Here is a 115343-nt window from a genome sequence, read left to right on the forward strand (position 1 = left end):
AAAGGGACACTACCAAGGAATGCAGTTCAATCTACTAGCCACTTTATCAAATAGGGGGGATAACCACGATGGAAGGGTTAAATGTAAAAGTTGGACCACAATTTTATCGCTACAGCAAGGATGCGATTTTACTTATTCCGGATATTCTTCATGAATACCATGCCAAAAGAATTTTGGTTGTCCACGGCACAGTTTCTTGGAAAAAAGCAAAGCCATTTTTAGATAAAGCATTGAAAAAAGAATGGGAGATGGTCTATGAACCGTACAATGGTGAATGTAGCTATAACGAGGGAAATCGAATAGCGGAAGTTATTAGAGTAAATCAAATTGATTTTGTCATTGGAGTAGGTGGTGGGAAATTAGCAGATTTAGTATTGTATGCTTGTCACTTAGCGAATGTTCAATTCGGTATGGTACCCACACTTGCAAGTAATTGTGCTCCTTGGACCCCTTTATCGGTTATGTATAAAGATAATGGTTTAGCAGAGGGAAAGACGGAACATGTAAATCGTCAGGCTGCATTTTTAATAACAGATCCAGCCTTAGTCATTGATGCACCGATTCAATATTTTGTAGCTGGAATTGCTGATACACTAGCAAAATGGTATGAATCAGATTTAATCTTAGAGCAAGAATTTTTTTAAAAGAACCTTTTCTACAAATGGCTAGGTTTGCAGCTCGTATGTGTAAAGATACGATTTTAAATGAATCAACCAAGGCAATTGAAGATATGAAGGCAGGAGTTATTTCTGATGAGTTCGTGCATGTTTCTGAAATTATTATTGCAATTGCCGGTTTAGTAGGTGGATTAGGTGACAAATTTGCTCGTAATACAGCAGCGCATTCCATGCATGATGCTATTTCTGCCTATTTACCAGAAGTTCACACGTATTTACATGGTGAAAAGGTTGCCTATGGAATTCTTTATCAGCTTGCATTAGAAGAGAAGTGGTCGATCATAGATGAATTACTTCCTTTTTATGAAAAGTTAAATCTACCTAAGTCATTAACAGAAATGGGCGTTTATCCCATGTCAGAAAGTACGATGAAAGATATTGTTCGATTAATTAATGGGAAGTCAAAAGTTCATTTACTTCCTTTAGAAATAAATGAAGAGACACTCACACAAGCACTAATTCGATTAGAAAATTATATTAATAAATGAGGAGACTGTAGATTATGGAAACTTTATCAGTATGGCAAAGTCTAATTATTGCCCTCTGGGTAGCGGCAGTAATGTCCCGAGCATTTTTAGGAGGAGCAACACTAACCCTTCGTTTTTCACCATTGATGACCGGTTTAGTAGTAGGGGTTGTAATGGGAGATGTAGCAGGCGCAATGATTGTTACTGCAGCCATTCAATTGATTTATATGGGAGTATTTTCTCCAGGTGGAACGATGCCTTCAGAACCATCCATCGCAGCAGCGATAGCTGTTCCAGTTGCCCTACTAGGTAACTTAGCACCAGAAGCAGCGATTGCGATAGCTGTACCAGTAGGATTATTGGGAGCGTATTTGTATCAATTCCGCTTCTTCCTAAATACTTTTATTGGGAAAGCAACAGACCGAGCCGTTGCAAACCTTGATCATGGTGGAATTACACGTTCCGTTATTATTTATCCAACGATTGCCTCTTTCCTTCTTTTCGTACCACTAGTATTTATTGCTTTATATTGGGGAGCACCTGTAATTGCAGATGTCATTGTGGCACTTGAAGGAACGGTATTTATTCATATCCTAGAAGTTGTCGGTGGCGGATTGGCTGCAATTGGGATTGCAACTACTATTTTTGTAATTGGACGTAAAGAATATATTGTATTCTTCTTATTGGCATATTTTATGAGTGTCGTTTTGCAAAGCTTGGGAGTAACGATGGTTACATATGCAATTGTTGGAACATTGATTGCAGCAATATTCGTACTAAGCAAAGGAAGTACACAAACGAGAGCCGCTTCCGCAAGTTCTTCTTCAATGGATGAATTTGATGAAGATGATGATGATTTCTAAAATTGCCATAAGAAAGGATATCATAAAATGACTGATACAAGAAAATTTGAATCGAATGATAAAAGTACAGATTTGGAAGGGATAGACATGGAAACTAACTCAGAAAGACTTTCGACTTTAGATCCACATAAAGCTCCGGAAGAACTCACACAAAAAGATGTCTCAAAAGCTTATCTAAGATGGCACTTTGCAAATGAAATTCCTCACTCTTTTGAACGTTACTTAGCACCATCTTTGTTATATGCAATGATGCCCGTGCTTCGTAAACTGTATAAAGATGACGACCTTTTACGAGCAGCCTATGAAAGACAGCTCTTATTCTTTAACACTCAGTTGACATGGGGTGGAGGAATTATCACAGGATTAATGTCTTCCATGGAGCAAGATCGTGCAAAACAAGAATACAATCATGAAGAAATAACGATGACCGATGATTTAATGTACAATACGAAAGCTGGTTTAATGGGAGCGTTAGCTGGAATCGGTGACTCCATTGATTCTGGAACGATTCAGTATATTTTTATCGCGATAGCCATTCCTTGGGCTCAAAATGGTAGTGCTTTGGGAGCGTTGTTCCCATTTATCGCATTTGCTTTGTACCAAGTTCTTGTAGGATTATTCTTTGCTCGTCAAGGGTTCTCTACTGGACGAAGTGCGACAGGAATGATGCAAAGTGCTGGAGTTCAGAATGCAATTGAACTACTATCCATTCTCGGTTTGTTTATGATGGGAATCCTAGCAGGGAACTACGTTAAAGTATCTTCCTCTTTGGAGTTTTCTATATCTGGGCGGCCCTTCGTTCTCCAAGAAACACTGGATACGATCTTACCAGGTTTGCTACCGTTAGCTGTTGTTTTAGGAGTTTATTATTATTACACTAAGAAGGGTCTCAAAGTTACTCGAGCTCTACTATGGTTAACACTAATCCTAATTGTACTGGCAGCCATTGGTATTTTGTAATAAGATGAAGATAGAATCAAAATAAAGTAAAAAGGGTGTTGAGGTTAATGGGAGTAGTAAATTTGGCACGTGTAGACGAACGTTTGATTCATGGACAAGTAATGGTGACATTATCTAAACGTAATAATGTAAACTCAATTTTTGTTGTGGACGATGTAGTAGCAAAAGATAAATTTATGAAAGATCTTTATAAAAGTGCAGGAAGTCGAACCGGCCAAAAAACAATTGTTATGACATTGGATAAATGTAAATATTACTGGGATGAATTTGAGTTTAAGGAGTATAGCGCAATCCTTATTGCTAAAACAGTAAGTACCATGTATGAATTAGTGAAGTATGGTGTTCCAATGAAAGAGCTAAATGTAGGTGGAATTGCTCAAAAAAATGCTGAGAATGATATATTCGTTACTAAATCTGTTTATTTAAATAAAGAAGATGCGTTAAAATTAAAAGAATTAAATGAAGACTATGGTGTGGAAGATATTTATTTCCAAGCAACTCCTTCTTCAACTAAAACAAGTTTAAAAGATGTGTTAGCTAAGTTTGATTTATAATAGTGAGGTAGGGATGATAGCAAATGAGTCGAGATGAATTGTTAAAGGATTGGTATATTCGTTATCATTTAATTTTAGGACGTCGATACACTGGAAAACAAAAAAAGAGTTTTCTACAAAGTGTATTTACAGATATCAATCAATTTAGAAAAGATATTGAGATAGACTCCTTCAAATTAGGTGAGCAAAATAAACAGGAATATCGGAATCTCTATATTGGTGACGTAAAAACGGCAGATAAAGTTATTTGTACGTATTATGATACTCCAGCAATCCAACTCGATTCTTATCATTTCTTTAATTTGGCACATCGTAAACGAGTTACGATGAAGTGGATTGGGATCTTTTCACTATTGTTTATTTTGTTAGGAGTAGCGTATACCTTATTTATTGGAATACCGACCTTTCAAGCGGAGGGTCTATGGAGTATTCCTTCTGTTTTAAGTATTTTATTCTATATCGTTTATTTTTATCTTTTGAATAAAATCACTAGAGGATGGCCTCGTAAAAAGAATTTAATTCGTAATACCTCATCTATATTGTTAATTTTAAATTTGATTTATTCTTTTAAAAATAAAAAAATTGCCTATGCATTTTTGGATGCAGGTTGTACAAATAATGCTGGATTGGATCAATTGCAGGAACAGACGAATGCTGCAATTTATATGGTAGATAGTATTGGTTCTTCTCAACCACTTTATCAAGTGGCAAAGGATCCAAAATTATTTGTCAAAGAGGATTCAGTAAAACAAGTGCAATCACCTGCTCAAGAAAAGCGACAAATTCTGTATTTAATCAGTGCAAAAGAAGATCAAGATTCATTTGTTTTATCAAGAGAAAATATCCGTGAAAATCAATTAAATGATGTGAATATGAATATTGCTTATGATTTTTTGGAAAAGGTAATAGGGAGGAATTTTTAATGATTGGATTAATTGTTGCTACTCATGGAAAAATGAGTGATGGGATTGTAGATGCTGCTCATTTAATTATAGGGAGTACCGAAAACATTGAAACACTCAACCTGATCCATGGAGATGATGTACAAGTATTAAAAGAAAAAATGTTGGATGCAATTGAAGCTGTCAATCAAAATGAGGGTGTAATTATTTTTACAGACTTATTTGGTGCAAGTCCGTACAATCAAGCAACACTTGCCATTCATTCACTTCCACAAGAACTAAAAGAAAAAATATTTGTTCTTACGGGTGTCAACCTACCTATGCTTCTGGAAGCAATTAGCCAGCGAATGATAGGCTCTTCCGTAGAAGCTGCTGTTTCTTCGATTATGAGTGAAGCGCAACAAAGTATGGTTGTATGGCCAAACAAAGAAGACGCGAATGTTGATGACGATGAGGATGATGATTTTTAGTATGATGTTAGAAATAGGAATCAAAAGTCAGATAGAAATATCTGGCTTTTTTCTATACAAAAATTAGGAGGAGGTCAAACGATTGGAAACAGCATATGAAAAATTTAATCTAAAAGAAGTTATTAATGCGAGTGGGAAAATGACTGCATTAGGAGTTTCAAAGTATTCTAATGCGGCAATTAAAGCTCAACAATTCGGAGGGAAACATTTTTTTGAAATGGACCAATTATCTGAGCACGTCGGAAGCTATTTAGCTAACTTGCTCGAAGTAGAAGATGCCTGTGTGGTTTCATCGGCTTCTGCCGGAATTGCTCAATCGGTTGCGGCGGTTATTGGTCAAGGAAGTTCGTACCACTTACACCATCCTTATTCGAAAAAAATAAATAAACGTGAAATTATTATTCCGAAAGGGCATCATGTAGATTACGGAGCTTCTGTTGGTACCATGATTGAATTAGGTGGTGGAAAAATAGTGGAAGCTGGTTATGCTAACAAATGTGATGTTGGTCTAATGGAAGAGATGATAACTGAACAGACTGCAGCAATCCTTTACGTAAAAAGTCATCATACTGTTCAAAAAAGTATGTTGAGTATAAAAGAAACCATCAAAATAGCTCATACTTATCAATTGCCGGTAATCGTAGATGCAGCAGCGGAAGAAGATTTATACTTGTATAATCGAATGGGGGCCGATCTAGTGATTTACAGTGGATCATAGGCCATTTCTGCTCCCACTTCTGGCTTAGTTATTGGAAATGGGAAACTAGTTGAATGGGTGAGAATGCAATCAAATGGAATAGGAAGAGCTATGAAAATTGGAAAAGAAAATATTCTTGGTTTAGCCGCGGCAGTAGAGTGTTATTTGGAATCGAAATCTACTGAGACTGGAGAGCAAATGAAAGCTCGGCTACATCCCTTTATCGAACAACTTCAAAGTATTCCTATGATGAAAGCATCTATGAGTCAAGATATTGCTGGTAGAGATATTTTTCGTGCAAAGGTTGAAGTGGAGTCAAATTCTTCATGTGAAGCAAGAGAATTATTTAAAAAGTTGAAAGATGGGAATCCAGCTATTTATAGTCGAGATCATCAATTAAATAATGGAATCCTTGAGTTCGATATTCGCTCTGTTAATAAAGATGAAATGAATACCATTATCCACCGAATACAAGAAATCATGTATCAATAGTGGTTTTGTACAGACAAAGGTTGCGAAATAAACTTAAAAATTTCTTCTTATCGAATACATAATCATTTGGATTTGTGTAATAATGAACACAACCTTTTTAGTGCAAGAATAGATTGTGTACACAGTTAATTAATTTGGAGGACTGATTATTATCAAAAATTTAAATGTGAAAGTAGGACCACAATTTTATCGGTATAGCAAAGATGCTATTCTACTTGTTCCAGAAATTCTTAAAGAGTACCAGGTAAAGCGAATTTTAGTAATTCACGGTACAATTTCTTGGAAAAAAGCAAAACCATTTCTAGATCAAGCATTAAATCAAGAATGGGAAATAATCTATGAACAATATAATGGAGAGTGTAGCTACAACGAAGGAAATCGAATTGCAAAAATTATTGCAGAAAATGAGATTGATTTTACTATTGGAGTAGGTGGAGGGAAACTAGCGGATCTAGTATTATATGCATCTCACTTGGCCAATATTCCATTCGGTATCATCCCTACTCTTGCAAGTAATTGTGCTCCTTTTACATCCCTTTCGGTTATGTATAAAGATAATGGATTATCAGAAGGCAGATTAGAGTTTGTAAACCGGCAAGCAGCTTTTTTAATAACAGATCCGGCTTTAATAATGGATGCTCCTGTTCGATATTTCATTGCTGGAATAGCTGATACATTAGCAAAATGGTACGAATCCGATTTGATTTTGGAACAAGAAAAATTTCAGCAGGAACCTTTTTTACAAATGAAAAGATTTGCAGCACGCATGTGTAAAGAGACTATTTTGAATGAATCAAAGAAAGCTATTGAAGATATGAAAGCAGGAGTGATTTCTGAAGAATTTCTACATGTCTCTGAAATTATTATTGCGATTGCAGGTTTAGTTGGTGGCTTTGGAGAACAATATTCCAATACAGCTGCGCATGCGATGCATGATGCTATCTCCGCCACTTTAAAAGAAGTTCATCCTTATCTTCACGGTGAAAAAGTGGCTTATGGTATTTTTTACCAGCTTGCTTTGGAAGGGAAATGGTCTACTATAGAGGAGTTAATTCCTCTATATAAAGAACTAAATTTACCTAAATCACTAACAGAAATAGGAGTGTACCCTATGTCTGAACATACAATGAAGTCTATTATTCAATTCATTAATGATAATCCTGAAGTGCATCTACTTCCTTTGGAGATAAACGAAGAAATTCTTACCCAAACGCTTATTCAATTAGAACAGTATATCAGCAGATAAAGAAAAAGCATAAGAAATGGAAGAAATCCATTTCTTATGCTTTTTGAATATATTTGATTCCTGTTTATAGTAAACCAGCCAGTTGTGGTAACCACATAGACAAAGCAGGAACATAAGTTACTAGTAGTAAGCCTAATAGAATGGCTACATAATACCCAACCATATAAGGAACCACTTTCGCTAAACTGGTCTTCCCGACCTTGATAGCGACAAAAAGTGTATTTCCTACAGGAGGAGTAATGTTCCCAATACATAGGTTATAGACGAGCATGATACCAAAATGAATCGGGCTCATTCCAAAAGAAATAGCGATAGGTAAGAAAATAGGTGTGAAAATCAGGATAGCTGGAGTTACGTCCATGAACGTTCCCGCTACTAACAGAATAACGTTAATAATGAGCATGATAATCAAAGGATTATCTGTAACTCCTAAAAGTCCTGCTGCAATTGCTTGTGGGATTCCTGTAAAGGCCATTACCCAACTTAGAATATTACTTACTCCAATTAAGAATACGACCATTCCACTAGTTTCTGCACTATCAATCAAAATTCTATATAGATCCTTAAAGTTAATCGAACGATAGACAACCATTGATAAAAATAATGCATAAACAACAGCAATTGCCGATCCTTCCGTTGCAGTAAACACTCCAATAACAATTCCACCAATAACAATCACAATTAAGGATAAAGGTAAAATGGCTTCAAGAGATGATTTACCTAAGCGTTTCCAGTCAAAAGGACCTGTGTCTCCTGTGTAACCTTTTCTTTTTGCAAAGATGAACGCAACAAACATACACATAGCTGCCCATAATATCCCTGGAAGATATCCAGCTAAGAATAAAGCAGCTACTGACGTCCCACCAGATACAAGAGAATATGTAATCAGTGCGTTACTGGGTGGAATTAAGAGTCCACTAGGAGCAGAAGCTGCATTAGTAGCCGCAGCCAAATCCATATCATATCCAGCTTCTTCTTCACCTTCTCGAACCATACCACCAACTGCGGCAGCCGCAGCTGATGCTGATCCAGATATGGCTCCAAAGAGTGCGTTTGCTCCTACGTTCGTTAGCAAGAGAGAACCTGGGATTTTACCGACAAGAGCCTGAACAAATCCAACGAGTCGTTTTGCAATTCCTCCTTGGTTCATAATATTCCCCGCCAGAATAAAGAAAGGGATGGCAACGAGAGTGAAGGTAGACGTTCCACTAAATATTCTTTGAGCGGACGTAATAACAGTTGTATCTAACGACATCGTCGGCATAATTGCTGTAACTGCTGCAATTCCAATAGAAACTGCGATTGGGATGCCGAGAACTAGCAATAGTGCAAGAACAACTAGCATGATAATTAACGATTGAATAGCCATTTAATTATTTCTCTCCTTTTCTTAGGCCTGACGTTCGTCAACAGGCAATTTAGTTTCTACAGATTTCGTTTCAATAGGATTTCCTTTAATCAAGTCATAAATATTTAAAATACTATAAGTAGCCGTGAATAGACCACTAATTGGAATTGCCGCATAAAAAACTCCCATTTGGACGGGTAAAGAAGACGTTGCTTGTCCCATAGTGAGGAGTGTAATGCTGATTCCTCCATAAATCAAAACAACTGCCGCAAAGATAAAGATAATAATTTCTGAAAGGATGGCGAGATAATGTTGTACTTTAGGAGAAAGCATATCAACTACAACCGGGATATTCATATGCTCGCGCTTTCCGAACACATAGGCTGCACCTAACAAGGTAACCCATGCAAAGAGATAAGAAGCTAATTCCTCTGACCATGTACTAGGATTATTCAACACATAGCGAGTTAGTACTTGCCAAACAGTGAGAAGGGTGAGTAGGGCAAACACTGCGGCATTAAAGATACGCATCATTTGATCTAAAATGGATCTTAGTTTTTTCATTCTTCATTTTCTCCTTCCATTTGTTTATTTATTTCATCTACTTTTTGTTGAATTGCTTGATATACAGGTTTTAGTGTAGGATTTCTTTCTAAAGTTTCTTCATGAAGCGGTAAAACTGCATCTTTAAAAGGTTTAATTTCAGGATAATTAAAGGTAACGCCCATTTTATCTTGTGCTGTTTCTTTGGCTACTTCCACTTTTTCTTTCCAAGAAGCATGTTGGGTATCTTGCATAATTTGGAATGCTTCTTCAAAAATTGCTTCCTCTTCTTCGTCTAAACTATCTAGGAAAGCTACATTGACGATTACTTCATCGGGAATCATTTGGTGCATGGTATATGAATAATAATTAACCACATCCCCATGCCCGTTTTCTGTAAGAGCTAATTCGTTGTTTTCAGCGCCGTCAATAACTCCTGATTGGATAGCTGTGTAAACATCACCAAACCCCATAGGAGTGGCAGAACCACCAAGTAATTGCATCATACGCACGTTTGTTGGTGATTGTTGTACACGGATTTTTAATCCTTGTAAATCACTCGGCTCTTCAATCATCTTATCGGTTACATAAAAATTCCGAATACCGGCATCCAACCAAGCTTTTGTAACAAATCCTGATTCGCGTGTTCCTTCAAAGATTTCACCAACAATTTCTGGATCATCCATCGCTGCACGATAAGCTTCTTGACTATCAAATAAATAGGGTAAGTTGAAAATTTCAAATTGGTCATTAAATGTTTCTAAAATGGAGTTACTGGCAACCGTAATTTCAACAGCTCCCGTCTGAGTTAATTGAACCATATTTGTTTGTGTTCCTAACAGTTCACTAGGAAATAATTGAATATCATATTTATCTCCTAAGTTATCTTCTATAAAACTCTCGAATTCTAACATTCCGATATGAGTAGGATGATTTTGAGATTGATTATGGCCAATACGAATGATTCTCTTCGCTGTAGATTCATCTTGCGAAGGGGAACATGCTGATAACAAGAATAATAAGGAAAGTATGCCCAATAGAATGATAAGCTCCCTTCAAAGTAGACACTGTAAAAAGCAAACTACTTTGAAAGGGGCTTTTTTCTATGGCTAGAAAACATACCGAGGCAGAACTGTTACATTTCATTGGTTTACACCTGAAGGGTGTTCCTTATCAAACGCTTGTCGATCAGCACCATCTAAAACTATCTAACACCACTTTTATGAATTATGTCCATCGGTACCAGGACCATGGCATGGAAGGGATCCGCTACCAAAAGAATTACCGCAGTTATTCGAAAGAATTCAAGCAGAAAATTGTGGCTGAATATCTACAGACGGGTTACGGCTTTTCATACTTAGCCATTAAATATAACATTCCGTCGAAAATAACGGTAAATAAATGGGTAAACCGGTATACTGAAGGAAAAGAGAATGAGACGTATTCTCCGAAATCTGAGGTGTACCACATGACGGGTATCAAAAAAACATATGAAGAAAAATTAAAAATTGTAGAAGACTACATCGACAATCGCCTGACTTATCAGGAAGCAGCGGAGAAAAACCAGGTAAGTTACAATAACATTTATTCCTGGGTGAACAAATACAAAAAGCATGGACCGAAAGGTCTGGAAGACAACCGGGGCCGCGGGAAGCCCACAGAAATTCAAACAGCGGAAGAACGTTTGAAAGCAGAAGTAGAGACACTCAAAGCTAGAAACAAATGGCTGGAGATGGAGAACGATGCTTTAAAAAAGCGCCGAAAGATCGCTGGGAGTCTCAAATCTCAGGAGTCAGACAAGAAGCGGAATATCTGACTATTGAAGAATTAAAGCATAAATATCCGATTACCCATCTTTGCGATATACTGGGCATTGCCAGATCGAGCTATTACAAATGGCTGAAACGTGAGCCTTCAGAAGCCGAATTGAAGCGCCTAAAATTAATGCGAGCGATTAAAGAGATCCATGAGGCTTTTGGAGGAATTTACGGCTACCGGAGAATGACCATCTTTCTAAACTTCTTTAGAAGAGCAGAAGTGAATCACAAATGTATCCATCGCTTAATGAAAATCATGGGGATAGCAGCAGTCATCCGTCGGAAGAGAAAGAACTATGTGCCACACAAGGCCGTACATGTAGCGGAGAATCTGTTAAACCGTCAGTTCCACGCAGAGCATCCCATGGAGAAGTTACTGACTGATGTCACGGAGTTTCGGTTGACCAACGGGACGAAACGTTACCTGAGCGCCATTTATGACCTTGGGTCAAAGAAAATCGTGGCTTATAAAACCAGTCACCGCAATGACAACCCGTTAGTACTGGATACACTAAAGCAGATTTTGGGTGATATAAAGCCTGAAACCACCCTGATCCATAGCGACCGCGGTTCCCAGTATACCTCCCATGCTTTTAACCAGACGATTAAAAATCACGAGATCATCCATAGTATGTCCCGCGTCTCGAAATGTATTGACAACGGCCCTATGGAAGGCTTTTGGGGTACGCTCAAGGTGGAGATGTTTAACCTGGATACGTTTGACACATCAGCGTACTTAGACCAGAAAATCAAGGCATACATCGCGTTCTTCAATAATGAACGCGTCACTTTGAATATGGGGTTAACGATTCCTACGGAAGAGAAGATTCTACAAATGATTGCATAAACGCTACAAAAAAGACCACACATTTTTACATGCATGGTCTAAAACAATTTGTTTTTTTACCTGTCTACTTGACAGGGGGCAGTTCAGAAGGGGACTACGTAATTTTTTTGTCATGTTTTTCTTTCTCCTTTTTTTAATATTTAGATAGGTAAATCATGGTGTGACAAACAGATGGCATAGGGATGGATCTTCTTTTTTTAAAATACGGATACATCCCATTGAAACCGCTTATATGGTCATCATCGAATATCGTAACCTTATTCACAAGGGAAGTCAATTTATATCTTACATATAAATTAAACAAAAAATTGTAGGTTTTAGTTAGGAAAAAAATTTGAATTTTCATATGAAGAAGAGTTCGGTATACTATAAATAAATAGAAAAGTAGAGTATAAGTTAGGACAAATGGTATAATCTACTTTATGATAGAAATGAGGAGAAATATGAATAAAGAATTTTTAGTAATTGGACTAGGTAGATTTGGTGGAAGTGTCTGTAAAGAATTATATGAATTAGGACACCAAGTTTTAGCAGTTGATATTGATGAAATGAAAGTAGAAGAATTTTCTAAGTTTAGTTCACAAGCAATTGTTGCGGATGCTTCGAATGAAAATGTTCTGCAATCAATTGGCGTAGAGAATTTTGATTACGTAGTTGTAGCAATCGGTGATAATCTTCAAGCAAGCATTCTTTGCACGTTACTTTTAAAAGAATTGGGAGTCAAAAATGTTCTTGCGAAAGCACAGGATGAAAATCATAAAAAATTGTTAGCAAAAATTGGAGCAGATCGAATCATTCAACCCGAATTGGACATGGGAATACGAATTGCAAACCAAATCCGATCCGATAAATTAGAAGATTATATAGAATTATCGGATGAGTACAGTATCTCAGAATTAAATGTTTCCGAAAAATTATCCGGTAGATCTATTAGTGAATTAGATATTCGCGCTAACTATAATTGTACGATCTTAGCTATTAAACGTAATGGAGATATGAATATTGCTCCAGCACCAAAAGATCAATTGTGGGCAGGAGACATTATACTAGTGATTGGAAGCAATGAAGATATTTTAATTTTCGAAGAGAAAGGTCTTTAATTATGAGAAAAACTTCGAAAGTAGAACGAACACAGACACTTTTTCTAAAATTGAATCCATCTGCACGAATCGCTTCTGGTTTCTTTTTATTAATTATCATAGGAACCTTCCTATTAAAGCTGCCTTTTGCCACTACGCAACCGATATCATGGTTTGACACCCTATTTACGGCAACTTCAGCTGTAACCGTTACAGGATTGATTGTTGTGAATACCGGTACTGCTTTTACTATTTTTGGACAGTCCGTCATCATGGTTTTAATGCAGCTAGGTGGATTAGGACTCATGACTTTTGCGGTATCTATTTTTTTATTATTAAAACGAAAAGTGGGAATGCAGCAAAGAATGCTAATACAAGAGTCCTTCAATCAAAATACGACTGGTGGACTCGTTCAGTTAGTTCGCGGTTTAATTGTTTTTGCATTAGGAATAGAAGGAATTGGTTTTATTCTATTATCATTGCGATGGATTCCTGAATTTGGATGGAAAAGAGGAGCATTTGTAAGTCTGTTTCATACCATTGCTGCATTTAATAATGCTGGTTTTTCCATATGGTCGGATAACCTATCTGCTTATCAATCAGATCCGATTGTAACCCTTACAATCACGAGCTTATTTCTATTAGGAGGAATTGGATTTACTGTATTACTAGACGTTTGGCATCATCGAAAGTTTAAGGTATTATCACTCCATTCTAAAATAATGATTGTTGGTACATTCGTAGTGAACACGATTGCTCTTCTTTTAATTTTTTCTATGGAGTATTCCAATCCAGAAACAATAGGCAATCTATCAGTAGGAGGAAAGCTGTTAGCTTCCTATTTCCAAGCGCTAACTCCACGTACCGCAGGATTTAATTCTGTTAACATCTCGGGACTTTATCCCGCAACCTTATTGTTGACGACGTTGTTAATGTTTATTGGGGCAGGCAGTGCTTCCACAGGGAGTGGAATCAAGTTAAGTACGTTTATCGTATTATTACTAACGCCTTTAACTGTATTGAGTGGTAAAAAAGAAACATCCATATTTGGAAGAACGATTAAAGATACAGCTATCTTACGTGCGCTAACAATCACAATCATTAGTATGTCACTTGTTTTTGTAGGTACTTTTATATTAATGCTAACGGAACAAGCTTCTTTTATGGAAATTCTATTTGAGGTAGTTTCTGCTTTTGGAACAGTTGGATTAACGATGGGATTGACGCCATATTTATCTACAACTGGAAAAATAGTCATTATGATGATTATGTTTACGGGAAGAATTGGTAGTCTTACCATTGCATCCATTTTAGCGCGTAAAAAAGAAACGTTTATTCGTTATCCAAAAGAAGATGTATTTATCGGGTAAAGGATAGGAGATGGACAGTATAAAAGAGGAGCTCTATAATGAGAGGAGCTTCACAAAATAGGAGGAATAAAAATGATTACTCTTGAAAATGAATATTTGAAGATTGAAATTGCGACAATGGGTGCAGAAATTCAACGTATCTTTAATAAGAACGCTGAGTTAGACTACCTTTGGGATGGAAATCCTGAATTTTGGAACGGACGATCTCCTGTTCTTTTTCCTATTGTAGGACGTTTGAATAATAATCAGTATACACATAACGGTACAACTTTTGATATGATGCAACACGGTTTTGCAAGAAAAGAAGATTGGAAAATAGAGGAAACAACTGATTCAAAGGCAGTTTTGGTGTTAAAGGAAAATGAAAATACAAAAAAACAATATCCTTTTGATTTTGTTTTGAAAGCTACCTATACGCTTTCGGAACATTCGATAACGATTGATTATTCTGTAGAGAATACTTCTGAGACAAGAATGCCATATTCTTTAGGAGCACATCCGGCATTTAATGTTCCACTAGGAGGAAAAGGATCGTTCGAAGACTATTCTCTATCCATTGAACCGGCGCTTTCTCTGGAAATGATGGAAGTAGATCCAGGACCTTATCGTAGTGGGAAAAAACAAGCAGTAGAAGAACTTGAAAATGGGAAATTAGCATTGAAGCGTGAATTGTTTCAAGGTAGTATGCTACTTGATACGCAATCAGCAGTTGATACAGTAACCTTATCTTCAGAGAAAACAAAACATGGGGTTCGTTTACATATGTCAGAGTTTCCTTACCTTTGTCTGTGGACAAAAGAAGAAACAGAAGCTCCATTCTTATGTATCGAACCATTTGATGGAATTGCGGATGTTTTTGGAGAAGTTGGGGAACTTTCGGATAAAGAAGGAATTCATCTTTTAAATCCAACTGAAAAGAAACATCATTCCTACGTGATTGAATTATTTTAAATTCTTAAAAAGCATTGCTATCTAAAGATAGTGATGTTTTTTTTATTTAAAAAAATGGTTCTTTAGACTGATTGATTCTATTAAGACATCCTGTAAAATAAAGGTTATACAAATAGAATTTCTTTTATGAATGAAAGGAAGTTAAAAAAATGGAAACCACAAAAAAAGGAAGTAAACATTCGAATTATAAAATAAAAAATCTTTTTATTTCTCTTTTTGATTCTAAAGCAGATCGAAAAACGAAATGGGTTGTACTAGGTATCTTACTTTATATTGTCAGTCCAATCGATCTTATTCCTGACTTTATTCCTGCAATCGGCTATGCTGATGATATTATTTTACCAATTTTACTTTTCATTGCGGAAAGAATGCTGAATTCAAAGAATGATAAACAAGAAGAAATTACAACAAAACAAAAAAATCTTTAATAGATCCAGCTGCAATTTTTTTGTAGCTGGATTTGTTATTATAAAAATAAATGATAAGAAAGGAAATCTGACATGAACAAATTTCGTTATTACTTTCAAGAAATCATACATTCGGTTACGAAAGGATTGTTCGCTTATTTAAAAGCAACGCTTAAATTAGCATTTTTAAGTCTCATCATTTTATCAATCGGTTTATTTATGATTGGGGTAGATTTTTGGTTTTTAAAAGCTTTAGGGATTGCAATCGTAGATATTTTTCCTGTGCTAGGAAGTGGAATGGTAATGATACCTTGGGCAGTGATTCATTTACTCATGGGACACACAACGATTGCATGGAAAATAGGACTACTTTATATTGTGATGGTGGTGGTTCGTCAAGTAGCTGAACCAATAATCACTGGTAAATCAATTGGTGTTCGTCCTATCTATACATTTCTTGCTACCGTGATAAGTATGCTCATTTTTGGTCCAATCGGTGCAGTTCTAGGTGCAGTCATAACAATCGTACTAAAGGCAGTCTTGGAAGTGAAGTCATTTCAAAGTAGTCCTCCTACCGACCGAAATCCTTTTTATAATGAATAATAAATAGTTTGATTGCCCACAGAAGGATTTCTGTGGGTTTGTTTTATCTGCAAAAGAATGAAAAAAATGATCGGATTAATTGACTAAGAAAAGAAAGAGACATAAAGTAGTAGTAAGTTTATGAGAGCGTTTTAAATACGATGAATAGGAGAGATACTATGAAAATTTTAACATTATTAGGTGACTACTATCATTCACATGATCAACTTCTAGCGTTTATTCAAAGCACAACAAAAAAGATAGACGGAGCTGAGGTCAATGATACATCCATTGAGAATTTAAAAGAGCATTTAGAAGAGCAACCTGATGTACTCATTATAAGTAAAGAAAATCGAAGAGAGCCTGAGGAAGAAGACCAGCAGAAATGGTTAACGGATGAGTTGGACCAATCTATCGCTACTTATGTAGAAAAAGGTGGAAACTTATTTGTACTACACTCTGGGTTATCGTCCTACCCAGAAAATTCTCGCTATCAGAATTTGATCAAAGGGAAATTTCTCCATCATCCTGAGCATCATACAATGATTTCATTCGACGGGTATGCTCCTGACTTTGGTACTCTTTCTTTTAGATATTCTGATGAACACTATTTTGTTGAAGTAAAAGAAAAGGAAACAGAAATATTCCTTAAAAGTAGTTCTTCAGAAGGAGAATCAATTGCCGGTTGGCGCCATCAAGCAGGAGAGGGTAGAATAATCTGCTTGACTCCTACTCACTCGGAAGAAGGCTACGTGAATGGAGATCTACAAAAATTGTTCCTCCAAGCATTGGAGTGGGTAACAAGTAAATAAAATAGGAATGAAGAGATAGATTAAAGATGATAGATAAAGAAAAGGACATCCTTCTTTATTAGATTACTTTTCTACAAAAGGTGTGATACTAACTTTTATACGTTCGTTATCTCATAACCAAAAGTTTTTTGATAAAAAATTCATGGTTATGGTTAAGCGATAAAACTATTTAAATGAATAAAAAACAGGACTAAGAAAGTTTCTTAGTCCTGTTTTTATATTGTGAACAAAATCAAATTTAATTAGCGAATAGAAAAGACTTCTTCGCCTTCCGTGACAGTTCCTTCTTTCAACAAGTTGAAAGTTGAATAATTAGTAGTATTCGTTACTACAACTGGGGTTACTGTTTCATAACCAGCTTCTTTAATAGCATCTAAATCTACATCCACTAAAGGATCTCCGATTTTCACTTGGTCACCGGCTTCAACGTGGACAGTAAATCCTTGTCCTTTCATATTCACTGTATCAAGTCCAATATGAATTAAAATTTCTGCACCGTCTTCAGTAGTTAGTCCAATTGCATGTTTTGTATCAAATATCATAACAATTTTTCCATCAACTGGAGAGTAAACATGACCATCCGTTGGTTCAATTGCGAACCCTTTTCCTAGCGCTTCACTAGAAAATGCAACATCAGATACAGCACTTAATGGAACAATTTTCCCTGACATTGGAGAAACAATATGTGTTTCAACTTGATTGGTTTCTACTGTTTCTTTCGTATCAGCAGGAACTTCTTCTTTAGGCTGAGGATTTTGTTTTGTTTGAGTGTAGTAGTCTTCTTTAGTAGGTAAGCGGTCTGCTTTACCACTTTCTAAAAACTCTTCTAGATTAGATTTAATTACGGAAACTCTAGGTCCGAAAATAATTTGAACTCCGGTTCCTTTATGAACAACCCCGGAAGCACCGATTGATTTCAGTAGATCAAGGTCTACCTTTGAACCTTCAGAAACGGTTGTTCTCAAGCGAGTTGCACAACTGTCTAAATCAACGATGTTATCTTTTCCACCTAAACCATAGATAATGGATGCCGATAAAGCATCTTCTTCTGTTTCAATAACCGTATCAGATTCAGATGATTTTCCTTTTTTATCGTTCATATCAGCACGTGTATATAATTTAACTTCACTTGTTTGATCTTCACGACCTGGAGTTTTATAATTGAATTTTTTGATTAGGAAAGTAAATAAGAAATAGTACAAGAAGAAGTAAGCTATTCCAACGAAAACAACCCAAATCCAATTCGTTTTTGCATTCCCTTGTAAGATTCCATATAAGAACAAGTCAATGAATCCACCAGAGAAAGTCATTCCTACACCAACATTGAAAATATGCATCAACATATAAGCAAGTCCGGCGAGCATAGAGTGCACTGCATAAAGAGGAGTTGCAACAAATAAGAATGTAAATTCAAGTGGTTCTGTTATCCCAGTTAACATGGAAGTCAAAGCTGCAGATGTAAGTAGTCCACCAACTGCTTTACGGTTTTCAGGTTTAGCCAAACGGTACATTGCTAAAGCAGCACCAGGTAAACCAAAAATCATCAACGGGAATTTCCCAGACATGAAGCGTGTTGCTTCAACACTGAATACAGTTGTTGTTGGATCAGATAATTGAGCAAAGAAGATATTTTGAGCTCCTTCTATCAATTGTCCTCCAACCATCATGGTTCCCCCAACAGCTGTTTGCCAGAAAGGTAAGTAGAAAACATGATGTAAACCAAATGGAATTAAGAGCCGTTCCATAAATCCATAGAGCCATGTCCCTGCATAACCAGAATTTTGTACTAGATTTCCAATTGCATAAATTCCACTTTGAACAGGTGGCCAAGCAAAACTCATTAAAATTCCAACAAATAAAAATACAATGGAAGAAATAATAGGTATAAAACGTGTTCCTTCAAAGAATGAAAGAGCGGATGGTAACTGTATTTTATAAAAGCGATTATGAAGTGCAGCAACACCTAAACCAACGATCATACCACCGAATACACCCATTTGAAGTGATTCGATACCTAAAACCGTTGTTACAGAACCTTCTAAAAATAAATCAGCGCCTCCGCGGATTTGAATCATAGCACCAATAGAAGAATGCATAATCAAAAACGCAATTCCTGCCGCTAAAGCTGCAGTAGCCTTTTTCAGACCGAGCCATACCGATGGCACATCCAATGGCAAAAATTAAGGGCAAGTTTGCAAAAACAATATCCCCTGCATCGTTCATTACGGTCAAGACATTGTTTAGAATCGTTCCTTCACCCATAATGTTAGTCAGTCCATATGTTTCAAGCGTAGTAGGATTTGTAAACGAACCACCAATCCCTAAAAATAAACCAGCAACAGGTAAAATAGCTATCGGTAACATAAAGGAACGTCCGACTCGTTGCATGACACCAAAAATCTTATCTTTCACTTTCTCCACCTCTTTTATATTTTTTTGAGCTTTTATACCCTCATTTTTTCCGACAAAAAAACCCAAACCACTTAAAATGGATATAAAAATCCCATAAAAGTTGATTTGGGTTTTGCCGAATGAACGTAACAAGCCCGTTTTTCAATTGATATCATACTATCATATTACTAAAATGATTGCAATCCCTTCCACCGATAATCTAAGAACTTGATAGTGTCTTAGTGATATGATAGGATTTAAATCAATAAATAGAGTCATGGACGATGTAAATAATACTAGATAGGAGTACCAGATCATGCTTGCAATCAAAATTATGAATAATAATATTGTAAGTTCAACTGATGAAACGGGACATGAAATCATTGTGATGGGAAAGGGGATAGGATGGCAACTAAAACCTGGAAGTGTGATTGATCCCACTAAAGTTGATAAAATATTTCGGATGGACACGGCAACTTCTTCGGCTAAATTGAAAAAACTTTTTCTGGAAGTGAATGTAGAATCTATATCGATCAGTTCTCAAGTAGTTGACTATGCATACCAACAAATTTCTAAAAAGTTCAACAAAAATCTGATTATTTCACTAACAGACCATATTGACTTTGCGATTGAACGTTTCGAAAAGAATATTCCTTTACGTAATGACTTAACATTTTGGATAAAAAAAATGTTTCCGGAAGAATTTGATGTTGGTCAATATGCAATTAATCTAATAAAAGAAGAATTGCACTTAGAAATGCCAATTGATGAAGCAGCACATATTGCCATGCACATTATCAATGCGGAGATGGATGGAAATATGGTGCACACGAATGAAATTACTTCTTTAATTAGTACAAGTCTACAAATTATACACGTCAAGACAGGGAAAGCGATTGATGAGACTTCTTTTGCTTATGAACGTTTTTTGCGACATCTACTAGCTCTTGCTCAAAGGATTATTGTGAAAAAAATGAATGTTGATCAAAATGTAGAATTGAATCAGGCCATTCAAAGACAGTTTTCTAAAGAATATAAAATTGCGACTGCTATTCAGCAGTTTATCCAAAAAGACTTCCAGTTTGAAGTAAACGATGATGAAGTTACTTTTTTAACGATCCATATTCATCGTCTTTTAAATGATGATTAACTTTTTTAATAATAGAATAGATAAAAAAAGGGACAGAGAATTATTCTCTGTCCTAATTTTTTTAAAAAACAACCTTACTCAAAAGGATATTTTAATCCCCATTCTTTACGAACTACATCCATAATCTCCACTACATCTAGAGTATATTGTAAAAACTTATTTTCAGATTGGGTTATAATCATGTTTGTAAAATCATCAACTTCATAATTTAAAGCATGGTCATGATTTTCAGCATGTATGGTTTCTTCCTTGCCATGGTCATGGGTAAATACCGCCGTTGAGGCACGTGGATAATTCATGATGGTCAAGTATCCTTTTTCAAACGCAACCACTCCCATTTTAGGCATACGGGCTCGGAATGTTAAAGAAATGGTGGCTAGTTCTTGTTGATTATTTTTCAGAACAATTCCAGAAGTCTCATCCACACCGGATTCATGTAAACTTCCAATTGTTTTAATTTCAGTTGGTTTCTTAGTAAGGAACATGCGAGCAAAGGAAAGAGCATAGGTGCCAATATCAAATAAAGCTCCCCCAGCTAATTCTTTTTTGAAAAAGTATGAATCAGAATCAAGCTCTTTTTTACTGCCAAACATTACTTGTATCATTTTCAGTGAGCCAACGTCATTAGATTTGATCCACTGAGAGATGGTTGAGTAGAGAGGCATATGATAAATAGTCATAGCTTCAGCAAGATACAAATCTTTTGAATGAGCAATTTCGATTACTTCATCCAATTGTTCCTTATTAATGGTGATTACTTTTTCACATAGTACATGTTTACCAGCCAGTAGAGCTGCCTTGATCCACTGGTAATGGTGACTATGTGGAGTAGCAATATAAATAATATCAATAGATGGATCGTTCAACATCTGATGATAGTCACCATATGAGTGAGGAATAGAATTTTTTGTAGCAAATTGTTTGGCTTTTTCACTGTTTCGAGAGGCGACTGCATATAGTTCAGCGACTTCTGACGAAAAATTTTCAGCAAGGCTTTGAGCAATCTGACCAGTACCCAATATTCCCCATTTTAATTTTGACAAAAAACATTCTCCTTTAGCTTTTGAGATTTAATAAAGTACGATCCAATTGGATAGCGCTTTTATTTATAGGTGTAGAAAAGAAAGGTCACACCGATTTTTTACAGAAATCTGAAGAATACTGGACGAGACCAGAAATGTGTTGAATGGTATTTGGTAACAATTCAACTGCTAAAAAATCTTCTGATGAAACTTTAAAAGGTGATTTTATTCCAAATTCACTAGCTGGAATATAACCAAAACGCGGATAATACTCAGCGTGACCCATCACTACAGAAACGGGATAACCTAATTTTTTTGCAAGAAGATGTCCTTCTTTAATTAAACTACCACCTATTTTATGGTTTTGATAGTCAGGTAAGATGGCTAGTGGAGCAAGAGCTAAGCAGACTTGTTCCCCAATCGTGATTTCAGTAAATAAAATATATCCGATAATTTCCTGATTAAATTCAGCTACTAAAGATAATTCTGGAACGAATGAGGAACTTTCACGCAATCGTCTAACTAGAAGATGTTCACAATGATCACTGAATTCTTCATTTAAGAAACTCTGCTGTACAATATTTTCAACTGTTGAATAATCTTCAGGCGTTTCTTGCCTTATTTCTATTTCTGTCATATCCGCAGTTCTCCTATTCTTTTCCTATTATAGTAAGTATACGAATATTCAGAATTTCTGTAAAGTTTTTTTAAGAAAAGAACCAAAAAGATAAAAGCTATATTTTTTAAAAGATATAAAGGATTAACCTTGTAATTTGAAGAGGGTTGATTGATAATTTCATTGCAGCCTTTTTCAAGAAGAAATATATTTTGTTGTATATAAATAGAGAGTTTTCCTTTGCTTGCAGAAATTCTAAGCATGTGACAAGATGAAATAGAATCTTTACTCATAATAGATATCTATTTGAAAAAATAAAGAAATTAGAAAGGAGTAACACACAAATATGAAAATTGTAATTGCTGGAGGAGGCAAGGTCGGTTCGGTCCTTTGTACGGAACTATCCTCTGAAACAAATGATATTATTTTAATTGAAAAGAACCCTAAAAAACTGGATGACCTGATTAGTAAAAATGATATTTCTGGTATTGCAGGAAACGGTGCAAGTTATGATATTCAGGTAGAAGCTGGCGTAAAGACTTGCGATATTTTTATTGCAGTTACTCCACAAGATGAAGTAAATATTATGGCAGCTATTCTAGCAAAAAAACTGGGAGCAAAATATACGATTGCTCGAGTTCGTAACCCTGAATATTCCTATCATCTGGACTTTGTGCGAGAAAGTCTAGGAATTAATTTAATGATTAATCCAGAACTGGAAGCAGCTAGAAATATGGTTAGCATTATTAAATTTCCCACTATATTAAGTTTACAGTCTTTTGCTCGTAATAAAGTAGATTTGATTGAAATAGAGGTAGCTCCGAATAGTGGTTTGGAAAATCAATCGCTGAGTAATTTTAGGACAATCTATGGCGACATTTTAGTTTGTGCGATTAAAAGAGGGGATGATACAATTATTCCTTCTGGTACGAACACTCTTCAAAGAGGCGATCATATTTATGTACTTGGAAATAAACGCGTTATTCGTAAGTTTTACAAAAAAGTAAGCCCAGATAAAAGTAATATCCAATCAGTATTGATTATCGGTGGTGGAAGAATTACCTACTATTTAATTGATCTGCTAAAGGGTCATAAAATGGATATCAAAGTCATCGAGCGAAGATTAGATGTGGCAGAAAACTTAAGTGATGTATTTCCTGAAGTTGAAGTTATTCTAGGGGACGGAACAGATCAGGAAGTACTAGAGAGCGAAGGAATAGAGAATTATCAAGCTTTTCTTTCATTAACAGGGGTCGATGAAGAGAATATCATCACATCTATGTTTGCTTCTCAAAAGAAAGTGAAAAAAGTCATTACAAAAGTAAATCGTGAATTATTATTGAAAATTTTTAATACACTAGGTATGGAGTCCATCATTACTCCAAAACGAGTGATTGCTAATATTATTTTACGTTTCGTACGATCCCTATCTGCTAGTTCTGTTTCAGATGTAGAGGCATTATATCGAATTGCAGATAATCAAGCAGAAGCCATTCAATTTAAAATAAAGAAAAATAGTAAAGCAACAGATATTCCCTTAGAGAAATTAGAAACCAAACCTAATTTGTTGATTGGATATATCGTAAGAGATCAAAAATTAATATTCCCAGGTGGTCAAGATGTGGTGAAAGAAAATGACCGAGTCATTGTTATTACGAAGGATAAAACCATCAGTAGTATTGATGACATCTTGAAGTAAAGGGGGAGTAACATGAATTTTTCAATGGTAAGGTATGTATTGGGGCGTCTTCTCCAAGTACAAGCATATCTTTTAGGGATTCCTTTAATAGTTAGTTTTATTTATCGTGAGCCCATTCAATATAAAACTAGTTTTTTAATAGTTATCATTTTGTTAACCGTTATTGCTTTGATTTCTAATGGGAAGAAACCGGAGAATAAAAGAATGACCGCAAAAGATGGTTTTGTGATTGTTGCTTTATCTTGGATTCTTTTTTCCTTTTTTGGGTCTCTTCCATTTTTTATTAGTGGAGATATTCCCTCTTTAGTAGATGCATTTTTTGAAACGAGTAGTGGATTTAGTACAACTGGTTCGAGTATTTTAACAGATGTAGAAGCATTATCTCATTCCATGCTTTTCTGGCGAAGCTTCACTCACTTAATAGGCGGAATGGGGATTCTAGTATTTGCTTTAGCTGTCTTACCTCAAATGGACTCTGAATCTGTATATATTATGAAAGCTGAAGTTCCTGGACCTACTTTTGGTAAACTAGTTTCTAAACTATCTTCTACAGCTAGGATTTTGTATATTATTTATATATCGATGACTGTTATGGTAATTATCTTACTTTTATTTGGAGGAATGAACCTATTTGATGCTGTATTGCATGGGTTTGGGGTTGCAGGTACGGGAGGATTTGGTGTACGAAATGGAAGTTTAGCTTCGTATGATAGTGCCTATATTGATTACGTTATTGGAATTGGCATGTTAGTATTTGGAGTGAACTTCAACTTATATTACATGGTGTTGATTGGACAAGCAAAAGATGCTTTCAAAAGTGAAGAATTTAGATGGTACCTTGGAATTATTTTTGCTGCAATTAGCATGATTTGTCTGAATCTTTTTTCAACCTATGATTCCGTAAGTGTTTTATTCCGAGATGTATTCTTTACTGTTTCTTCTGTAATTACAACTACAGGATTTTCCACAGCAGATTTTGGAACGTGGCCTTTGTTTTCGCAAATGATTTTACTTTTATTAATGTTTTTTGGTGGAAGTGCAGGATCAACTGCAGGGGGACTGAAAATCTCTAGAATTGTTTTGATGGGGAAAATAGTAGGCTCAGAAGTAAAACGAATCGCTCAACCGAACCGTGTAGTATCGATTCGATATGATAATAAACCTTTAGATAAACAAATTAAACATACCGTTGCAAATTATATTGTAGTCTACTTTATTCTCTTTACGGGACTCTTGTTGGTGATAGGATTGGATACCCCAGACTTCTTATCCGCATTTAGTTCTGTAACAGCAACTTTTAACAATATTGGACCGGGGTTAGGTGCATTTGGTCCTACTTCTAGTTATGTAGATTTGAGTGACCCTTCTAAGATTTTACTCTCATTCACTATGCTAGCGGGAAGATTGGAGATTTTTCCAATGATTATCCTATTTTTACCTCAAACATGGAAAAGATGATGAGCTTTTAATAATACCTTCTACTCTGTAAAGGAAGAGTAGAGGGTATTATTTTGTCTATTAGAAAAAAACTATGATAATATAGAATAGATATTGATTTTATTTTTTTAAGATAAAGGAGTGCTCGAAATTAATAGATTATTAGATAAAGTAGCAATTATTACAGGTAGTGGTGCAGGTATTGGAAAGACCATTGCAAAATCTTTTGCAAAAGAAGGAGCAAAAGTAGTTATTGTTGATTTCGATGAAGAAGCATTGAATACTACTGTAAAAGAAATTCAAGATACAGGGCGAGAAGCTCTAGGCTTAAAAGTAAATGTAACCAGTGAAGAAGATGTTAAAAAAATGGTTTCAGAAACCTTGAGCCATTTTGGAACAATAGATATTTTAGTTAATAATGCTGGTGTCAGCGATAATATGCAAGCGGCTGGAAATGTTGAAGATAATGTATGGAATCGTGTGATGGATATTAATGTAATGGGTGTTATGCGTTGTGTTCGTCAAGTACTTCCTTATTTTGAAAAGAATCAAGCCGGTATTATTTTGAATATGTCTTCTGTGGCCGGTGTGACAGGTGGGCGTGGTGGATTAACTTATACAGCTGCCAAGCATGCAGTTGTTGGGATGACGAAAAATATTGGGTCTCAATATGGTCCTCTAGGAATTCGTTGTAATGCGGTAGCTCCAGGAAATATTCAAACTGATTTTAGTTCTAGAATGCAAAATATTGATCAATTTGGTATGAAGCAAGCGATTCGTGCTACAAACTTAATTCCACGTGCAGGACAAGTCGAAGAAATTGCTTCTATTTGTGTGTTTCTTGCTTCAGAGGACTCTAGTTATATTAATGGTCAAACCATCGTTGCAGATGGCGGATGGAGTGCGTATTGATTTTATGCTAAAAAGAGCGGGACATAGGGTTTGCCTTTTATTCTGCATTTAAGAAAATGGTGAAGAAATAGGAAGGGGACTGGGACTTTTGTTCCAGCCCCTTCTTTTTATTAATAGAGGTTATCTTGCAGCAGACCTTTAAAATGATTATGATAAAGGTAATTCTAATAGATTAAAAATTTTAAAAGGAGGGATAGAAATGAAAAAGAAACGAAAAGAAGATGGCAGAGAAGAGGTACTCCCTTCTAAACAAAAAAAGATGTTCTCTTTCAGCAAGCAGAATCTATTAGGTGTAATTGGCGGTTCAGGATTTCTTCTGATTATCAAAGGGGTTGGAGGACTCATCGAAAGTATCTTTGAACGTCCTTCTGCACAGTGGCGAACAGATATCACTTTTGGTAATTTATTTTTATATCTGCTAATCGTATTTATAACACTCGTAGCTATAAAAAAAGTACCTTCTAAAAAAATTCAAAAGAAAAATATCTATCAAATTTTAAGCGTCGCTATAGTTATAATTACCTTTGCGTTCATCCTTACGTTTACTATTCCTATCCTCCAAGTCACTATGATAAGGATCCATCCAGTTATTTTAGTTTTAGCTGGAGCAGTCTTACTACCGGCATCCGGAAATTTATCATTTAGAAAAAATAAATATTGAGTATAGAAAAGCCCCGATAAAAAATATCGGGGCTTTTCTATAAAATTAACGGTTCTTCGGACCTGGTGTGGATGCCATACATGTCAAGTTTCCAGTTATACTCCAACTTTCAACAGTTGCTGGAAGAATAAAGTGTCTTCCTTTAGTTAAAGGATATTCACGGCTATCAACAGTAAGTTTACCATCACCTTCTAATACACTAACCAAAACATAAGGAGCTACTTTATCGAAATCAAGAGTGGAATGAACATCCCAAAGATAAACGTTAAAATAATCACTTTGGATATAGGTAGTGATTTTGTTGTCATCAATCTCTTGTGTATGACCTACGTTTTTCGGATCTACGTGAGGAATGGTAGAAACATCTAAAGTCTGCTGGATATGCAACTCTCTTTGTTTGCCCATGTCATCAATACGATCATAGTCGTAGAGACGATACGTTGTATTACTACTTTGTTGTGTTTCCAAAATCATAATTCCAGCACCAATTGCATGAATGGTACCACTTGGAACAAAGAAGAAATCTCCTGCTTTTACTTTTATGGATCGCAGCAAGGTATCCCATTCGCCTTTTTCAATTAAATCTGCGAATTCTTCTTTGGATTTTGCATGATGTCCGTAGACAATTTCTGCTCCTTCGTCAGCATCAATTACATACCAACATTCTGTTTTACCTTGTTCTCCCTCGTGTTCAAAAGCATACACATCGTCAGGATGTACTTGAACGGAGAGGTCATCTGTAGCATCAATAATTTTTGTTAGTAATGGAAAGACAGATACAGTTGGATTTCCGAATAATTCTGGATGAGTTTGGAATAATACATCTAATCCTATATCTACATACTCACCATTTTCAATTGTTGCTACGCCATCTGGATGCGCACTAATTGCCCAACATTCGCCAGTATGTTTAGATGGAATGTCGTAATGGTAGATATCACGTAATTTAGTACCACCCCAAATTTTTGGTTGTAACACTGGGTTCATAAATAATGGTTCACTCATAATATCCTCCTCTTGAATGTAATAGAAAGTAATGTTTGAAAGGGTTACTTAATTCTTATTATACAATACATTGTTTTAAATTTCATAGGATGAAAGACAGGAAGCACTACTTTTTAATTTATTGATTGGTTTCAAACGAAACAAGACGTATAATAGTGGAAGTACCTATTTTTAGAATCTATTTTATATAAAATGTAACTAGATAGAATTGAAAAGGAGTCGTTCAGTTTGCAAGAGGTAAAAGATTCTCGGATGGGAACAGAATATATCCCTAAATTAATGTTTTCGTTGGCAATGCCTTCTATTATTGCTCAAGTAATTAATATTCTTTATAACATTGTAGACCGGATGTATATCGGTCACATACCCGAAGTTGGCGCGTTAGCTTTAACTGGTTTAGGAGTTAGTGCACCATTGCTAATTATTGTTTCGGGATTTAGTATGCTTGTTGGAGGTGGTGGGGCTCCGCTAGCAGCTATTGCGATGGGAAGGAAAGATAATGAAGAGGCAGAGCGAATCTTAGGTGCGGGAACTTATTTGTTAACGATTCTAGGAATTGTTTTGACTATTCTAATCTTTATTTTTAAAGAACCAATCTTATATATTTTTGGAGCAAGTGATGTAACCTTCCCTTATGCAAATAGATACACGAGTATTTACTTAATAGGAACTATTTTTGTACAATATGCATTAGGATTAAATACGTTTATTACGAGTCAAGGTCAATCCAAAATCGCAATGTTTTCTGTATTAATTGGTGCAGTAACGAATATTATTTTGGATCCAATTTTTATATTTGGATTTAGTATGGGGGTTGAAGGAGCAGCATTAGCTACAGTGATTTCTCAAGCGTTAAGTGGTTTTTATGTGATTCATTTCTTACGTTCAAAACGCTCTGCTATTCGAATAAAAAAAGAGTATGTTCATTTTGATAAAGGAATATTGAAAAAAACAATTGCATTGGGGATTTCACCTTTCATTATGGCAGCTACTCAAAGTGCTGTTGTGATTGTATTTAATAGTGGACTTCTTCGATATGGAGGAGATTTACATGTAGGTGCGATGACGATCATGCAAAGTGTGATGCAACTGATGATTGTGCCTATTCAAGGATTCACTCAGGGAGTTCAGCCAATTGTCTCGTATAATTTTGGTGCTCAAAAAATGGATCGTGTAAAAGAAACGGTCAAAAAAGTTTGTTCCTTACGGTAGCAACAACGGTAATTTTTTATGGAATTATTCTGATTGTGCCACAGCTATTTGCCCGTATCTTTACAACAGACCCTGAATTAACTAACGTAATTATTGATTTACTGCCTATATTTATGGGGGGAATGTGGTTGTTTGGTGTTCAGATGACTGCACAAATGTTCTTTGTCGGAACTGGAGAGGCAAAAAAATCGTTGTTCTTAGCTCTTTTACGTAAGGTAATTATTTTGATTCCTTTAGCTTTGATCTTACCAAATTGGTTTGAAGTAAGGGGGATTTACTATTCGGAGCCGATAGCTGATATTATCTCAGCTTCCACCGCAGGGATTTTACTATGGGCTACCGCAAAGAAAACTCTTTCTGCGGAAAATGTTGCTTTGCATGCAACTAAAAAAGCTTCTTAAAAATTAAACAAAGCAAAAATATAATATTTTTTACTTTTTTTTGGTAAAATAATGAAAAGGGAGTGAAGTAAAATGAATATACAAGAGAAAGTAAGTAAGGATTTTATCCAAGCTAGAAAAAATCGGGATACATTGAAAATAAATGTCTTGCGAATTATAAAATCTCACTTTGATACCTATAAAATAGATCATCAAAAAGAAATGACAGAAGAAGAGACGATCAATTATCTTTTAAAAGAACAAAAACAAACGAATGAAGCAATCGAATTTGCAGAAAAAGCAAATCGTGAAGATTTAGTAAAAGAAAATCGTGAGAAACTAGCAATCATCACTTCTTATCTACCCAAAATGATGACCAAAGAAGAAATTCAAGATTATTTAATATTGAAAGACGTTCCTTCTCTTTCAATGAAAGATGCGATGAAACTAGCCATAGGCGAACTAAATGGTAAAGCGGAGAAAAAAATGATCTCTCAAGTAGTGAAAGAGCTTCTAGGGAAATAAATTTAGAAGAAAACACTTCCCATACAGACTAACGAATGTATCTGTGTAGGGAGTGTTTTTTAACGTATAAATAAGGTAGGAGGAAGAACGTTGACCAATAAAAATCATGAGTACCGCATTCAGCTAGCAACTCGTAATGACTTACCTATTATTATGAAAATGATTGAGGATGGAAAAGAACGTCTTAAAAACATGAGAGTAGACCAATGGCAAAATGGATATCCGAATGAAGAAGTTATTTTAAAAGATATGAAGGTAGGAAATAGTTATCTTTTTTTTGAAGGAGATACCCCTGTGGCGACTTTTGCTCTATTTTTTGACAACGATCCAACATATTCTTCCATAAAAGAAGGAGAATGGCTGACGAAGAACCCCTATACGGTTATTCATCGAATAGCAGTATCAGAAAATCATCTAGGCAAAGGAATAATGGGCCAACTTTTACAAAAAGTTGGAGAAAAATCACTAGCAAAAGGGTTTGGAAGTATGCGGATGGATACCCATCCTGAAAATAAAACGATGCAACGAGCTTTATTGAAAAATAAATTTGAATTTTGCGGTCATATTTATTTAGAAAATAATGATCTCCGCTTTGCATATGAAAGAATATGGAATGAGAAGTGGTAGGAGTAAAATTGATGAATATGGTATAATGACGAGAAGTTAAAAAATAAGGATGCTGATACTAGAAATGAATTTTGAAATCATACCTAAAAATGAAATCATGGAAGAGACCTTCAGTGAAGCAACCTATCAAAAGGGCGAAAATTTGTTTCGTGGTAATCGAGTAGGTTCTTTAAAACTGACGCACCAAGAAAATAGCGTAATGATTAAGACGATTGTAAAAGGTTCCAAAAGCTATGAAGTTGCATGTATAAATGATCAAATCCATCATTCACTTTCTTATGAATGTACATGTCCTGCTTTTGAAAAGTATATGGGAGCATGCAAGCACATCGTAGCAACGATGCTTCAATATAATGAACTAGTAGAAAATAACCCTCAGGAAACTCAAAAACTAACAGAAGCTAGTAGTGAAAGCCAAGTGTCTGTTCCTAAAAACGAAGAATATCGAGGTGCACGTTACCTTTTAAATAAAATGTCAGATTATCTTGATTCTCATACAGGGTATACCGGTCGTAAAAAAGTGAATTTTGAGTATCAATTTTCGTTTGAAGCATTAGAAAATGAAGAAGAAAGTTCCTTACGAATCAAAGTAGGAACGGAAAAACTTTATCAAGTAAAAGACATTGAACAAAATGCCCGTTACTTTTTAGAAGAAAAATCAATTGCCTTTGGTAAGAACTTTGATTATGATCCAGCAGAACATTATATTGCAGCTAAGGATAGAGAGATGCTTCATCTTTTATTAGAATTAAAAGATTATCGTTTTCAATCTTACTACTATTACTCCTATCGCAGTGGCAACAAGAGTGAGATGGAAATCCCAGCTATTTTTGTAAAAAGTATGCTGCTAAAAGTATTACAAATGGAGTATTATAAAGTGAAATTACGTCATCGAGCTGATGGTACCAATAATCAAAATTTTGAAAATCCAATCATCCATATGGAAGGGGAAGCTGTTTTACCTATTCCTCTTCAATTAACACAGGATAGTGGAAGTGAAGGGGACGATTATCATTTCTCTATTAAAGATGCTAATGAACATACCTTTTTATTATATCCTAGTCAAAAAATCCTTATAAAAGAAAATGAATTTTACTACTTAACAGACGAAGAGATTTTAATGTTGGAAGCTGTTTTAACTGCTTTTGCGGAAAATGATGAAAAGGAACTGAAAATTCCACGAAAAATGATTCGTGATTATATGACTCAAACCATTCCATCTTTGCAACAAAAATTCCCAGTTGAAATTACTGAAGAAATTCAGGAACAGTTTCAAAAGAGACCGCTCCTAGCGAAGATGCTTCTTGACTGGCAAGATGATGCACTATATATGGATATTGAATTTCATTATGGAGATCAGTTCTACAGGCCAATGGCTTCTCAAGTAGATAAACAGGAGCTACCCGATACATTATTATTGGATGTGGAGAAAGAAGGGAAAATTCTCAACGCCATTTATGATTTTGAATTTGACTTTGAAATGGAAGACTCTAGTATTGTTTTATCTCAACCAGATGAAATTTATCGTTTTCTGTTTGAAGCAATTCCAGTTTTAAAGGAATGGATGGAAGTATATACCTCTTCGAACGTAGAACATATGCTTTATTCACCTGCTTGGGAACCTAAACTAGTAGTAGATTTAGATAAGAAGAGTAATCTCCTTCAAATCACGTTTGATATGGAGGGGATAGAAGAAGAAGATTTACAAGGGATCATGCATGATCTGATGGCAAAAAGGAAATATAGAAAACTAACAAACGGGAAATTAGTCAATCTACAAGATCGGGCTTTTCAAGAGTACAAAGGTACATTAGAGCAAATGGATATTGCTGTAAAAGATGTGAAAAGAGAAATGAATGTCCCCCTTCATAAAGTTTTTTCATTAAATGAAGAAACGATGGAGCGGGCAGAGCTCAAGAATCCTATTCGCGAGTTTCTTATGCAACTAGATTCTGTAGAAGAAACCCATTATCCGTTACCTGAAAAATTACAAGCAAACCTACGGCCGTATCAAGTCGAAGGCTTTCAATGGCTAAAAACGTTGGATAAATATGGCTTTGGCGGGATTTTGGCAGATGATATGGGACTTGGAAAAACAGTCCAAGCGCTGACCTTTATTGCTTCTTCTCTAGAAGAGCAAACCAAACCAATTCTAGTCGTTTGCCCGTCCAGTGTACTTTATAATTGGCAAAAAGAAAGTACACAATTTATTCCAGGTGTAGAAAGTATTTTGATTGCGGGCACAAAGACTGAAAGAGAAGAGTCAGTAGCAAAAGCATTAGAAGAAAATATTCCTTTATGGATTACCTCGTACCCGGTCTTAATCCGTGACATGGAATTATATGAAGAGGTTCACTTCAAAAGTATTTTCTTTGATGAGGCTCAAATTGTTAAAAACAATACTGCAAAAACAACAAAGGCAGCTCGACTCCTTCATGCACAAAATAAATTTGCATTAAGTGGAACGCCGCTTGAAAATCAATTAGGAGAAATTTATTCCATTTATTCTATTGTTGTACCAGGATTATTCGGTACTCAAAAGGCCTTTAAACAAATGGATATGGAGCAAATTATCCGTAAAATACGTCCGTTCTTATTGCGTAGATTGAAAAAAGAAGTACTAACTGAATTGCCAGATAAAGTTGAATCCGTAGAATATATTAGTTTGTCGGATGAACAAAGGAATTTATACTTATCACAATGGAAATTGGTTAAAAATGAAACGGCTGAACTGGTGGAAAAAGGTACACTCAATGAGAATCGTATCAAAGTCTTGGCAGGATTAACTCGCTTACGACAGATTTGTTGTGATCCAAGATTGGTAAATTCTGATTATAAAGGAAACTCTGCCAAATTGGAGCGATTATTGGAATACTTGAAAACTGCCAGAGAAAATGGGAAAAGAGTTGTTCTATTTTCTCAATTTACTCAAATGCTTGCATTGATTCAGAATGAACTAAAAAAAGAGGGACGAGATTATTTTTATTTGGATGGGAGTACTCCTAACCTAGAACGTTTAGAATTAACGAGTCGCTTCAATGAAGGAGAAAAAGATTTGTTCCTTATTTCCTTGCGAGCTGGGGGAACGGGATTAAACTTGACTGGTGGAGATACGGTTATTCTATATGACTCTTGGTGGAATCCAGCTGTTGAAAGTCAAGCAACTGATCGTGTCCATCGTTATGGGCAAAAGAAAATGGTGCAAGTTATTCGAATGATTTGTACAGGAACCATTGAAGAAAGAATCAATGAGTTGCAAGAACAAAAAAGAGAATTAATCGATCAGGTTATTACAGATGGAAAGCAATCCATCACAAGCCTGACAAAAGAGGAATTAATGGATATTCTATCTGATTAAAGCTCACCTACCTATGTCACATTATGTGATAAAGGTAGGTTTTTTTTGTTTAAATGAGTTTTATGTTAGATTACATTACAATTCAATGAGATATTCATGTTGACCAACTCATTATTCGTTCGGTACTATATTTGCATACATCACGGAGACTATCTCTTTCTTATTTACTTTCCTGGCACAAGGAAAGTTGATTGGAGAAGAAGTAGGACTTTATGCAAAGGAGCTGATTAGGCGTTGATCAAACTAAAAAATGTCAACAAATACTTTGGTGCGAATCATGTGTTAAAAGACATCAATTTGGAGGTGGCTGAAGGCGAGAAAATAGTAATTATCGGTCCCTCTGGCTCAGGAAAGAGTACTACGGTACGATGCATGAACTTTTTGGAGCAGCCAACCAGCGGAGAAGTTTACGTAGACGGTGAACAGTTGACTGAAAAAAATAAGTTAACAATGGCTCGAAGTACTTCTGCAATGGTATTTCAGCAATTTAACTTATATCCTCATATGACGGTATTAGGGAATTTGACTCTAGGTTTAATGAAACTGCAGAAAAAATCCAAAAAAGAAGCAGATGAAATTGCCTTTAAATTTTTAGATACAGTTGGCTTGAGAGAAAAGGCCGATGCTTATCCAGCCATGTTATCTGGAGGACAACAGCAACGTGTAGCAATTGCTCGTGCACTCTGTAGCCAAAAGAAAGTAATTTTATTTGATGAACCAACATCTGCACTTGATCCTGAAACGGTGCAAGAAGTACTGGATGTCATGATTAAGCTTTCAGAAATGAATATTACAATGGTTGTGGTAACCCATGAAATGGGATTTGCAAAAAAAGTAGCAGATCGTGTTATTTTTATGGATGAGGGAATGATTGTGGAAGAAGGAACACCACAACATTTCTTTGAAAATCCAACCAATGAACGAACGAAAAGTTTCTTGAGTAAAATACTTAGATAAAACATATAGAAAATTGAATTCAATTAGAAAAGGAGAATGAAAATGAAAAAGCGTTCATTATGGTTGAGTGTTGTTGCATCTACAATGTTATTTTTGGGGGCTTGTGGAGGAAGTAGTGATGGGGATACTGCAGATAGCACAACAGCAGGAGGTACTACTAATCAAGTTACGGTAGCGGATATTAAGGAAGCAGGAGTTCTAAAAGTAGGCGTAAAAGAAGATGTTCCTGGATTTGGTTTACGCAATACAGACTCAAATGAAATAGAAGGATATGAGATTGATCTAGCTAAAAATATTGCCAAAGAAATTTTAGGCGATGAAAATGCGATTGAATTGACTCCAGTTACCGCAAAAACTCGCGGACCTTTATTGGACAATGGCGAAGTAAATATGATTATTGCTACTTTTACGATTACGGAAGAGCGAAAAGAAACATATAATTTTACCGATCGCTACTATGAAGATGCTGTTGGATTACTTGTGAAGAAGTCTGAAGGATATGCAGGTTTGAAAGATATGGATGGAGCAACCATCGGAGTATCACAAAGTTCTACTACAAAAGAAGCAATTTTAGCGGAAGCAGAACAATACGGAATCGAATTAGAATTCTCAGAGTATGCTACGTATCCAGAAATCAAAGCAGCATTGGATGCAGGTAGACTTCAAGCCTTTAGTGTAGACCGTTCTATTTTGGCAGGATATCTAGATGATGCAAGTGAAATTTTACCGGATCGTTTTGCTACTCAAGATTATGGGGTTGCGATTAAGAAACAAAATACTGAACTAGCAGATTATGTAAATGATTTGATTAATGAGTGGGAAAAAGATGGTATGTTGGCTGACAAACAGGCAGAATGGGGCATTGGCGAGTGATGAGAAGCACAAACCCATTTGCGTTTTGGCGGTGGGAAAGTCTGTTTAGCGAATTTGGTGCCATTGCGAAAGGGTTTGGAAGAACACTCCAAATTTCCGTACTGGCACTCCTTCTTGCTTTAACAGTGGGCATCATCATTGGAGTGCTCTCCACTTCCAAAAACAAACCAGTTGTCGTTCTGTCACGTATTTATGTGGAATTTTTCCAAAACATTCCTTTAGTCATCCAGATTTTCTTTCTATATAATGGACTAGCAATAGCTGGTTTGTTGCTTTCTGAGTTTACAATTGGAGTGGTAGGAGTAGGATTATATCATGGAGCCTACATTGGAGAAGTTGTTCGAGCAGGAATTTTAGCGGTCCCAAATGGGCAGCATGAAGCTTCCTATTCAGAAGGGTTCACCTATGTACAAACGATGCGTTATATCATACTTCCACAAATTGTAAAAACTATTTTACCACCGCTGACCAATCAAGCGGTGAATTTAATTAAAAACACTTCGGTATTAGCTATCATTGCTGGAGCAGATTTAATGTATGCTGCTGATTCTTATGCAAGTTACTCGTTAAATTATGGCCCAGCGTATATTGTAGCGGGACTTTTGTACTTTGCACTCTGTTTTCCATTGGCTACTTTTGCAAGGAAATATGAAGAGAAATTGAAGCGAGAAGACTGGATCACGATTGACACAGGAATTGATTTGCCGGAGGTGATGGAATGATTGAATCCATACAAAATATTTTCACAGGTTCCAATCTAAACTTTTTAATGAGTGGATTGCAGACTTCCTTATTAATTTCTGTTTTTGTTGTTCTTGCTTCCATTCTTTTTGGATCATTTCTAGGTTTATTGCGGAATTACGAGAGAATATTTTTTGGTAGAATTGCTGGATTTTATATTGAATTATTCCGAAATACACCACTTTTACTTTGGATGCTTTTTTGTGCCTTTTTAATTCCAGGTTTAAACTTAGTTATTAAAGGTTCCATCGCTCTCTTTTTATATACTTCAGCGGTAGTAGCTGAAATTGTTCGTGGTGGGTTAAACGCTATTCCTAAAGGACAATTTGAAGCTGCAAATTCACAAGGATTTTCTTTTACACAAACCTTATGGTATATCATTCTTCCACAAACGTTTAAAATGATTATTCCTTCTTTGTTATCTCAAGTTATAACTACCTTTAAAGATACATCATTTTTAGCCGGCTTAGGTATTTTAGAATTTACTAGAAGTGGACAAATTGTATTGGCAAAAGTAACAAAAACTTCAGAGGTATTTCTTATCTTTGGATTTTTAGCACTGGTTTACTTTTTGATTTCCTTTACACTTTCTTCTATCGTAAGGCGTTGGCACAAAAAGAATGCAACATTAACTTAGATTCGATATGAAAAATAGACTTGCTTGGCTGGATATGAAAAAAGCCATTCAGAGTCTATTTTTTTGAGTAGATATAGAAGATTAATAAAAATTAATCATTTCAGCTGCAAGATGGGGTCAAACACTTGACATAAAAGCTGTTTATACAGCATGCTAGGTTAAATAGATTAAAATAATAAGGAAGCAAGAGGAACCAAGTATGAATCCACTTTTCAGAATGTTTTTAAAATTAATATCTTCGCCAAAAATAGATATGCGAGAAGATTATTTAAAAATCAGAAAAATACAAGAAATTTTATCAATAAAGCCAAGTAAAAGATATAACATTATGGATCATCAAATTTATGCCGAAGGGAATACACACAATATTCCTGTGCGTGTCTTTCATCCTCAGGAAAAGAAACATGATGATATCTTATTATTTTTTCATGGTGGTGGATGGGTATTAGGAAATATTGATACGTACACAAACGATTGCATTCGCATGGCGGAACAAACAGGAAGAATTGTGTTGTCCGTAGATTACCGAAAAGCTCCGGAATATCCTTTCCCAGCTGGATTTGATGATTGTTATCGAGTGGCAGATGTCCTCCTTCATCAATTGGAATTAACAGGAATTCCAAATATTTCGTATATAAATTTAATTGGAGATTCTGCTGGAGGAAATCTAGTAGCTGCAGTTTCATTGAGATTGCGAAATGAAGGAAAAAGCTTCCTAAGAAACAAATCCTAATCAATCCTGTTACTTATTGGGATCATAAAGAAACGGCTTATTTTGATAGTATTTGTGAGAATGGATATGATTACGGCTTAACTTCTAAAAAGATGCAGGCCTATATGGAAATGTATGAGCCGGATGAAGAAATACGGAAGATTTCCTATATATCGCCATTGATGGAGAATGATCTTACAAATCAACCCGATACCTTTCTTCTTACTGCAGAATTTGATCCCCTTCGAGATGAAGGAGAAGCGTATGGTAAGAAATTAGCCGACGCTGGAAATAGAGTTAAAGTCTACCGTATGTATGATACCGTTCATAATTTTATAACGGGACCGATGACGTTGGCACCTGTTCAAAAAGCTTATCAACTAATCAATGAGTTTTTAAATGAAGGGATAGATTTGGAAAGGAAGTGAAGAAATTGGAAAGCAGAATGAACAGGCACCGCAAAAAATGGGTGCGTTTGGATAATGCTTCTAATATCTTCTTGGCTGCAATGTCTCCGAGAGACACAAAAGTTTTTCGAATTAGTGCGGAGGTTACAGAAACAGTAGATCCGGAATTATTACAAGAAGCCCTGAATCGAACATTTGATAAATATTTACTTTATCACAGTGTTTTGAGAAGAGGATTCTTTTGGTATTATTTGGAAGAAAGTGGTCTAAGACCGACCGTTCAACTAGATAACCGACCTACTTGTGAGGCCTTGTATCACTTTGATCGCAAGGAACTTCTCTTTCGTGTAGTTCATTGGAAAAAAAGAATCAGTTTAGAAGTGTTTCATATTTTATCTGATGGTACCGGAGCCATGTGGTTTTTTGAAGATTTACTAAAGGAATATATTTTGTTGCGACACCCAGAAATCGATGCCAATGAAGAAGAACTTCCACAAATTAATCGCTCCGAAGATAGTTTTATCCGTTATTTTCATAAAAATGAACAACGAAATTTTACTGAATCTGCACAATCGGCTATTCAATCTTTGACGGAAGCAGGAAAGGTAGCTGGTAAGTATGCCACTGCTTATGGAAAAAAAGCTAAAAGCCTTTTGATGCCGGTAGCTGATCGTGATAAAAGTGGTAAAAAAGTATATCAAGTAAAAGGAACGTATACCCCAGATAGTCGGCCACGAATTGTAGAGATGGAATTTCCAGTAAAAGAAGTTATTCAATTAGCCAAAAAAGAAAATATCTCTTTAACAATTTATTTAACCGCACTATTTATAGAAGCGACTCGTCTTTCTGCAAAAGAGTTTAAAGGCACCGAAACGATTGCTGTTTCTGTGCCAGTGAATCTTCGTCAATTTTTCCCATCTCATTCCGCTCGTAATTTTTTTAGTGTGACCCGATTGGAATATACGTACGAATTAGAAAAGGAAAACTCGATTAGAGAGATTTCTCAGGAATTAAAGCGTCAGTTTGAGCCGCAGCTAACTAAAGAAAGCTTAGAAGGATGGCTAACTAAATTAATTGCTTTTGAATACAATCCTTTTGCTCGAATAGCTATTCGTCCGATAAAAGATTTGATGCTCAAATGGATCAATCATCAAAACAATCGAAATCTTACCTTAGCCATTTCCAATTTAGGTCGAGTTAAATTTAACGAGTATGTTGATCCTTTTATAGAGCAAGTATATTTTCATACGGTTGCTGTTCGTCCTCAATTTTGTGCGATTAGTCATGGTGAGGTTTTGACCGTTACGTTTTCTAGTCCCTATATTGAAACCGACATTGAACAAGAATTTGCTTTAATGCTTACTGAAAAAGAAATTCCAATTACCATTGCTGTTAATAAAGTTACGCAAGAGGAATTAGGAGGCGAATCTAAATGAACTACTGTCCTCACTGTCGTGTTTCTGTAAAAGGCGATTGGGAAAGGTGTCCTCTTTGTGATACTAAATTAGAACAAAGAGAAGGAGAAAGACTAGCTAGTCCCTATCCTAATACTCCTTTACGATTTGATAAACAAAAAGCAACGAAGTACCTGCTAGCCGTTTCTTTTTTAATAATCATCGCAACCTACTTGCTAGGACTTTTATGGAAAGGGCAAGTACAAGGATTACAAGGAGCTTTATTTGGGATTATGACGATGTGGTTAGTAGTATTAATTATTATTCGAAAACGACGGAATTTAATTAAAAGTATTTTCTACTTATTAGTATCTCTTTCTTTCGTTTGTGCGTACTTTGATTACGTCATTGGCTGGACAGGTTGGTCAACCACATACGCTGTGCCAATCATTTGTGGTGCTTCCATAATAGCCATGTTCTTAACCATCCGATTTATAAAAATAAAAACGGGGGATTATATTCTGTATTTAATGGCTGCAGCTTTAGTAGGGCTGGTTCCGATTCTCTTTTTATTTTTAGATTGGGTTACAAAAGCATGGCTAGCGTGGATTTCTTTTGGTTTAAGTCTAATTATGTTAATCCTCATTTTTATTTTTCAAGGAAAAGAAATTAAAAAAGAGTTTCAGAAAAGAATGTTTATTTGAAAATAAATTTATTTTATATCATTATATTATTTCAATCATATCGCTTATGTTATGATAAAATCAAAAGAATGATAGGAGTGAAGATTTATGAAGAGAATAATAAGTGCTTCTCTCATACTTTTACTGGCCGGATGTTCAACGGGTAGTAAGGATAACGAGTCTACTAGCTCCATAGGTTCTGATACTGTCGCACAATCATCGGTAGTTGAATCCAATACTTCCATGGAGTCTACGAGTTCTCTTCCAGTAGAGTCATCAAAAAGTGAAGAGAGTAATAAAAATAATGTAGAAGGACTAGAAACTGATGAATCTTCATCGATCCGTTTGTATGTCCCTGACACCTTACGAGAAGACGAAGAATCTGATCTATTTGGTGAAGTAATAGAGGTTGCGGAACAATTTACTACCGAAAGTGCACCCTTAAGCGAAGAAGGTTTGTTTACTCTTAGTTATACAGGATATTATATTGAGAACGAAGAGGGGAATATTCAAGCTTACTTTATCGGAGTAAACCGTGTAGGAGAACCATTAAGTAATCTCAGTTTTACACTAAATTTTTTAGTGGGAGAAACTGCTGTTTGGGATCACGTTACTTTTACTTTAGATGAAAGTGAATTTGGAGTTCAACCAAATCAATCAGCAATGCCTATTTTCTTGGATATTCCAGTTGGTAAAGAACAGATTTTAATGGATGCTAAACCAGAAGAAACTTTTATTGAAATAAAAGATTTAGCCATGGAATAAATGATATAAAAGACGCTGATTAAAGCGTCTTTTTTTATTAAGAAATATTTAGGAATTGAAATGGTAGATGTTAAAAGCAAGCTTCCTGTATACTGAAAGAAGTAAAAAATGAGAAAGAACTTTTAGTAGGGGGAAAGAGACATGCAAAAAGAAGTTGCAATGATAACGGGAGCCAGCTCTGGTATCGGTCGAGAAATGGCTAAACAATTGAGCAAACAAGGTTATGAATTAATCTTGATGGCTCGTCGTGAAGACCGTTTAAAACAAATACGAGCAGAAGTGAATACCGCTTGTGAGATTCTCAGTGTAGATTTATCAATTCCAGAAGAATGCATGAATGTATATGAAAAAACAAAAGAAAAAAATATAACGGTTCTTATTAACTGTGCTGGATTTGGTGCTTTTGGAACTTTTACCGATATCCCTCTAGAAAAAGAATTACAAATGATTGATGTAAATATTAAAGCCGTTCATATTCTTACAAATCTTTTTTTGAAAGATTTTCGAAGAAAGAATAAAGGTTCTATTTTGAATGTTTCATCCGTAGCCGGATTACTTCCAGCTGGACCTTATATGGCGGCTTATTACGCGTCTAAGTCCTATGTAACCAGTCTTACATTAGCAATCGCTCAAGAGTTAGCAGATGATAAAAGTGACGTATACATAGGAGCATTGTGTCCTGGACCAGTTGCTACTGAATTTAATGACGTAGCAGAAGTCTCTTTTGGACTTTCTAGCATTTCAGCAAAGGACTGTGCATCATACGGATTAAAAAAAATGTTCCAAAAGAAAACGATTATTGTACCGAGTACACTTGTTCGTTTATCAAGCTCCGCATCCCGTTTGATTCCTAGAAAATGGGTAGTCGCCGTTACTGGCAATCAGCAAAAGAAAAAAAATAAAAATAACAAATAAAAAAATAGGGAAGGGCGTTATTATAAATGCAGAAAGTATATATCGTTGGTGCAAAACGAACGCCAATCGGATCTTTTTTAGGCTCCTTAAAGGATGCCTCTGCAGCTCATTTAGGAAGTACAGCTGTTAAAGGTATTTTGAAAGAAAGTGGAGTAGCTGTTGAAGATATTAATGAAGTAATGATCGGGAATGTCTTACCAGCAGGACAAGGACAAGGAGTTGCTCGTCAAGTTTCTATCCATTCAGGAATACCTGTCACCGTACCCGCTTATGGAGTGAACATGGTTTGTGGGAGTGGTATGAAAACAGTTATGAATGCATACATGAGTATTGTAGCAGGGGAGAATCAAGTGGTGATTGCTGGCGGTGTGGAATCCATGAGTCAAGCACCTTACATGGTTCCAGGGAAATCTCGAACTGGATTAAGATTAGGAAATGTTGAAATGGAAGATCATATGGTAAAAGATGGTTTAACCGATGTTTTTAATGATTATCATATGGGAATGACTGCTGAAAATATTGTAAAACAATATGGAATTGGTAGGGAAGAACAAGATGAATTTGCCTATCAATCTCAACAAAAAGCAATTCAAGCAGTAGATGCAGGAGAATTTCAAGCAGAAATTACCCCTGTAGAAATGATTACTCGTAAAGGAACTAATCTCATTGATACAGATGAATATCCGAATCGGCATACAAATCTAGATAAATTAGCTAGTTTACGACCGGCATTTACAAAAAGTGGGACCGTAACGGCTGGAAATGCTTCTGGAATAAATGATGGTGCTAGTGCTACGTTACTCGTTGGAGAAACGTATCTCCGTGAACATCATTTAAAACCACTAGCAGAAATTATTTCTGTAGGACAAGGAGGAGTTGACCCTTCTGTCATGGGGTTAGGACCTACACCTGCAATTAAAAAAGCTTTGAAACGTGCTGGTTTGACGCTAGAACAAATTGATATCTTGGAGTTAAATGAAGCATTCGCTGCTCAAAGCCTTGGAGTCATTCATGAACTTACAAAAGAATTCGATATCGACAAGAAAACACTTATGAATCGTACGAATATCAATGGAGGTGCGATAGCATTAGGGCATCCTATCGGAGCAAGTGGGAATAGAATCTTAGTGACTTTGATTCATCTTTTAAAGAAAAAAATCTCGAATATGGATTAGCAAGTTTATGCATCGGTGGCGGTATGGGTACCGCAATTATTATTCGCAATCCTAATTTTGAATCAAAAAAATAATAAAATAATTATCTCGTTTGTAGGTAGCAATGGATACCTATCAGCGAGATTCTTTTTGTTAAAAAAACGTAAAAAAGATCAATCATAAACATAAGGGCAGTAGATGGAATATATCGCAAATAAATGGTATAATTTCATGTGTTCATTTCATAATGAAAAGAAATCGTACATGATAGATAGAGTGTGTTTTCGAAAGGAGATCACCATTGGTAGAAAACATAAAAGATATAGATAAAGAAAAAAAACGAATGGAACACGTTATAAATGTAATGTCAAATGAAGCAGAACGTTTAGAAAGTGAATATGCCACGAAGTTAGATCGTCAAAAGAAACTGTTGAAAGAGTCTGTTTATATTAAAATTAATAATAGTTCCTCAGAGGCAATGTGGGAATCATCAGGAGAACTACGAAATTTTGAACAGGACTTAGCTATAAAAAGTAATGAATTGAATCAAGTACAAAATCGTAGAGCTGTTTTAGAAAAAATGAAAGAAGAACCTTACTTTGGTAGAATTGACTATCGAGAAGTCGTTGAAAATGAAGATGAACAAATCTATATCGGGATAGGATCTCTTTTTGAAGAGGGAGAGAATTTGATTGTAGATTGGCGTGCACCGATTGCTTCGCTTTATTATGAAGGAAATGTAGGAGACACTGTTCGGTTGCGTTTTGGAGATAGAACGGAAGCGTTTGAAGTAGATTTGAAGAGACAATTCCGCGTAAAAGATGGTGAAATTCTTGGAATGATTGATACGGACAATGTTATGGGAGATCCTTATTTATTAGAAGTGTTAGAGTCTGGGTCTTCCCATCAGATGGGGGCTGTAGTCGCTACACTACAAAAGGAACAAAACCAAATTGTGCGACAAACAAATTTCAGAAATGTCTTAATTCAAGGAATAGCAGGTTCTGGAAAAACAGTAGTCATGATGCAGAAAATTGCCTACTTGCTCTATACGTTTAAAAATTCTTTAAAACCAAATGAAATTTTACTTTTTTCACCAAATCGTATATTTCAAGAGTATATTTCTCAAGTGCTTCCTTCCTTGGGTGAATGGGATGTGGAAGGAAATACCTTCTCACAATTTATAAAAAAGAGAATGCCAAGCTTCCGTTTGAAACAAATAGAAGTGGGAGAACAAACTGCTTTTGCAGTATTAAAAGGAAGTTCGGAATTTTATGAAGCCATTCATCGCTATGGAAGAGTGTTAAAAAAGAAATATCTTCGTTTTACTGATATTATTTTTCGAGAAGAAGTTTTGATTTCTAAAAATGAAATGCAAGAAATGTTTACTAGGATTGAGAGTAAGGGTTCTCTTTCTGCAAAACTTGATATTTTAAATTCTCTCCTTTTACAGAGAATGGAAGAGCTAAAAGCAGAAGCATTGAGTGAGGACTGGGTAGAGGAAGAAATTCAAAACCTTTCAACCGATGCCATTCATCAATTTGAAACACATTCTCACACGATAGTAAATATAGAAGGTAGAATGCGAAAAGAGATTGTAGAAAAAGCGTTTCGACCAATTGAAAAACGAATTATGAATCAAGGATATTTCCTGTATAAGAATCAATACCTTCATTTTCTCCGTGCGATTCCTCAGCTAGTTGATTTAAATAAATTCCAAATTAGTAGAGAAGAATGGCAAGAACATATTCAAGAAGTAGCTGATATGCTCCGTGAGAATAAGCTAACTACAGAAGATATGACTAGTTTTTATGCACTGTTGTTGCAAATGAAAGGTCTCGTAAAACAAAAAAGTTATCAGTATATTTGTATAGATGAGGTACAAGATTTCACTCCATTCCAACTACAAGTGTTGCGTGACTTGTATCCAGGAGCTCGTTATGTGATGGCAGGAGATCTTAATCAAAACATTTGGCAAAATCGTTTAGCTTTTGAAGATTTGAAAATAATTTTTGGAACAGAAATCAATCAGCAAAAATTATGGACTAGTTATCGTTCCACAAAAGAAATCATGGATTTTGCGGATCAATTTGCTAGTTTAACAGATGGAAAAGCAAATCCGATTCGGTCTCGTAAGAAGCCAGAAGTACTATTTGCAAATGAGGATGCTTATTTACAACAAATTAAAGTACGTTTGGAAGAACGTTTAAAAAATGAAGAAAGAGTTGCTTTCTTAGCTCCCAATATTCAAGTAGCTGAAACATTTACTAAAATATTGGATCAATTAGAAGTTTCTTTTAAAAAAGTATATACGGATAACGATACGTTAAATCATCCTGTTATTGTAATGCCGATTGGACTTGCGAAAGGATTGGAATTCGATACAGTCTTTGCATTAGGTATGGATGAAAAAAATTCCCCTCAAAAACAAGTGTGGTATACCATTTTCAGTAGAGCGATGCATCAATTGTATATTCTTGTTGAAGACGAGCAATCGCCACTGCTTAAGGGAGTAGCCAAAGAAACGTACGATCGAGCAGAATAAAAAACAGGAATGAGATTAAATCTCATTCCTGTTTTTATATTCAGATTACAAGTTAAAGGATTACAGATGAAACTTATTTCGGAAAATAGGGCCCAGAATACGAAAAAGAATAATGGCTACCCCTGCACCTACGATTCCTTGAAGAAGGTTCATAGGAAAAGCTGCTATTGCTGCAGGTAGTCCAAATAAAAACCATTCTGCTAAAATGTAACCGGTAGCCATCCATACCCCAGATAAAAGGACGGACAACCAAATGTTTTTCGTTTTAAAATATAACCATCCAGCAAGAAAACCTTCTGCTCCTTTTATCAAAAAGGTAAAAGGAATATAGATTGCATAGCCAGCAATTAGATCAGCTAAGGCACTACCAATGCTACCTACCCAAAAACCAGCCATAGGTCCCATAATTAAGGCAGCAAGTAAAACGACACCATCTCCCATATTAAGATAACCTTGCGCATATGGAATGGGTAGTCTAAACAACAGAGTAGAAACTACCGTTAAGGAAGCGAACAAAGAAAAGAGTACGATCCGATGCGTTTTTCGCTCATTATTCATATTATTCAGGAAGATTACCACCTTTTTGTATTTCCATATAGTATAGCATGGAGTGGGAAAAATTCGAATTGAAATTTAAAATCTCTCACAAAAGTAAAACGTTTGATATAATAAGAAAGGAATGAAATAAAAAAAGAAAGGCAGGAGGACAAAGATGCGTCAACCAAGAATTTTAGTTATCCAAGATATATCCGCGAGTTGTCGAATTTCGATGAATGTAGCTTTACCTGTGTTGAGTTGTTTGAATAATGGTGTGAATATCTTGCCGACTGCTTTACTTTCCACACATACGGGATCCAGCTTTCCAGACTATACCTTTTTAGATCTTACTGGCGAACTAAAAAAAATAGTAGCTCATTGGCGTGAATTAGACTTGAAATTTGATGGTATTTTAATAGGATACTTAGGATCTCTGGAACAGATTAGTTTAGTAGAAGAAATCATTGAACATTTTTTAAAGGACGAAGGGATAAGTGTTCTTGATCCAGTTATGGGAGATCATGGAATTCTTTATTCTGGTTTTGATGATGAATATATTTCAGAGATGAGACAACTTTGTGGGATGGTATCTGTACTAATCCCTAATATGACCGAAGCTAGTTTTCTTTTGCAAAAGGAATATTCGACCATTCCTTATACAGAAGAAATGATTCACGAATACTTGCAAGAACTTTCTCATCTACATAATGGGAAATCAGTTTTAACAGGTATTTCTTATGATGGAGAAAATATTGGTGCTGCTTGTTTTGATCAAGAGAAACATGAGTATGCATCGGCTCTAGCTCCTATTCAACCAGCCCATTTTGATGGAACGGGAGACTTGTTTAGTAGTGTGGTAGCCGGTTATCTCTTCCAAGGGAAATCTTTAGCATTTGCTACGAAAACGGCAGTGGAATATATAAATCGGGTCATTGTGCGAACACTAGAAAGTGGAATGGATTTGAAATATGGAATCCAATTTGAAACGGATCTACCTTATTTGATCGAACGATTGTATCAATAAACAAATGAAATCAATTAGTACCGCTTGTTCTGAAAGAATGGTAAAATTGAATAATAGTTATTTAAAATAATAAAGAATGATAAAATTTGTCGAAATGAGGAGATTAATAATATGGCAACAGAAGAAATGAAAAAACGTTCTGAAGTTCCAGTAGAACTTACTTGGGATCTTGGAGCAATATTTGAATCAGAAGAAGCATTTGAAAAAGAAGTTGATTCCTTAAAAGAAAAAGTAGAAAATTTTGTAGAAAAATATACAGGAAATCTGAAAAATCAAGAAACGGTTATGGACTCCTTTCACGACTATGAAAAGATTTTGGTATCTGCTTCCTTAGTAAACCACTATGCTTTTTTACCAGAGTCTACTGATCTAACAAATCCTAAAAATACAATTCAATCACGTAAAATGGAAAATTTATTGGCAAATGTTTTTGCTTCCTTGTCTTTCTTTATGTCTGAACTCACTCAATTGGATGATGAGCTGTTAGATGAAGTAGCAAAAACTGAACCGAAATTCCAATCTTTTATTCGTCATACAAAAAAAGATAAAAAAGTACAACTAGATCCTACTGTAGAAAAGGCTTTAGCTCAACTATCTCCAACCTTAAATGCTCCTATTAATATCTATGAACAAGCTCGCTTAGCTGACATGGATTTTGGTAGCTTTACGGTTGATGGGACAGAATATCCATTAAGTTTTGTTTCCTATGAAGAATTTTATATGTATCATAATGACACGAAGATTCGACGAGCGGCATTTGATAAATTTTCTAGTGTTTTAAAACAATATGAAAATGTAACAGCTGCAGCTTATTACACGAAAGTACAAACAGAAAAAACAATTGCTACCATGCGTGGTTTTGATTCGGTCTTTGATTATCTTTTATATGATCAAGAAGTTGATCGTGAAATGTACAACCGTCAAATTGATGTAATCATGTCCGATTTAGCTCCGGTTATGCAAAAATATATAACACATTTAAAAGAGGTAAAAGGACTTGATAAAGTTACTTATGCCGATTTAAAGATTGACTTAGATCCAGAATATTCACCAAAAGTTACTGTAGAAACTTCTAAAGAATTAGTTAAAGATGCTATTTCCATCCTAGGAGAAGAGTATACCGAAATGATTTTGAAAGCTTATCCAGAGCGTTGGGTAGACTTTGCTCAAAATGTTGGGAAATCTACTGGAGGATTCTGTACAATCGTGCCAGGAGTTCATCCGTATGTTTTAATGAACTGGAATGATCAACTAAGTAATGTCTATACATTAATTCATGAATTTGGTCATGCAGGGCAAATGATGTTAGCAGAAGAAAATAATTCTGTACTAGGAGATAGTCCTTCTTTATATTTGATTGAAGCGCCATCTACATTTAATGAATTACTATTAACGGACTCGCTCACACATAAAACAGATGATCCACGCATGGAACGATTTGCCTTAACAAAAATGCTAACGGATACTTACTTCCATAATTATGTAACTCATTTATTGGAAGCAGCCTACCAAAGAGAAGTATATAAAATGGTGGATGAAGGAATTAGTTTTGATGCAGCTAAATTAAGCGAAATTAAACGCAATGTATTGGAACAATTCTGGGGCGATGCAGTTGAAATTAATCCAGGAGCAGAACTAACATGGATGCGACAATCACATTATTATATGGGATTATATTCGTACACGTATTCTGCAGGATTGACGATTGCGACTCAAGCATTTCTACATGTGAAAGAAGAAGGTCAACCAGCTGTTGAAAATTGGTTGAAGTTCTTGAAGAGTGGAGATCAATTCCGTTCTGCAGAAGCAGCAGCTGTTGCTGGAGTAGACATTAAAACAGATAAACCATTGAAGGATACCATCCAATATTTAGATGATTCTGTAGAACGTATTATTCAACTAACCAAAGAACTATCCAATTAAGCAATTTAAAGAAGCAGGATGAAAATCCTGTTTTTTTTATAGATTTTTATAATCAAATGAGTGAAGTGATAAAACTATTTAAATAATTAATTAAAAATAAATGAGAAAACAGTTGACAAGGAACTCAATATCTAATAGAATACATAAATAACAAGACAACTAAATAAACAACATCAATGATGAAGAGAGTAAATCAGAATATTTTTCTAAAGCGAGCTAGGACAGAGTGGAAGCCTAGTAGAAAAAGTTTGATTGAAACGCACTTCATGGATGGAGAAGTGAACGTTAAGTAGCTTCTTCCGCATTTCAGGCGTTACTAAAATGAGGTGGATTTGTCATATGGACAGATCAACTAGAGTGGTACCGCGGAATCATATAAATTGACCCGTCTCTTGCGATAGCAGGGGACGGTTTTTTGTTATCTAAAATAACAAGAATGCTTCTACATAAGTGATTAAGTAAAATATAAAAGGAGAGATTTGGAAACTATGTCGATAGAATTTTTACGAACCTATTTACCACTTTATTTTCAAGGTGCAGGATACACTGTAGCCTTATCATTAATCGCAATTGTAATAGGGGTTCTTCTAGGATCTTTATTAGCGATTATGAAAATGTCTGACAACCGATTTATTTACCATCTCTCTAATGCATATATTCAAGTAGTTCGCGGAACACCATTACTAGTTCAATTATTTATAATCTATTATGGTTTATTTATGATTATTGAATTGCCTGATTTTGTTTCTGGAGTGATAACCGTAGCATTGAATTCAGCCGCCTATATTGCTGAAATTATCCGTGCGGGAATTCAAGCGGTAGATAAAGGACAAATGGAAGCTGCTCGTTCTATTGGAATGAGTCACAATCTAGCGATGAAAAAAATCATTTATCCACAAGCATTAAAAAATATTCTTCCAGCATTAGGAAATGAGTTTATTACCTTGATGAAAGAATCAGCAATCATCTCGGTAATAGGGATGAGAGAACTTATGTTTAATGCACAAATCGTTTATGGAGCTACTTATAAACCATTCTTACCTTATATAATTGCAGCTGTATTCTACTTCGTCTTGACAACCATTGCTTCAACATTACTAGGAATTTTTGAAAGAAGGTTAAAACAAAGTGATTAAAACAACTGATTTAAGAAAATCGTTTGGAGATAAGGAAGTACTTAAAGGAATTAATGAAGAAGTGAAAGATGGAGAAGTGGTCGTTGTAATAGGACCTTCAGGATCTGGTAAGAGTACTTTCCTTCGTTGCCTTAACTTATTAGAAGACCCTACATCCGGTCAAATAATTTTTGAAGACCAAGTAATCAATGAGAAGAACGTAAATATTGATCAAATTCGTACTAAAATGGGAATGGTTTTCCAGGGTTTTAATCTCTTTCCTCATTTAACAGTCATGCAAAATATTACGATTGGACCTCATCAAATAAAGAAACTAAGTCAAGAAGATGCTAAAAAAGTTGGAATGAAGTTATTGGAAAGCATGGGATTAGCAGATAAAGCAGATGCGTATCCAAGCTCACTATCAGGAGGACAAAAACAAAGGATTGCGATTGCTAGAGCATTAGCAATGGAACCTCAAATGATGTTGTTTGATGAACCAACTTCTGCTCTGGATCCCGAAATGGTTGGAGAAGTTCTACAAGTAATGAAAAGACTTGCTGAACAAGGAATGACCATGATTGTGGTGACACATGAAATGGGATTTGCTAGAGAGGTTGGAGATCGTATTATTTTTATGGATGATGGGATGGTTGTAGAGAGAGGAAAACCGAATGATATCTTTGATCACCCACAACATGCACGAACAATCGATTTTCTTTCTAAAATATTGTAATATGTTTTACTAAAAATGAAATGAATTAGGGGGAAGTAATATGAAAAAGAATTGGTTAAAAGGAATACTCGGAACAATGTCAATACTTGCTTTAGCAGCCTGTGGAGGAGAAACTGGAACAAGTGATTCTTCAGAAGGAATGGGTTCAGCGAACTCTGAATCAGAAGTAGTCCTTACTGATGATAGTAAATTAGCAGATATTCAAGAGAAGGGCGAATTAGTAATGGCAACAACTGCTGATTATCCGCCTTATGAGTGGCATTTAGTAAAAGATGGAAAAGATGAAATTGTTGGATTCGAGATTGATATCGCAAAAGCAATTGCGGAAGAAATTGGAGTAGAGTTAGTTATAAAAGATATGGACTTTGATGGTCTGATCCCTGCTTTGACTACTGGGAAAGTGGATATTGTTCTAGCAGGAATGAATCCAACTCCAAAACGTGCAGAGAGTGTTGATTTTACGGACGTTTACATTTCTCAAAAAGATGTAGTATTGATTAGAAAAGAAGATGCTGATAAATACACTTCTAAAGAATCATTGACAGACGCTAAATGGGCAACACAAAAATCAACCATCCAAGAAGATTTTATTAAAGAAGAATTTGCTGATTCTTATCTACAATCGGTTGGTAAGTGGGGAACGGCAATCCTATCATTAAATACTAAAAAAGTGGATGCAATCTTGATGGTAGATAATACAGCTGGTCGTTATGCAGATGAAAATGAAAACTTAATGATTGCAGAATTGGATATTGAAAGTTCACCAAATGAAGCAGCTGTTGCTGTTGCAAAAGATAATGGTAGCTTACTAGCAAAAGTAAATGAAATCATTGATGAAATGAAAGCCTCTGGGGACATTGATCAATTAATATCAGACAATGTTCAATTAATGGAAGAAAATACAATAGAATAAAAACAAAAAAGATACTCCATAAAATTGGAGTATCTTTTTTGTTTTTATTGTAGACGCTCATCGTAATGGGCACGTTCACCACCAATAGATTTAGGACGAGTTCGAGCAGCAGAAATGATTGCTCCTCCAATATTTTTAACGGATAAGCGTACGGGTACTACAACTGGAATCATGTGCATACCGATAAAGGTCTGCCCGATATCAAGACCTGCTTTGGCTTCTACTTCTTCAACTAAAACCGGATTTTCAATACCATGATATGCAGCTGTTGCGAAACTTCCTCCACCTTTCAACCAAGGGATTGCATTGACAATTGTATAACGTTCTTTTTTTGCTATTCTTTTATCAATCACGAGAGAACGATTTAGATGTTCACAACATTGAGCTGCTAATATGAGTTGATGTTGTCGTAATACTTTCTTAACGGTATCAAAAATTACTTTACCTACCTCTTCACTAGAAGAGGTACCAATTGTTTCACTTAAAACTTCACTAGAAGAACAACCTACTACTACAATATCTCCTTCTTCTAACTTTGAAACGGAAATGAGTTCTCGCAATGCGTTTTCTGTTTGCATTCTAATTTCTTCTAACATCATAAAACTCCTTTTTTTCTAGACCTAGTCCTCGTCTCTTCCTTTCTATTATCTAACAAAAACACTATTTTGTCATCTTATTAAAGGAAAGAGAACCCCTTCATCTTTTAAAGCAAGATGAAGGGGAGGGGATTATCTGTAGTCTCTTCTATTAGTAATCACTTCAGTTATGGCAGCAAAAACAGCAAATAAAATTCCAACAATAGGAAAAACAATCCATGCAACACCCCAATTGTTATTGAAGAATCCTTGGTATAGGTAATATAGGGTTGCAATAGGGAAAATAATATTTGCAACGGAATCAGTGAGTGTATTTACTTTTACTTGAGCGCGTGTGTGTGACCCAATCGTAAGTAATTTCTGAAAGGTATTCTTTTGAATTCCGTAATAAATAAATAGAAAAACACCGATAGCTACAAAGCCTAGTAGAAATACAATAGAAAGAGGATATTGATCCCCTAATAATGTAACAGTCAGTAAGAGACTAATGGGACCTAGAATACAAAGAACAACTCCAATTGCTATTGCATAAGCAAAACGTGGGTTAAATGAATCATATTCTACTTTTATACGTGAGTAGGTTCGTGGATCAAGATTCAATATCTTTTTTTCGAAAGGATAGTTTGCTTCTTTTAGTCCAAAAATAATAAAGAGTCCAATACTTATAGCTACAATCAGAAGTAGGGTTGCAATTGCGATTACTCCACTTACATTTTCAGAAATGGATGGAAAGAGAAATTGGAAAAATGAAATGACAGAAAAAAATAGAGCTACTGCAATAATACAAAGAAATACACCTAGTGCAATAGCAAAAGCGAATTTATGACGATGCTCTAAATAATCTTCTGCATCATCATCGCTTAAATAAATTTCATTTTTATTTTCTGTAAAAGAGTCATCTTCAGGTGAAATATTATATTCATCGATTATTTCATCAATATTTCCAAATTCTGTTAATACAGTTCCAATTGCTTCATTTTCATTTACACCATCTGCTTTTAAATCTTGATATTTATCCTCCATGTTACGGAGCATATCTTCCTTTAGACGGATCATTTCTGCTGTCTGCGGAAGATTAATAAATACAGATTCGACATAATTGTATATCGTATTCATTTTTTCTCCTCCTAAATAGTTTCTCTATTACGATTGGTAAAACGATCGATTAATAATTTAGTTTCTTGCCATTCTAAAACCTTCTCTTGATAAACTGCTTTTCCTAAAGGAGTAATGGTGTAATAGGTTCGTGGCTTTCCAAAAGATTCACTGCTAGCATAGGAGCGAATAAGTTCTTTTTTTCAAGCCGAGCAAAAGCAGAATAGAGTGTTGTTTCTTTCATTACATATGTATTTTTAGAAATAGTTTTAATGGTACTAGAAATTTGGTATCCATAAGAATCTTCTTCTAATAATACAGACAAAATAATCAAATCATTAAACCCTCGCATAACATCACTTGTAATCATAAAATCACCTCTTTACTCCACCTGTCGTAGTAACAAAAGTATACCATGATTACTACGACAGGTAAAGTAAAATAGCTAGATAAGTTCTTATTGAATAGATAAATATTTACCTTAGCAAAAAATGAAAGCACTTTATGAGATAAATCTAATGAATAATGACCTATCGTTCGTGTATAAGCTATTTACTTTTTTAAAAAGAAACATATAATGACTTCAACAGATATAAACGAATGAAAAATTAATACGAACGTTAAAGGTTCGTAAATAGGAGGGTTTAATTTTGGAAGGTGAACTAACAAAACCGATTGGATTGGCAAATGAAAGACCTATCGAAGCTAATCAACGGAAAGATGATGAATTGTATTATGGAGTAGAAGATAGTCCTAATTTTGTGACTACAACTGTTCTGGGTTTCCAAAATGTCATTACAGCTTTTGGAGGTTTAGTTGCCGTTCCACTTATTATTGCAGGTATGGCTGGATTTGGAGTTACGGACACTGCTTATTTAGTCAGTGCAGCATTACTTGCATCAGGGATTGTTTCGATTATCCAATCAAAAGGTGTTGGGCCAAAAGCTTTCCGTGTTGGTGGAGGCTTACCAACTATTATGGGGACTGATTTTGCTTTTGTTGGTCCTGCTGCTTCTGTTATTGCAGTTGGAGGAATTGGTGCTTACTTCGGTGGAACCATGATGGCGTCTGTTTTGGAAATTGGTATGAGTTACTTTGTAAAACCTCTAATGAAATTCTTCCCTCCAGTTGTTACAGGTTCTGTTATTTCTTTAATGGGGATGACCTTGATGTCTGTAGCGATGGAATGGGCTGCTGGTGGAGTAGGAGCTGCTACTTATGGAGATCCTCGTAACATTCTTATTGCAGTATTTGTCTTTTTGGTTATTGCTCTAATCAATCATTATGCTGGACAGAAAATTGGACCAATGGCTGTACTAATTGGTGCAGTAATCGGTTATATCGTTTGTATTCCTTTAGGAATGGTAAATTTTTCTTTAATATCAGATGCAGCTTGGTTTGCTTGGCCACAAATATTTAAATATGGTGTTACTTTTAAATTACAATATGCAATTCCTTTTATTACTGGCTATTTAGTAACCGTTATTGAAACCGTTGGAGTTATGCAAACGTTAGGTCAAGTTACTAAAACAGAATTAAGTGATGAACGAATTGCAGCTGGTGTAAGAGCAGACGGGGTAGGGAGTTTCTTATCTCCCATTATTGGATCCGGACCTGCAGCAACTTTTAGTCAAAATGCTGGATTAATTCCTTTAACTAAAAATGCTTCTCGTAAAGTTGCTGTTGCAGCAGGGTATATTATGATTTTAATGAGTTTTTTCCCTAAGTTTTCCACATTAGTTTCTATCATGCCTATGCCTGTATTAGGTGGAGCAGGAATCTTAATGTTTGGGACTGTAGCAGCTGCTGGAATCCAATCTTTATCACGTGTTCATTTTAATAACCGAAATATGATTATTGTAGCATCAGCTATTGGAGTAGGGCTTGGAGTAGCTTTCCGTCCGGAAGTAACTGCTTCTTTACCTGGATTTTTAAGTGGATTATTCTCTTCGGGAATTTCTGCTGGTACGATTGTAGCACTTGTGTTAAATATTATTTTAAAAGAAAAACCTGAGGAAGCAGTAAACTAAATTTTGAAAACTAGAAAAGGTTGAGACGAAAAATGTCTCAACCTTTTTTTGCGGATTTATTTGTAATTACTTAGGTCGTTTGATCTAAAATCTGGACGAAAAGGTGGCGGAATTTCTCAGAGTCTTGAAGAGTAAAAGGTTTAGGACCTTTTGTTCTTTTACCACTTTTACGAATTTGTGCACTTAAATAACGATCATGTAAAAGTTTTTCAATATTGCTAGTTGTATATTCAAAACCTTTATGATGTAAAATGGTACATCCTTTTCCTAAAGCGAGGGATGCTAAACCATAATCTTGTGTAATTAAGATATCGCCACGACGAGCAACTTGCATGATTTTGTAATCAGCAGCTTCTGCAGAAGAATCAACATAAATAACTTCTACATGTGGAGGCTGTTCTTTGGTAGAATAATGGGCAAAACTACTTACTAAGACAATCGGTATGTTTCTTTTTTTGTTTCTTCTATAGCCACATTTTTAACTGGACTGGCATCCCCATCAATCATTACTTTCATTTGTGTCACTTCCTTTGTATTCATTTTAGCAAAGGAATAGCATAAATCATATGAAAAATACGAAGAAGTATAAATTATCATTAAATTAGATTGGCTATTCTTGTAATTTCTGCATAAACCATTTATGATAAAAAGAACGAGATCCTACAATAATAGAAATGAGTAGAACAGATAAGGAGCATGTTATGAATATCGGAATAGATAAAATAGGGTTTTATACTCCTCCCTTTTACGTAGATATGAATGAGCTCGCTGAAGTACGTGGCGACGAACCGGCAAAGTATACAATTGGGATTGGTCAAGATGAGATGTCTGTTGCACCGCTTAGTCAGGATATTGTATCAATGGCTGCAAATGCTGCTTTACAGATTTTGGATAAAGAAGATCGAGAAAACATCGATTTAGTTATTGTTGGCACAGAGAGTGGATTTGATGCATCCAAATCGGCTGCAGTTTATGTGCTTGATTTATTAGGCTTACCTTCCCAAACGCGCTGTATGGAGATTAAACACGCTTGTTATGGAGCTACGGCAGGAATTCAAATGGCTAAAGGGCATATTGCTTTAAATCCTGAAAAAAAGCACTTGTTATCGGAAGTGATATCGCTCGTTATGGTCTAGCAACTGGGGGAGAGGTAACACAAGGATCTGGTGCGGTTGCAATGATTATCAGTGCAGAACCACGGATTCTTTCATTAGATAAAGAATCTGCTTATTCATCTAAAGATATCATGGATTTTTGGAGACCTGCCTATGCAGAGTATGCAATGGTAGATGGTCAATATTCCAATGAGCAGTATGTAGCTTTTTTCCTAACTGTTTGGAATCAGTATAAAGAAATTACAGGTCGGACCTTGGATGACTTGGATGCGATTTGTTTCCATCTACCTTTTACAAAAATGGGGCTAAAAGCACTTCGTGAAATTTTGTCAGAAGTAGATGAAGAAAAACAAAATCAATTAACTGCCGAGTACAAAGCGAGTACCTTACTCAACCGAAATGTTGGGAATATTTATACCGGATCTCTTTATCTTAGCTTCTTATCCTTATTAGTTAAATCAACGGAACAAAAAGCTGGAAATCGTATTGGAATGTATAGTTATGGATCCGGTGCCGTTGGGGAATTTTTCTCAGGAACATTGGTTGAAAACTATTCAGATATGCTTCCTCAAAAAGCAATAAGGTGTATATTTGAAGACAGGGAAAAAGTAAGTGTTGCTAAATATGAACAACTATTTTCTCAAGCACTTCCTCAGGATGGCTCTTCTTTTAAAGTAGATAGCAATGGCGATGATTCACCTATTTGTCTGGGTGGCATTAAAGATCATAAACGATACTACATTATGAATAGATCAACAAAATAAGAAGAAATGGACTTCCACCAGTTAGAGTTAACGATCTAATTTGTGGGAGTTTTTTATAAAAATGAAGATAGAATTGGAAGGTAGCTGATGATATTGAATTATGGATGGTTAAATATAGGAAGCTTTATTTTGGGGTTGATTGCTTGGATGATTCCTATTTATAGTATGATTCAGCCTAGGAAAACAAGAAGGAATCATTCCATCTTGATTTTATTAAGTATTTCGGCTTGTGCAATTTCTTTATGGTTCCAAATTGCATACAATACTTATTTAGTTGAGATTCAAGATTGGACTGTGTTACTAGATACAAGCAATACTTTAAATTGGGTTGCCGCTATACTTCTTATCGTAACCATTTTCCTAAATATAATTAGTCTGATTGTTTATAGGAATACGGTATTCGATTAATATGTATAGAAAGAATTTTAAATAAACCACCTTCAATTATTCGGAGTTTTAAAGTCTGATGATTGAAGATGGTTTATTTTATTTTATCTGTTGTCGAATCATTTCCAAGATTCTCTGAGCAGTTGCTAAGTTTTTATTTGTTTCCAGTTTTAATTGGGAAGCTACTTTTTCAATTTCATCCCCACTAGCTCCAGCACTGATCGCTAAAGAACGAGAATGTAGTCCCATATGGCCTTTTTGAATCCCTTCTGTAACCAAAGCACGAACAGCTGAAAAGTTTTGTGCCAGTCCTACGGATACAATAATGGCTTCTAATGTTTCAGCATCTGGGTTTCCTAATAACTGATGGGTCATTTTGGCACCGGGATGGAAAGAAATGGATCCACCTACTGTACCAATAGGTAAAGGAAGAGTTAGTTTACCAATCAAATCTCCATTTTCTGCCTTTTTCCAAATAGAAAGCCCTCGATACTGTCCACTTTTAGATGCGTAGGCATGAGCACCTGCTTCAATAGCTCGCCAATCATTTCCACTTGCCAAGACTACGGCATCAATTCCATTCATAATACCTTTGTTATGGGTAACCGCACGATAAGGGTCCGCAATGGCTAGCTGTGAGGCTAATATAATACGGTCACGAACTTCCTCACCACTAAATGAATCTTTGGCTAGCGCGTGTGCGGGAACTCGACAAGTAGCTGTTGCCAGACATTCGGTAGCATAGTTTGATAAAATCCCCATCAAAGCTTGTCCACCTGAATATTTTTCCAGAGAGGGAGAACAGCTTCCATCATCGTATTGATAATATTTGCTCCCATAGCTTCTAATGTTTCTACATATAGATGAACAATAAGAAAGTCTGGATAGTCTAGTTCTCTATTGGCATTAATTTCTTTAATTTGTATGGAGACAGCACCACCTCCTCTTTTTACAATAGAAGGATGAGCATTATCTGCCATTTGAACAATGTTTTCTTCGTTTTTTTCCAAGGATTGTATAGCTTTTTTCATATCCGGTACACCAGTAAGAACGGCTTGACCAATCATCATTCGTTCCGTAACAGCAGTTTGAAATCCACCATATTGACTAAAAAACTTCGCAGCAGAGCTGGCGGCTGCGATAACCGACGGCTCTTCAATAGCCATTGGAACTACAAATTTCTCATCGTTAATTAAAAAATTTAGAGCAACTCCATAGGGTAATTGGTAGGTAGCAAGTTGATTTTCAATCATACTATCTGCTGTATCTTCCTCTAAAGGGAGCCCCTCTAATAAGTTACGGACTTGATTCGATGTTAAAGACAAAGCTTTTTGGAGTGCATCCACACGTTCTATCCTTTTTTTCTTATAAAGTTTTTCTAAAAAATGATTTTCAATGTCCATATAAACTCCTTCTATTAATAATCGTTCTTATAATCTATTTAAATCCCTAATATTCTTTTTACCTCATCGGGCATTTCTTCAGTAGTGATTACCGTATTATGAAGGACTGGAGAGTAGAGTGCTTCTTCGATAGCAGGCGGATAAGGAATGTTAGAGTTTCTTTTTAGCTCAGCCAGAGAGTCTTCTAATGAGTCAGCTTTAAAATTTGGAACAATTGCATCCAAAACTGCCGTAGGAAATTTATAAGGACTTGCTGTTGAGGCTACGAGCATTGGAATTTTATCTCCGGAAGTGTCTTGATATTTATTAGCAACAACAGTAGCAACTGCCGTGTGAGGATCTATGATATAGTTTGTATCTTTGTACGTTTTTTTAATCTGTTCTAGAACTTCTTTTTCAGTTGCGAAGTCAGCATAAAAATCAGTTGCTTCACTCATTACTTGTTTTGCTACTTGATACCGGCCCTCTGTTGATAGTTCGTTCATATATTTTTTAACTTTCTGTGTGTCTTCTCCAAGAAGCATGTAAAGAAGCCTTTCTAAGTTACTGGATACTAAAATATCCATGGAAGGAGAGGAAGTGAGTGTAAAGTCACGATTTCGATCATACGTACCTGTTTGGAAGAAATCAGTTAGTACGTTATTTTCATTAGAAGCTACAATACATTTATGAATGGGTAAACCCATTTGTTTAGCATAATAAGCTGCTAGCATATTCCCAAAATTACCAGTAGGAACGGTTACGTTAATCAAATCGCCAGATTGGATGGCTTCTGATTGGATCATTTGTCCATAAGCATAAAAGTAGTAAATAATTTGTGGAATTAAGCGACCAATATTGATTGAATTTGCTGATGAAAATTGCATTCCGTTTGCTTCTAGTTCATCTGCTATTGTTTTGTCAGCAAACATCTCTTTTACTTTACTTTGAGCATCATCAAAATTACCATCTATAGCGACTACTGAAATGTTATCTCCTTGCTGAGTAAGCATCTGTTTTTCTTGGATTTCACTCACACCATTTTTGGGATAAAATACGATGATTTTAGTTTGAGGAACATCTGCAAAACCTACCATTGCAGCTTTCCCAGTGTCCCCAGATGTTGCAGTTAAAATAACGATTTCATTTTTTACATTATTTTTGGATGCAGCAGTTGTCATTAAACGTGGGAGAATGGAAAGAGCCATGTCTTTGAAAGCAATCGTAGGACCGTGAAAGAGTTCTAAAAAATAAATAGAATCTTTATAGACCAATGGAGTAATTTTACGATCATCAAACCGAGTATCATAAACAGAAGCACAATCTTGTAGTTCGTTGTCTGTAAAATCAGGTAAAAAATCTTTCATGATTAGAAAAGCTAACTCTTGATAGGTCATTTGTGCAGTTCTTTCTAAAGGAAAAGACAATTTTGGAATTGTAGATGGAACGAATAGACCACCATCCGGAGATATTCCACGTAAGATGGCCTCTGAAGCAGTGTACTGTAAAAGAGAATTCCTAGTGCTATGATAAGTAATCGCCATGTGATTCACTCCTTCTTTCTTAAATGAGGATTTTCTAATCAAAAGTATCTCATAATTAGATGGATATCTCAATCCTGATTTTAATTAATTTAGAAAAGAAAGAAATCATTTTCAGTATGTTTTTTTAAAAGCATAATAAAAAAACCTCCTTGTCTCAGATTTAACTGAGATAAGGAGGTTTTGTTGAATGATTATTCTTTGTCTTCGCCAATTACTTCTGGTTGAGGCATTTCTGCATCAACATCAGAACCTTCTTCAGGCTCTTCTTCAAGTTGTGGAGCAGCGACTACTACAACAGTAGTATCATCTTCTGTTACAACTGTTAAGTTAGAAGGTGTAACTAGATCAGCAACGGTTACTACGTCACCAATTTCTAGTGTTTCTACATTTACTTTGATTTCATTTGGAATATCGGCAGGAGCTACTTCAACTTCTAATTCATTCAAAGCTTGAGTAACAATTCCTTCTTTGACTTCTTCTGCGCCTTCAATAGTGATGCTAACAGAAACGGTAACTTTTTGACCTTTAGTGATTGCTTGCATTTCTACATTGTAGAATTCAGGCTTCAAAGCAGAGCGGTCGATGTTTTTGATTAATACTTGAGTTTCTTTACCATCGATATCTACATTAAATACAGCATTACGACCAAGTTCACGAACAAGATCTTCTAATTCTTTTCTGTCAATTAGTACCGGAGTTGATCCAAACTCTTTTCCGAATACCACTGCAGGTATTTTCTTATCGGCTCTTGCTTTTTTTGATGAAGAAGTTCCGACTGTTTCTCTTTTTTCAGCATGTAATTTCATAAAAAATTTCCTCCAATAGGACATATTAATTATTTGAATCCTTATAAATAAGGATATATTAATCATATGAACATAATATAGACTATCATACCAAATAAAAATGAAATAATCCACTTTGTAGTCAAGTTTTAATAAATGAATTCCTAATCTGTCTCATCCATTCGTTTAAGAAGAGGAATTTTTATTAGCTTCATTTCTAACTTCTTCATTAAATAATTGTAAAAAATTTTCTCTTAGTTTATTGGGAGGTGTATTTTTGTTAAAGACTAAATAAAATGATTGGGAAAATGATAAGTCAGAAATAGGAATTATTTGAAGTGTTTGGTCGATAATTTCATCTGTTACGGAAATATAATAGAAGAAACCAATTCCTTCATCTTTTTTTATTAATTCTTTCATTAAATGAATATTACCGATTATAGTTCGTTTAGAAAAAATATCCAAAGATAAACCTTTTTCAGAGAGAGTTTCCTGTAAGGAGCTATTAATGCCGGATCCTTTTTCACGTAACAATAATTTTTCGTTCTCTAAATCAGAAAACAAAATGTTTTTCGATTGTGCAATGGGGTTATCGGGTGAGCAAACCGCTACAATAAGTCCTTCAAAAAAAATTTGTGTTTCATAAAGTTCTTTATTAAATGGTCCAGAAATAAGTGCGACATCTAAGTCTCCGTTATTGAGTAGTACGAGTAAATTCTTTGTGTTGTCAATAACAAGGTCGATCTCTGAATCATTTTCTTGAAGTGTAAATTGCTGAAGTTTATCGGTAATAAAGTATTCTCCAATAGTGCGACTTGCACCAACTAATAGAGATTTTTGGATTGGATTTTCTGCTAAATGTTCTTTTAAAAACTCAGTTTCTTGGATGAACCGATCCATTTCAGTTTTTAAATATTGACCCTTTTTAGTCAAGGTTAACTTTCGATTTTCAAAAGAGACGAGTTCCGTGTTTAAATGAGATTCTAAATACTGAATATGTTTTGTTACAGCAGGCTGGGATAAGTTTAACAATTTTGCTGTCTTCGTATAATTTAATGTATCAGCCAAAACAGAAAATGTTTTGTATCTATAATCAATCATCTTTAACCATCCTCTTTGTTGGGCAATAGAATATTATTATGGATATACGAGATGTATTTATGTATTCCTTTTTATTATAGTAGTATAGCATTTCGTTATTTCTAAAACAATCAAATAGCCGGTATACTGATGAATGAAAGCACGTGAAGAAAAACACAAGGAAGTGAAAAAATGCAAACTATAGCAAGAAAAGATGTAGAAGCGTCATTTGATAAGAAGCAGCCCATTATTGGTTTTATTTTAATTGTATTATTATTTATTTTTGGGGTATATCTAAATTCATTAAACGCTATTCTCCCTATCCAATTGATAGCGGGAGTCACGTTGGGGTTTGTTCTATCAAGAGCTCGTTTTGGGTTTGCTGGTGGAGTGAAAAGAATATTCATAAGAGGAGAAGGTAGCCTAACAAAAGCTCTTTTATTAATGCTCGTTGTTACGATGTTCTTATTTTTGGAATTCAGTGGCTTTCTGCGCAACAAGGTGCGGTTCCAGCATTTATGGCTTCAGAAGGACAAGCCATTATTCCGGGTACACAAAATGTTCGTTTTACAAATATTGGAATTATTGTTGGAGGATTCCTATTCGGAATGGGAATGATGATATCTGGAGGATGTGCATCGGGTACCTTAACTGATATGGGAGAAGGGGAAGGTCGAGCAATGGTTTCGTTGATTTTCTTCGTTTTAGCTGCTGCACCAGGAGAGTGGGCTCGCTATGCTATCGACCAAACTAGCTTTGGAAAAATTGGATTTCGAATGTATTTACCAGACACGTTCGGTTATTTTGGAGCACTACTTATTTCATTGGCAGCTGTAGGTTTAATCTATTGGTACACTATTTATTATGAGAATAAAAGAAAAGTAGAAGGAACCTATATGGATCCTGAAGGTGACTGGGAAGATTTTGAAAAACCACTAAAGGATGAAGAAAAAACGTCTTTCTTCAGTTACCATACCTATCATAAACTATTCATTGAACGTTTTACTTTTAAGACAGGTGCATTATTGATTGCGATTATTGCTACATTTATCGTGATTACAACTGGTAAAGCATGGGGAGTTACTAGTTCATTTACATTGTGGGAAGTAGCTTTATTAAAACCTTTAGGAGTTAATTTTAGTTCTCCAGTTTTTACAAGTATTGTTGAAAAAGCTAATGCTGGATTATTAAGTGACGGTGGTACGATCAGAAATATAGGATTAGTACTAGGTGGAACAGTAGCATTTTTAATGGCAGGAAGAATGTCATTTAAAATTAATCTAGCAAAAAAAGATATCTTATTTTTGCACTAGGCGGAGCCTTGATGGGATTCGGTGCACGTTTTGCTAAAGGTTGTAATGCTGGAGCTCTTTATTCAGCAATGAGTACATTCTCTGTTTCGGGTTGGGTTTTCTTAATAACCATGACTCTTGGTGGGTTAGCAGGAATGAAATTATTTGCAGGAAAAGTAAGTAGTGTTCCAGACTTAAGAAAAAAGAAATAATATAAAAAATATGAATCAATCATATAGGGGGAATTTTTAAATGAGTAAAAGAATATTAATTATCGGTGGAGTTGCTGGTGGAGCTTCAGTAGCAGCAAGAGTTCGTAGAATTGATGAGTCAGCAGTAATTGTTATGTTTGAAAGAGGACCTTTCGTTTCCTTTTCCAACTGTGCCTTACCTTTCCACTTAAGCGGAATTATTGAAGATGCACAGGACTTAGTTCTTATGACGCCAGATGGTTTTTCTAAACAATATAATATCGATGCACGTGTGAATCATGAAGTAGTATCTATAAATAAAAAAGAAAAAACTATTGTTGTTAAAAACGTTCTAACTAATGAAGAAAAAACAGAGAAGTATGACGAGCTAGTCTTATCACCGGGTGCAAACGCAATTCTACCAAAAAGTATTAAAGGAATTGATCAAAAACACGTTTTCACTGTTCGTAATGTTCCCGATATTGATGGTATAAAAAAATATATTACTGAAAATAATATTGAAGATACAGTAGTTATTGGTGGAGGCTACATTGGATTAGAAGTAGCTGAAAATTTAAAACTTGATAATAAAAATGTTACGTTAGTGGAAGCAGCTAAACAAATTATGGCTCCATTTGACTATGATATGGTTCAAATTCTACAAAAAACAGTGATTGATAATGGAGTAGACTTGTTTGTAGAAGATGGACTTGCTGAGATCCAAGAAGACAAAGTTATCTTGCAATCTGGTAAAGAAGTTAAAGCTGGGATTGTCATCATGGCAATTGGAGTTGTACCGGAAACTACGCTAGCTAAACAAGCTGACCTTGAAATAGGTACAACAGGTGGTATAAAAGTTAATCAACATTATCAAACTTCAGATCATCATATTTATGCAGTAGGAGATGCAATTGAAGTTACAAATCTAATTACTATGAAACCAACACGCTTAACATTAGCTGGACCAGCTCAACGTCAAGCACGTGCAGCAGCAGATAATATGTATGGCAAATCGCATCGTAATACTGGTGTTATCGGTTCTTCTGTTGTTCAATGCTTTGAAATGAATGCAGCTGCAACTGGATTAACTGAAAAAGATTGTATAGCAGAAGGAATTGACTACTTAACTTCTTATGTTATTCCTAAAGATAAAGTAGGATTGATGCCAGATGCGAAACCACTTTTCTTCAAATTAATTTTTGCAAATCCTTCTGGCTGTATTTTAGGAGCACAAGCAGTTGGACAAGGAAATGTCGACAAACGTGTTGATGTCATTGCAACCATGATTACGATGCATGGTGAATTAGAAGACTTGAAAGAGTTAGAGTTATGTTACTCACCAATGTTTGGTACCGCAAAAGATGTTGTGAACATGGCTGCATTAGTAGGATTAAATGTATTGAATGGTGACTTTAAACAAGTTCCAGTTACAGAAATTAGATCATTGGTAGAAAATGATGCCTTTATCATTGATGCTCGTGAGGAACGTGAATATGCAGAAGGTCATTTGAATAACGCTGTAAACATTCCTTTGAGTCAATTCCGTAATCGTTTAGATGAAATACCAAAAGATCAACCAGTTTATATCCATTGTCTATCTAGCCAACGTAGCTATAATATGGTTAAAGCGCTAAACTTAATGGGATATGAAAATATTCATAACTTGATGGGTTCATTCTTAGGAATTAGCATGTATGAATATTACAATGATAAAATGCATAATCGTCAACCAATTATGACTAATTACCGTTTCGACTTACTATAAGCTTGCCGTTTGTTCTTTAAAAAGACTAGATGAATAAGTGAACTGGAAATCAGTTCGCTTATTCTATTTTTAATGACAAATGTAAAAGAGCAACTACTAAATAATAAAGTAGGGAAATAATGAAAAAAACAAAAAGAAAAGAAAATCTGCGTTTGTATACCTATGCCACTTGGGGAATTATTTTACTAGCGTGGTTCTTAATTACTGAATTTGGTTTGGTTACTTCACGATTGGTGCCTTCTCCTTTACAAGTTGTTCAGTCTTTTATTGAAATGATGCAAAAAGGATACAATGGAATTCCATTATGGTCACACATTGGGATTAGCCTTTACAGACTGTTTGTTTCCTCATTTTTAGCGATCCTTACGGCTATTCCGTTAGGCTTAATGAGTGGATATTTTAAACGATTTCGTGCCATTATAGATTCTGTTGTCCAATTTTATCGTCCACTTCCTCCATTAGCTTATTATACCTTCTTAATTTTATGGCTTGGAATTGATGAGTCATCTAAAATCACTTTGCTATATTTAGCAGCATTTGCCCCTATCTATCTAGCGTGTGTTTCTGCAGTATCGAACATTGATCCTAATTATTTATTGAGTGCAGAATCTTTAGGTGCATCAAAAAAAGATATCTTTTTCACTGTAGTTTTACCAGCAAGCTTACCAGAAGTATTTACTGGATTGAGAACGGCAATTGGTATTGCTTATACGACTCTTGTTTCTGCAGAAATGGTTGCTGCTAGATCAGGTGTCGGTTGGATGGTTATTGATGCTTCTCGCTACTTAAAGAGTGACGTTATGTTTGTTGGAATTATTATGATGGGAATCACAGGAGTTCTTTTAGACTGGGTATTAAGAAAACTAGAGAATAAACTTGTTTTTTGGAAAGGAATGCAATAGTATGAAAAAAAATAGAAAGATTTATAGACTGGTGTCTCTTTTTGTAGTTACTATTATGATCGTTTTACTAGCAAGCTGTAGTTCTTCAAATGATGAAACAGCTGATGGATTACCCAAAGAAGTAACGATTGGAATTATACGAGTACCAAACGATAAACAAGTTGCTATTTCAAAAGGATATTTTCAAAAATATTTTGAAGATAAAGGAATAAAGACAACCTTTTTATTCTTTGATTCAGGTGTTGCTGCAAATCAGGCCCTCTCATCTGGAAGTATAGACTTTGCTGAGATGGGCTATACAAATTCGGTTGTTGCACTAGCTACAGGGATTCCTGTTGAGTTAATTTGGATTCATGAAGTAATTGGATCTAATGAAGCACTGATTGCAAACCAAAATTCTGGAATCAATGAAGTAAAAGATTTAGCTGGAAAAAAGTAGCAACACCTTTTAGTTCAACTTCTCATTACAGTTTATTAAAAGCTGCTCAAGATGCAGGAATTGAATCGGATATTCAATTTCTAGATATGGAAACGAGTGATATCGTTGCTGCTTGGGAAAGAGGAGATATTGACGCTGCTTATACATGGGAACCTACTTTATCGGAATTGAAAAAAACTGGTACGGTTGTGTTGGATAGTAAAGAATTAGCAGACAGAGGATATATGACAGCAAACGTAGACGTTGTACATAAAGATTTTTCTGAAAAATATCCTGATTTAGTTTCGGACTACTTACAGGCGCTAGACGAAGCTGTTTATTTTTACAATGAATTCCCTAAAGAGGCAGCAGAAGCAGCAGCAAAAGAACTAGATATCACTCTGGAAGAAGCGGTCACTCAAATGAAGGCAACAGAGTGGTTAACAAAAGAAGAGCAAATATCCGCAATGTATCTTGGGACAAAGTCTGCTCCGGGTGAATTTTCGCAAGTGTTTTTAGATACAGCTGAATTTCTAAAGCAACAAAGTTCCATCAAAACGGTTCCAGAGAAAAAAATGATTGATGAATTTATTGAAACTAAATATATTGAAAATATAATAACGGAATAAAAGTAGAACGGAGCGATGTGGGAAATGACAGAGACACGTAACAACGAAACCGTGGTTGATCTAAAAAATGTCAATTATGAATATACGACAAAAAATACGATCGTTCAAGCTATACAAAATATAGATTTGACGATCAATCATGGTGAATTTGTTTGTTTGGTAGGTCCTTCGGGGTGTGGAAAGAGTACATTACTAAAAACAATCGCTGGTTATCTTGATCCAACAAGTGGAGAATGCCTGATGGAAAATGAGCCTATCAAAGGTCCTCATTGGAAAAGAGGAGTTGTTTTCCAGTCCTCAACTTTATATCCGTGGTTAACGGTTCGGAAGAATATCGAATATGGCCCGCGTACTCGTAAAAAAGATAAAGAAGAGATACGAAAAACGAGTGATTATTACTTAGATCAAATTGAATTAACTGATTTTGCTGAGAATTATCCATTTGAACTTTCTGGTGGAATGAAGCAACGTGTTTCTTTGGCGAGGGTTTTGGCTAACAAACCAAAATTAGTCTTAATGGACGAACCGTTTAGTGCCCTTGATGCGATTACTAGACTAAAAATGCAAGATTTTCTACGGATTTTGTGGAAAAAAATGATCAGACTATTTTATTAATTACACATGATATAGAAGAAGCATTGTCACTCGGAACGAAAGTTGCTGTGATGACTAAAAATCCTGGAACGATTCAAAGTGTTTTTTCAGTTCCGTACTCTGAAAGAATTCTAGCAGATAAAGACTACCATATTGAAGAAGATAATGAATTTATGAAAAAAAATATGAAATTCTTAAGGCAATATCTTAAAAAAACTTTCGTTGTTTTCTTCTATATGAAGACAATGAAGGTTTTTTTATACAAAAATTAGCAAAGCAAGGTGTTTTCTCTTACACTAAAAGTAAGAAGAATAGAAAAAGAGGGGGAATAAAAATGAAGGCGTATGTGAGAGTAAGTGCAGAATCTAGAGAAATAGAATTAGCAGAAGTAGCAGTTCCTACCCCTAGCAAGGATGAAGTACTAATAGCGGTGAGGGCTTTTGGTGTGGGAGTACATGATCGTTATTTTATACCTCCCCATGCAACGTTTCCTTTTCCAATTGGTTCAGAAGGTTCAGGTGTCATTGAAAAAATAGGTAGTGAGATTACTGAATTTAAAAAAGGGGATCGGGTTATATTTTCTAGTAGCATGCAAATAAAAGGAGGAAGCTGGGCAGAATATGCTGTAGTATCTGAGAAATCTATACAAATGATGCCAGATAATATGGAATTTGAAGTGGGGGCTACCCTTCCAGTTGCAGGGAAAACTGCGATGGAAAGTATTCGTGCTTTGAATCTTGATAAGGGTGACACCCTCTTTGTAGCAGGAGCATCTGGTGCGATTGGATCTTTCGTTGTCCAGTTAGCAAATAAGCAAGGGAATTCATGTGGTTGGCTCTGCATCTGCAAAAAATCAAGACTATCTTCTATCTCTAGGAGCAAAAAAAGCAGTAGATTATATGAATCCAAATTGGAAAAAAGAAATATTAGAATGGAAAACAGATGGAGTAGATGCAGCATTAGCTATTCAATCAGGGACTGCAAAAGATAGTATGGATGTTGTAAAAAAAGATGGAAAAGTTATTACGGTTTCTGGAGATCATATTTATCCTGAAAGAAATATTTTAGTTAAACAATTCCAACATCAGTTACAATTAAAAGAAATAATAAAAACATTAGCTCAGGAAGTTATGACTGGCGAAATAAAGGTAATGATTGAACATATTTATCCATTTGAAGAGGCAAATCAAGCGCTAGAAAAAAATGAGACTCGACATGCAAGAGGAAAATTAGTTGTTTCTTTGTAAAAAATAAAAAAGTGTTGTTTAAAAAGGTCATCTTCGAGTATACTTTATAAGTATGTAAAAAAGTAATAAAGGAGATGACAAAGTATGTGGTGGTTCATTCCAGCGATGATTGCAACAGTTGCTTGGGGTACAGCAGATTTATTCTATAAGAAAGGTGCAGACCCAGCTGATAAATATAGTTTCTTAAAAACAGTAATCCTGGTTGGTACAATTATGGGGCTACATGGCATAGCAGTCATTTTCATTCAGGGAATCGATTACGATCCGAGCTATATGATTAAGTATTTACCGGTATCATTCTTTTATGTAACTTCGATGGCTGTAGGATATGCAGGATTGCGTTTCTTGGAGTTATCCGTTTCCTCACCCGTTCAAAATTCTTCGGGTGCAATTGTTAGTGTTATGACATTTCTATTTTTAGGGCAAACGATGGCAAAGATTCAAGTTTTTGCAATTGTACTTATAACGATAGGTGTAGTGATGCTAGGAGTATTTGAACAGCGTTTAGCAGAAAAAGAAGAAGTTGAAAATAAAAAGATGGTGGATCGAAAATATAAGTATGGTGCAATTGCCTTACTCTTTCCACTGATGTATGCTTTTCTTGATTCGATAGGTACTTTTGCTGATGCATGGTTTTTTGATGCTTATGCAACAGTTGATGAAGCAACATTGGAAATGCAAGCAAATATTTCTTATGAGTTTACTTGGTTACTAGTTGCAATCGTTGCCTTCATTTATCTCGTCGTTATCAAAAAAGAATCTTTCCGTCCGAAAGATCAGGTCGATAGAGGACTAGCAGCCATATTCGAAACATTGGGTCAGTTTTTCTATGTATATGCCATTAGTTCAAATGCTATTGTGGTAGCACCAATGATTTCTGCTTATTCAGTAGTATCAATTATTTTATCTAGAATTTTTCTAAAAGAAAAACTTACACGTAATCAATATTCAGTTATTATTCTTATTATTATTGGAATTGTTCTTTTAAGTATAGAATAGGTATAAAAAAGTGGTCTCCTTTTTAAAAGGAGACCACTTTTGATTTACTTAGCAAATTTTGGCAAAAGTTTAGAAAGGGAGTGAAGTGGATACGGAAAGAAAGGTTTCTTTTCATCCACTGTTTGTGTAGGAATATCTTTAGTAAGTGCTCTTTTGGTTAAATAATAAGAACCCATCAAAGGAATCAGCGCACCTAACCAAGCTAGAGGACCAGCTAAACTGACACCTAAATAACCAAACGATTGACTCAATACAATCGCTGCAATAATACGGGATAGAAGTTCCATAATACCAGCAGCAGTAGGGGCAGTACTTTTTCCAAGACCTTGTAAAGTATATCGGTAAATGAAAAGCATCGCTAATAGGAAATAAAAGGTTGCATTCGTAAGGAAATAAGTTTCAACATGATCCAAAATAGCTTGATTTTCTGATCCTACAAAAATAGTAGCGAACTTTCTACCAAAGAAAATAAGAACCGTACCCATTACAAAACTGTAAATCAGAACAACACGAGTAATTTTCTGTACGCCGTCCCAAATTCGATCTAGTTTACCAGCACCAAAATTTTGAGCGGTGTAAGTAGCCATCGTGATACCAAATGATTGTAATGGCATCGTTGCAATCCCATTTATTTTTTCAGCAGCAGTAGTAGCGGCAACAGCAGTTGCTCCTAATCCGTTTAAAGTTACTTGGATGGACATGGTTCCGATAGCGATAATGGAACTTTGAAATCCCATTGGTAAACCAATCTGTAAATGATGGGCAATTTCTTTACGAGTCAACTTCCAATCTTCTTTATGAATACGAAGAATGGGAATTTTTTTATAAATATAAATCAAACAAAAAATAGTGGCAATCATTTGTGAAAAAACAGTGGCGTATCCTGCACCTTCCACTCCGGTGTGAAAGACTAAAATGAAAACGTAATCCAATATGATATTAACAACGGAGGCTACGGCAAGAAAAAGTAGCGGTGTTTTGCTATCACCAATCGCACGCATCATATTCGAAAGTAGGTTATAAAAAACAGAGGCAGCTGTTCCAGAAAAAACAACAGATAAATATGCATGAGCATTGTCAATTAGACTCGCTGGTGTTTTCATAAACACTAATATTTCTCGAGTATATCGTGTTGCAAAAATAGTTAGTAAAAGTGCAACAACTGCTGAAATAATCGTACCTGCTGCGAGACTTCGACGTAATCCTTGATGATCTTTTTTACCAAAGTATTGCGCTGTTACCACTGATAAACCTGCAGTTAGTCCTGCAGCTAAGCCAAGAATAAGAAAAGTGATACTGCCAGTAGCACCTACAGCAGTGAACGCTTCGACACCTAGAGTTTGGCTGACAATGTATGTATCTGCCATACTGTAAAATTGCTGGAAAATGTTACCTAAAAGCATTGGAATAGTGAATTGAATGATTAATTGAAGTGGGTTACCTTTTGTCATATCTTGTCCCAAATTAAATTTCCTCCTATATATACTGAAACATGCCTAATAAATGAAAATTTATAAGTGCAGCAAATGTGTTATTTCTTAAGACTTGAATAGTATAGCCCGATTTTCAGAAAATACAAGGGTATAATGGAATAATCTTGCTTTTATATATTAAGTAAAAAATGGCGTTTTCATTCGTATTAGGTCAAGAGTTTAGACGGATAAAGGTAGCTCTAATCACACTTTTAGCTAGTATTGAAATCTAATTGAAATAACTGTAATGTCAGATTGCTAACAAAAACACAAAAAAGAACACATTTCATCAAGAAGGAGTTAACTCCTAATGGAATCGATATGTTCTTTTACTTTTTCCTTATTTAAAAATTAGCAAGAAACCCAATGGTTGGGCTTTACTTCTTTAAATTCAGTTCCATGATACGTTTGAAGTTGTTCTTCTGTTTCTTCTTCGTTCTTTTTCATGGCTTCTATTGATGGATCAGGGACAGGAATAGCAGATAGTAATTTTTTGGTATAAGGATGAATTGGATTCTCAAAAAGTTCTTCTGCATCTGCTAATTCAACAATTTGACCATTATACATCACAGCAACTCGATCAGAAATTTGTTTCACCATAGCTAAATCATGAGCGATAAATAAATAGGTTAGCTTTAGTTTTTCTTGGAGAGATTCTAACAAATCGACTATTTGTGCTTGAATAGAAGCATCCAAAGAAGAAAGAGGCTCATCTAAGACGATAAACTCTGGATTTACTGCCAATGCACGAGCAATTCCAATTCGTTGACGTTGTCCACCTGAAAATTCGTGAGGAAAACGTTCTGCGAAAGAAGCGTTCAAACCAACTAAATCTAGTAATTCCAATACACGAGCTGTTCGTTCTTTTTTACTTTTTGCCAGATCATGAATATCCAGCGCTTCCCCAATGATATCCATTATTTTCATCCGTGGATTTAAAGAAGCATAAGGATCTTGGAAAATCATTTGCATATGTTTACGCATGGATTTTAATTCATTTTTATTTAAATGGTTTAAATCAAATCCTTCATATAGTGTTTCACCGGCAGAAGCTTCATGGAGACGCAAAATCGTTCGACCGGTTGTTGATTTACCTGAGCCAGATTCACCAACTAATCCTAACGTCTCTCCACGATAAATATCAAAGCTAAGATTATCAACTGCTTTTACCATCTCACCGCGACCATATGGAAATTGTTTTTCTAAGTGCGATATTCTAACAAGAGCATCCCGTTTTCCAGAATGGATCTCATCTAATTTTTGTAAATCTTTTTTTGTCTTAGGCTTGTGCAGATTTGGAATGGCATCCAAAAGCATTTTTGTATATTCATGTTGAGGATTTTCAAAAATATCTGTAGTTTCTCCTCTTTCAACAACTTGACCATGTCGCATAACCATAACGCGGTCACACATATTAGCTACAACACCAAAGTCATGAGTAATTAAGATGATAGCAGTTCCGAATTTTATTTGAATATTTTTAAGCAATTTCAAAATTTGCGCCTGAATGGTTACATCTAACGCAGTGGTTGGTTCATCTGCAATAATAATAGAAGGATTACAAGCTAGAGCCATGGCAATCATCATCCGTTGACGCATTCCTCCAGAAAATTCATGAGCATGTTGGGTAAATCGATAATCAACATTGGTTATCCCAACATCAGTCATGATTTCTTTTGTTCGTACTTCTGCTTCTTTATTAGAAAGACCTTCATGGAGACGTAAAATTTCTACAATTTGTTTTCCAATCGTCATCGTTGGATTTAAGGAAGTCATTGGATCTTGAAAAATCATTCCAATATCTTTTCCACGAATAGAACGTAATTCCTTTTCTGACAAACCAAGCAATTCTCTTCCAGCATAAACAATACTGGATTCAGGGTGGATATAGGCGCTAGAAGAGAGAAGTTGCATAATAGAACGGGCTGTTACACTTTTCCCACTTCCAGATTCTCCAACCAGTCCTAGTGTTTCACCTTTTTCAATTGAAAAGGATACATCGGATAAAACTTGTTGAACATTCGATCCGGTTGAAAAGGAAACAGATAAATTTTTGACCGTTAATAGATTCTCCATTGTTTGTTCCTTTCTTACGATTTATTTCATTCTCAAAAGATATCATTTTTTTACATAAAAAGAAAGTAATCTTTCTTACAAAAAATAAGTATCTCAGTCTCAAAGTCTTGACTAGCCAGTTTTCATTTGCTATATTTAGTTCTACCAAAAAGAAAAATAAACATTCAGTAGAGACTGTCACGAGGGAAAGGTCTTTCTGGTGAAAACTTTTCCATTTGCTTTATATAAGCTTCCTACTATAATGATAGCTTATTTACCCTTAAACGGATGATACGAATTTTGTAGTCTGTTTAAGGGTGTTTTTAAATAGTAATAGGTAGTAGGGTGATAAGATTTCAAATATGTTGAAAGGGGATCAGAAATGGAACTAGAGAAAAGTTGGATAAATAGATGGTCTGAGACCATTCGGTATTATTATGAGAAAGCATATCAAACAAAATCTTGGCGAATAGGACTGTTTGTTTTTGGATTTCTATTCCAATTGATTGTGTACTTTTCACATTTAAATCATCAAAAAAAATCTGGTGGAAAAAATATACGACAACAGATGGAACAACAATTTATTGAAAGTGGAAGAGCAGAAAATTTAAAGAATCAATTAAAACAACAAGAAGAGCAAAAAATAAAATTTCTAAATCAAAAACACTCTTCTTCGCACATTCAACGGCAAGTAGATAAATTGTACGAAAAAGAATCAAACAAAGAAATAAAGAAAATGGTGGATGCTTGCTATGAAGATAGTAAAACAGGAGCTCAAAGCTACCTCCAGACGACTTTAAAATGGTTATCAACTTCTGGTGGAATTTTACTTTCCTTCATTTTAGCATGGCCGATGTATTTATTTTTATTGGTTGTCTCTTTACCGACGTTGAACTATTTAATAAATCGTTTGTTGATGATGTTCTTTGTTATTATAGGAGTAACCTTTATAGTCTTTACTTTACTATATTTCTCACCATCTGATCCAGCTACAAATATCCTTGGAAATCAAGCTACACCGCAACAAGTAGAGAATTTCCGTCAACTTCATGGGTTAAACGAATCTTATTTTGTTCAATTAGGAAAAACCATTAAAGGTATTTTTACGTTTGATTTAGGAAATGCGTATGCAGGAAATGAACGAGTTGTTACAACGATCTTACGACGCTTCCCAGTAACGTTAAAATTAACGTTATATGCATTGGGACTATCAGTAGCAGTTGCTTTACCAGCTGGTATTTACGCAGCAGTTAAAGCAAATACTACATTTGATCAATTATTCATGTTAATTGCTTTACTTGGAATTTCTATTCCTAGTTTTTGGCAGGGATTAATTTTTATCCTAACCTTTTCAATTAATTTGGGTTGGTTGCCAGCAACCTACAGTTCAGCAAAAGCAATTTCACTTCTAATGCCCGCAGTTGTACTTGGAACTGGATTAATGGCTTCAGTAGCACGGATGACTCGTTCTTCTACTTTAGAAGTGATTAACGAAGACTACATCCTAACAGCCAGAGCAAAAGGTCTCTCTAAGTCGAGAGTCATCCTTCGTCATGCGGTACCAAATGCATTAATTCCAATTATAACTGTTATTGGACTTCAGTTTGGTGGAATGCTTGGTGGTTCGTCTGTAACAGAAAAAGTATTTACGATAAACGGAATTGGTAGTTATATAGTAGATAAACAATTTATTCCAGATATACCGAGTGTAATGGGTGGAGTAATTTATATAGCTATTATTTTATCGATTGTAAATGTGTTTGTAGATTTATTATATAGTTTCCTTGATCCGAGAATTCGTTCACGAGTCAAGAATGGCAAATGAAAGAGGTGATACGATAGAATGAAAAGTTATCAAACCACACAAGTAGTTAGTCAAGTTCGTTTTGACAATGGTTTGACATGGGGCTGGTCTGTATTGTTCCTGCTCTTAAGTATCCAATGGCAACCATTTTCTTTAAAGATGCCGTTGTTCTACTTGTTTATAGCACAATTTATTTTCAGTGTTTTACATCAAATTTTGTTCACAATATTAACCAGAAAAAATTATCAAACAGAACAAAAAAATAGAATGGTTGGGATTCTTTCTCTCATTCTTTTGTTTGGTATTTTTGTAGGAAATATTTTTACGTTTATCTCTGGGATTATTACATTAAAGAAATCAGAAAGTACAGCTTTCATTTATTCTATTTACATGGTTTTAGTTGATGTTTTAGTTATAAGTGTAACGGCAATGAACTTTTTCAAACCGTTTGTAGCTGATCGTTTCTTAACGATGATGTATATTTTGATTTTGTCCCTTTTATTCCATACGTTCATACTACTTTTTGGAAAAAAATGGTATGGTTGGAATAAGAATATAAAAAGGATTTTTCTTTTCCTATTAGTATTATCTTCTTTAACCGGAAATATTTTGGCTTTGTTTGTTGCTGATTCTTATTATCAAGATGACAAGCCAGGAGCAAAAGGAAAAAGACAGACAAGTATTAGAGAAAAACTGATTCGAAATCAAGCTGCATTATTAGGGTTATTATTTATTACATTTTTAGTAACCATATCCATAACTAGTAATTGGTCTTTTAGTCAATCATTTTCACAAAGTAATAATTACAGTGTTATTTTACAAAAGCCATCTCTGATGTATCCTTTTGGAACGGATAATTTTGGTAGAGATGTATTTTCTCGAATTATTTTTGGAGCTCAAATCTCTTTATCTGTTGGATTATTGGCAACGGGTATCCCCTTATTGATAGGAGGAACACTAGGAGCCATTTCAGGCTATTATGGTTCTCATACTGATAATGTTATTATGAGACTACTAGATGTCTTATATGCCATTCCTGGTATGCTCCTAGCTATTACAATTGTTGCTGCTTTTGGTGCATCAACCACGAATTTGATTATTGCCTTGAGTTTAGGAGCGATTCCTTCTTATGCAAGAACGATGAGAGCGAATGTATTACAAGTCGCAAACTATGAGTACGTTGAAGCAGCTCGTGCATTGGGTCAAGACAACTGGTCAATTATCCGTAAACACGTTGTACCGAACTCATTGGCACCAATGATCGTCCGAGCGACATTGACAATTGGAACGGCTGTTATTTCTACCAGTAGTTTGAGTTACTTAGGATTAGGTGTAGAAGCTCATATTCCTGAGTGGGGAAATATTCTCCGGATAGGCAGTAAGTATTTAGAAACTAATCCATATTTGGCTATTTATCCAGGTCTTGCGATTATCTTATTAGTCTTATCTTTTAACTTTTTAGGAGATGGCGTTCGTGATGCAACCGATCCACGTTTTAATTAATAATTAGATATAATGAGGAGGAGATTTAATTGAAAAAAGAATGTTACCATTTATAACAGCTGCTGCAGCTTTGGTACTAGGAGCATGTTCCGTACAAACAGAAGATCAAGCAAATAACCCAGGGACAGATGCTACTCAAAGTCCAGAGACAACTGAAAAAGTTAGTATTGAGATTTTAGGAATGAGTGCGAATGAAACGGACATGAATATTGTACGTGATCAACTCATTAAGAATGGTTTTGATGTAGAGTTAAACACACAACCAGACTATGCTAGTTTTACCTCACAACAAGATGCTGGGAATTTTGATCTTGCTGTTACAGGTTGGACTACAGTAACAGGAAACCCGGATTATGCTGTTCGTTCTCTTTTTAGTACAGGTGGAGATTATAGTAGCATGTCTAATGATGATGTGGATCGTTTGATTAATGAAGCAGCACTACAAACACCAGAAGATTATGTAGAAACTTATAAAGAATTGGAAGATGTATTAGTAACAGAGAATGCTTATATTGTTCCTTTGTTCAATTCTTTAAAAGCACAAGCATTTAATAAAGAGTTGCTTAATCCAGAAACGATTCGTTTGTCAAAATCTCGTGCTTTTGCTTGGGAACCTGTATCTTTTATTGATGAAGCAATGAACGATACCGAAACGGTAATGTATACGCAAACCATTAGTGATTTAACTTCTTTAGATCCGATAAAAGCAAATGATGGTTCCATTAACCAACTAAATACAAATATGTATGTTCGTTTAGTAAATCTTGCAGATGACGACCAAGTTGTTTCTGAAGGTTCTCTTTCTTACAATCATGCAATTGCAGAAGGAAATGAAGAATATTACTTTGTTTTACGTGATGATATAAACTTTGCAAAAGTAGAAAATGATGAAGCAGTTGATACAGGCGAAATGGTTAGTGGGCAAGATGTTATTTTCTCTTTGAATCGTGCAAAAGATCCAAATTCTGTTCCAGATCACCGTACATTCAGTTTGCATGAACATATTAATGAAATATCCCTAGTTACGGATGTATCAGAGCTGGAAACTCTTGAACTATCTAATGGTTCTGGTAATGTGCTGGATGCACTTGAAAAAGATTTAGATAATCCAATTCAAACTCTTGTAGAAGATACTGAAGAAGTTGACAATGCGGCTGGTAATTATCAAGTTGTAAAATTAACAACAACAGAACCTTTCCCACAAGTATTGAACTACTTAGGACATCAATCAGCTGGTATTGTTTCACAAAAACAAGTAGAATCAGTAAACACGTACGATATGGATTCTTTTGATCTGAATAACGATATTCCGTACGGTGACCAACGTGCTGTTACAGAAGGTGGAACATATGATAATCACCTTTATGCAAGTGGTCCTTACATTATGTTGAAAAAGAATGATTATGAAACTACATTCCAAAAAAATCCTGGTTATATGACTAATGGTGAACATGCAGCAAATATCAAAAACGTAACCGTTCGTTTTATTTCTGATGCTGATAGTGCACTATCAGCCTTACGTGCAGATGAAATCCACTTGTTATATGGATTGAATGAAACAAAGTATGATATTGTTGAAGAATCAAGTAATTTAGAACTACAAAACATTCCAAGTAATGCAGTAACTTACATGATCTTTAATACTGAGGGGCGTGAAGTTTCTGATAGTGCAGATTTACGTAAATCTATCCTGTATTCCATCAACCAAGATGAGATTAATGCAGCCTATGATGGAAATAAATTAAAAGCATATTCCACATTAAGCCCACTAGTTGATACGGGTAATGAATTGGTAGCTGATCCACAGAAAGTCGAAGAATTCTATAATGCATATCTAGAAAGCAAATAATTTAATTTTTAAAAATAGTATCGACCTTCCTAGGTCGGTACTATTTTTTTAAAAAAATCAAAAAATAAGCAAATTCAAAGAAATTCACTCAAAAGTAGAGTATGATAGAAAATAACGATACAAAATCAAGCTATTAGAAAGTGATGGAAAAATGAAACCAACTATAACGTATGAAGAAATACTTAAAATAAATGAAACTCGTAAAATTACTTTTGTAGATGTACGCAGTCCGAAAGAGTTTCAACTATCAACGATTCCAAATGCTGTAAACATTCCGGTTTTAGATAATGATGCTCGTGAAAAAGTAGGTTTACTTTATGTAGAAGGCAAAATAGAAGAAGCAAAAAAATACGGAGTTGAATGGGTATCTAGCCAACTTCCTGAAATGTACTCTCGTTATCAAGAAATATTAAAGGATTCCGATGAAATTGTTATTTTTTGTAGCAGAGGTGGAATGCGCTCGAACTCAATTTTTTCATTGTTAAAAGCGTTAGGCTTACCGGTAAGTAGAATGTGTGGGGGCTATAAAGCCTATCGTCGTTACGTGAACGAACATCTTGATGCACAATTAGAAAAAGCAAGTTTTGTGACGTTATATGGTCTATCTGGTAGTGGAAAAACAGAAATATTGTATGAGTTATCTGATAGAGGTGCAAAAGTATTGGACCTTGAAGGATGTGCTAATCACAGAGGCTCCTTATTGGGTAGTGTTGGACTTTCTGAACCTCATTCCCAAAAAATGTTTGAAAGCCTTCTTTTTGAAATTAGTAGAGATTGGAAAGAAGGAGAAGTAGTTTTCACAGAAGGAGAAAGTAAACGAATTGGTAAAGTAGTGATGCCGGTGAGTTTGGTTTCTGCCATTCAAAAAGGAAAGAAAGTGACAATTGAAGCACCTTTAGAAAAGCGGATCGCTCAAATTCATAAAGATTACATGAAAGGGAATCATCTAGAAGAGCTCATTGATTCATTAGAATCTCTAAAGGTCTATATCAATAAGGAGAAGATTATTGAATTTCAAGATCAAGTACGAAAAGGGGATGTTGATTCTGTAATTAAAAGTCTCCTTCTTTCTTATTATGATCCGCGGTACAATCATCATCAATCGAAAAGAGACTATATCTTTGTAAATCATAATCCTAAAGAGACAGCTGAAAAGATTTTGAAATGGCATCAACAAAAAGAGGAGAATGAATAGTGGAGAACGAATGGACAAATGGACTTTTTATATGTGGGGGTTGTAACTCTAAAATAGGACCGGGTGACTTAAGTAGCATTTTGGGAAAGTTACCCCAACAGTCAGATGAAAATTTGTTAGTAGGATTTGATTCCTCCGATGATGCTGCTGTTTATAAACTAAATGAAGAACTTGCTATGATCCAAACGATGGATTTTTTTCCAACTATGGTAAGTAATCCAAGACTATTTGGACAAATTGCGGCAACGAATGCAATGAGTGATGTTTTTGCGATGGGTGGGGAAGTTCTTACCGCTATGAATATCGTTTGTTGGCCTGAACAGAACTCTTTGGAACAATTAGGGGAAATCCTTGCAGGTGGTCAGGAGAAAGTACAAGAAGCCGGTGGGATTGTAGTAGGCGGACATTCTATTCATGATTCTCTACCCAAATATGGTTTGTCTGTCTCTGGAAAAGTTCATCCAAAAAAATCTATCGAAATAACACTTGTCAAGAAGGAGATTCTTTAATTCTTACAAAATCGTTAGGTACGGGATTAATTACTACGGCATATAGTGCAGGTGAGATGGATGAAGGTTCCTTTCAAGAAGCAGCGGATTCAATGACTTTTTTAAACCTATATGCTGCTCAAGTGTTGAAAAAATATTCGGTACATAGTTGTACAGATGTTACTGGATTTGGTTTACTCGGTCATCTCATTGAAATGTTAGCCGAACAATGGAGTGCAGATCTTGAGACAACTTCAATTCCCTTACTAAAAGGAGCTTACCAAGCAGCTGAAGAATTTTTGATGACTGCAGGAGGACAACGAAATCGCAATGCTTTCGCTTCTGAAATAGATTTTAAAATTCAAGATTTTGCATTAGAAGAAGTACTCTTTGACCCCCAAACTTCGGGAGGATTATTAATTAGTGTACCTGCATCTGAAGCAACTTCTTTATTAAAAGATTTACAAGAAGCACAGGTATCTGCTGGAATGATTGGTACAGTTACCCAAAAAGCAAAGCACAAAATTACTGTGTATTAATCAATCTGGAAGGAATGAAGACGATGCAAGAAATTAATGCCTTAGGGAAAACATGTCCCATGCCTGTTATTTTGACAAAAAAAGCTTTAAAGAAATATCCAAACGAAGCTCTAAAGATAAGTGTAGATAATAAAATCGCCACACAAAATCTAAAAAAAATGGCTGAACAGCTTCAATTATCCTATCAAATGGAAAAAATTAATGAAGGATACTATGAAGTAACTTTAAATGAAGAGGGATCTGAAAAAAAGTTACAACCAAAGACTTCAACACAGATTCACTCTGGAAAAGAGGATGCTTCTTATATTGTAGTCATTCATTCTGATAAAATTGGCCAAGGACCAGAAGAGCTAGGTGCACTTTTAATGAAGAGCTTTGTATTCTCTTTATCCGAACAAGAGCAATTACCTTCCAAAATCCTTTTTTATAACAGTGGTGCAAACTTAACGGTGGAAGGATCTCCTGTCTTAGAAGATTTACAAGCGATGGCAGTAGAAGGGGTAGAGATATTGACTTGTGGGATTTGTCTGGAATATTTTGAATATCAAGACAAGCTAGCTGTAGGTGATGTGACAAATATGTACCAAATTGTAGAACTCCAAAAAAACTATAAGATTGTTTCTCCATGATTAATCGCAACCATTATGGAATCATCACTTTTTCCAACTCACAAGCTGCTGCGCAAGCAGAAATAAAAATTCAAGCATCTGGATTTGAATGTCGCCTGATTCCTTTACCGGAGCAAATTCATTCAGGCTGCGGATTAGTATTACAATTCTCACTGGAGGACTTGAATCTATTAAGAAATAGTTTAAGTGATCTTAATAATCTAAGTATGAAGATATATGAAGTAATCCTTTCAAAGAATCGCAAAAAGACCGTACTACTACTAGAACCTAAGGAGGAATGAGCAGTTGACCTACTATTTTGACAATAGTTCCACAACTATGAAAAAACCGCCTGAAGTAGCAGAAGCTGTTTATCGAGCTCTTCGTGGAGAGGAGTTAGGTAACCCTGCTCGTGGAAGTCACGGTCCGGCACTTCAAGCCCTTCGTCAAACGGAACAGGTCCGATTAAAAGTTGCTAATTTTTTCCATCTATCAGACTCCACTCAAGTTAGTTTCACTCAGAATGCTACTTATGCTTTGAATATTCTACTAAAAAGTTTACTTTCTTCAGGAGATGAAATTATCACTAGTCGTCAAGAACATAATTCTGTTCTTCGTCCATTGTATCAGTTAGAAAAAGAGGGAGTAGAGCTACATTTTTTGGATGTAGATAAGGATGGAAATGTTCAGTTGGAACAACTGGACCTACTCGTAACGAATCATACAAAAGCAGTTATCATCAATCATATGTCGAATGTAACTGGAAATGTGATAGATTTACAAAAGGTTGGAGATTTTTGTCGACAACATCGACTACTTTTAATAGTAGATGCTGCCCAAAGTGCAGGAACGATTCCCATTGATATGGAGAAAATGGGAGTGGATGCCCTTTGTTTTACAGGTCATAAAAGTTTATACGGTCCTCAAGGAACGGGTGGAATTTGTATCAATCATCGGAATTTAGTGCTAAAACCGGTATTTTCTGGCGGAAGTGGTAGTAATTCTTATGAAAAAGAAATGCCAGTCGGGCTGCCAACAATTTTCGAACCCGGAACACTTAACGTTCCAGGTATTGTGGGGTTAGGAGCCGGATTAGATTATGTAGAAGAAAAAACAGTTCCGGAAATTCAAAAGGAATTATCTGAAATGACTCTTTACTTTTTAAGTAGCATAGAAATGATACCAGGGATCCAAATCTATGGAATGAACTCCCAACAAGTACAAAAAAACCCAAAAAGTCATGGGCCTATTGTTAGTTTGAATTTAGAAGGATGGAATTCTGGAGACCTTGCAGATGTCTTAGCTCAGGATTACGGAATAGCGGTCCGATCAGGTGCCCATTGTGCTCCATTAATCCATGAACATTTTCAAACTGTAAAACGAGGAATGGTACGTTTTAGTTTCTCCACATTTAATAATAAAGAAGAATTAGATTATACAATAAAAGCTTTAAAAGAATTGAGTGAAGAATAAAAAAGAAGTACTGATGAGCAAAAAACTCAAAAGTACTTCTTTTTTATTGATTTTCATTTCTATATTCAGGATCTTCTTCTAAAAATCGATGCTGAATGTTTCGTAATGTATTATTTGCAGGAAAGCTATCTGTTTTTTTCAAAATAGATAACTTTCCACTAGCTTCCATCACAACTGCTAAAATATCATCTGTGGATGAACACTGTTGTTGACGAAGTTCTTGTAGAAAGTCATCCTGTGTGACGCGTTGCTTTTTCATGTTTTCCCAGTCATACTGGCCCTTATAAAAAAGTAAAGAAGGTTCGGATTTAATCAACTTATTAAAAAACTGTAAGTGAACAGCTAGTTTTGCAATGATATATTGGAAGACAACCAGTAAGGTGAAAGAAAAAATTCCTGATAAAGCTGCCGTATTAGCATTGGTTATAGTAGAAGCTAAAATAGATCCTAAAGCTACGGTTACAGAGAAATCATAAACATTCATCTGAGAGAGTGTTCTTTTTCCAGAAATACGTAAAACAATAATAAACATCAGATAAGTTACGATTCCCACAATTGCAATATTTTTGATAGTTCCCCAATCTGTAAGTAACATTCGTTCCCTCCTCTTTTTATTTTTAGTGTATCATGTTTTGGATCATTATTCATAAGAAAAGCAATCACTTTGCAATAATGTACGCGATATGGAATACTAAAGAAGAATACAAAGAAAGGGTGAAGAAATGGATACAGTAGAATTAGCCAATCAGAAACAAATGCCGATTTTAGGTTATGGTACCTGGAGAAATGACAATCCCAAAGAATGTATAGAAGGTGTGAAAGACGCTATTTCAGTTGGCTTTACTCATATTGATTGTGCCAGTGCGTATGAAAATGAAGAACTAGTCGGACAGGGAATAAAAGAGAGTGGAATCGATCGAACTGACTTGTTTATTACTAGTAAATTACGGAATAGTGCACATGGGTATACTCAAGTACGTAAAGAAGTTGAGGAAACTCTCGAAAAACTTGGTACTGATTATCTAGATTTATATTTAATTCATTGGCCAGTTGTAAAAGGAAAAGATGGAGATTGGCAAACAGATAATCGAGAAACCTGGAGAGCCTTTGAAGAACTCTACGAAGAAGGTATACTGAAGTCTATTGGAGTGAGTAATTTTTCAATTAAACATTTAAAAAACTTGATTAATCATTGCAAAATTACCCCGATGGTCAATCAAATTAAAGTTCATCCAGGTATCGTTCAAAACGAGCTACATGAATTTTGTGTTGAAAATAATATTGTGATACAAGCCTATTCTCCATTAGCACCGATTAAAGATATTTCTAAAGAACCGAGAGTTAAAGAAATGATGGAAAAGTATGGAAAAACAGTGGCACAATTGTTGCTACGTTTTGATTTACAAAAAGACGTCGTACCTTTGACTAAAACGGTACATAGAAGTCGTATGGAAGAAAATATAGCTATCTTTGATTTTGAAATAGATGCTGATGATATGGACTTCTTTAATCAATGGAGTCATGCTGATTATCAAATACCGGATAATGAGAGAGAACGTGGCTAAAAATAAATGATAGTACCTTCCCTTTTCAATATTAGTTATAATAAAAGGGAAGGTTCTTTTTTTAATAAAATAGGGATTTCCAGGAGGAACACAATGAAAAAAGATATTAAAATGATTGCCGTTGACATGGATGGTACCTTTTTAAATAAAGATATGGTGTATGACAAAGAACGATTTTTCCAGTTATTTAGTAAGATGAAAGAAAAAGGAATTCAGTTTGTAGCAGCTAGTGGCAATCAATTCCCTCAATTACAAGCATATTTTAAAGAAGTTGAGCCAGAAATCACCTTCGTAGCAGAGAATGGAGCTTATGTAATTGAAAAAGGAAAGGAATTATATAGTGCTGATATGGGGAAAGAAGTAGCGAATCAAGCCATCGCATCCTTGGTTGCCTATAGTGATAATCCGTTTGTTGTCTGTGGGAAAAATACGGGCTATGTTCATGAAGATATTGATGATGCTTATTTCGAAATGTTTAAAAAATATTATCGAAAACTAGTTAAAATAGATGATTTCAACAAAATTGATGATGTCATATTTAAGTTTGCAACCACCTTTCATGAAGATGAAGTGCCGGAAGTAATGGATTATTTGACCGGTGAAATGAACGGTCACCTGTCACCGGTGTCTAGTGGATATGGATTCGTTGACTTGATTCAACCAGGAATTCATAAAGGGAGAGCAATTAAGCAACTACAAGAAAAATGGAATTTGTCCGAAGATCAGTGTGTTGCTTTTGGAGATAGCCAGAATGATACAGAAATGCTGAAACAAGTAGGTCATAGTTTTGCCATGGGGAATGCTGACGAGGTAGTAAAGAAGGCAGCTAAAAACGTCATCGGAAATAATAATACACAAAGTTTAATGGATAAGATGGAAGAATTGATTGGAATTTAAACGCTAGATGGATGAAAGAATACAAACTTTAAAAGCAGGTGAACATGATTGAAAAACCGAGATGAACGAATTAAAAAAATAATCATTGATGAGAAACGTCTATTTCTTGAAGATAGAATACCATCTGAATATAAACACGATGAATATGTAACAGATACCGGCTCTTTATATGGAGTCGCGTTGCCTCAAAATAAAGAAGAAATCCAACAGCTCGTTCAATTTGCGTCTTCCGAGAAGATTCCTATGATCGTTCAGGGTGCAGGAACAGGTTTGTCTGGGGCAACAGCTCCTCAAGGGGGAGAATTAGTCATTGATTTACATTTGATGAATCAAATTGTGGAGTTAGATGAAGACACCATGACTCTTACCGTTGAACCTGGTGTATTACTCGGAGAAATTCATAATTATGTAGAAAAGCGTGGCTATTTCTATCCGCCTGATCCTGGTTCAAAACATTCTTCTATCGGGGGAAATGTAGCGACAAATGCTGGTGGGATGCGTGCCGTTAAGTATGGCGTTACCCGAGATTATATAAGACAACTTGATGTCATTCTCCCAGATGGCCGGGAAATGAGTCTGGGTTCGTTAAATATTAAAAGTAGTTCAGGATATGATTTAAAGAATTTGTTTATTGGTTCAGAAGGTACATTGGGAGTAACCACTCTTATTAAGCTGAAACTAATCCCTTTGCCAAAAGAAAAACGTTCCATTATCGTTGCATTCGAAACTTTAGAGCATGCTACAGATGCTGTTTTAACTATTCTTCGCAATGGAATTGATCCTACAACAATGGAATTTTTCGAAAAGGAAGCAATCGCCTTAAGTGAAAAAGAAAATCAATTGGATTTTCCATCTCAAATTGGAAATGCGTATTTACTTATTACCTTAGATGGTGATAGTAGGGCTTCCATTGAATCTAGACTTCATCAATTAAATGGAAGTGTTCGACAACATCATGCTTTAGAGGTGTTACCTTTAACGGATCCGAAAATGGAGCATACAGCTTGGTTTTTACGCGATCAATTATTAACAGCCGTTGTGAACTATACAGAACAAGTGACTCTTGACGAAGTAGTCCCTGTTCCTCATGTTTCAGAACTTTATCATTATACAAAAGAGTTAGAAAAAGAAAGTGGATTAAAAATGATTAGTTTTGGCCATGCTGGAGATGGGAACTTGCATACGTGTATTACTCGAGGAGATATTCAAGATGAAAAAGAATGGCAGGAAAAAAGAGATGACGTTCTAGATAAATTATATGGTAAAATTCAAGAACTTGGGGGTTTACCTTCAGCAGAACATGGTATTGGTATCATTAAGAAAAAATACTTTCATAAAATGACGGCTCCTATAAATATAGAAATCATGCAACAAATTAAAAAAGTGTTTGATCCTGAAAATTTAATGAATCCTAATAAAGTATTGTAAAATAAAAAAGTATTCTTTCTGCATAAGATGTAGGAGAGGATACTTTTTTTAAGGGATAAATCAGTTCAAAATATTAAAGACGGTAACAAAAAATGAGGCAATAGAGATGAGTAAAAAGATAGGAAGTTTTCAAAAATTCGAATTGGATGCAAAAAGTGAATATGATGTAATCCGAACAATCGCAGCTTGTTTGTTGAGTGTAAAGAAGGGAAACGTTATTTCTCAAAAAATAACAACCTTGAAAGCTCTATGAAAGAGGAGTAAGCTTATGAGTATAGTTTTCAAGGAAGGATTGATTTTCAGATGATTAATGAAGAAACATTATCAAGTTTTAAAAAACGTTTCAATGACAACCGTGAAAATGTAGTTATAAAAAATGCGGTCGCTAAAGTAGGAATTAATGATGTGTCTTTTAATAATGAAGCACTTCGCCGTCATAATTTTGTTTTTAGTGAAGAAACTAAAAAAGGTGAAATTACAAATCAAAAAAATTCCGGCCGTTGCTGGATGTTTGCTGCTTTAAATACAGCACGGATTGATACAATGGAAAAATTAAATAAAGATACCTTTGAGTTTTCTGAAAACTATACCTTATTCTGGGATAAACTAGAAAAATCTAACTACTTTTTAGATTCTATTTTAGATACTTTGGATGAAGCACAAGATTCTCGTTTAATTGCTCATCTATTGATGGCCCCCGTACAAGATGGTGGACAGTGGGATATGTTTGCTGGAATTTTGAATAAGTATGGTGCAGTTCCCAAAGAAGCTATGCCAGAAACATTTCACTCATCTAAAACAGCAATTTTAAATGATATTTTAACTTCTAAATTACGTCAATATGCAAAAGATTTACGAATAGCCCATAAAGATGGGAAAACAATAGGTGAGTTACAGGATATGAAAGAAGATATGTTGTATTTTATTTATAATATTCTTGTAAAAGCTTTAGGAGAAATTCCAGAAACCTTTACCTATGAATACCGGGACCGGGATAACCAATTTCATCGTATTGCAGAAAGTACACCACAAGATTTCTTCAATAATTATGTAGGTTGGGATTTAGAGGACATGGTAAGTTTATTGAATGCTCCAACAAAAGACAAACCGTATGGACGTGCTTATACGGTTAAATATTTAGGAACTGTTAAAGAAGAAAAACAAATTACATATATCAATGCACCTATCGAAGCTTTGAAAAAAGCTGCTATTGAATCTATTGAAGCAGGAGAACCAGTATGGTTTGGTTGTGATGTAGGTAAAATGTCTGATCGTCAATTAGGAATTATGGACAGTAAAGCTTTTGAATATGATTTAACTTTAGGTGAGGGTATTGATTTGGATAAAGCAGAACGTCTGGATTATGGTGAAAGCCTACTGACTCATGCAATGGTTTTGATCGGAGTCGATTTGGATAACGAAGGAAAATCACTTAATTGGAAAGTAGAAAATAGTTGGGGAGATAAAGTTGGTAAAAAAGGAATCTTCTCTATGGATGATGCTTGGTTCGATGAATATACGTACCAAATCGCTGTCAATAAACGCTATATAGATGAAAAATGGATGAAAGCTCTAGATAAACCAATTATCGAATTAGAGCCATGGGACCCAATGGGCGCCTTAGCACTTGTGAAATAAAATTTTAAAAAAAGGATTCGGATAAAATTCCGAATCCTTTTTATTTGGTCGATTTTAATTTTCATCTAATTCAATAAAGTCATTACTTTCGGAAACAATTTCCCCTTGTTGATCTTGAGTCCGAATGGTTACTTGATTCACTCCATCAAAGAAATCAGAGCGAATATACATTTGTCGAATAATGGTATCCATGGTCCAACCAAAAAATGAATTTGTAAATTCAGCAAATTCTGACTGATCGGTATTTTCAATAATTATTTCAATTTCTGTATCAGTTAGCATTTTAATGGAATGTACAATCAACGTATTTTCTTCATCTGTAGAAGAATCGTTTAAAGAGGTATGAAATCGTTCAATATATTCTTTAAACTGACCTTTAGTGAGATGAACGTTTTCCCAATTAATATCTTCTGGATTTTCTTTTTCTAATTCTGCTTTTGTGGCGGCATCTAAACCGTCCAAACTTGCTTCAGAAGTCTGTTCTGGTTCATCAAGTACATGATCAGAAGAGTCTGTTGCATTCTCACCACTACAAGCACCTAATATAATTCCAGTAAGACTCATTATAAAAATCTGCTTTATTTTAAACATCGTCATTCCTCCTGTGATCATTATCAGCCTTTCGTTTAATCTAGTTTACCTGAACAGAAATAATTATACAAAAAGTTACTTATTTGACAAATAACGATTACAGATGTAAACTATACATAGAGATTACGAATGTAAACGGAGGAGAAGGCGATATGCAAATGACCAATGATTCTAAAATTACAGATGCTGAAAGAGAAGTTATGCGTGTTATTTGGGCAAATGAACCGGTAACGAGCCGATATATTAGTGAAGTACTTTCAGAAAAAATGGATTGGAAACCTGCTACAAGTAAAACACTAATAGGAAGACTAGTTGAAAAAAAATTGGTTTCAACAAAAGCAATAGGAAATAAATATTTGTATTCTGCTCGAATTACAGAAGAGGACAGTATCCGTCATGTGACAGAAAACTTACTTTCTCAAATTTGTAATAAAAAGGTTGGAGCTACGATTGCTTCTCTTCTTTCGCAAGCAACCTTAAGTAAAAAAGACGTGCAGATACTTGAAGAACTCTTACAAATAAAAAAAGCAGAAGCAGTGGAGGAAGTTCCGTGCAATTGTATACCTGGTCAATGTGAATGTAAAACTGATTGATATAAAAATGGATTGAGTAGGGAGTGAGTGAATTATGAAACAAGAAACATATGCAATAGAGGGCATGACTTGTGCAAGTTGTGCACAAACGGTAGAAAAGACAGCTTCAAAAGTTAAAGGTGTAAAGGAAGCTACGGTTAATATTGCAACTGAAAAAATAAATATAAAAATAGATGAAACTATTTTTTCTCTAGAGGAAATGAAAAAAGCCATCTCTGATGTGGGGTATGAAGTAATTATTCCAACTAAAACGAAAGAAAAGACATTTCATATAGAAGGAATGACCTGTGCGAGTTGTGCGCAAACTGTTGAGAAAACGGTACAAAAATTAGTAGGTGAGGGAAACGCTACAGTAAATTTGGCGACAGAAAAAATGTCTGTACATTATAATCCCAAAGAAGTCTCGGTTTTAGATATTACTGAAGCCGTTGCAGACGCTGGGTATACTGCAGTAGAAGAGGTTACTAGTGCTGAATCAACAGATAGTGATCGAGAGAAAAAAGAACAACATATTCAGCAGATGTGGAAACGGTTCTGGATTTCTGGATTATTTACGATTCCACTCCTATATATTTCAATGGGACATATGATGGGATTACCACTTCCAGAGTTAATCGTTCCTGAAGTCAATCCATTAAATTTTGCCTTATTGCAATTGATTTTGACGATTCCAGTAATGATTGTTGGAAGAAGCTTCTTTACCGTTGGCTTTAAAGCTCTATTCAAGGGACATCCAAATATGGACTCTCTTGTTGCATTAGGTACAAGTGCAGCTTTTGCTTATAGTCTTTATGGGACAGTAATGGTAATAGTGGGAAATGGCAGCTTTGCGATGGATTTATATTATGAATCAGCGGCAGTTATTCTCACACTCATTACACTGGGAAAATATTTTGAAGCTGTTTCAAAAGGGAAAACCTCAGAAGCAATTAAAAAATTAATGGGCCTAACTCCTAAGACGGCTCGCATTATGCAGAATGGACAAGAAAAGGAAGTTTCCATTGATGAAGTACAAGTGGACGATATTATTGTCGTTCGTCCTGGAGAAAGACTTCCAGTAGATGGAGTCGTTACCAAAGGAGTAACCTATATCGATGAAGCTATGCTTACGGGAGAAAGTATACCTGTTGAGAAAAAAATAAATGATAAAGTAGTAGGAGCAAGTATCAATAAAAATGGAAATATTCACTACCGAGCTACTAAAGTCGGAAAAGATACGGTTCTATCACAAATTATAAAATTAGTAGAAGATGCACAGGGATCAAAAGCACCCATAGCCAAAATGGCTGATAAAATTTCTGGTGTGTTTGTGCCCATTGTAATTGTGTTAGCCGTTCTTTCAGGATTAGCTTGGTATTTCTTTGGACAAGAATCTGGTGTTTTTGCTTTAACCATCACTATATCAGTTCTAGTAATTGCTTGTCCTTGTGCACTCGGTTTAGCTACTCCAACAGCTATTATGGTTGGAACAGGAAAAGGTGCAGAGAATGGCGTCTTAATTAAAAGTGGGGGTGCTTTAGAAACTACCCATAATATTAAAACGATTGTATTTGATAAAACAGGTACTTTAACCGAAGGACAACCAAAAGTGACCGATATTCTAACGATGCAAGTGGGAAAAGAAAATGAATTACTCCTGTTAGCGGCCTCTGCTGAAAAAGGATCGGAGCACCCATTAGGGGAAGCGATTGTACGAGAAGCAGAAGAGAAGCAAATCGAGTTCATTTCTGTTCATTCCTTTGAAGCAATACCAGGACATGGTATAAAAGTGATCATAAATGATAAGGAAGTTCAATTAGGGAATCAAAAATTGATGGAAGAGTATTCTATCGATCTTTCTGAATTAAAAAATGATTCTGATCGCCTTGCATCTGAAGGGAAGACCCCCATGTACATCGCTTCAGAAGGGAAACTACTAGGGATAATTGCAGTAGCGGATACACTGAAAGAACACAGTGTGGATGCGATTAAAAAATTACAAAATATGGGAATTGAAGTGGTCATGATGACCGGAGATAATAAACGAACTGCACAAGCAATAGCAAAACAAGTAGGAATTGATCGAGTATTAAGTGAAGTTTTACCTGAAGATAAAGCAAATCAAGTAAAAAAATTACAAGAAGAAGGCAAAAAAGTAGCCATGGTTGGTGATGGAATTAACGATGCTCCTGCACTGGCTCAGGCTGATATTGGAATCGCTATTGGAAATGGTACAGACGTCGCAATTGAATCGGCTGATATCGTATTAATGCATAGTGATTTGATGGATGTACCAACTTCTATTGAACTCAGTCATGCTACTATTAAGAATATTAAAGAAAATCTTTTTTGGGCATTTGCCTATAACGTAATCGGTATTCCAGTTGCGATGGGATTGCTTTACGTATTCGGTGGACCGCTTCTTAATCCAATGATTGCCGGAGCTGCCATGAGTTTTAGTTCTGTATCAGTCTTACTGAATGCACTACGACTAAAAAGATTTAAACCCTCAAAAGTTAAATAAAAGGAGAATCATATATGAAACAAGTTGTAATCATCGATGGAATGAAATGTGATGGATGTGCCCAGAATGTCAGCGAACGCTTATCAGGTATACAAGGTATTGAAAGAGTGCTCGTTGATATTAGTTCCAAAAATGCAACGATTGAAACAGAACGTGAAATTACAAAAGCTGAGTATATAGATGCTTTAGTTGATACGAAGTATGATGTAGTTGAAGTAAACTAGGTGATTTAGAAAAGATACTCTTCGGAGTATCTTTTTTTGATGGGAAAATAACTAAAATCCCTATCTATTATTGTAAAAAACACACAATGGGAGTACAATTATCTTCGTCAGTAAAAATAACGCGGGCGTAGTTTAGTGGTAAAACGAGAGCTTCCCAAGCTCTTGTCGCGAGTTCGATTCTCGTCGCCCGCTTAAAAAAGCTTTCTTTTGGACTTGAAAAGGTCCAAAAGAAAGCTTTTTATTTTAGTAACATCGCAAAAATATGTGATTGAAAACATTTGTCTTTAAAAATAGGATATTCATATGATAAAATCAGGAGTTTAAATAGAAAACCTCATATTACAAAAACAAATGTTTTGAAAGATGAGTGTAACATTTGGACCTGTACTGTAATAAAACATGTTTTTTAATACAGAGCTGTTAAGAGACCATAACAAACGTATGTAAAACCTATCTTTACCCTATATTCATGCTAAGATGACTTTGGTTTAAGAAAAGGAAATAGATTTACAAGATTATTTCCAAGCCTCTAAACGTCACTTGCAGGAGAAATCTGCGGACAAAAGAAAGGATCGAAACATACATATGAATATTAAAAATAGAATCTTAGTTACAGGTGCATCTATTGCTCTTACAGGAATGATGGCATTTTCAAATCCAACAGAAACTAAAGCAGCAGAATTAACTCCAGAAACTTGGACAGCTCGTACCGTACTTGAAGTTAAAAACGACTTAAAGCAAAATGAAAAAGGAAGCAAGTATACATTCCAATGGGGAGATACACTATCTGCTATTGCAAATGCAACTGATATTTCAGTAAATGCTCTTGTGGAAGTAAATAATATTTCTAATGCTGATTTTATTATGGCAGGAAGATCTATCTACCTTTCTACGGATAATAAAGTAGTGACACTTGGTGAAGGTGAATCAGTAAAATCTTATGATGTTAGTCAAGATGAAGTAGTTGAAGTAGAGACACCAGTTGAAACAATTGAAGAATATAATGCTATTGAAGAAGTAAAAGAAACAGAACCAGTTGTTGAAGAGGCACCAGCTGCCAAAACTCCTGTTGTTGAAGAAACACCAGCGGCTACATCTGAAGGATATACAGTAAACGTTGAAGCAACTGCTTATTCTACTAACCAACCAGCTTTAAGCGATTATACCTTCAGTGGAATCAATTTACGTGAGAATCCAAATGTTATTGCGGTTGATCCAAACTTCATTCCATTAGGATCAACGATCATTGTTCCTGGTTATGGTACGTATATTGCTGGAGATACTGGTTCTGCTATTATTGGAAACCGTATTGATATCCACATTACAAACTTAGATACTGCATGGGCATTTGGACGTCAAAATATGTCTGTAACAGTTATTCCAAATAACTAATAAATAGTAGATGAAAACTCAAGAGTTTACTCTTGGGTTTTTTTATTGTCTTTATTTATAGACACCATCTCTATTTTATAGAATCGCTTTCTTTTGGTCTCAGTAGGACTTCTACTATAATTAAGATATAACATAAAATATAATAAGAGGAGAGATAGAATATGAAATTATCAAAAAGTAAATGGGGAGTCCTAACAGTAGCATCATCCTTGTTGTTAATGGCTTGTGGAAATACAGATACTGGTACAGATGATTCGATGATTTCCACAGAATCAAGTGTAAGCTCTATGATGTCAAGTGAGGAAATGTCTAGTAGTAGTTCTATGGATTCAGCATCAATCAGTTCGGAAGCTATTTCAGAGAGTACAGAAAGCGAAAGCCAAGTAGATATAAAAGGGATTGAAAATACAACATTTGATTTAAGCTTACAAGAAGCAGTAGATAAATTTCAAGATACTTTTCCAAATGCAAAAATCACTTCTATAGCAATTGATAATGACAGAGATAGCTATGTATATGAAGTAGAAGGGTATAATGATTCTAATTCAGTAGAAATAAAAGTTGATGCTTACTCTGGAGAAATTGTTAAACAAAAGGACACTGAAGATCGTGAGGATAACGCAGAAGATGATGTATTAGATTTAGAAGGCATTGTTTCTCCACAAGAAGCTATGAAAGCTGCTCTTGATGAAGTAGCTAGTGGATACGCGAAGGAATGGGAAATTGATAGTAAGAACGGCCAAGTATATTATGAAATAGATATTGAAGATGCAGAACAATCCAACGACGATGTCCATATTGATGCGAAGACTGGTGAATTCATTGGATACGATTAATAATAGGATGCAAAAAGAAGCTGAGAAACCAGCTTCTTTTTTATGTGTTAACCTAAATAAAAAAATAGGTTGACCTAAGGTAACTTAAATAGTAAACTAGATAAAAATATAGAAAAAGGAGAAAAGGAATGTGTCCACTAAAAAAAGAGTTTTAAAAATTTTAGAAAATAATCGAGGCCAGTCTCTATCTGGACAAAAAATTGCGGAAGAAGTGCAATTGAGTCGCACAGCAATTTGGAAAGCGATAAAGACCTTGAAAGAAGAGGGTCATCAAATTGAATCAGTGCCAAAGTCTGGTTATACGCTTCTTGAAAAATCAGATGTTTTAAATACTGAATCGATTCAAGGATTGTTAAATAAATCGCTTCCTTCTCTTACCATTCATACTTATCCAACAATCGATTCAACGAATAATGAGGCCAAAAAAAAGTTAAATGAAAAGATTAAGCAAGATACTTTAATTTTATCGGAAGAGCAGACAGAAGGAAAAGGTCGCTTGGGAAGAGTATTTGTTTCACCAGCAAGTACAGGTTTGTATATGAGTTTGATTTTACATGATGTACCTGCAGAAAAGATTCTACACTGATTACGACCGTAGCTGCAGTTGCTGTTTGTCGAGCGATTGAAAAGTTAACAGATCAAACGCCTCATATCAAATGGGTAAATGACATATTTTTAAATGGAAAAAAAATATGTGGAATTTTGACAGAAGGTATTATCAATATGGAAACCCAAACAATTGAATCGATTATTTTAGGAATCGGTATTAATGTAACTATATCTAAAGAGAATATACCCAAAAATCTCCAAGAAATTATTGGTGGAATTTTTGATTCACAAACAAGCGAACAAAATATTACACGCAATCAATTAGCAGCGGAAATTATGAATGAATTTTATCCTCTTTATCAAGAAATGGAATCCAAAGAATATCTAGATCAATATCGTGAACGATGTTTTGTTCTAGGTAAAGAAGTATCCTTCAAAAAAAATAATGAAGAGTTAGAAGGAAAAGCAATTGCGATTGATGATGAAGGTGGTTTAGTTATTGAGATGGAACATAATGAAAAACAGACACTTTCTTATGGAGAAATCAGTATAAAAATAAAACAATGAGAGGATTATTAATATGAAAATTTCAGTACAAGATACAACTCGTATTAGTTTAATGGCTGCTTTATCTTTTGTAGGAGGAATGATTGCCATACCAGTAGGGCCGGTACCTGTTACTTTACAAACTTTATTTGTGCTATTATCTGGGTTTATTCTATCAGTACCTGCAGCTTTTCTTTCTCAACTTCTTCACCTCTTGTTAGTTCTTCTCGTAAAAGGATTTCAAACGACTATGTCTCCTAGTTTTGGTTTTTTAATTGGTTTTATACTTTCGGCAACCTTGATTGCTTGGTTACGAGAAAATAAAAAAATGGAAAATCTTTCTCTTCTTGCTATTATTGGAACGGTTGTTATCTATTTAGTAGGTACTCCGTATATGGCTTTCATCTTAAATGTGGTATTAGAAAGTCATCTATCACTTTTACAAATTCTGATGTCGGGAGTGATTCTCTTTTTACCTGGAGATATTATTAAAGGGATTATTGCAGTAATGACTGTAAAGAGTTTGGTTGGAAAAAGAATTAAAGTTGCGTAGAAAAACTATATTTAAAAAATCTACTTAAAATTCTAATCTTTTTTTAACATTATCATTGACATCTCATAATGGATAACGTAATATACAGATATCAAATCGAAACGCGAGGGATTCTAATGAATATCCAAAAGAAAACACATCTTTCTTCCCATAATTTTTACTTTAGCTTTTATAGATAATGTTTGTACACATGATCTCCATGGATACAAACATATACAACATGTTTGTATCTATGATAGGCTAAAGAAATTTTGCATGGAGCAAAAGCCGCATAGATGAAAATCTGAGTGGCTATGATATGAAGAGAAGAACAGTTTTCTTTTCCAAATCGTTAGAATCACCCATTCAGATTGTTCATTCATCTGGATGGGTTTTTTGTTTGAAAAAAGTAGTTGAGGTGGATATTTTAAAAAATTCTCGTAAAATAATAGGAGGAATATAGAAATGAATATACAAAAGATAAAAAGAGCAGGTTTAGCATTAGGTGCAACGGTATTATTAGCAGCATGTGGAGGAAATGGCGCAGGGGATTCTGCTTCAGATGTAAGCAATGCTTCTTCCACAACTAGTTCTACAGCACAAGAAAATGGTACAACGGATAAAGAGACTATTAATATTGGAATTTTACAGTATTTAGAACACGATTCTTTAAGTGCCTCTCGTAAAGGGTTTATAGATGTATTAGAAGAAGCAGGGTACAAAGAGGGCGAGAACCTTAATATTGATTACCAAAATGCTCAAGGGGACCAAGCAAACTTACAAACGATGTCTGAACGAATTTCAGGTACAAGCGACTTACTGCTAGCGATTGCTACACCATCTGCACAAAGTATTGCAAATGTTGAGAGAGACCTTCCTGTACTGTTTACAGCAATCACTGACCCTGTAGATGCAGGTTTAGTAGATAGTCTAGAAGTTCCAGGAGGAAATATTACCGGAACAACGGATGCAGGTCCGATTGAAGACCAAGTAAAATTGTTACTTTCTATTGTTGACGATGCTAAAACAATTGGAATTATTTATAATTCTAGTGAACCAAACTCTGTAATCCAGTCTGATCAAGCAGAAGCAATTCTAAAAGAATCAGGAATTGATGTAAAAATTCTAACAGTAAATTCAAGTAATGACGTTCAACAAGTAATGGAGTCTCTTGCACAAGATGTTGATGGAGTATATATTCCAACGGATAATACGTTAGCAAGTACAATGGCGACTGTTTCTCAAGTAGCGATTGCCTATGAACTTCCAGTTGTTGCTGCTTCTACTGATCAAGTGTTAGCAGGTGGGCTAGCTACATACGGAATTGATTACTATGAATTAGGAAGACAAACGGGAGAAATGGCTCTTGAAATTCTAGAAAATGGTGATGAACCTGCCACGATGGCCGTGCAATCTTCAACAGCAGTTGAACTAGTTGTTAATGAAGAAATGGCAGATGCTTTAGGAATTGATCCAGCAAGTATTGTAGTTCCAGAATAAGCAATAAAACAGTGAAAATATAAAAAAGAAAGAACCGGAATCTAATAATTCTGGTTCTTTCTTTTTTTAAAAGTCATTGATATCCATAATAAAAATAATTTAAACTAGCAATAGAACATGAGTAAAAAAACTAAATTAAAAAGAATAAAAGGTGTTGGTCATAGAAGTTGGATGGAGTACACTAACATTTCTTTGCAACCAATCATTACCGGAATCGTAGTTCCTTTATTAAAAATATATGTAATGTGTATCTATATCAAGTGACTTTTTTGGAAAGACTGTTTATACTGGATACATGTTAAAAAAATGGAGGAATTATTTTGAAAAAATGGATGTCGCTCATCTCGATTGTAGCCTTGTGGGGTTGCAGTGCAAACGTAGATACAGATCAAAATGACAGTAGCAATGGAATAGAATCCACACCAGCAATTGTAGAATCATCAGAAAGTGAATCTGCAGCGATTATAGAATCAGAAGAAGAAACAGAAAATCGTGTTTCATTTATTGGAGTAGGTGACAACTTAATCCATGACTCTGTCATACAATCAGCAAAACTAGATGATGGAACCTATGATTTTACACCGATGTTTGATAATGTTGCATCGTCTATAGGAGAGGCAGATCTAGCATTTTTAAATCAAGAAACAATATTAGCTGGATCAGATTATCCATATGCTGGTTACCCATCCTTTAATACTCCAGATGAAATGGCACAAAATATGCATGATCTAGGTTTTGATTTAATTAATGGCGCAACCAATCATACGCTAGATTATGATTACACAGGTGCAATTCATGCAAAAGAAGTTTGGAATCAATTTGATGATTTAATTTACACAGGAAATTTTTAAGTGAAGAAGACCGGAATACCATACCAACGATGGAAAAAAATGGAGTGACCTTTTCATTCTTAGCTTATACATATGGTACCAACGGACTATTGCCTGATACAGATTGGCGAGTGGCTTACTTTGATGAAGAGAAAATAAGGCAAGATGTGGCTCGTGCGAAAGAAATAAGTGATGTTGTTATTGTTTCTGCTCATTGGGGAGACGAAGATACCCCAGTAGTAAATGATTTCCAAAAAAGTTATGCACAACTATTTGCTGATTTAGAAGTAGATGTTGTGATTGGAACTCATCCACATCATATTCAACCGATTGAATGGCTAACAGGAGAAAATGGAAACGAAATGCTCGTTGTCTATTCTTTAGGTAATTTTTTAGCGAATGCACTCGCAGATATCAATACCCTAGGTGGGATGATTACGTTTGACTTTGTAGTAGATGAAGAGGGTACGTCTGTAGAAAATATTAAATTTAAACCAACGATTAGCCACTTTACTGAATACAAAACAGGAATGGAAATTCCTACGAAAGATTTTAAAATATATATGTTAGATGAATATACAGATGAGTTAGCATCAGAACATGGGTTAAATCGTTTTGATGACATTGAAATTAAACCAGAACATTATCAAAAATTAGTGGATGACATAATTGCACCCGAATTTTTAGAAACAGCACCCTAATCATATTATCACTATATGTTCAGTTATAAAAGGACAAATGTTTGAATAAAAGAATTTAGTTTTTTGTTTATTTTTAAGAATGGAAATATGGAATTTAAACCTTCTGAGATAGTTGTATAGACAACCATCTCAGAAGGTTTTTTCTTATATGGAAATAAAAACATTTCATTATTATTTCAACAAAAGTTTTAAATGAGTTTGCATTTATTAGATTTTAATTGTATACTGATGGCAAGAAACACATTTTTAAGAAATTATTAATACTTTTTATTTCCACGTGCACCTATTCACATTATTCAACCCCAAAGTCACCTGCTATCTCCATTACTCTTACCTAACACAAATTCTAGAATTTACTACTATATAATTCGTAAAATATGTTTTACAATACTATTTTTATGAAACGTATTTCCTTAACCTACTATTCCCTTAATCTACGCCCCTCGCTTTACCATAGCTACTACACAGGCGGTTTTGAAGGGACACCCTCTTTAGACACAACATAACACGATTCCCCCTCATAATTTTGCATGCCATACATCCCCGGCTGCTGACGAAGAGTAAGATGTCCCTTCAATTCTTTTTTATGTTTTCATATTATGAACGTATAAAAAACTCTTTACTATCCCTTTGTGTTTTTGATTAATGCTCCTTATCATGATAAAATCAAACATATAAGAAGATCCCATACATAGGAAAGTAGAGGGGTACTGCTGATGGATAAAATTGAAATTCAAAAAATATCAGAACAAGCTTTAAAAGCTCATGAAAAAGAAGATTATGCAAAAGCTGAAAAGCTTTTTTTAGAAGCTCTTTACCTGCTAGATGATAAGGCAAATCCACTCTATCAGAGATTAGTCTATGGTTTAGGAATCAATTACGCCTTACAAGAAAATTATGAAGGTGCAAAAAGCTGCTTTCAAGAAGGCCGATTTAATGCTATAAAAGCACAAAATATGGAATTCGAGTTACAGATGATTCACGAATTGATTGTGGTTTGTAGAAAAGCTGAAGAATATCAAACAGCCGAATTACTTGTTGAAGAAGAAATTCTGTATCGAAAAACCCATACTCCTGATGATTTGATTGGTCTTGTAACTGCTTATTATGAAGGAGCTATGACCTTTCTTTCTTCGCTTCATTTTAAAAGAAGTAACCTCTATTTAAAAGAAGCGTTAGTTCAAGCAAAAAATATTCCCGATGATCGTTATACTGCTTGGATTTATATGGGAATGGGTGACTTGTATTTTGCACAGAATGAGAATGATTTAGCTAAAAAAGCATATCAAAAAAGTCTAGCTATTTATGAAAAATATGAAAACAAAAAGATATCTAATATATTATGTTTACGTTTACGTCAAACAGAGCTATAAAATATCCGTACATTTTAGTTTTGATAATCCAAGTCTAGTAGACACGAATGTATGCAATGAACACAATTGTATTTTATATTTCTGTTTATTCTTATAGATGATTATGCTATTATTAAAGATGTTAAACATTTATTGGGATAATGCCGATAATAAATATATAGAATATTATTTTGATAAGAGGAGTTTTTTTGATGGCATTGAATGAAAAGGAATCAAAAGTGTTCGCTTATATTAAAGAGGATCCTTTTATTTCACAGCAAGCGTTGGCAGATAAAATAGGACTCTCACGTCCAGCCGTCGCCAATATTATTTCTGGATTAGTTAAAAGAGGGTACTTATTAGGTAAAGCGTATGTTGTCAATGAGACTCGACCAATTATTTGTATTGGAGCAGCAGCTATCGATCGCCGTTACTTCATCGAAAATGAGTTAATTACTGGGGAATCTAACAAGGTTACTTCTCAAACATCTTGCGGTGGAGTTGCTTTAAGTGTTGCTGAGAACCTGGGACGTTTACAAGAAGATGTTGTCTTAATGTCTTTAGTAGGTGAAGATGAAGAAGCGAAAACAATAAAAGATCAAATGCGTCCTTTCATGAAGTTAAACGAGGTGGAGCAAATAAATGCGTTCCCAACAGGAACGTATATGGAAGTCTTGGATAATAAAGCTGAAATGGTTATTGGTTTAGCGGAGATGGATATTTATGATCGAATGACTCCAAATTGGCTAATGAAACGTTCTATGCTTTTAAAACAAGCGCAAGCAATTATGGTGGATACAAATACTCCAAGGGAAACCACTGAAATGGTTTTAGAAATTGCTGCTAAAAATAAAATTCCTGTAATTATGGTTACTGTTTCTGCGTTAAAGGCACATAATATTCCATCTAACTTAAAAGGAGTAAAAATGTTTGTCACTACTCAAGCTGAGGCAGAAATGTTTTTTGATATGAAAATAGAGAATGATGAAGATTTGAAAAAGGTATTAAATAGGTATCTAGACATGGGCACAGAACATGTGATTATTACTTATAAAAGTAAATGTATCCAGTATGCTAGTCATAAACACGGTACGCTAAGATTTGATTTGCGTTATACAGATTCAGATTCTTATGTTTGGGGAACGAATGAGGCTTTAGCTGCCGGATTAATATATAGGTATATGATGACGAAAAATGTTATTGATGTCCTTATGACTGGGATCGTTAATGCTGCTCAAACAACGCACTCTATCCATAAAGTTCGTCATGATCTTTCTCAGGCAACTTTAGAAAAGGATATAAAAGCATTTGGAGAATCAGACTTTGAAAAGATATAAGAAGAAAGGAGTGCATATGCATTCCTTTTTTTTCGCTTTTTTTTGTGAAGTGCTGTAAAATGAAGGAAAGGTAACGCTTTCAAAAAGTGAGGAGGAAATAAAAATGTTAGGGAAATATAATCGAATTATGGTTCCGGTAGATGGTTCATTACCTTCTATTGATGCTTTTAAGAAAGCAGTTCATATTTCAAAAAGAAACCAAGCAGAAATATATGTAGTGACAATACTTGAAAAAACTCGAGATGAAGAAGAAGCCGCTTATCAACAAAGAAGTAAGGAAGAATTGCACCATGCTCTAGAAAATTATGCGGAGAAAGAGAATGTGAGTGTTTCAAAGAATATACGTACTGGAAATGCAAAACAGTTAATAGCGGAAGGATTGGTTAAGGAATGGAATATAGATTTGATCGTTATCGGAGCTACTGGAAAAGGTAGGATTGCTAAAATGGTGTTAGGTTCGGTAACCAATCATGTAACAAGATATGCTATGTGTGATGTTCTCATTGTAAAATAGGGTAAGAAATAAGACCTCGACTGAATAGTTGAGGTCTTGTTTTTTATACAGTTATTCTTGCATGACTTCCTTCAGAAGTATGAGTGACTTCAATATGAGCTGGAATACGTGTCTTTAATTCATCTACGTGTGAAATAACTCCTACAATCCTTCCACGGGCATTTAATTCTGCTAGCGTTTGAATCGCATGGTCTAATGATTCCGAATCTAAGGTTCCGAAACCTTCATCTATGAAAAGTGTATCGATTTGGATGCCGCCACTCTGACTTTGCATCACATCACTTAATCCCAGCGCTAAAGCTAAGGATGCTTTGAAACTTTCACCACCAGACAAAGTTTTAACGGAACGTGTCTGGCCTGTGTAATGATCAAAAACATCCAATTCTAAGCCTTTAGCACCTATCCCTTTTCCTTTCTCTTCTGTACGTAATAATAAGTAACGATCAGCTGTCATTTGTTGCAGTCGAATATTAGCTGCTTTTACAATTTCCTCATAATAGATAGCTAGCACATATCGTTCAAATGACATTCTTCCCGTTTCTTTTGAAGTTCCATTTGCAATTTCAGATAAACGTTGAACACGTTGATATTTTTCTAAAACTCCGTGCATTTTTTTATAGATTTTTTTAATTGAGGTTTGACCTTTTACAATGGTCTGTAACAAACTGCGAATCATACTTATTTGTATTTCGATTGAATCTTTTTCTTCTTGAACCTGTCTACGTTCTAGCTCTAGATGATCTAAGGTCATATCGTTCCCATAACTATCTATGAGTTGTTTTTGAGTGTTTAAATTTTGAGTATTTATTTTTACCGAGTCTTGAAACTCTATCAGATCTTTTTCTTTTTGTTGGGCTGCTTGATTGGATAGTAGTTCTTCTTCAAAATTCTCCTTGAAACCAGCTTGATCTAGTTTATTCTGATACTCTATATGAAATTGTTCCACTCGTTGATCGGTAGTTTCTACCTGCTTTTCTAAAGAAGATATGGTTGATATTTGTCCAGCTAACTTTTTTTCTAATTCAGTTATTTTATTTCTCATTTCGGGATATTCTTTTTCGATGTGAGTGATTTTATTGTTCCACTCAGTGAGTTCTTTTTTAACTACCTCTAAATCTAGATTGGAAATTTCTGGTAATAAATTCTTTTTATTTGATTCTAAAACTTCTATACGATTATTTTGATGAAGAATATTTGTGTGAAGTTCTTTATTTTTTAGCTCCGCATCTCGTTCTTCTTGTGCAGTAGTTGTTATTTTTGATTGTACTTTATCAAAATGAACGATCATTTCTTGAAGAGACTGAAGTTCTTTTTCTAAAGCTTGTAGTTTTTCACTTTCTTGATCCATTCTTTTTGAAAGTTTCATTTTTTCTGAGTGAAGAGATTCAATAGTAAATCCTAATGAGTTTTCAAAGGTAGTAATTTGTTTTTTTAAGCTAGCTACGACTGCAGAATTCTTAGAATAGATGTGAGAAGCAGTTTCGCGACTTCTTTCCATCTCTTCGAGTTGTTCGTCGGAAGGAGTCTCTAATATAGGTTGAGCCAAGGAAGGGTGCTCATAGGAACCACAAACTGGACAAGGATGATCCACTTCCAAATCAGCAGCGAGAATCCCCGCTAAATTGTTATTGTAAAGCTTACGTTGTTCGGTAAGAAGATTTGTTTTTTCTTCATAATTAATTTGGCTATTTTTCATTTCTTTTATGGCATTATGCAAATCTTCGATAAGTGATTCTAACGTTTGTATATCCTTTTCTTTGTTTTGTACATTCTTTATTTGTTCTTGAATCAACTGTTTACCTTCATTTTTTTCCCATAAACTTTCTTGTGCGATACGAATTTCTAGAGATTGTGCGTTCCATTTCTCTTTGTTTTTTTTCAATTCAACTAGTTGTACCTCTATAGATTCTATGGTTTTTTTTGTATCCGTTTTTTGTTTTTCTAAGTTTAATTTTTCTTCTTCCATTTGTTCTAATTGAAGAATTTTTTCATTTTGCTTCTTTAATTCTTCTTTTTCTTTGCGCCATTGAGGAAGTTTTTTATACTCTTCTTCTATATTAAAAAATTGATCTGTTAAATCTTGAATCAATGTACCTGTTTTTTTCTTTTCTTCTTGCTCTATTATAAATTGGTTTTGGATTTGATTGTTTTCTAATTCGGCAGCTTGCCACTGTTTTTTAGCTTCTAAACAAATCTTTCCCTGTTGATAGTCAAAAAGTTCTGTTTCTATTCGCTGGTAGTCTTCTGTAACAGCTAATAATTTTTTGTTTTCAAGAAGAAGGATCTCGTATTTTTCCCATTCGGTAACTTGTCCTTGCAAAATTAATAAATGGTGATCATTTTTTTTCAAGGAATCTAAAAATGAAGCTTCCTTTTTAGAATAGTTTGTCGCTAATTTATCTAGGCGATCTAGTACACTTTCTGTATCTTGGAGTTTCATCGCATTTATTAGTTGTTCATCATCAATATCGATTAGATACTCATAAGCAGCACGCAGAGAAATTTCGGCATGTTCTGCATCTTTTTTTAATTGTGAGGCTTGCTTTTTTAAAATTTCCTGGAAAGAGAGAATGAGCTCGGTACGGAAAATGTCCCGAAAAATCTCTTCTTTATTTTTACTATCTGACTCAAGAAGTTTTTTAAATTCACCTTGAGGGAGCATAACAATTTGTTTGAATTGATTATAAGATAAAGAAAGTAATGTCGTAATTTCTTCATTAGCGTCTTTTATCTTCGTAGTGACCGTGTCACCGTTATAAAAAGCAACGGTTGATTCATAATTTTTTACAGTACCTTTCCTTTTTCCAGGTCCCGTTTGTTTCGGGGAACGAATAATTTTGTATTCTTCACCTTTTAGTTCAAATTCAAAAGTTACTTCGCAAAGATCTTGATCGGAGGCAAATTGAGATTTAAAAGTATCCTTACTTCGACTCTCACCGCTAGCATCATCATATAAAGCATAAGCAATTGCATCAAAAATAGTAGTTTTTCCTGAGCCAGTAGGACCACATACTAAAAAAAGATTTTGATTTTTTAAATCTTTAAAATCAAGTACCGTTTTTTCTTTGTAAGGTCCGAAGGCAGTTAACTCTAATCGAAGAGGTCTCATTTTGAATTCCTTTCTGCAGCTGAAAATGCATCATAAATAATAGTATCGTCTTGCTCGTCTAGAAGAGAATTTGTATGTTCGGAGTAAAACTCTTTGAATAGATCAGGTAAAGAGTATTTTTTAAGGTCTGCTTGAGTATGGGTTAGACTAGTAAATTGTTTTTCTAGATGATTGACATATTCCAGGCCCATTGCGTTTGGATAACGATGGCGTAATCGATTCATGGAATCCATGATGATTCCTGAATCCTCTAACTCAAAGAATAAATAATCATTTGAGGTACCTTTCATCAAGTCATCAAAGGCACCTCGAAGAGTACGCATATCACGTTTGGGCTGAATATAAAGAGGTGTGATTTCTAAATGATTCTTATCAATATCGACAAGAGTCACTTGTTTTTTATGTCGGCATTCTGATTTAGAATATTTTAAAATAGAACCACTATAGCGAATCGATTCCTTTTTCACCTTTTGAGGTTTATGTAAATGTCCTAACGCTACATAGTCAAAGTCTTCGAATACCTCCACTGGAATATATTCTGCAGTACCAATGCTTAAGGGACGCTCTGAATCAGAGGCTTCAACTGAATCCGCAGTTCCACTAATCACATAACTATGACCAATTAAAATGTTACATTCATCCGGATTCATATCTTTTTTAATGGAGGCGACTTGATATCGGGCGACATCCTCCATCGTACGAATGTCTGGATTTTGGTAGACTTCACGAATATATATGGGGTCGCCAAAAGGGACTAAGTAGAAGTTTGTCTGTTCAATTTGAACTTTTCTAATGGTTGGTTTAATGGTACCTTCCATGTATAATTGATTTTCTGTAAATAAACGAGAACCAAATTCCAAGCGCTCATTACTATCATGATTCCCAGCAATGGCTAATACTGGAACTTTCAATTCGGTTATCATTCGAGTCAGAATTTCATCCGCCAGTGAGACAGCTTCTTTTGGAGGTAATGAACGATCGTATAGGTCTCCTGCCATGATAATGACGTCAACATTCATTTCTTTGATAGTATCAATTAATTGGTGAAGGTAATAACGTTGATCCTCAATCATTGAGAATTCATTGACTATTTTACCTAAATGCCAGTCAGCTGTATGTAAAATACGCAAAAAAATCGCTCCTTTATGATAAGATAATACAATGTTTAAAATGAATCCCTAGATATGAAACATAAGTATTTCTTTCTTTTAAGTATAACAAAGAGAATTTTTTAAAGTCATTTTATTTGAAAAACAAATAAAAAGATTATGGAAAACAAAAACATCTTTTCTGCTTTTCGATTCTCGTTATGTAGAAGAGGTATTAAAAATATGGTAAAGTGTTTAAGAAGAGGAAAAAGAACAGGAGCGGATTAAGAAAATGAGTGGATTAAAATATCGATTAAGTCATCAAGTAAAAGGATATGAATGTGATTTTCAAGGAGAAATGACAGTACCATCACTGATTAACTTGATGATCCATGTCTCAGGTTTACAAAGTGATTCTATAGGAAATACCGAGGCCAGCATGTCTGAACAAGGATTAAGCTGGGTAATTGTTCAGTATAATATCGATATTCATCAAATTCCACGTAGGCGTGACCAAATTACAATTGAAACAGAAGCAATGAGTTATAATCGATTCTTTACCTATCGCGCTTTTCGAGCTTACGATGAAAATGAACATTTACTAGTAGAAGTTCTCTCAACCTTTTCTGTAATGAACTTAGAAACTCGTAAACTAGTTCGTGTTCAAAAAGAAATGACAGAACCATATGAAGCTGATGAAATTCGCTCGATTATCCGCCAACCTAAAGTCATACCAATAACAGAGGAGAATCCAAAAGAACAACTATTTACTGTACGCTATTTGGATATCGATTCCAATCAGCATGTTAATAATTCGAAGTACTTTGATTGGCTTATTAATACCGTTGATTTTAATTTTTTGATTTCTCATCAAATAAAAAGAATTCAAATTAAATATGAAAAAGAAGTTGGATTTGGAAATATGATTACAAGTAAAATGAGTACATCTTCTGAAATTGCAGAAGATGGGACTCGTATGACGGCTCACCAAATCTGGAATGAGAGTACAATTGCTTGTGTAGCTAACATTTTTTGGAAATCAAGAAATTGACAGAAAGGTGAAAATAGATTATACTCTATTTAAATTGAATCGAAACAAGTTGGGAATGAATGTCTCCCTAAGTTGGAAAACTTGAACCGCTTGATAAAAGCTGATGACTTCTGCATGAGATAGGTGCAGAGTTGTCAGCTTTTTTGTATTCATATAAAAAAGGAGTGTTAACATGTTAACAAGTATTGCTTTTGTTTTAGTTTTTGGTTTACTTTTAGGGTATGTATTTCGAAAGATGAAAGTTCCTGGTTTGATTGGAATGATTTTAGCTGGGGTACTATTAGGACCGTATGTTTTTAATTTTCTTGATGATTCTATATTAGGATTGTCTCCAGATTTAAGACAGATTGCTTTGGTTATTATATTAACTAGAGCGGGACTTACCTTAGATATTCGTGATCTAAAAAGAGTAGGGCGATCAGCATTGATGATGAGTTTTGTTCCTGCTACAGTTGAAATAGTAGCTGTTACTTTACTAGGACCGCTTTTGTTGGGAATGGATATCATTAGTTCTATGGTAATGGGAACGGTTTTGGCAGCTGTATCTCCTGCGGTTGTTGTACCGTTCATGTTAAAAATTATGAAAGAAGGGTACGGTAAAAAAACATTCCGTTCCCCAATTGATACTCTCTGGAGCATCCATTGATGATGTATTTGTAATTGTTGCCTTTACTTCTTTCACAGCACTTTCTTTAAGCGGAAATATGAATGTTCTAAGTTTTATTGGTATTCCAATCTCTATTCTTTTAGGAATTCTTCTAGGAGTGCTAACTGGTCTTTTACTACTTTCATTTTTTAAATATTTTCAAGTAATAAATCCGATTAAGGTCTTGTTATTTCTAAGTTTATCTTTTCTATTACTCGAAATAGAACAACAATTAGCTGGAACGGTATCGATATCTGGATTGCTAGCAATTATGGCTATGGGAATTACTTTTAACCAAAAGAATTCAGAAGTAGCTACTCAACTTTCTAATAGTTTTGATCAACTTTGGATCCCAGCTGAAGTAATTTTATTTGTTTTAGTCGGAACCAGTTTAGATATTTCTTATACGCTACAAGCTGGTTTTGCAACGGTTGCTTTAGTTATTCTTGCTGTACTTGTTAGAATGTTTGGCGTTTTCTTGTCTACTGCAGGTACTATTTTAACAACAAAAGAAAAACTTTTTACAATGGGTGCTTATACGCCCAAAGCAACGGTACAAGCTGCAATAGGTGGGGTTCCATTAGCAATGGGACTTCCATTTGGAAAGGAAATCCTGACGGTTTCTATTGTTGCAATTTTAATTACTGCCCCGATTGGAGCTTTTTTCATCGAAAATAGTTATCGGAAATTACTAGAGAAAGACTAACACTCTAAACAATAAAAATCTATTTAAATAAAAAATAAGCGTTGAGACAAAAGTCTCAACGCTTATTAAATGTTTTTATACATAAAGTGCGTCTACGCGTTTTTGAACATCTTGATCATTTAAGAATTCTTCATAAGAAGTTTCCAAACGATCTACCACACCATTTGGAGTGATTTCAATAATGCGATTTGCAGTTGTATTTGTAAACTCATAGTCATGTGATGAAAAGAGGAGAGCCCCTTTAAATGAAATCATACCATCGTTTAAAGCAGTAATAGATTCCAAATCTAAGTGGTTTGTTGGATCATCCAAAATCAAAACATTTGCTTTAGAAAGCATCATTTTTGAAAGAATAATTCTAACCTTTTCTCCACCAGAAAGTACAGAAACACCTTTCATTACATCGTCTCCAGAGAAAAGCATTCTACCTAAGAAGCTACGTAGGAACGTATTATCATCTTCTTCTTTACCGGCGAATTGACGAAGCCACTCTAAAATATTCATATTTGGATTTGGAAACTCAGAAGAATGATCTCTTGGAAGATAACTTCTAGAAGTTGTAACTCCCCATTTGAATGTTCCAGAATCAGCTTCTGTTTCCCCCATTAAGATTTGGAATAGGGTAGTCGTTGCGATATCACGGCGACTTGTAAAAGCGACTTTATCATTTCGTCCAATGGAGAAACTAATATTATCTAAAACTTTTACTCCATCAATAGACTTAGAAAGACCTTCCACAATCAGAACATCGTTTCCGATTTCACGTTCAGGTGTAAATCCAACAAATGGATATTTACGTAGAGAAGGCTGGATATCATCTAGAGTAATTTTATCGAGTGTTTTCTTACGTGAAGTTGCTTGTTTTGATTTAGAAGCATTTGCACTGAAACGCGCAATAAAATCTTGTAATTCTTTAATTTTTTCTTCTTTTTTAGAGTTTTGGTCCGCAGCTAATTTTGCAGCTAGTTGACTTGATTGTAACCAGAAATCATAATTCCCTGGGTAAAGTTTAATTTGTCCGAAATCGACATCTGCCATGTGGGTACATACCGTGTTTAAGAAATGACGGTCATGGGAAACCACAATAACTGTATTTGGAAAGTTGATCAAAAACTCAGAAAGCCACTCAATAGACTGTTTATCCAAACCATTAGTAGGCTCATCCAAAAGTAATACATCAGGTTGACCAAATAATGCTTGTGCCAATAATACTTTCACTTTTTGAGGTTCAATTAATTCGCTCATATTCTTGTAGTGAAGATCTTGGCTAATTCCCAGCCCTTGTAAGAGACTAGCAGCGTCTGCTTCTGCTTCCCATCCATTTAATTCTGCAAATTCACCTTCAAGTTCACCTGCACGAATTCCGTCTGCTTCAGAGAAGTCTTCTTTCATATAAATAGCATCTTTTTCTGCCATTACTTGATAAAGACGTTTGTTTCCCATAATAACGGTATCTAGTACTTGATGATCTTCAAAACCAAAGTGATCCTGGTTTAATACAGATAGTCGTTCGTTTGGATCGAGAATAACATCTCCAGTAGTTGGAGAAATTTCTCCTGATAAAATTTTTAAGAAAGTTGATTTACCGGCGCCGTTTGCTCCGATAACACCATAGCAATTGCCTGCGTTAAATTTAATATTTACGTTGTCAAATAATTTCCGATCGGAAAATAGAAGACTTACATTTGATACACTAATCATTTTTTGGCATTCCTCAATTCGTTTAATATTGTCATTCCACATTCTAACACAATCCTAGCAAAATAAAAGTCTTTTAGCTTATCTTTATCTAGGTTTTTACTCCATTTCATGAAATAAAAAAAGGTAATCCCTTGCTCTGAGAGAAGGTGGAAGTGATTTTGATAATTTCTTGATTTTGGATAAGTAGACCACTTTATATAATCAGTGTGTGGAACATGTAGGTACTGATCATTTTGAATCATTAAGAAGAGACCTTGCTTATTTTCTTCTATATATAGCGTATTCTCTTGTAATAATGGATGAGCAAAAAAAAGACTAGGCATTACGATTACTGGAATTTCTCGACTTTGAAATACATCTAAGGAATCAGTTTCATTTGTTTCTTCAGGAGGAAGGTATTGGAACAACGTATTCCAGTTATTAGTCTCCTCGTGGTATTGTAAATTCAAAGATTCATTGTAAAATGGAATTTGTTTTTTTAATTCTTTTTTTGGAATTTTTCTTTCTATTTGAAAAATGTTTTTGTGGATATAAAAATGAAGCAACTGAACAGGGGCTTTATTTTCATCCAATTGGAGCAAATGATGTCCATCCCATTCGGTTGAATAGGTAGGAGTCGGATCCCATTGATGAACTCCTTTTGAAATAGCGTTCTTATCCGATAGAAAATATTCAAATACTCCTGATTCTCCTCCTGAAAGAGCCACACGATTCATATCACTGAGAGATAAAGAATAAAACTTTTCTGTAGAAATTAAATCAGATTGAAGGGTTCCACTTTCAGGTGTCAAAACGAAAAAGCCGTCCTCTGTAAGATAGTAGAGGTCATGATTATATATAAAAAAGTCTCGTACTTCTTTTTCAAATAAAATTTCTTTTATAAAACAGGAATGGATATCATTTATATGAGTAGATATCTTTTGAAATGGAAAAGGATTTTGGTAGATTGGTACATCACCAAAAGGAATATGATTCATCCACCTATTCCAATCATAAAGATGAAGAGTTTTTTTGTCTTTCCAAAGATATAAGATTCCGCTGTAGAGTGCTACATCAGAAAATGATTGATCTAAAAATATACGGGTCATCAAAATATGATCTTTCTTCACGCGAACACTCCCTTTGTTAACCAGGTTCATTATTACCCTACTAGTATAACATTTCCTTATTGAATAGAGCAGGATGAATTAGGGAACGGATCTGTCATAAAAGAAATGGTATATTGATTAAAAACGTGTTAGAATATTTCAATCATCAAAAAATTAACTAGCATACGCACAAAGGAGTCGTTATGGAAAAGAAACTATCAGGAAAAGAATATGTATTTATAGGTTCATTGTTATTTGGTCTGTTTTTTGGAGCTGGTAATCTCATATTTCCGGTTCAAATGGGCCAACTTTCCGGAGCAGATATGCTTCCGGCAACATTAGGTTTTTTAACAACAGCAGTAGGATTACCATTTCTAGGTATTGTAGCAATGGGAATGTCTCGTAAAGATAGTTTATACGAGTTAGCTAGCAAGGTGAGTCCTGGATACAGTATGTTTTATACATGCGCCTTGTATCTGACAATTGGTCCATTCTTTGCCATCCCTCGTACAGCAACGGTTTCTTTTGAATCAGCCTTTGCACCATACTTACCTGCAAATCAGTTGCAGCTAGTTTTACTTATTTTCTCAGCACTCTTTTTTGGAAGTTCTTTGTGGTTTTCTTTGAAACCTACTGAAATTCTTAAATGGGTAGGGAAAGTATTGAATCCTATTTTCTTAGTTTCAGTGGCAATATTAATTGCTTTCGGAATGTTCAATCCAATGGGAGAGGTAGCAACGATTCCAGTTGCAGAAGCCTACCAACAACAAGGTTCTTTTTTCAAAGGGTTTTTAGAAGGATATAATACAATGGATGCTTTAGCATCATTGGCTTTTGGTATTATTATTGTTAGTACGATTAAAAACTTAGGTGTAACAAAGCCGGCATCGATTGCAAAAGATACTATTATTTCTGGAATTTTTAGTATGTCCTTGATGGGAATTATTTATGCTAGTTTGGTATATTTAGGTGCTACCAGTCGTGGAATCATTGAAGTGAGTCCAAATGGTGGAGTTGCATTAGCAGATATTTCTCGTCACTATTTTGGAGGACTAGGTGGAATTGTCTTAGCAGTTATTATTACTGTGGCTTGTTACAAAACCGCAGTAGGTCTGATTACAGCTATTAGTGAAATGTTCGTTACTCTTTTTCCGAATAAGCTAACGTATAATCATTATGTATATGTATTTACTGCTATTTCTTTTATTGTAGCTAACCTTGGACTCAATCAAATTATTGCTTTTTCCATTCCAGTATTGATGTTCCTCTATCCACTGGCGATTACGTTAATCGTTGTTACGATTCTTAGTCCTTTGTTCAAAGATAAAATGATTGTATATCAAATGACTACGATCTTCACTTTGCCTTTTGCATTAATTGATTTCCTTCATGCACTACCAAAAGGATTAAAGAGCAGTATTGGATTAGATCAATTATCTATCTGGGCTAAGGGATTTATTCCACTCTTTTCAGTTGGTATGGGTTGGCTTATACCAGCAATCATTGGTTTTATCATTGGATTAGTCCTAACGAAACGAAAAACTAAGTAAGATTAGCTTTTAGATTAATTATTATTTTATTACTTGAACCGTAGCAAAAGCTATTCCAAAAAAAAGTCACAACGAATGATTGCATTCGTTGTGACTTTTTTCTATAAATATTCGCCTATTTTTTTGAGCAGAGCATCATTGTTGTTTACAATGATACCATTCGTTTTTATCAACCCAACAGTATATAAATTAATATAGGAAAACTGAGACTCAGCAACTTCTTGTAAGGCTGCTATTTTCTGAGGGTGAGTAGCACCCTGTTGACGAGAATCGGTGTACAGCCCTATTATTGGAATTCCGCTTGATAAGCAACACCAATTTCAGTAGCAACTCCTACATCAATAATGGCACCATCTAAAACGGCGACCATCAAATCAGAAGAAAGCAGAGCGTCGGTATCATATTTTGCAATCTTAATAGAGTCAGCATATGCATTTTTATCGTTGATATCTCCTTGTTCTTGAGGAATATACATATCTAAATCAGGATAAGCTTCTTTAATTTTACCGGTTAAAAATTGATTGTACTGTAATTCCATTTCTGAAAAGAGGGGACTTGCGTAGTATATTTTTTTAGTCATTTTGTATCTCCTTTGTAATAATATCTTCTCTATCATAGCAAGATAAGGAGATTCCTGCAAAAAAAATTTAATGTAAATTGAATAGAATACTAATTTATTTAAAGAGTTTATGAAACATATGACGTAAAAGCGCTACCAGGTTACAAATGTGTTACAAAACGAAGTCGGGAATCGACCTTATATAACAGAATGATAAATTTGAAACCGAATCGTAAGGTCCTTGAAACCAACTGAGCATGTTTGAGAAGTATAATAGGATGGAATTCGAAAAGAAAGAGGCGAACGAATATTGGTTAAAAACAAAAAGTTTGGAAGAGTGATGATTGCTGGACTAGCTGCACAACTCCTTTTGGCTGCCACACCTATTCAAGCAGCTACGTTGGAT

Annotated in this window: 103 protein-coding genes, 1 tRNA gene, 11 pseudogenes, 1 riboswitch and 1 other annotated feature (2 of these 117 running past the window's edge); of the genes and pseudogenes, 89 read left to right on the forward strand and 26 right to left on the reverse strand. The window is 35.0% G+C overall.

What is annotated here, in order from left to right; all coding sequences use genetic code 11:
- The 9 genes and pseudogenes from LZ578_RS04115 to LZ578_RS04155 all read left to right on the forward strand — a co-directional run.
- Window positions 1–54, forward strand: partial view of a D-isomer specific 2-hydroxyacid dehydrogenase family protein gene (locus tag LZ578_RS04115; protein ID WP_235146067.1) — the end only. It extends 948 nt beyond the left edge of the window; 54 of the gene's 1002 nt are visible here — the last part of the coding sequence; the start codon falls outside the window, past its left edge; the stop codon is at window positions 52–54.
- A gap of 14 nt (window positions 55–68) precedes the next feature.
- Window positions 69–1165 (forward strand): annotated as a pseudogene (locus tag LZ578_RS04120) (iron-containing alcohol dehydrogenase family protein).
- Window positions 1166–1179: 14 nt separating this feature from the next.
- Window positions 1180–2007, forward strand: a complete 828-nt coding sequence (locus LZ578_RS04125) for a PTS sugar transporter subunit IIC (protein WP_235146068.1) — start codon at window positions 1180–1182, stop codon at window positions 2005–2007.
- Between the two features lie 87 nt (window positions 2008–2094).
- Window positions 2095–2967, forward strand: coding sequence for a PTS system mannose/fructose/sorbose family transporter subunit IID (locus LZ578_RS04130; protein ID WP_235146392.1), 873 nt, complete (start codon window positions 2095–2097; stop codon window positions 2965–2967).
- 47 nt (window positions 2968–3014) lie between these two features.
- The gene (locus LZ578_RS04135) at window positions 3015–3521 is read left to right on the forward strand and encodes a PTS sugar transporter subunit IIB (RefSeq protein ID WP_235146069.1); all 507 of its coding nucleotides are present in this window, start codon (window positions 3015–3017) and stop codon (window positions 3519–3521) included.
- A 23-nt stretch (window positions 3522–3544) separates the two neighbouring features.
- Window positions 3545–4444 carry a hypothetical protein gene (locus LZ578_RS04140; protein WP_235146070.1) on the forward strand — a complete coding sequence of 300 codons (900 nt, stop codon included), beginning with the start codon at window positions 3545–3547 and terminating at the stop codon, window positions 4442–4444.
- The gene (locus LZ578_RS04145) at window positions 4444–4893 is read left to right on the forward strand and encodes a PTS sugar transporter subunit IIA (RefSeq protein WP_235146071.1); all 450 of its coding nucleotides are present in this window, start codon (window positions 4444–4446) and stop codon (window positions 4891–4893) included. The genes LZ578_RS04140 and LZ578_RS04145 overlap by 1 nt, the downstream gene beginning before the upstream one ends.
- Before the next feature lie 82 nt (window positions 4894–4975).
- Window positions 4976–6082: pseudogene (locus LZ578_RS04150) on the forward strand (DgaE family pyridoxal phosphate-dependent ammonia lyase).
- Between the two features lie 148 nt (window positions 6083–6230).
- Window positions 6231–7328: an iron-containing alcohol dehydrogenase family protein gene (locus tag LZ578_RS04155; protein ID WP_235146393.1), complete on the forward strand. Its 1098-nt coding sequence runs from the start codon at window positions 6231–6233 to the stop codon at window positions 7326–7328.
- A gap of 64 nt (window positions 7329–7392) precedes the next feature.
- Here LZ578_RS04155 and LZ578_RS04160 read toward each other — a convergent pair whose 3' ends face one another.
- From LZ578_RS04160 to LZ578_RS04170, 3 genes are read right to left on the reverse strand one after another with little or no spacing between them, the layout of a single operon-like run.
- Entirely contained in the window at window positions 7393–8697 is a 1305-nt protein-coding gene (locus LZ578_RS04160; protein ID WP_235146072.1) for a TRAP transporter large permease, read from the reverse strand.
- A gap of 21 nt (window positions 8698–8718) precedes the next feature.
- A complete protein-coding gene (locus tag LZ578_RS04165) occupies window positions 8719–9240 on the reverse strand; it encodes a TRAP transporter small permease (protein ID WP_235146073.1) in 522 nt (173 codons plus the stop codon).
- Window positions 9237–10256, reverse strand: a complete 1020-nt coding sequence (locus tag LZ578_RS04170) for a TRAP transporter substrate-binding protein (protein WP_235146074.1) — start codon at window positions 10254–10256, stop codon at window positions 9237–9239. The genes LZ578_RS04165 and LZ578_RS04170 overlap by 4 nt, the downstream gene beginning before the upstream one ends.
- A gap of 68 nt (window positions 10257–10324) precedes the next feature.
- Between LZ578_RS04170 and LZ578_RS04175 the strand changes: the two genes are divergently transcribed.
- The 8 genes from LZ578_RS04175 to LZ578_RS04210 all read left to right on the forward strand — a co-directional run bounded on the left by LZ578_RS04175 (window position 10325) and on the right by LZ578_RS04210 (window position 17084).
- On the forward strand, window positions 10325–11035 hold the full coding sequence (locus tag LZ578_RS04175) for a helix-turn-helix domain-containing protein (protein WP_235144866.1): 711 nt from the start codon (window positions 10325–10327) through the stop codon (window positions 11033–11035).
- Window positions 10942–11883 carry an IS3 family transposase gene (locus LZ578_RS04180; RefSeq protein ID WP_235144867.1) on the forward strand — a complete coding sequence of 314 codons (942 nt, stop codon included), beginning with the start codon at window positions 10942–10944 and terminating at the stop codon, window positions 11881–11883. Before LZ578_RS04175 ends, LZ578_RS04180 begins: the two co-directional genes overlap by 94 nt.
- Before the next feature lie 443 nt (window positions 11884–12326).
- Window positions 12327–12983 carry a TrkA family potassium uptake protein gene (locus tag LZ578_RS04185; RefSeq protein WP_235146075.1) on the forward strand — a complete coding sequence of 219 codons (657 nt, stop codon included), beginning with the start codon at window positions 12327–12329 and terminating at the stop codon, window positions 12981–12983.
- A gap of 2 nt (window positions 12984–12985) precedes the next feature.
- Window positions 12986–14332: a TrkH family potassium uptake protein gene (locus tag LZ578_RS04190; RefSeq protein ID WP_235146076.1), complete on the forward strand. Its 1347-nt coding sequence runs from the start codon at window positions 12986–12988 to the stop codon at window positions 14330–14332.
- Between the two features lie 72 nt (window positions 14333–14404).
- Window positions 14405–15283, forward strand: a complete 879-nt coding sequence (locus LZ578_RS04195; protein ID WP_235146077.1) for an aldose 1-epimerase family protein — start codon at window positions 14405–14407, stop codon at window positions 15281–15283.
- A gap of 149 nt (window positions 15284–15432) precedes the next feature.
- Window positions 15433–15711, forward strand: coding sequence for a YkvA family protein (locus LZ578_RS04200; protein ID WP_235146078.1), 279 nt, complete (start codon window positions 15433–15435; stop codon window positions 15709–15711).
- A gap of 72 nt (window positions 15712–15783) precedes the next feature.
- Window positions 15784–16293 (forward strand): AI-2E family transporter, encoded by a 510-nt coding sequence (locus LZ578_RS04205; protein ID WP_235146079.1) that lies wholly within the window; start codon window positions 15784–15786, stop codon window positions 16291–16293.
- Window positions 16294–16451: 158 nt separating this feature from the next.
- Complete coding sequence (locus tag LZ578_RS04210; protein ID WP_235146080.1) at window positions 16452–17084, forward strand: ThuA domain-containing protein; 633 nt, start codon at window positions 16452–16454, stop codon at window positions 17082–17084.
- A gap of 242 nt (window positions 17085–17326) precedes the next feature.
- On the opposite strand, the gene LZ578_RS04215 is transcribed toward LZ578_RS04210, so the two are convergent.
- Together LZ578_RS04215 and LZ578_RS04220 are read right to left on the reverse strand one after the other, a co-directional pair.
- The gene (locus LZ578_RS04215; protein WP_235146394.1) at window positions 17327–19180 is read right to left on the reverse strand and encodes a PTS transporter subunit IIABC; all 1854 of its coding nucleotides are present in this window, start codon (window positions 19178–19180) and stop codon (window positions 17327–17329) included.
- Window positions 19134–19628 (reverse strand): PTS transporter subunit EIIC, encoded by a 495-nt coding sequence (locus tag LZ578_RS04220; RefSeq protein ID WP_235146081.1) that lies wholly within the window; start codon window positions 19626–19628, stop codon window positions 19134–19136. Before LZ578_RS04220 ends, LZ578_RS04215 begins: the two co-directional genes overlap by 47 nt.
- A gap of 163 nt (window positions 19629–19791) precedes the next feature.
- Here LZ578_RS04220 and LZ578_RS04225 point away from each other — a divergent pair, with 163 nt between their 5' ends.
- Window positions 19792–20625 carry a PRD domain-containing protein gene (locus LZ578_RS04225; protein ID WP_235146082.1) on the forward strand — a complete coding sequence of 278 codons (834 nt, stop codon included), beginning with the start codon at window positions 19792–19794 and terminating at the stop codon, window positions 20623–20625.
- A 74-nt stretch (window positions 20626–20699) separates the two neighbouring features.
- Here LZ578_RS04225 and LZ578_RS04230 read toward each other — a convergent pair whose 3' ends face one another.
- The gene (locus LZ578_RS04230) at window positions 20700–21668 is read right to left on the reverse strand and encodes a Gfo/Idh/MocA family protein (RefSeq protein ID WP_235146083.1); all 969 of its coding nucleotides are present in this window, start codon (window positions 21666–21668) and stop codon (window positions 20700–20702) included.
- Window positions 21669–21753: 85 nt separating this feature from the next.
- Window positions 21754–22284 carry a GNAT family N-acetyltransferase gene (locus LZ578_RS04235; protein WP_235146084.1) on the reverse strand — a complete coding sequence of 177 codons (531 nt, stop codon included), beginning with the start codon at window positions 22282–22284 and terminating at the stop codon, window positions 21754–21756.
- Window positions 22285–22609: 325 nt separating this feature from the next.
- On the opposite strand from LZ578_RS04235, the gene trkA reads away from it, so the two are divergent.
- The 4 genes from trkA (at window position 22610) to LZ578_RS04255 (ending at window position 26972) form a co-directional block, all read left to right on the forward strand.
- Window positions 22610–23962, forward strand: a complete 1353-nt coding sequence (gene trkA / locus LZ578_RS04240; protein WP_235146085.1) for a Trk system potassium transporter TrkA — start codon at window positions 22610–22612, stop codon at window positions 23960–23962.
- A gap of 12 nt (window positions 23963–23974) precedes the next feature.
- A complete protein-coding gene (locus tag LZ578_RS04245) occupies window positions 23975–25420 on the forward strand; it encodes a TrkH family potassium uptake protein (protein ID WP_235146086.1) in 1446 nt (481 codons plus the stop codon).
- A gap of 120 nt (window positions 25421–25540) precedes the next feature.
- Window positions 25541–26311 (forward strand): glucose 1-dehydrogenase, encoded by a 771-nt coding sequence (locus LZ578_RS04250; RefSeq protein WP_235146087.1) that lies wholly within the window; start codon window positions 25541–25543, stop codon window positions 26309–26311.
- A 199-nt stretch (window positions 26312–26510) separates the two neighbouring features.
- The gene (locus LZ578_RS04255) at window positions 26511–26972 is read left to right on the forward strand and encodes a hypothetical protein (protein ID WP_235146088.1); all 462 of its coding nucleotides are present in this window, start codon (window positions 26511–26513) and stop codon (window positions 26970–26972) included.
- 45 nt (window positions 26973–27017) lie between these two features.
- On the opposite strand, the gene manA is transcribed toward LZ578_RS04255, so the two are convergent.
- Window positions 27018–27977 carry a mannose-6-phosphate isomerase, class I gene (manA, locus tag LZ578_RS04260; RefSeq protein WP_235146089.1) on the reverse strand — a complete coding sequence of 320 codons (960 nt, stop codon included), beginning with the start codon at window positions 27975–27977 and terminating at the stop codon, window positions 27018–27020.
- A gap of 348 nt (window positions 27978–28325) precedes the next feature.
- Between manA and LZ578_RS04265 the strand changes: the two are divergent.
- The 16 genes and pseudogenes from LZ578_RS04265 to helD all read left to right on the forward strand — a co-directional run bounded on the left by LZ578_RS04265 (window position 28326) and on the right by helD (window position 45862).
- Window positions 28326–29590, forward strand: a pseudogene (locus LZ578_RS04265) (MATE family efflux transporter).
- 72 nt (window positions 29591–29662) lie between these two features.
- A complete protein-coding gene (locus tag LZ578_RS04270) occupies window positions 29663–30094 on the forward strand; it encodes a GatB/YqeY domain-containing protein (protein WP_235146090.1) in 432 nt (143 codons plus the stop codon).
- 90 nt (window positions 30095–30184) lie between these two features.
- Window positions 30185–30721 (forward strand): GNAT family N-acetyltransferase, encoded by a 537-nt coding sequence (locus LZ578_RS04275; protein ID WP_235146091.1) that lies wholly within the window; start codon window positions 30185–30187, stop codon window positions 30719–30721.
- Window positions 30722–30785: 64 nt separating this feature from the next.
- Window positions 30786–34079: a DEAD/DEAH box helicase gene (locus LZ578_RS04280; RefSeq protein ID WP_235146092.1), complete on the forward strand. Its 3294-nt coding sequence runs from the start codon at window positions 30786–30788 to the stop codon at window positions 34077–34079.
- A gap of 234 nt (window positions 34080–34313) precedes the next feature.
- Complete coding sequence (locus LZ578_RS04285) at window positions 34314–35036, forward strand: amino acid ABC transporter ATP-binding protein (protein WP_235146093.1); 723 nt, start codon at window positions 34314–34316, stop codon at window positions 35034–35036.
- Between the two features lie 42 nt (window positions 35037–35078).
- Window positions 35079–35909 carry a transporter substrate-binding domain-containing protein gene (locus tag LZ578_RS04290; RefSeq protein ID WP_311198594.1) on the forward strand — a complete coding sequence of 277 codons (831 nt, stop codon included), beginning with the start codon at window positions 35079–35081 and terminating at the stop codon, window positions 35907–35909.
- The gene (locus LZ578_RS04295) at window positions 35909–36631 is read left to right on the forward strand and encodes an amino acid ABC transporter permease (RefSeq protein WP_235146095.1); all 723 of its coding nucleotides are present in this window, start codon (window positions 35909–35911) and stop codon (window positions 36629–36631) included. Before LZ578_RS04290 ends, LZ578_RS04295 begins: the two co-directional genes overlap by 1 nt.
- On the forward strand, window positions 36628–37287 hold the full coding sequence (locus LZ578_RS04300) for an amino acid ABC transporter permease (RefSeq protein ID WP_235146096.1): 660 nt from the start codon (window positions 36628–36630) through the stop codon (window positions 37285–37287). Before LZ578_RS04295 ends, LZ578_RS04300 begins: the two co-directional genes overlap by 4 nt.
- Window positions 37288–37486: 199 nt before the next feature.
- Window positions 37487–38020, forward strand: a complete 534-nt coding sequence (locus tag LZ578_RS12425; protein WP_255763937.1) for an alpha/beta hydrolase fold domain-containing protein — start codon at window positions 37487–37489, stop codon at window positions 38018–38020.
- A complete protein-coding gene (locus LZ578_RS12430) occupies window positions 38020–38427 on the forward strand; it encodes an alpha/beta hydrolase fold domain-containing protein (RefSeq protein WP_255763972.1) in 408 nt (135 codons plus the stop codon). The genes LZ578_RS12425 and LZ578_RS12430 overlap by 1 nt, the downstream gene beginning before the upstream one ends.
- A 5-nt stretch (window positions 38428–38432) precedes the next feature.
- A complete protein-coding gene (locus tag LZ578_RS04310; protein WP_235146097.1) occupies window positions 38433–39842 on the forward strand; it encodes an alcohol acetyltransferase in 1410 nt (469 codons plus the stop codon).
- Window positions 39839–40504 (forward strand): DUF6320 domain-containing protein, encoded by a 666-nt coding sequence (locus LZ578_RS04315; protein WP_235146098.1) that lies wholly within the window; start codon window positions 39839–39841, stop codon window positions 40502–40504. Before LZ578_RS04310 ends, LZ578_RS04315 begins: the two co-directional genes overlap by 4 nt.
- 87 nt (window positions 40505–40591) lie before the next feature.
- Window positions 40592–41248, forward strand: a complete 657-nt coding sequence (locus LZ578_RS04320) for a hypothetical protein (RefSeq protein WP_235146099.1) — start codon at window positions 40592–40594, stop codon at window positions 41246–41248.
- A gap of 141 nt (window positions 41249–41389) precedes the next feature.
- Complete coding sequence (locus LZ578_RS04325) at window positions 41390–42163, forward strand: SDR family oxidoreductase (protein WP_235146100.1); 774 nt, start codon at window positions 41390–41392, stop codon at window positions 42161–42163.
- Between the two features lie 26 nt (window positions 42164–42189).
- Window positions 42190–43412: pseudogene (locus LZ578_RS04330) on the forward strand (acetyl-CoA C-acetyltransferase).
- Window positions 43413–43618: 206 nt separating this feature from the next.
- On the forward strand, window positions 43619–45862 hold the full coding sequence (helD, locus tag LZ578_RS04335) for an RNA polymerase recycling motor HelD (RefSeq protein WP_235146101.1): 2244 nt from the start codon (window positions 43619–43621) through the stop codon (window positions 45860–45862).
- 60 nt (window positions 45863–45922) lie between these two features.
- On the opposite strand, the gene LZ578_RS04340 is transcribed toward helD, so the two are convergent.
- Window positions 45923–46420 (reverse strand): ECF transporter S component, encoded by a 498-nt coding sequence (locus LZ578_RS04340; protein ID WP_235146102.1) that lies wholly within the window; start codon window positions 46418–46420, stop codon window positions 45923–45925.
- A gap of 154 nt (window positions 46421–46574) precedes the next feature.
- Between LZ578_RS04340 and LZ578_RS04345 the strand changes: the two genes are divergently transcribed.
- From LZ578_RS04345 to LZ578_RS04365, 5 genes are all read left to right on the forward strand, one after another.
- Window positions 46575–47423, forward strand: coding sequence for a pyridoxamine kinase (locus LZ578_RS04345; protein WP_235146103.1), 849 nt, complete (start codon window positions 46575–46577; stop codon window positions 47421–47423).
- Between the two features lie 111 nt (window positions 47424–47534).
- Window positions 47535–49346: an oligoendopeptidase F gene (pepF, locus tag LZ578_RS04350; RefSeq protein ID WP_235146104.1), complete on the forward strand. Its 1812-nt coding sequence runs from the start codon at window positions 47535–47537 to the stop codon at window positions 49344–49346.
- A gap of 167 nt (window positions 49347–49513) precedes the next feature.
- Window positions 49514–49742: a binding site (T-box leader), on the forward strand.
- A gap of 92 nt (window positions 49743–49834) precedes the next feature.
- Window positions 49835–50482 (forward strand): amino acid ABC transporter permease, encoded by a 648-nt coding sequence (locus LZ578_RS04355; RefSeq protein ID WP_235146105.1) that lies wholly within the window; start codon window positions 49835–49837, stop codon window positions 50480–50482.
- Window positions 50475–51197: an amino acid ABC transporter ATP-binding protein gene (locus LZ578_RS04360; protein WP_235146106.1), complete on the forward strand. Its 723-nt coding sequence runs from the start codon at window positions 50475–50477 to the stop codon at window positions 51195–51197. Before LZ578_RS04355 ends, LZ578_RS04360 begins: the two co-directional genes overlap by 8 nt.
- 40 nt (window positions 51198–51237) lie before the next feature.
- Window positions 51238–52110: a transporter substrate-binding domain-containing protein gene (locus tag LZ578_RS04365; RefSeq protein WP_235146107.1), complete on the forward strand. Its 873-nt coding sequence runs from the start codon at window positions 51238–51240 to the stop codon at window positions 52108–52110.
- Between the two features lie 44 nt (window positions 52111–52154).
- On the opposite strand, the gene LZ578_RS04370 is transcribed toward LZ578_RS04365, so the two are convergent.
- The 3 genes and pseudogenes from LZ578_RS04370 to LZ578_RS04380 form a co-directional block, all read right to left on the reverse strand.
- A complete protein-coding gene (locus LZ578_RS04370; RefSeq protein ID WP_235146108.1) occupies window positions 52155–52706 on the reverse strand; it encodes a TIGR01440 family protein in 552 nt (183 codons plus the stop codon).
- A 132-nt stretch (window positions 52707–52838) separates the two neighbouring features.
- Complete coding sequence (locus LZ578_RS04375; RefSeq protein WP_235146109.1) at window positions 52839–53822, reverse strand: permease prefix domain 1-containing protein; 984 nt, start codon at window positions 53820–53822, stop codon at window positions 52839–52841.
- Between the two features lie 11 nt (window positions 53823–53833).
- Window positions 53834–54171 (reverse strand): annotated as a pseudogene (locus tag LZ578_RS04380) (PadR family transcriptional regulator).
- Between the two features lie 280 nt (window positions 54172–54451).
- Between LZ578_RS04380 and LZ578_RS04385 the strand changes: the two are divergent.
- Window positions 54452–55831 (forward strand): uracil-xanthine permease family protein, encoded by a 1380-nt coding sequence (locus LZ578_RS04385; protein WP_235146110.1) that lies wholly within the window; start codon window positions 54452–54454, stop codon window positions 55829–55831.
- Window positions 55832–55901: 70 nt separating this feature from the next.
- Here the strand turns inward: LZ578_RS04385 and LZ578_RS04390 are convergent, their stop codons facing one another.
- Window positions 55902–56276 (reverse strand): DUF188 domain-containing protein, encoded by a 375-nt coding sequence (locus tag LZ578_RS04390; protein ID WP_311198608.1) that lies wholly within the window; start codon window positions 56274–56276, stop codon window positions 55902–55904.
- Between the two features lie 256 nt (window positions 56277–56532).
- On the opposite strand from LZ578_RS04390, the pseudogene LZ578_RS04395 reads away from it, so the two are divergent.
- Together LZ578_RS04395 and LZ578_RS04400 are read left to right on the forward strand one after the other, a co-directional pair.
- Window positions 56533–57710 (forward strand): annotated as a pseudogene (locus LZ578_RS04395) (hydroxymethylglutaryl-CoA synthase).
- A gap of 87 nt (window positions 57711–57797) precedes the next feature.
- A complete protein-coding gene (locus tag LZ578_RS04400; RefSeq protein ID WP_235146111.1) occupies window positions 57798–58118 on the forward strand; it encodes a hypothetical protein in 321 nt (106 codons plus the stop codon).
- A 78-nt stretch (window positions 58119–58196) separates the two neighbouring features.
- On the opposite strand, the pseudogene LZ578_RS12665 reads toward LZ578_RS04400, so the two are convergent.
- The 4 genes and pseudogenes from LZ578_RS12665 to LZ578_RS04420 all read right to left on the reverse strand — a co-directional run bounded on the left by LZ578_RS12665 (window position 58197) and on the right by LZ578_RS04420 (window position 62909).
- Window positions 58197–59500 (reverse strand): annotated as a pseudogene (locus LZ578_RS12665) (hydroxymethylglutaryl-CoA reductase, degradative).
- A 38-nt stretch (window positions 59501–59538) separates the two neighbouring features.
- Window positions 59539–61023 (reverse strand): threonine synthase, encoded by a 1485-nt coding sequence (thrC, locus tag LZ578_RS04410; RefSeq protein ID WP_235146112.1) that lies wholly within the window; start codon window positions 61021–61023, stop codon window positions 59539–59541.
- Window positions 61024–61214: 191 nt separating this feature from the next.
- Complete coding sequence (locus LZ578_RS04415; RefSeq protein WP_235146113.1) at window positions 61215–61829, reverse strand: 50S ribosomal protein L25; 615 nt, start codon at window positions 61827–61829, stop codon at window positions 61215–61217.
- A 165-nt stretch (window positions 61830–61994) separates the two neighbouring features.
- A complete protein-coding gene (locus LZ578_RS04420) occupies window positions 61995–62909 on the reverse strand; it encodes a LysR family transcriptional regulator (RefSeq protein WP_235146114.1) in 915 nt (304 codons plus the stop codon).
- Window positions 62910–63080: 171 nt separating this feature from the next.
- Here LZ578_RS04420 and LZ578_RS04425 point away from each other — a divergent pair, with 171 nt between their 5' ends.
- From LZ578_RS04425 to LZ578_RS04470, 10 genes and pseudogenes are all read left to right on the forward strand, one after another.
- Window positions 63081–63506 (forward strand): hypothetical protein, encoded by a 426-nt coding sequence (locus LZ578_RS04425; protein ID WP_235146115.1) that lies wholly within the window; start codon window positions 63081–63083, stop codon window positions 63504–63506.
- A pseudogene (locus LZ578_RS04430) lies at window positions 63407–64392 on the forward strand (YeeE/YedE family protein). The gene LZ578_RS04425 and the pseudogene LZ578_RS04430 overlap by 100 nt, the downstream one beginning before the upstream one ends.
- A 40-nt stretch (window positions 64393–64432) precedes the next feature.
- Window positions 64433–66136: an FAD-dependent oxidoreductase gene (locus tag LZ578_RS04435; protein WP_235146116.1), complete on the forward strand. Its 1704-nt coding sequence runs from the start codon at window positions 64433–64435 to the stop codon at window positions 66134–66136.
- Window positions 66137–66255: 119 nt separating this feature from the next.
- Complete coding sequence (locus tag LZ578_RS04440) at window positions 66256–67038, forward strand: ABC transporter permease (RefSeq protein WP_235146117.1); 783 nt, start codon at window positions 66256–66258, stop codon at window positions 67036–67038.
- Between the two features lie 55 nt (window positions 67039–67093).
- A pseudogene (locus LZ578_RS04445) lies at window positions 67094–68085 on the forward strand (ABC transporter substrate-binding protein).
- A gap of 24 nt (window positions 68086–68109) precedes the next feature.
- The gene (locus tag LZ578_RS04450) at window positions 68110–68700 is read left to right on the forward strand and encodes an ABC transporter ATP-binding protein (protein ID WP_235146118.1); all 591 of its coding nucleotides are present in this window, start codon (window positions 68110–68112) and stop codon (window positions 68698–68700) included.
- The gene (locus tag LZ578_RS04455; protein ID WP_235146119.1) at window positions 68670–68951 is read left to right on the forward strand and encodes a hypothetical protein; all 282 of its coding nucleotides are present in this window, start codon (window positions 68670–68672) and stop codon (window positions 68949–68951) included. Before LZ578_RS04450 ends, LZ578_RS04455 begins: the two co-directional genes overlap by 31 nt.
- A gap of 62 nt (window positions 68952–69013) precedes the next feature.
- Window positions 69014–69670 (forward strand): alcohol dehydrogenase catalytic domain-containing protein, encoded by a 657-nt coding sequence (locus LZ578_RS04460; RefSeq protein WP_235146120.1) that lies wholly within the window; start codon window positions 69014–69016, stop codon window positions 69668–69670.
- Complete coding sequence (locus LZ578_RS04465) at window positions 69579–69926, forward strand: zinc-binding dehydrogenase (RefSeq protein WP_235146121.1); 348 nt, start codon at window positions 69579–69581, stop codon at window positions 69924–69926. The genes LZ578_RS04460 and LZ578_RS04465 overlap by 92 nt, the downstream gene beginning before the upstream one ends.
- Before the next feature lie 84 nt (window positions 69927–70010).
- Window positions 70011–70925, forward strand: coding sequence for a DMT family transporter (locus tag LZ578_RS04470; RefSeq protein ID WP_235146122.1), 915 nt, complete (start codon window positions 70011–70013; stop codon window positions 70923–70925).
- A gap of 44 nt (window positions 70926–70969) precedes the next feature.
- Here LZ578_RS04470 and LZ578_RS04475 read toward each other — a convergent pair whose 3' ends face one another.
- Together LZ578_RS04475 and LZ578_RS12595 are read right to left on the reverse strand one after the other, a co-directional pair.
- Complete coding sequence (locus LZ578_RS04475) at window positions 70970–72388, reverse strand: MATE family efflux transporter (RefSeq protein ID WP_235146123.1); 1419 nt, start codon at window positions 72386–72388, stop codon at window positions 70970–70972.
- A gap of 360 nt (window positions 72389–72748) precedes the next feature.
- Complete coding sequence (locus LZ578_RS12595; RefSeq protein WP_311198597.1) at window positions 72749–74473, reverse strand: ABC transporter ATP-binding protein; 1725 nt, start codon at window positions 74471–74473, stop codon at window positions 72749–72751.
- A 361-nt stretch (window positions 74474–74834) separates the two neighbouring features.
- Between LZ578_RS12595 and LZ578_RS04490 the strand changes: the two genes are divergently transcribed.
- The 8 genes and pseudogenes from LZ578_RS04490 (at window position 74835) to LZ578_RS04525 (ending at window position 83911) form a co-directional block, all read left to right on the forward strand.
- Window positions 74835–76277 carry an ABC transporter permease gene (locus LZ578_RS04490; protein ID WP_235146124.1) on the forward strand — a complete coding sequence of 481 codons (1443 nt, stop codon included), beginning with the start codon at window positions 74835–74837 and terminating at the stop codon, window positions 76275–76277.
- An 18-nt stretch (window positions 76278–76295) separates the two neighbouring features.
- On the forward strand, window positions 76296–77759 hold the full coding sequence (locus LZ578_RS04495; protein ID WP_235146125.1) for an ABC transporter permease: 1464 nt from the start codon (window positions 76296–76298) through the stop codon (window positions 77757–77759).
- A 40-nt stretch (window positions 77760–77799) separates the two neighbouring features.
- Window positions 77800–79608 (forward strand): ABC transporter substrate-binding protein, encoded by a 1809-nt coding sequence (locus LZ578_RS04500; protein WP_235146126.1) that lies wholly within the window; start codon window positions 77800–77802, stop codon window positions 79606–79608.
- Window positions 79609–79759: 151 nt separating this feature from the next.
- Window positions 79760–80803, forward strand: coding sequence for a tRNA 2-selenouridine(34) synthase MnmH (gene mnmH, locus LZ578_RS04505; RefSeq protein WP_235146127.1), 1044 nt, complete (start codon window positions 79760–79762; stop codon window positions 80801–80803).
- Window positions 80803–81830: pseudogene (gene selD, locus LZ578_RS04510) on the forward strand (selenide, water dikinase SelD). The gene mnmH and the pseudogene selD overlap by 1 nt, the downstream one beginning before the upstream one ends.
- A 23-nt stretch (window positions 81831–81853) precedes the next feature.
- Entirely contained in the window at window positions 81854–82459 is a 606-nt protein-coding gene (yedF, locus tag LZ578_RS04515; RefSeq protein WP_235146128.1) for a sulfurtransferase-like selenium metabolism protein YedF, read from the forward strand.
- Window positions 82456–82740 (forward strand): DUF3343 domain-containing protein, encoded by a 285-nt coding sequence (locus LZ578_RS04520; protein WP_235146129.1) that lies wholly within the window; start codon window positions 82456–82458, stop codon window positions 82738–82740. The genes yedF and LZ578_RS04520 overlap by 4 nt, the downstream gene beginning before the upstream one ends.
- A 4-nt stretch (window positions 82741–82744) precedes the next feature.
- Complete coding sequence (locus LZ578_RS04525; RefSeq protein ID WP_235146130.1) at window positions 82745–83911, forward strand: aminotransferase class V-fold PLP-dependent enzyme; 1167 nt, start codon at window positions 82745–82747, stop codon at window positions 83909–83911.
- A 43-nt stretch (window positions 83912–83954) separates the two neighbouring features.
- On the opposite strand, the gene LZ578_RS04530 is transcribed toward LZ578_RS04525, so the two are convergent.
- Window positions 83955–84506, reverse strand: a complete 552-nt coding sequence (locus LZ578_RS04530) for a DUF421 domain-containing protein (protein ID WP_235146131.1) — start codon at window positions 84504–84506, stop codon at window positions 83955–83957.
- Window positions 84507–84633: 127 nt separating this feature from the next.
- Between LZ578_RS04530 and LZ578_RS04535 the strand changes: the two genes are divergently transcribed.
- The 5 genes from LZ578_RS04535 to LZ578_RS04555 all read left to right on the forward strand — a co-directional run bounded on the left by LZ578_RS04535 (window position 84634) and on the right by LZ578_RS04555 (window position 89439).
- On the forward strand, window positions 84634–85476 hold the full coding sequence (locus LZ578_RS04535) for an aldo/keto reductase (RefSeq protein WP_235146132.1): 843 nt from the start codon (window positions 84634–84636) through the stop codon (window positions 85474–85476).
- A 93-nt stretch (window positions 85477–85569) separates the two neighbouring features.
- Entirely contained in the window at window positions 85570–86373 is an 804-nt protein-coding gene (locus LZ578_RS04540; protein WP_235146133.1) for a Cof-type HAD-IIB family hydrolase, read from the forward strand.
- 48 nt (window positions 86374–86421) lie between these two features.
- The gene (locus tag LZ578_RS04545; RefSeq protein ID WP_235146134.1) at window positions 86422–87801 is read left to right on the forward strand and encodes an FAD-binding oxidoreductase; all 1380 of its coding nucleotides are present in this window, start codon (window positions 86422–86424) and stop codon (window positions 87799–87801) included.
- A gap of 106 nt (window positions 87802–87907) precedes the next feature.
- Window positions 87908–88054: a hypothetical protein gene (locus LZ578_RS04550; RefSeq protein ID WP_235146135.1), complete on the forward strand. Its 147-nt coding sequence runs from the start codon at window positions 87908–87910 to the stop codon at window positions 88052–88054.
- A 50-nt stretch (window positions 88055–88104) separates the two neighbouring features.
- Window positions 88105–89439, forward strand: coding sequence for an aminopeptidase C (locus LZ578_RS04555; RefSeq protein WP_235146136.1), 1335 nt, complete (start codon window positions 88105–88107; stop codon window positions 89437–89439).
- Window positions 89440–89493: 54 nt separating this feature from the next.
- Here the strand turns inward: LZ578_RS04555 and LZ578_RS04560 are convergent, their stop codons facing one another.
- Window positions 89494–90030, reverse strand: a complete 537-nt coding sequence (locus tag LZ578_RS04560) for a hypothetical protein (protein ID WP_235146137.1) — start codon at window positions 90028–90030, stop codon at window positions 89494–89496.
- A 152-nt stretch (window positions 90031–90182) separates the two neighbouring features.
- Here LZ578_RS04560 and LZ578_RS04565 point away from each other — a divergent pair, with 152 nt between their 5' ends.
- The 15 genes from LZ578_RS04565 (at window position 90183) to LZ578_RS04625 (ending at window position 103439) form a co-directional block, all read left to right on the forward strand.
- The gene (locus tag LZ578_RS04565) at window positions 90183–90623 is read left to right on the forward strand and encodes a CopY/TcrY family copper transport repressor (RefSeq protein ID WP_396326688.1); all 441 of its coding nucleotides are present in this window, start codon (window positions 90183–90185) and stop codon (window positions 90621–90623) included.
- Window positions 90624–90657: 34 nt separating this feature from the next.
- Window positions 90658–93126, forward strand: a complete 2469-nt coding sequence (locus tag LZ578_RS04570; protein ID WP_235146138.1) for a heavy metal translocating P-type ATPase — start codon at window positions 90658–90660, stop codon at window positions 93124–93126.
- A gap of 14 nt (window positions 93127–93140) precedes the next feature.
- Window positions 93141–93350 carry a heavy-metal-associated domain-containing protein gene (locus LZ578_RS04575; RefSeq protein ID WP_235146139.1) on the forward strand — a complete coding sequence of 70 codons (210 nt, stop codon included), beginning with the start codon at window positions 93141–93143 and terminating at the stop codon, window positions 93348–93350.
- Between the two features lie 121 nt (window positions 93351–93471).
- Window positions 93472–93542 (forward strand) — tRNA-Gly (locus tag LZ578_RS04580).
- Window positions 93543–93935: 393 nt separating this feature from the next.
- Window positions 93936–94742 (forward strand): 3D domain-containing protein, encoded by an 807-nt coding sequence (locus LZ578_RS04585; protein ID WP_235146140.1) that lies wholly within the window; start codon window positions 93936–93938, stop codon window positions 94740–94742.
- Window positions 94743–94903: 161 nt separating this feature from the next.
- Entirely contained in the window at window positions 94904–95578 is a 675-nt protein-coding gene (locus tag LZ578_RS04590) for a PepSY domain-containing protein (protein WP_235146141.1), read from the forward strand.
- 130 nt (window positions 95579–95708) lie between these two features.
- A complete protein-coding gene (locus LZ578_RS12435; protein ID WP_255763938.1) occupies window positions 95709–96164 on the forward strand; it encodes a biotin operon repressor in 456 nt (151 codons plus the stop codon).
- Between the two features lie 35 nt (window positions 96165–96199).
- Window positions 96200–96694 (forward strand): biotin--[acetyl-CoA-carboxylase] ligase, encoded by a 495-nt coding sequence (locus LZ578_RS12440; RefSeq protein ID WP_255763973.1) that lies wholly within the window; start codon window positions 96200–96202, stop codon window positions 96692–96694.
- Between the two features lie 13 nt (window positions 96695–96707).
- Window positions 96708–97226 carry a biotin transporter BioY gene (locus tag LZ578_RS04600; protein WP_235146142.1) on the forward strand — a complete coding sequence of 173 codons (519 nt, stop codon included), beginning with the start codon at window positions 96708–96710 and terminating at the stop codon, window positions 97224–97226.
- A gap of 444 nt (window positions 97227–97670) precedes the next feature.
- Entirely contained in the window at window positions 97671–98705 is a 1035-nt protein-coding gene (locus LZ578_RS04605) for an ABC transporter substrate-binding protein (RefSeq protein ID WP_235146143.1), read from the forward strand.
- Between the two features lie 320 nt (window positions 98706–99025).
- Window positions 99026–99556, forward strand: coding sequence for a CapA family protein (locus LZ578_RS12445; protein WP_255763939.1), 531 nt, complete (start codon window positions 99026–99028; stop codon window positions 99554–99556).
- Window positions 99557–99585: 29 nt separating this feature from the next.
- Window positions 99586–100236: a CapA family protein gene (locus LZ578_RS12450; RefSeq protein WP_396326689.1), complete on the forward strand. Its 651-nt coding sequence runs from the start codon at window positions 99586–99588 to the stop codon at window positions 100234–100236.
- A 716-nt stretch (window positions 100237–100952) separates the two neighbouring features.
- The gene (locus LZ578_RS04615) at window positions 100953–101609 is read left to right on the forward strand and encodes a tetratricopeptide repeat protein (protein ID WP_235146144.1); all 657 of its coding nucleotides are present in this window, start codon (window positions 100953–100955) and stop codon (window positions 101607–101609) included.
- 191 nt (window positions 101610–101800) lie between these two features.
- Window positions 101801–102925 (forward strand): PfkB family carbohydrate kinase, encoded by a 1125-nt coding sequence (locus LZ578_RS04620; protein WP_235146145.1) that lies wholly within the window; start codon window positions 101801–101803, stop codon window positions 102923–102925.
- A gap of 103 nt (window positions 102926–103028) precedes the next feature.
- The gene (locus tag LZ578_RS04625) at window positions 103029–103439 is read left to right on the forward strand and encodes a universal stress protein (RefSeq protein WP_235146146.1); all 411 of its coding nucleotides are present in this window, start codon (window positions 103029–103031) and stop codon (window positions 103437–103439) included.
- A gap of 43 nt (window positions 103440–103482) precedes the next feature.
- Here the strand turns inward: LZ578_RS04625 and LZ578_RS04630 are convergent, their stop codons facing one another.
- Window positions 103483–106548, reverse strand: coding sequence for an SbcC/MukB-like Walker B domain-containing protein (locus LZ578_RS04630; RefSeq protein WP_235146147.1), 3066 nt, complete (start codon window positions 106546–106548; stop codon window positions 103483–103485).
- Window positions 106545–107678, reverse strand: coding sequence for an exonuclease SbcCD subunit D (locus tag LZ578_RS04635; protein WP_235146148.1), 1134 nt, complete (start codon window positions 107676–107678; stop codon window positions 106545–106547). The genes LZ578_RS04630 and LZ578_RS04635 overlap by 4 nt, the downstream gene beginning before the upstream one ends.
- Before the next feature lie 250 nt (window positions 107679–107928).
- Between LZ578_RS04635 and LZ578_RS04640 the strand changes: the two genes are divergently transcribed.
- From LZ578_RS04640 to LZ578_RS04645, 3 genes are all read left to right on the forward strand, one after another.
- The gene (locus LZ578_RS04640) at window positions 107929–108687 is read left to right on the forward strand and encodes an acyl-[acyl-carrier-protein] thioesterase (protein ID WP_235146149.1); all 759 of its coding nucleotides are present in this window, start codon (window positions 107929–107931) and stop codon (window positions 108685–108687) included.
- A gap of 42 nt (window positions 108688–108729) precedes the next feature.
- Window positions 108730–108807, forward strand: a riboswitch (Fluoride riboswitch).
- 52 nt (window positions 108808–108859) lie between these two features.
- On the forward strand, window positions 108860–109333 hold the full coding sequence (locus LZ578_RS12455) for a cation:proton antiporter (RefSeq protein ID WP_255763940.1): 474 nt from the start codon (window positions 108860–108862) through the stop codon (window positions 109331–109333).
- The gene (locus LZ578_RS04645; RefSeq protein WP_255763941.1) at window positions 109308–110039 is read left to right on the forward strand and encodes a cation:proton antiporter; all 732 of its coding nucleotides are present in this window, start codon (window positions 109308–109310) and stop codon (window positions 110037–110039) included. The genes LZ578_RS12455 and LZ578_RS04645 overlap by 26 nt, the downstream gene beginning before the upstream one ends.
- Window positions 110040–110114: 75 nt before the next feature.
- Here the strand turns inward: LZ578_RS04645 and LZ578_RS04650 are convergent, their stop codons facing one another.
- Together LZ578_RS04650 and LZ578_RS04655 are read right to left on the reverse strand one after the other, a co-directional pair.
- Window positions 110115–111740: an ABC-F family ATP-binding cassette domain-containing protein gene (locus tag LZ578_RS04650; RefSeq protein ID WP_235146397.1), complete on the reverse strand. Its 1626-nt coding sequence runs from the start codon at window positions 111738–111740 to the stop codon at window positions 110115–110117.
- Window positions 111737–112849 (reverse strand): hypothetical protein, encoded by a 1113-nt coding sequence (locus LZ578_RS04655; protein WP_235146150.1) that lies wholly within the window; start codon window positions 112847–112849, stop codon window positions 111737–111739. Before LZ578_RS04655 ends, LZ578_RS04650 begins: the two co-directional genes overlap by 4 nt.
- Before the next feature lie 182 nt (window positions 112850–113031).
- Here LZ578_RS04655 and brnQ point away from each other — a divergent pair, with 182 nt between their 5' ends.
- Complete coding sequence (brnQ, locus tag LZ578_RS04660) at window positions 113032–114378, forward strand: branched-chain amino acid transport system II carrier protein (protein ID WP_235146151.1); 1347 nt, start codon at window positions 113032–113034, stop codon at window positions 114376–114378.
- A gap of 101 nt (window positions 114379–114479) precedes the next feature.
- Here brnQ and LZ578_RS04665 read toward each other — a convergent pair.
- Window positions 114480–114958: pseudogene (locus tag LZ578_RS04665) on the reverse strand (nucleoside 2-deoxyribosyltransferase).
- A 289-nt stretch (window positions 114959–115247) separates the two neighbouring features.
- Here LZ578_RS04665 and LZ578_RS04670 point away from each other — a divergent pair.
- Window positions 115248–115343, forward strand: partial view of a hypothetical protein gene (locus tag LZ578_RS04670; RefSeq protein WP_235146152.1) — the 5' end (the start) only. The gene runs 96 nt beyond the window's last position; only the first 96 of its 192 coding nucleotides appear in the window; its start codon is at window positions 115248–115250; the stop codon falls past the right edge of the window.

Source organism: Jeotgalibaca sp. MA1X17-3 (assembly GCF_021513155.1).
GTDB lineage: Bacteria > Bacillota > Bacilli > Lactobacillales > Aerococcaceae > Jeotgalibaca.

Excerpts from the sequence above, each read along its gene's own strand:
- LZ578_RS04560 (WP_235146137.1), bottom strand. The coding sequence starts at position 90,030 with ATGTTTAAAATAAAGCAGATTTTTATAATGAGTCTTACTGGAATTATA.
- LZ578_RS04490 (WP_235146124.1), top strand. The coding sequence starts at position 74,835 with ATGGAACTAGAGAAAAGTTGGATAAATAGATGGTCTGAGACCATTCGG.
- LZ578_RS04245 (WP_235146086.1), top strand. The coding sequence starts at position 23,975 with ATGAATTTTTCAATGGTAAGGTATGTATTGGGGCGTCTTCTCCAAGTA.
- thrC (WP_235146112.1), bottom strand. The coding sequence starts at position 61,023 with ATGGCGATTACTTATCATAGCACTAGGAATTCTCTTTTACAGTACACT.
- LZ578_RS04590 (WP_235146141.1), top strand. The coding sequence starts at position 94,904 with ATGAAATTATCAAAAAGTAAATGGGGAGTCCTAACAGTAGCATCATCC.
- pepF (WP_235146104.1), top strand. The coding sequence starts at position 47,535 with ATGGCAACAGAAGAAATGAAAAAACGTTCTGAAGTTCCAGTAGAACTT.
- LZ578_RS04640 (WP_235146149.1), top strand. The coding sequence starts at position 107,929 with ATGAGTGGATTAAAATATCGATTAAGTCATCAAGTAAAAGGATATGAA.
- LZ578_RS04555 (WP_235146136.1), top strand. The coding sequence starts at position 88,105 with ATGATTAATGAAGAAACATTATCAAGTTTTAAAAAACGTTTCAATGAC.
- LZ578_RS04290 (WP_311198594.1), top strand. The coding sequence starts at position 35,079 with ATGAAAAAGCGTTCATTATGGTTGAGTGTTGTTGCATCTACAATGTTA.
- LZ578_RS04495 (WP_235146125.1), top strand. The coding sequence starts at position 76,296 with ATGAAAAGTTATCAAACCACACAAGTAGTTAGTCAAGTTCGTTTTGAC.
- LZ578_RS04325 (WP_235146100.1), top strand. The coding sequence starts at position 41,390 with ATGCAAAAAGAAGTTGCAATGATAACGGGAGCCAGCTCTGGTATCGGT.
- trkA (WP_235146085.1), top strand. The coding sequence starts at position 22,610 with ATGAAAATTGTAATTGCTGGAGGAGGCAAGGTCGGTTCGGTCCTTTGT.
- LZ578_RS04535 (WP_235146132.1), top strand. The coding sequence starts at position 84,634 with ATGGATACAGTAGAATTAGCCAATCAGAAACAAATGCCGATTTTAGGT.
- LZ578_RS04215 (WP_235146394.1), bottom strand. The coding sequence starts at position 19,180 with ATGCATTCTTCTATTGGTGCTATGATTCAAATCCGCGGAGGCGCTGAT.
- LZ578_RS04450 (WP_235146118.1), top strand. The coding sequence starts at position 68,110 with ATGACAGAGACACGTAACAACGAAACCGTGGTTGATCTAAAAAATGTC.
- LZ578_RS04130 (WP_235146392.1), top strand. The coding sequence starts at position 2,095 with ATGGAAACTAACTCAGAAAGACTTTCGACTTTAGATCCACATAAAGCT.
- LZ578_RS04355 (WP_235146105.1), top strand. The coding sequence starts at position 49,835 with ATGTCGATAGAATTTTTACGAACCTATTTACCACTTTATTTTCAAGGT.
- LZ578_RS04435 (WP_235146116.1), top strand. The coding sequence starts at position 64,433 with ATGAGTAAAAGAATATTAATTATCGGTGGAGTTGCTGGTGGAGCTTCA.
- mnmH (WP_235146127.1), top strand. The coding sequence starts at position 79,760 with ATGAAACCAACTATAACGTATGAAGAAATACTTAAAATAAATGAAACT.
- LZ578_RS04605 (WP_235146143.1), top strand. The coding sequence starts at position 97,671 with ATGAATATACAAAAGATAAAAAGAGCAGGTTTAGCATTAGGTGCAACG.
- LZ578_RS12455 (WP_255763940.1), top strand. The coding sequence starts at position 108,860 with ATGTTAACAAGTATTGCTTTTGTTTTAGTTTTTGGTTTACTTTTAGGG.
- LZ578_RS04300 (WP_235146096.1), top strand. The coding sequence starts at position 36,628 with ATGATTGAATCCATACAAAATATTTTCACAGGTTCCAATCTAAACTTT.
- LZ578_RS04650 (WP_235146397.1), bottom strand. The coding sequence starts at position 111,740 with ATGATTAGTGTATCAAATGTAAGTCTTCTATTTTCCGATCGGAAATTA.
- LZ578_RS12425 (WP_255763937.1), top strand. The coding sequence starts at position 37,487 with ATGAATCCACTTTTCAGAATGTTTTTAAAATTAATATCTTCGCCAAAA.
- LZ578_RS04540 (WP_235146133.1), top strand. The coding sequence starts at position 85,570 with ATGAAAAAAGATATTAAAATGATTGCCGTTGACATGGATGGTACCTTT.
- LZ578_RS04175 (WP_235144866.1), top strand. The coding sequence starts at position 10,325 with ATGGCTAGAAAACATACCGAGGCAGAACTGTTACATTTCATTGGTTTA.
- LZ578_RS04255 (WP_235146088.1), top strand. The coding sequence starts at position 26,511 with ATGAAAAAGAAACGAAAAGAAGATGGCAGAGAAGAGGTACTCCCTTCT.
- LZ578_RS12595 (WP_311198597.1), bottom strand. The coding sequence starts at position 74,473 with ATGGAGAATCTATTAACGGTCAAAAATTTATCTGTTTCCTTTTCAACC.
- LZ578_RS04500 (WP_235146126.1), top strand. The coding sequence starts at position 77,800 with ATGTTACCATTTATAACAGCTGCTGCAGCTTTGGTACTAGGAGCATGT.
- yedF (WP_235146128.1), top strand. The coding sequence starts at position 81,854 with ATGCAAGAAATTAATGCCTTAGGGAAAACATGTCCCATGCCTGTTATT.
- LZ578_RS04195 (WP_235146077.1), top strand. The coding sequence starts at position 14,405 with ATGATTACTCTTGAAAATGAATATTTGAAGATTGAAATTGCGACAATG.
- LZ578_RS04600 (WP_235146142.1), top strand. The coding sequence starts at position 96,708 with ATGAAAATTTCAGTACAAGATACAACTCGTATTAGTTTAATGGCTGCT.
- LZ578_RS04365 (WP_235146107.1), top strand. The coding sequence starts at position 51,238 with ATGAAAAAGAATTGGTTAAAAGGAATACTCGGAACAATGTCAATACTT.
- LZ578_RS04185 (WP_235146075.1), top strand. The coding sequence starts at position 12,327 with ATGAATAAAGAATTTTTAGTAATTGGACTAGGTAGATTTGGTGGAAGT.
- LZ578_RS04340 (WP_235146102.1), bottom strand. The coding sequence starts at position 46,420 with ATGAATAATGAGCGAAAAACGCATCGGATCGTACTCTTTTCTTTGTTC.
- LZ578_RS04205 (WP_235146079.1), top strand. The coding sequence starts at position 15,784 with ATGAACAAATTTCGTTATTACTTTCAAGAAATCATACATTCGGTTACG.
- LZ578_RS04210 (WP_235146080.1), top strand. The coding sequence starts at position 16,452 with ATGAAAATTTTAACATTATTAGGTGACTACTATCATTCACATGATCAA.
- LZ578_RS04470 (WP_235146122.1), top strand. The coding sequence starts at position 70,011 with ATGTGGTGGTTCATTCCAGCGATGATTGCAACAGTTGCTTGGGGTACA.
- LZ578_RS04415 (WP_235146113.1), bottom strand. The coding sequence starts at position 61,829 with ATGAAATTACATGCTGAAAAAAGAGAAACAGTCGGAACTTCTTCATCA.
- LZ578_RS04625 (WP_235146146.1), top strand. The coding sequence starts at position 103,029 with ATGTTAGGGAAATATAATCGAATTATGGTTCCGGTAGATGGTTCATTA.
- LZ578_RS04570 (WP_235146138.1), top strand. The coding sequence starts at position 90,658 with ATGAAACAAGAAACATATGCAATAGAGGGCATGACTTGTGCAAGTTGT.
- LZ578_RS04135 (WP_235146069.1), top strand. The coding sequence starts at position 3,015 with ATGGGAGTAGTAAATTTGGCACGTGTAGACGAACGTTTGATTCATGGA.
- LZ578_RS04440 (WP_235146117.1), top strand. The coding sequence starts at position 66,256 with ATGAAAAAAACAAAAAGAAAAGAAAATCTGCGTTTGTATACCTATGCC.
- LZ578_RS04345 (WP_235146103.1), top strand. The coding sequence starts at position 46,575 with ATGCGTCAACCAAGAATTTTAGTTATCCAAGATATATCCGCGAGTTGT.
- LZ578_RS04400 (WP_235146111.1), top strand. The coding sequence starts at position 57,798 with ATGATATTGAATTATGGATGGTTAAATATAGGAAGCTTTATTTTGGGG.
- brnQ (WP_235146151.1), top strand. The coding sequence starts at position 113,032 with ATGGAAAAGAAACTATCAGGAAAAGAATATGTATTTATAGGTTCATTG.
- LZ578_RS04280 (WP_235146092.1), top strand. The coding sequence starts at position 30,786 with ATGAATTTTGAAATCATACCTAAAAATGAAATCATGGAAGAGACCTTC.
- LZ578_RS04425 (WP_235146115.1), top strand. The coding sequence starts at position 63,081 with ATGCAAACTATAGCAAGAAAAGATGTAGAAGCGTCATTTGATAAGAAG.
- LZ578_RS04125 (WP_235146068.1), top strand. The coding sequence starts at position 1,180 with ATGGAAACTTTATCAGTATGGCAAAGTCTAATTATTGCCCTCTGGGTA.
- manA (WP_235146089.1), bottom strand. The coding sequence starts at position 27,977 with ATGAGTGAACCATTATTTATGAACCCAGTGTTACAACCAAAAATTTGG.
- LZ578_RS04620 (WP_235146145.1), top strand. The coding sequence starts at position 101,801 with ATGGCATTGAATGAAAAGGAATCAAAAGTGTTCGCTTATATTAAAGAG.
- LZ578_RS04585 (WP_235146140.1), top strand. The coding sequence starts at position 93,936 with ATGAATATTAAAAATAGAATCTTAGTTACAGGTGCATCTATTGCTCTT.
- LZ578_RS04575 (WP_235146139.1), top strand. The coding sequence starts at position 93,141 with ATGAAACAAGTTGTAATCATCGATGGAATGAAATGTGATGGATGTGCC.
- LZ578_RS04200 (WP_235146078.1), top strand. The coding sequence starts at position 15,433 with ATGGAAACCACAAAAAAAGGAAGTAAACATTCGAATTATAAAATAAAA.
- LZ578_RS04420 (WP_235146114.1), bottom strand. The coding sequence starts at position 62,909 with ATGATTGATTATAGATACAAAACATTTTCTGTTTTGGCTGATACATTA.
- LZ578_RS04190 (WP_235146076.1), top strand. The coding sequence starts at position 12,986 with ATGAGAAAAACTTCGAAAGTAGAACGAACACAGACACTTTTTCTAAAA.
- LZ578_RS04565 (WP_396326688.1), top strand. The coding sequence starts at position 90,183 with ATGCAAATGACCAATGATTCTAAAATTACAGATGCTGAAAGAGAAGTT.
- LZ578_RS04315 (WP_235146098.1), top strand. The coding sequence starts at position 39,839 with ATGAACTACTGTCCTCACTGTCGTGTTTCTGTAAAAGGCGATTGGGAA.
- LZ578_RS04320 (WP_235146099.1), top strand. The coding sequence starts at position 40,592 with ATGAAGAGAATAATAAGTGCTTCTCTCATACTTTTACTGGCCGGATGT.
- LZ578_RS04140 (WP_235146070.1), top strand. The coding sequence starts at position 3,545 with ATGAGTCGAGATGAATTGTTAAAGGATTGGTATATTCGTTATCATTTA.
- LZ578_RS04530 (WP_235146131.1), bottom strand. The coding sequence starts at position 84,506 with ATGTTACTTACAGATTGGGGAACTATCAAAAATATTGCAATTGTGGGA.
- LZ578_RS04550 (WP_235146135.1), top strand. The coding sequence starts at position 87,908 with ATGAGTAAAAAGATAGGAAGTTTTCAAAAATTCGAATTGGATGCAAAA.
- LZ578_RS04145 (WP_235146071.1), top strand. The coding sequence starts at position 4,444 with ATGATTGGATTAATTGTTGCTACTCATGGAAAAATGAGTGATGGGATT.
- LZ578_RS04270 (WP_235146090.1), top strand. The coding sequence starts at position 29,663 with ATGAATATACAAGAGAAAGTAAGTAAGGATTTTATCCAAGCTAGAAAA.
- LZ578_RS04225 (WP_235146082.1), top strand. The coding sequence starts at position 19,792 with ATGCTTGCAATCAAAATTATGAATAATAATATTGTAAGTTCAACTGAT.
- LZ578_RS04165 (WP_235146073.1), bottom strand. The coding sequence starts at position 9,240 with ATGAAAAAACTAAGATCCATTTTAGATCAAATGATGCGTATCTTTAAT.
- LZ578_RS04520 (WP_235146129.1), top strand. The coding sequence starts at position 82,456 with ATGATTAATCGCAACCATTATGGAATCATCACTTTTTCCAACTCACAA.
- LZ578_RS04370 (WP_235146108.1), bottom strand. The coding sequence starts at position 52,706 with ATGTTAGAAGAAATTAGAATGCAAACAGAAAACGCATTGCGAGAACTC.
- LZ578_RS04160 (WP_235146072.1), bottom strand. The coding sequence starts at position 8,697 with ATGGCTATTCAATCGTTAATTATCATGCTAGTTGTTCTTGCACTATTG.
- LZ578_RS04615 (WP_235146144.1), top strand. The coding sequence starts at position 100,953 with ATGGATAAAATTGAAATTCAAAAAATATCAGAACAAGCTTTAAAAGCT.
- LZ578_RS04295 (WP_235146095.1), top strand. The coding sequence starts at position 35,909 with ATGAGAAGCACAAACCCATTTGCGTTTTGGCGGTGGGAAAGTCTGTTT.
- LZ578_RS04460 (WP_235146120.1), top strand. The coding sequence starts at position 69,014 with ATGAAGGCGTATGTGAGAGTAAGTGCAGAATCTAGAGAAATAGAATTA.
- LZ578_RS04180 (WP_235144867.1), top strand. The coding sequence starts at position 10,942 with ATGGCTGGAGATGGAGAACGATGCTTTAAAAAAGCGCCGAAAGATCGC.
- LZ578_RS12450 (WP_396326689.1), top strand. The coding sequence starts at position 99,586 with ATGGAAAAAAATGGAGTGACCTTTTCATTCTTAGCTTATACATATGGT.
- LZ578_RS04235 (WP_235146084.1), bottom strand. The coding sequence starts at position 22,284 with ATGACAGAAATAGAAATAAGGCAAGAAACGCCTGAAGATTATTCAACA.
- LZ578_RS04375 (WP_235146109.1), bottom strand. The coding sequence starts at position 53,822 with ATGAATACGATATACAATTATGTCGAATCTGTATTTATTAATCTTCCG.
- LZ578_RS04465 (WP_235146121.1), top strand. The coding sequence starts at position 69,579 with ATGAATCCAAATTGGAAAAAAGAAATATTAGAATGGAAAACAGATGGA.
- LZ578_RS04630 (WP_235146147.1), bottom strand. The coding sequence starts at position 106,548 with ATGAGACCTCTTCGATTAGAGTTAACTGCCTTCGGACCTTACAAAGAA.